This window comes from Chelativorans alearensis, assembly GCF_010993735.1.
GTDB classification, from domain to species: domain Bacteria; phylum Pseudomonadota; class Alphaproteobacteria; order Rhizobiales; family Rhizobiaceae; genus Chelativorans; species Chelativorans alearense.
In genome coordinates, this window is sequence record NZ_WQNI01000017.1 from 1 (window position 1) to 100,315 (window position 100,315).

Sequence of the window (100,315 nt, forward strand, 5' to 3'; positions counted from 1 at the left end):
ACGGCAAGCTCGGCTGGCTCGGCTCGGCGATCCTCGCTGTGGTGCTTGCGGGCGGTGCGGTGCTCATCTTTCAGGTTGGGCTCGACCTACAGCTTCCCACCTTGAACTGGCCGTGGTGATGTGATGTTAGGTGAACTTGCGGCAAATGCCCTCCTCGGCCTTTCGGCGGCCACGACTCTGAATAGCCTATTCTATTGCTTCATCGGCGTAACGCTTGGTACTTTCATCGGTGTTATTCCCGGCATCGGCGCGTTGACAGCCATTTCGCTACTGATCCCTGTCACGTTTCATATCCAGCCCCTGGAAGCGCTGGTGATGCTGGCCGGCATCTATTACGGCACCGCCTATGGCGGCTCGATCGCCTCGATCCTGCTCAGGCTGCCAGGAACCAGCTCCAGCGCCGTGACCTGTATCGACGGCTATCCGATGGCACAGCAGGGACGGGCGGGTGTTGCGCTCTTCATGACCGCCATCGCTTCGTTCATCGGCGCCAGCATCGGCATCATCATCATGATGGCCTTTTCACCGATGCTCGTGCGCGTAGGCCTCACCTTTCGCTCGCCGGAGTATTTCTCGCTTATCGTTATGGCGCTGATCGCCGCTTCTTCGATCTCGACCGGATCACAGGTCAAGGGCATCGCCATGGTCGTGCTCGGGGTGTTCTTCGGGACCGTCGGCGTCGACATCTACTCCGGCTCCAGCCGGTTCACCTTCGGCATTCCGGAACTGTTCAACGGCTTCACGATGGCGGCCCTGGCCATGGGGGCGTTCGGTGTCGCGGAAGTTATCGACAGCTTGCGGAGAACGAAGGCGAACGCAATCGGCGGGGGTCGTATCAGCCTGCGCTCAATGGTCCCGACGCGGGACGATGTACGGCGGTCGTGGCTGCCCATGCTTCGTGGGTCTGCAATAGGATCGTTCTTTGGCGCTCTTCCGGGTACCGGCGCCAACATCGCGTCGTTCCTGTCCTACGCGGTCGAAAGGAAGGTCTCGAACGAGCCCTCCCGCTTCGGCACCGGTGCAGTCGAGGGGATTGCCGCCCCAGAGGCGGCTAACAACGCGGCCGACCAGACCGCCTTCATTCCGACGCTGACCCTTGGCATTCCGGGCAGCAGTACCATGGCGTTGATGCTGGTCGTGCTGCTGATCCACGGCATTACCCCCGGTCCGACAATGATGACAAATCACCCCGACCTGTTCTGGGGCGTGGTGATGAGCTTCTGGATCGGCAACATCATGCTAATAGTTCTCAACGTACCCCTGATCGGGATTTGGGTAAGGGTACTGTCGATCCCATACCACATGCTCTACCCAGCGATCCTCATGTTCGCCTGCATCGGTGTCTACAGCATCAACCACTCTGTCTTCGACGTGGTCACGGTGATCGGCTTCGGCATCCTCGGTTACAGCATGCGGGTGTTGAAGTTCCCGGTGGCGCCATTGCTGATCGGCTTCGTACTCGGGCCGATGACGGAAGAATACTTCCGCCGGGCCATGGTGACGTCACGCGGCGACTTCGCGATCTTCTTCGAACGCCCAATCAGCTTGGTCTTCCTGCTGATCGCTTGCGCACTCCTTGCCTGGAGTATCTGGAGCTCGCTCCGCATTGCACGCGGCGGAGCGGAAAAGAGGCGGGCGGCCGCCTAGGGCTATCCTCATCATCGACGCCCAGACAGCGCCCGAGAGGGGGATTTTAAATCTGCGGGGATACGCCGCCTGTGGTGGGGGCCCACCGGTAAGCGGCGCCGTGCGGAGCAAAGACCCTTAGACTGGGGCGGCCACCGTGTGACGGGGCGCCGGCCTGAGGGGCCGCCCCTAAGTCAGACCCCGAAGCTTCTTGTAGAGATAGGAGGGGGAAACGCCCAGGTGTTCGGCCGCCCGCTTCTCGTTGCCCTTGAAGCGAACGAGCGTGTCGTTGATGAGCTTCATCTCCAACTCGTCGAGCGTGTTCTTCAGGAGGCTCGAGGGCGCATCTGCACGTGATGGCTCGCTCGCACGGCTCTTTTGGGCGGCAGGCGCGGCGTGGTCGCGGAAGTTTTCGACGGTGAGCCGGTTGTTCTCGGCGAAGACGAAGGCCCGCTCGACCGTATGGCGTAACTGGCGCACGTTGCCCGGCCATGACCGTTCTTTCAGGTGGTTGATCACGTCGATATCGATTTCTGGAACGCTGCGGTTGTACTGGACAGCCAGTTCGCCCACGAAATAGTTGAGCAGCAGCGGAATATCTTCCAGCCGTTCGTCGAGGGTCGGCATCATGATCACCACCGGGCTGATCCGGTAGAACAGGTCGAGCCGGAAGCCGCCCTGCTCGACGAAGTCCTCCAAATCACGATTGGTTGCGCTGCAGAGCCGGAAGTCGACGCGCTTCGGCTTCTCGCCACCGACCCGCTCAACCATGCGGTCCTGCAGGACCCTGAGCAGCTTAGACTGCACCTCCAGCGGCATGTCGCCGATCTCATCGAGAAAGATGGTACCCTTGTCTGCCATTTCGAACTTGCCGGCACGGCCCTTGCTGTCGGCGCCCGTGAAGCTGCCGGGCTCGTAACCGAACAGCTCGCTTTCGACCAGTTTCTCGGGCAGCGCGGCGGCATTGACGGTCACAAGCCGTCCGTCCCGTCTGGGGCTGAGGCGGTGGAGGGCCTGCGCGACAAGCTCCTTGCCCGTACCGCTTTCGCCCTGGATCAGGACCGGGATGTCGAGTGGCGCGATCTTGCGTATCTGTTCACGGACCGACTGGATGGCAGGGCTTTGTCCCACGATGGCGTCGAGGATCTTTTCCTCTTGCGCCTCGTTCCGCGTCTTCGCGCGATAGGAGGCGATTTCCTGTTCCAGCTGGTTGATCCGCCGCGACAACGCCTCGACTTGCTGGGGGCCCTTGAACATGATCCGGCCGATGGCCCCGACGATCTTTCCATCATGGCGGATCGGATGGCGCGAAACGATCCTGTCGCGCCCCTTCATGCGATGAACCTGTCCGACTTCTGCGACGCCGGTCCGGACGACGTGATGCAGGCGCGAGTTCTCGATCACGTCGCGCACCTTCTTGCCGATCCCTTCGCCCGGCTGCAGCCCCAAGAACTTCTCGTGCACCGGCGAAATGAACGCCACCCGTGCCTTGTCGTCGACGATCGCCATGGCATCGTAGGGATCGGTCAGAACGTGGTCGATGATGTCATAGGCGAAATCCACGTGGAGCAAGAACTGCAACACGGTGTCAGTCGGCGGTTCCGAAAGCAGGATGAGGTATCCGCCGTCCACTTTCGAGAGCAGGAAGGTATACTGCCTGTCGACCAGAAGGATGGTTCCGAGGCGGCGGGAACTGGCCTCCTCCAGCCATTCCTTGTTCGACACGATTGCCTTCAGGCGCTTGTCGTCCCCTGTGCCCAGGGTCGCCAGGCACTTCCCGTTCGCATCAGCGACGATAAGACCGGTTACGCCAGACGTATTGCCATCGGTGTCGGCCAGTGTCAGATCCTCCCATGCGTATCGATGCAGCTTTGGTGCGGTTGTCCGGCTACCTCGGCTGTCGAAACCTTCTCGCGTCTTGCAGCGTAACGTCCTCTTGCATCGCTGCAAAAGCCTGTTTGCCGCCAACAGTGTCGGAGAATCGTGAGCGGTTCGCAACAAGGTTGTCCGGAGACGGCCATACAAAAACTGTCGTAGTTGGCACGACACTTGCGGCACGACGTTTGCGTGACGGCCGTCACGCGACGACGCAACCTCTACCGCTTCCAGGAGCCGACATGACGCTTCGCAATCGTGCTGCAATTGTCGGAATCGGTGAAAGCGACATAGGGCGCCTGCCTCACATGTCCGGCCTCGGCCTCAACGCCCAGGCGGCCCGACGCGCCATCGCCGATGCGGGCATCAGCCATCGGGACATTGACGGCCTGCTCACAGCCTATTCCTTCACCGAACCGTACTTCATGCTGGGAGCGGTCCTGGCGGAGTACCTCGGCCTGCGTCCGTCATACTGCGGTTCGTTGGTGGTCGGCGGTGCCTCTCCCACGGCCATGCTGCACCATGCGGCGCAAGCGGTCAGCACCGGCGCGGCCCAGGTTGTTCTGGTCTGTGCTGGGGAGAACCGGGCCACCGGCATGTCGAGCGACGACACGCTCCAAGCGTTGTCGGCGGTCGGGCATCCCTATTTCGAGGCGCCCTACGGAGTCGGCATTCCCTCGCTCTACGCCCTTGTCGCGAACGCCTACATGCGCCGCTACGGCACCACACGGGAAGAGATGGCGGCGGTTGCCGTGACCTTCAGGAACCATGCCCTGAAGCACCCCAATGCCCATATGAAGAAGCCGCTGACGATCGAGGATGTCATCGGATCGAAGCCCATTTCCGATCCTCTGTGCATGTACGATTGCTGCCTCATCTCCGACGCCGGTGGTGCCTTTGTCGTCACGACGCCGGAACGTGCCAAGGATCTTGCTGGCACACCGGTCTATCTTGCCGGGATCGGCGAATGTCATACGCACGAACACCTGACCTCGGCGCCCAGCCTGACCGAGTTCGGTGCGACCGAGTCGGGGCGGCGCGCCTATGTGATGGCAGGCCTGGGCCCCTCGGACATGGACCTGGCCATGCTTTACGATTGCTTCACTATAGTCCCGATCATCGAAATGGAGGAGCTCGGTCTCGCGCCACGCGGGGAAGGCGGTGCCTTCTTCGCAAAGGGGCATGCCGCAATCGGCGGCGATCTTCCGGTCAATACGCATGGCGGGATGCTCAGCCACGCCCATGCCGGTGCGGTTGGCGGCCTGATGGCGATCGTGGAGGCCGTACGTCAACTGCGCGGCGAGGCAGGGAAGCGTCAGGTCGCAGGCGCCAGTACCGCGCTCATCCACGGCGAGGGCGGTATCCTCTCGTCGCACTGTACGGCCATTCTGACCGCGTCACCGCGATGAACGGGAAAGGAGCCTGACCGATGTCAAGCAGGGCAATGTATTTCGAAGATTTTACCGAAGGCCAAGTGATTAAGACGCCGCGGCGCACGATTACCTCGACCGATATCGTAAATTTCGCCTGTCTCTCGGGCGATTTCAACGGTGTGCACTCCGACTATGAATACTGCAAGACGACGCCCTTCGGCGAGCCGATCGCCCATGCGCCTCTGATCTATGCCGTCATGGGCGGGCTGCAGTACGCCAGCGGCGTGAACGATGGCACGTTGATCGCCTTGCTCGGGATCGACGAGTGGCGGATGTCGAAACCGGTCAAGCATGGGGATACGGTGCACATGCGCTCCACAGTGATTGCGAAGCGTGAGACCTCGAAGCCGGACCGCGGAATCGTGACCTTCCGGCGCGAGTTCGTCAACCAGCGCGACGAGGCCGTCCAGAGCATGAGGGCGACGTTTATGTATCGCCGGCGTCCGGCGGATTGACGGCCAACCGATCAGCCGTCTGTCAGGAACACGGCCGGCGGGGGAAAGGAAAACAAACTTGGAGCCATGCCCATGAAGGTCCTTGTCCCGGTCAAGCGGGTTATCGACTACAACGTCAAGGTCCGCGTGAAATCGGACGGCAGCGGGGTCGACCTTTCGAACGTGAAGATGTCGATGAACCCGTTCGACGAGATCGCGGTGGAAGAGGCGATCCGGCTGAAGGAAGCGGGTACGGCAGAAGAGGTCGTAGCCGTCAGTATCGGCGTGAAGCAGGCCCAGGAAACCTTGCGCACGGCGCTGGCGATGGGCGCGGACCGGGCGATCCTGGTGGTTGCGACCGAAGACGTTCACCAGGATATCGAGCCGCTGGCGGTGGCAAAGATCCTGAAGGCCGTGATCGCGGAGGAATTGCCCAGCCTGGTGATCGCCGGCAAGCAGGCGATCGACAATGACATGAACGCCACGGGCCAGATGCTGGCCGCACTGCTGGGCTGGAGCCAGGCGACCTTCGCTAGCGAAGTGAAGATCGACGGCGACAGCGCGCTGGTCAGGCGCGAGGTTGATGGCGGGCTGCAGACCATCCGGGTCAAGCTGCCGGCCATCGCCACCGCCGACCTGCGCCTGAATGAGCCGCGCTATGCCAGCCTGCCCAACATCATGAAGGCGAAGAAGAAGCCGCTGGAGGAGAAGACAGCCGCCGATTACGGCATCGACGTTGCGCCGCGGCTCGAAATCGTCAAGACCATCGAGCCGGAGGCGCGCCAAGCGGGTGAGATCGTGCCCGACGTGGACGCGCTGGTGGCTAAGCTGAAAAAGCGGGGGGTCGTCTGATGACCGTTCTTCTGTTTGCCGAAGTGAATTCCGGGAAACTGGCCGCCGACGTCACGGCCAAGGCCTTCACCGTAGCCGGGGCGCTGGGCGAGGTGGCGATCCTCTGCGCAGGAGCCTCGGCGAAAGCGGCGGCCGAGGCGGCGGCGAAACTCGGCCCGGCCAAGGTGCTCTGCGCCGAGCATCCCGACCTCGACCACCGCCTGGCAGAAACCACCGCAGATCTGATCGTGTCGCTGGCGGGCGATTTCAGCCACATCGTGGCCCCGGCCACGACCGACGCCAAGAACATTATGCCGCGGGTGGCGGCGCTCCTGGACGTCATGGTGATTTCGGATATCTCGGGCGTGGTCGATGCCGACACGTTCGAGCGCCCCGTCTATGCCGGCAACGCCATCCAGACGGTGAAATCCTCGGACACGACCAAGGTCATCACCGTGCGCAGCTCGAGCTTCGACGCCGCGCCGATGGACGGCGCGGCCCCGGTCGAAGATGTGGCCGTGCCGGCCGCCTCGGGCCTGAGCGAATGGGCGGAGGACAAGGTGGCCGAAAGCAATCGGCCGGAACTGACCAGCGCGGGCATCGTCGTCTCGGGCGGCCGTGGCGTCGGCTCGGAGGAGGATTTCCAGCTGATCGAGAAGCTCGCCGACAAGCTCGGCGCCGCAGTTGGCGCCAGCCGCGCCGCGGTCGATTCCGGCTTCGCCCCGAATGACTGGCAGGTGGGTCAGACCGGCAAGGTCGTGGCGCCCGATCTCTACATCGCTGTCGGTATCTCGGGCGCGATCCAGCACCTGGCGGGGATGAAGGATTCGAAGATCATCGTCGCCATCAACAAGGACAAAGAGGCGCCCATCTTTCAGGTCGCCGATTACGGCCTCGTCGCCGACCTCTTCGACGCCGTGCCCGAACTCATCGAAAAGTTCTGACAGGTGACACTTCATGCGGCACGGATGGCGCGTTCCCGCTGGCCGTGCCAGCATGACTGACCTTATTCAGCGGAGACAATGGTCTGCCTTATCTGAAGGAACCCGTCCCCGAATACGGCGTGACCCAGAGCATCCAGCCGCGGATTCGCAGGATCGTCGCCCCGAACCCGGGCATCATGACCTATCATGGCACCAACACCTACCTAGTCGGCGCGGGCGATGCGTTCATCGTCCTCGATCCGGGCCCGGCCATCGAAGCGCACGTAGAGGCGATCCTTCTTGCCACGCGTGGCCGTATCCGGGCGATCCTGCTGACCCATTACCACCGAGACCACTGCGGCGCAGTTGATCTGCTTCGTAACGAGGTCCCGGCACCGCTTCTCGCCTTCGCACCTGCCGGCACGCCCGCGGTCGAACCTGATGTAACGCTTGCGGACGGACAGACCGTCTTCGGTCTACAGGTGATCCACACCCCGGGGCACGCTGCCGACCACGTCTGTTTCACCCTTCCCGATGGGATCGTGTTTTCCGGCGATCACGTCATGTCCTGGTCGAGCAGCGTCGTCTCGCCGCCGCTCGGCAACATGGCGGACTACTGCAGTAGCCTGCGGCGGCTGATCAATCGCAACGACAGCCTGTTCCTGCCTGGACACGGACCGCCCTTGCAGGAGCCCGCCGCCTATACGGCAGATCTGCTGCATCACCGGATCGAACGCGAGGAGGCCATACTGAATCTGCTCCGGTCGGGTCCTTGCCTGCCGGCCCGGATTGTCGAGACGCTCTATGCCAAACGCGACCGGCGGCTGCTCGGAGCCGCCGAGCGCAACGTCATGGCGCATCTCCAGAAGTTGGCGGCGGAAGCCCGCGTCGCCGAAGGACCGAGGGGCTGGACCGCCCTGTAGCGCGGCTGAAGGCGAACGGCGGAGGCGGGTCCCCCGGCTACCGGCTCTGGGCCGCCTCACCGTCCCGTGCGCCGGCCGCCTCGTTCCCTGGCAACGGCGCCTCGACGACCTTCCGCTGAAATGACTGGCGAACCGACTGCCACGCGCTCCATAGAAGGAGTGCCGCCGTGATCAGCAGGAACATGAGGCTGACGGGGCGCTCGAAGAAGATCGAGACGTCGCCGGCCGAGATAATCAAGGCGCGTCGGAAATACTCTTCCACCATCGGCCCGAGAACGAAGCCGAGCAGCAGCGGCGCCACCGGGAACCGGATCAGGCGCATGAAATAGCCGAGCAGGCCGAAGGCGATCACCGTGATGACGTCGAACGTCGTCTGGTGAATTGAATAGACGCCAATGCAAGCGAACATCAGGATCGCCGGATAGAGGACGTGGTACGGGATCATCAGGACCCGCACCCAGATCCCGATCAGCGGGACATTGAGGATGAGCAGCATGATGTTCCCGATCCAGAAGCTCATCACCACGCCCCAGAACAGGTCGGGGTGATTAGCCATCATGCTCGGCCCCGGCGTGATGCCGTGGATCATCAGAACCCCGAGCATCAGCGCCATCGTCACGCTTCCCGGAATGCCTAGAGTGAGTGTCGGGATGAAGGCGGTCTGATCGGCGGCGTTGTTGGCTGCCTCGGGGGCGACGATTCCCTCGATCGCACCCTTGCCGAAGCGCGACGGATCGCGCGCGACCTTCCGCTCGATCGCGTAGGACATGAACGAGGCGATGGTCGCACCCGCGCCGGGAAGGGCGCCGACAAAGGAGCCGGTGCTGGAGCCGCGCAATATCGGGAGCCACGACCGTCGCACGTCGTCCCGCGTCGGGACCATCGAGCGCAGGCCGATGCTCTTGCTCGTCAGGGTACCCCCTTTGAATTTCCGCAGGCTGCTGATCACTTCCGCAACGCCGAAAGACCCCATGGCGATCGCCGACATAGTGAACCCTTCAGTCAGTTCGGTGATGCCGAAGGTATAGCGGGACGTGCCCGTGTTGATATCCGTTCCCACGATGCCGAGGAAGATGCCCAGCACAACCATGGCGATGCCCTTGATCTGCGAGTCCGACGTGATCGACGAGGCGGCGACCAGGCCCATCACCATGAGTGAGAAATACTCCGGCGAGTGGAAGGACAGGCCGATCTCAACGAAGAGCGGCGAGAAGACCATCATGATGATAATGCCGATGCTGGCGCCAACGAACGAGGCGATGGCGGTCATGAAGAGCGCGATTCCGGCCCGTCCCTGCTGCGCCATCGGATAGCCGTCGATGCAGGTCACGGCGCTCGATCCGGTCCCCGGCAGCCTGAGCAGGATCGAGGCGATCGAGCCGCCATAGGCGGTGCCGTAATAGATGCCGGCCAGCATCACCAGCGCTTCGAGCGGTTCCAGGTGAAAGGTAATCGGGATCAGCATCGAGATGGTCGCCAGAGCGCCGATGCCGGGGATGACGCCGACGAATGTGCCGAGCGTTACGCCGATGAAGCAATAGAACAGGCTGTTCGGAGCGGTCGCTGCCGAAAGACCCAGGATGGTATAGTCGACCAGGGCTTCGAACATCACATCACCACGGCCAGTTCAAGGTGGGAAGCTGCAGGTCGAGCCCAACCTGAAAGATGAGCACCGCACCGCCCGCAAGCACCACAGCGAGGATCGCCGAGCCGAGCCAGCCGAGCTTGCCGTCGGCGCAGGTGGCGATCAGGGTCAGAACGACGATCGCCGGCACGAGGCCGAAGGGCTCGACCAGCAGAACGAAGGCGAGCATCGCCGTGGTGACCGAGATCAGCGACCTCGGCTCGACCTTGAGCGCCTCGCCCTCCCGGAACAGGGCCGGGATCAGGATGACCGCACCGAGAACCGCGAGGATCACGCCGAGCGCCGCCGGGAACATGCCCGGCCCCATCCGGGACACGGTGCCAAGACTGAGCGTGGTCACCGCGTAATAGGCGATGAAGGCGCCGATCGCGACCAACGCCCCGCCACCGAACATGTCTCCGTAATCCCTGTTCGACACGTTTGCTTCCTCCCTGCTAGGACCAGTGCGAACCGCGCCGTGCGCACCCGTCCGGAGGGAACGCAAACCGCGTGCCATGCGCGGCCGGCCGTGCCTGCACTGGCGTGGTGTGAAGGCCATGCTGTGGCACGCGGTTTGCGTATGAATGCGCCGTGGACAAGGGACCTGGTCGTAGGTTGCTGGCCATGCCTTGCGGGACGGATGCTGGTGAGTCCGGGAGGGGACGCCGGTCGTCTTGCGGCTCAAGGCAGGGACATTCGCAATGCGGTGCAGAGACGATTGAGGCCGAGGCTCCGCCACAGTGACAACATGGGAGTGAGACAGATGAAATCAAGAACAAGGCTCGGCGTATCGCTGGCACTGGCGCTGTCGGCATTGGTGCCGGCCGTCGCCTCCGGCCAAGACTATCCGTCCAAGACGATCACGATTTACACGGCCGCCGCTGAAGGCAACGCCGACGTCACCGCACGGCTGATCGCAACCCATGCGGATCTCGGCCAGCCGGTCGTCGTCGTCAATCAGCCGTCGGTGCTTTCGGCGCAGCAGGTCGCGCAGGCTGATCCAGATGGCTATTCGCTATTGGTGCTGGGCAAGAGCTTCTACCTTGCGCCGATCTTCCAGGCAGATACCCCCTATGACCCGATCGCGCAGTTCGCGCCGATTTCGAAGATCACCAGCACGCCGAACATCATGGTGGTCCACCCCGACCTGCCCGACACGGTGGAAGGCGTCATCGCCAAGGCCAAGGCCGAACCAGGTGCGTTCAACTACGCAACCGGAGCGTCGGGCGGGACGGCCCATCTCGCCGCGGCCCTGCTGCTCGACCTCACCGGTATCGAGATGGAGCGCGTCATCTATCGCGGCGGCGGCCCATCGATGGTCGGTGTCATGAGCAACGAAAGCCAGCTTTCCTTCGGAACGCCGGCGCAGGTCGGTCCGCTTGTCGAGGCCGGCAACCTGAAGGCCATCGCGGTGACGAGCCGCAATCCCTCTTCGGTGGCGCCGGACCTGCCGACCGTCGCAGAAACTGTTCCGGGCTTCCAGATGACCTCGATCCAGGGTTTCTGGACGACGGCGGGCACGCCTCAGCCAATCATCGACAAGCTCAACAAGGAGGTCGAACGGATCCTCAACCTGCCCGAGGTCAAGGACATCCTCCAGAAGATCGGCGCCGATGCGGATCACTCGATGCCGCAGGATTTCGCCGCCGAGATGAAGGAAGACATCGAGACGACCAAACGTCTGATGGCGGGGAACTAAGGTGGCGAACCGGCGGGGGAGCCGCTGTCAGAGGCAGCGCTGAACCGGTCCATGACAAGACTGTCGCCGCCCGACGCGGCGGCGGTTTCGCATTCGGGGCCCCGGCTTTTCCGGTCACCCAAAACGACGGACCAGCCGAATTCAGGAAGCGCGAAATCCCTTGAACGAGAGACTCAGGCACCCGGTTTACGCCCTTACGGCCGTGTTCTTCCTGCTGAACCTGGCGCAGAAGGGCAGCAAGGTCCTTGTCGCCCTGACTGCGCTCGAACTGGGTGCGAATGCCTTCACCGTCGGGTGCCTTGCTGCGACCTATGCGCTCTTTCCTCTGCTGTTGTCGGTCTATAGCGGTCGCATTTCCGATCGCATTGGTGCGGCGAAACCCATCCTTTGGGGGGCGATGGGAATTGCCGCCGCCCTGACGCTTCCTGCCTTGCATCTAAACCTGCTGACACTGATCCTATGTCCGGCCCTGCTTGGGCTGGGCCATATCTTCGCGCATGTCTCGATTCACAACGCCATCGGCTTCGTGAGCTCGTCCGAGCGGCGCTCACGGAGCTATGCCACCCTGTCGCTCGGGTCCTCGGCGGCGGCCTTCTGCGGGCCGCTCATTGTCGGATTGACAATCGACACGGCGGGCAATCGGGCCGGGTTCTTGTTCACGGCCATTTGCGCGGTCTTGATCGCGGTTCCACTCCTTCTGGCATGGCGCCATCTCGACGTGCCGGCAAAGAGCAAGACGGAAGGCACGGGCGGCCGCACGCTTGACCTTCTCGCCCTGCCCGACCTGCGCCGGACGATGCTGATGAGCGGGGTCGCCGTGACCGGGATCGAGCTCTTTTCCTTCTACCTGCCCATCTACGGCAAATCGATCGACCTGTCGGCGACGGTGATCGGGACGATCCTGTCGGCCTATGCCATTGCGGCCGTCCTCGTCCGCTTGGGGATGAGCCTGCTTCTGCGGCGGACAGGCGCAGTCACCGTACTGACCACGTCGCTTTTTGTTGCGTCTCTGTCCTACGCGCTGATTCCGCTGGTCACGAATGCCTGGGTACTTTTCGCGATCGCATTTCTTCTCGGTCTGGGTCTCGGGCTTGCAGGGCCGCTCACCATTTACATGACCTATAACGGTGCGCCGCCCGGACGCTCGGGAGAGGCTTTGGGACTTCGTATTTCGGCCAACAAGGTCATCCAGATCTGCATTCCGCTGATCTTTGGTGGAATCGGCACCGCCTTCGGAGCTTCCCCGGTATTCCTGGCGAATTCAGCGCTCCTGCTGGTTGGCGGGGTGCTGTCGACACTCGGCATCCGCGGTCGCCGGGCCGGGGGTGGACCGTCGCAGATGGAATGAACCGGCCGCACCGGCCGGTAATGACGAGGATCAACCGCCCTCCGCGGCCTGGCGGAGGCCGAGCGAGACCCGATAGCGGGGATCGCCCGTCATCCGGTGGATGCGGTCCAGAACGGAGACGATGATCTCCAGCCCGACATCGCGCGCCCACTCGGCAGGCCCGCGCGGATAGTTGACGCCATGGCGCATCGCCGCATCGATTGCGTCTTCGCTCGCCACACCGGTGAGGATGGCTTCGAAGGCCTCGTTCGCCAACATCGCGAGCGTCCGCATGAGCACTAGGCCGGGCCAGTCGGGCAGCCGTGTTGCAGCAATCCCTTCTGCAGCAAGAGAGGCGGCGAACCGACCGGCCATTTCGGCTGGAACCTCCGATGAGCAGGCGAAACCGAGGCGGCGGGTGACACCAGGAACCATGAGGTCGTGAACGATGACCGGCTTGCCGAGGCGGCGGGCGGTCTCTGCGGTCGTCGTGCCGTCGGTTTCCACGATCACGAGGTCATCGCCAGCATATCCGTCTTCGAGCGAGAACCCAGGCAGGGGAGCTGACTGTGAAGCGTGTTCGGTCGTCGGGAAGGGCGCTACTGCGACCTCGGCATAATTATAGAAGCCTCGCCCCGTCTTTCTCCCCAGCCAGCCGGCATTGACCAGTTCCTGCTGGAGCAGGGAAGGGCGAAAGCGCGGGTCCTGGAAATAGGCATCGAACACGGAGCGCGTCACGGAGAAGTTCACATCATGGCCGATCAGGTCCATGAGCGCGAAGGGGCCCATGCGAAAGCCGCCACCTTCGGTCAAGAGGGCGTCGATCGTGACCGGGTCGGCAACCCCTTCTTCGCAGAGCCTCAGCGCTTCGGCGTAGAAGGGACGCGCGACGCGGTTGACGATAAAGCCCGGTGTGGATCGGGCATAAACTGGGATCTTTCCCCATGCCTCGGCCGTGGCGAAGACCGTTTCGGCGACCTTTGGTGAAGTGGCGAGCCCCGAGACCACCTCGACAAGTTTCATGATCGGCGCCGGGTTGAAAAAGTGCATGCCGACGATCCGGTCCGGCCGCAGGCTGCTGTTGGCAATGGCGGTGACGGAGATCGAGGAGGTGTTGGTCGCCAGGATGCAGCTTTCTGGAACGACTGCTTCGAGGCGGCCGAACAAGCCACGCTTGGTTTCGAGGTCCTCGACGATCGCCTCGATAACGAGGGCCGCCTGCGCGAGCGCGGGCAGATCCCCCGGCGTCTGAATGCGGGCCACGATGTCGGAGACTGTCTGCGCGGTCATCTTTCCGCGCGCAACCAGCATGTCGAGGTCGGCGCCGATCCGGTCGCGCGCCTGTTCGGCGGCCCCATCCACTGCGTCGAACAGAAGGACCTGATGGCCGGCAGCGGCGGCGAGTTGCGCGATGCCCGCACCCATGGTGCCAGCGCCGACGATGCCGATCGTTTCCGAGGGGGGGATTGCAGGCATGGGGCTATTTCTCCGGGCGACCGATTTCGAGAATGACCTTGCCACGTGTTTTTCCCGACCCGATGGCGCGCAGGGCCTCGGCGATTTCGGCCAGCGGCAGAGTGCGGTCGATGTGCGGCGACAGCATCCCCTTCGACCAGAGGTCGAAGATCTCGTGTTGCGCGGCGAACGCAACACCCGGCTCACGGCTGCGATAGTCGGTCCATTGAAGGCCGCTGACGCTGATGTTCTTTACCAGCAGGTATCCCGCGTTGAACGATGGGATCTCGCCCGATGCGAAGCCGACAACGACGTAGCTGCCGTTCCACGCGACTGCGCGGATTGCCGCAGCTGCAAGCGTCCCGCCGACGGGATCAACCACGATGTCTGCGCCGCGCCCGTTTGTGGCCCCTTTCACAGCGGCCGGAAGGCCGTTGCGCAAGTCGGCCATTTTCGCGTCAATGACGACATCCGAGCCGAGGGAACGCGCGAAGGCAACGCCGTCCTCACCCCGAGACGTGGCGATGATCTTTCCGGCGCCAAATGCACGGGCGAGCTGGATCGCCGCCATTCCGACGCCGCCGGACGCGCCGAGGACAAGAACCGTATCGCCAGGCTTCACCTTGGCGCGAATTCTGAGGGAGAAATATGCGGTTTGGTATACCAGTCCGAGGGCCGTGGCGATCTCCGAAGGCACCTCGTCCGGTACCGGCATGCAAAGCGATGCGGGCACCACAACCCGTTCAGCATGTGTTCCGTAGTCAGGAAGGACGAGAACTCTGTCACCACGCGTGACCATGCCGTCCGCCATCGGGCCAAGGGCGATGACGCGGCCGACGCATCCGAAGCCAAGCGTGAACGGTAGTTGCGGCTTCCGCTGGTACCTGCCTTCTATGAGCAGGATATCGGGGAAATTGACCTCGCTGGCCTCGACGGCGACCACGGCTTCACCCTCGCTCGGGACGGGTTCGGGAATGTCCTCGACCGTGATCTGGTCGAAAGGCATGAAGTCCCGGACGATGGCGGCCTTCATCGGTTGGCGCCCTCCCGAGACTTTTCGACGACTGCGGCACGGGCCGGCCAGTAGCCGGCAAGACCGGTCATCTCGTGGAGGGCGTGGCAGATGTCGTGGTGGCGGACAAGCCCACCCCTGACGACGCGCTCGATCGGGCCGTCCGAGTAGCCGAGGCCCATGCAGCAAATCTTGTCCATGTCCGCTGCAGACGCGAGGCCCTCATCGAGAAAGCGCAGGGCGTCGTTGTACTTCGGCCTGACCAGTCGGTCGACGATGCGCCCGGGTTGGTCGCTGCAGACGACGACGTCGAAGCCGGCGACCTCGAAGATCGCGCGGGCGCCGGCGATCGCCTCGTCGGTTGTCGATGCCTGACGGGCCAGTTCGACTAGGTTCGACGGCGGATCGCCCCCGTTGCGATAGCGCGCGAAGCCGACGGCGTTCGACGGTGCGCCGTCATTGACTTCGCCCGTGTGGTGTCCAAGGCACTCCGTGTCGAGTTCCACCAGGACGCAGATCTTCGTCGGATCGGGCGTGTAGTGGCCACCAAGGCAGATCGTGACATCGCCGTCGGCGACCGCCTTTGCAAGAAACAGGTCACCATCCGGGAAGGAGCGGCTGTCGCCAGACCGGGTTAGGCCGAAGGATGGCGCAGCCGACGCCCTCTCGGGCCGAATGCCAGTGAGCAGACCGCAGCCCGACTTGCGCCCGAGCCGGCCGGCGGCGACCATGCGGCGCAGGAGCGGCGGCACGGCGGCGCGCTTGTCCAGCGTGATTGGATGGAACGCTTCGCCCAGGCGGGCCTGAGTATCGAGGCCGATTAGGTCGAGCAGCGTGCAGGGCCCCATCTTGTATCCGAGCGCCGAGGTGATCGCCAGGTCGATATCCTCGGGGAGGCAGAGGCCGGTTTCGATCGCGCGGATGACGTCGTTGTTGAACGGCACGAGCAGCGCATTGAGTACGAAGCCGGGCTTGTCTTGTGTTTCCACCGGAACCTGACTGGCCGCTTCGGTCCACGCCCACGCGGCCTCAAACGTCTCGCTGGAGGTATTCAGACCGCGCGACATCTCAATCAGCTTCATCAGCTGCGCCGGCAGGCAGAAGTGCATGCCGACGACGCGGTCGTCTCGACCGCTGCCGCCGGCGATCTCTGTGATCGAGAGCGTCGAGGTGTTCGATGCGAAGATCGTGCGGTCGTGACAGATGCCGTTGAGTTTGCCGAAAAGCTCCTTCTTGGCTTCGAGGTTCTCGAAGATCGCCTCGATCACCAGATCGCAGTCCGCAAGCGCGTCGAGATCCGAGGTGTCGCGCATCCGGGCGAGCGCGGCGCCGCGTTCCTCTTCGCTCATCCTGCCCCGCTCTACGGATTTGGCGAAGAACTTTCCTGCCTCGACCCGGGACCGGGCGAGACCGTCTTCCGACAGGTCGTAGCAGACGGTTTCGAACCCGCCGCGCGCCGATACCAGCGCGATACCGGCTCCCATCGTCCCTCCGGCCCCGCAGACGCCAACTTTTCTGATCCTGGTCATTTCTCGACAAAGCTCCGTCCAATGAGTTGGCGGTGGATCTGGTTCGTGCCCTCCCAGATCTGGGTGATCTTGGCGTCGCGCATGAGCCGCTCGGCGCGGTAGTCGCGGCAATAGCCGTATCCGCCGTGGAACTGGACGCATTCGGTCGCCATCTTCATCGCCAGATCGCTGGCGCGGAGCTTGGCCAGTGAGGCCTCCATCCCGAAGTCGGCCCTGCCATCGTCGACCAGACCCGCAACGTAGTCGAGCCAGGTTTCGAGCAGCATGAGCTCGCCGGCAAGGTCTGCCAGCGTGAACTGGTTTCCCTGGAACTCCAGGATCTTGCGGCGGCTCTGCACCCGCTCGTTCCCATAGGCGATCATGTCTCGGAAGGCGGCCCGGGCGATACCGCGGGCGTGGGCTGCGACAGAGGGCCGGGACTTGTTGAGCGATGCCAGCAAGATGCGCAGCCCGTCGCCAGGCGCACCGATCAGGTTGTCCATGGGGACGCGCAGGTTGTCGAAGGCGAGCGCGCAGGTGGACGAGCCATTGTGGCCCATCTTCTTTTCCTTGCCTACAATGCTGAACCCAGGCCTGCCTTTTTCGAGGATCAGGACCGAGATCGCCGCTTTCGGATCGTCGATCTCGGCCCATTTCCCGAACACCAGATACAAGTCGGCGACATCGCCATTGGTGATGAATATCTTGCTGCCGTTCACGACGATCTCATCGCCATCCGGGCGGAAGCTTGTCTTCATGCCCGTGGCATCCGATCCAGCGGTCGGTTCAGTTATCGCCAGTGCGCCCAGTCCGCCCTCGGCGATCCGGGGCAAAAGGCGGGCACGCTGCTCGTCCGAGCCGAAATCGATCAGCGGCTTCATCCCGTGGAAATTGGTCGCATAAATGATGCCGGTTGACGCGCAGGCCTCGGACAAGATCGAGACGATTTCGAGATACAGGCGGTAGGATGTCGGCATTCCGCCGAATTCCTCGGGAATGAAGATCGTGTTCAAGCCGAGTTCGTTGATCGCCTTCACGTTCGACCAGGGGAATTCTCCGGTCGCATCGACATGCTCCGCGTTCGGGGCGATGACCCCGCCGGCCATGCGCTGGACCTGGTCGAGGACGGCGCGCTCCTCCTGGCTCCAACTGCGGGTGGCGTGGAATCTGTCCAGCATGTTCATCAGTGGTTAATTCCCTGCGCTCCGTCGATGTAGAGGGTTTCGCCGGTCAGGAACCCGATCTGTTCCGAGAAGATCGAAGCCACTAGCCGGGCGACGTCTTCGGGTCGGCCGGGCGCGCCCACCGGTATGCGGGTCTGCATCCAGGCCTTGACCTTCTCGCGTTCGAGATAGGCCCGGTTGAGGTCGGTCTCGATATATCCGGGGGCGACATTCAGAACACGGATGCCATCCCGCGCCCATTCCACCGCCATGCAACGTGTCATCGCCGCGACCGCAGCCTTCGAGGCGCAATAGGCCAGGTTGTCGGGTACGCCGATCTTGTCAAAGAACGAGCCGATGTTGACGATGGTGCCGCCCTGGCCACGCAGATGCGGGTAGGCCTCGCGGGCGGCGATCATCACCGCCGTCATGTTCAGCGCCATCGTCTTTTCGAATTCGGCGGTCTTCAGCTTGAATATGGGGCCGCCGATATGGACGCCGGCGTTGTTGACCAAACCGGCGATCCGGCCGCGTTTGGCGATTTCGGCAACCGCGCGTTTGATGGCCTGTTCGTCCGTCATGTCGCAGGCGATGCCGTAACCTGCCTTGGCCTCGCCGCTTCGGGACAGGCTGGCCACCACCCAGCCACGTCGGGCCAGTTCGGTGGCGATGGCGGCGCCGATGCCCTTCGAGGCGCCAGTCACGATAACCTGTCCGTCAGCCATCGCGGAACTCCGGTTTGCGCTTCTCCTCGAACGCGCGCATGCCCTCTTCGGCATCCTCCGTACGGTAAGCAAGGGTGGAAAGCTCGGCTTCGGTTTCGAGGCCCGCAGCAAGCGGCAGGTCGGCGGCGCGCTGCACGGCCCGCCGAGCGAACTCCATCACCGGCAGGCTGTAGCGCGTGAAACTCCGCGCGAACTTGGCGCCCGCCTCGCGCAGATCGCCCTCGACCACCTTGTTGACGAGCCCGATGCGCTCGGCCTCATCGGCGGTCACGGCCCGTCCGGTCATGATGATCTCCAGCGCCCGCCCCTCGCCGATCAGGCGGGGAAGGCGCTGGGTGCCACCGTAGCCGGGGATCAGGCCGAGCTTGATTTCCGGTAAGCCGAAGATTGCGGCCGGCGAGGCGAGCCGGAAGGTGCAGGCCAAGGCCAGTTCTGCGCCTCCGCCGAAGGCGTAACCGTTGACCAGCGCAACAGAGGCCATCGGCAGCCGGTCCAGCTTGGCGAAGACCGACTGACCAAGCTCGGCGCCGCGTTTCTGGTCGATGAGCCGCCGTTCGCGCAGTTCCTTGATGTCCGCGCCGGCGCAGAATGCCTTGTCTCCTGCACCTGTAACAAGCAGCGCGCGCACGCCGGGCATGCCGGCAACGGCGTCCAGCGCCTCGCCGATTTCGCGCAGGATGGCAAAGGACAAGGCGTTCAGCGCCTCGGGCCGGTTCAGCGAGAGGACGGCCAGATCGTTCTCGTGGGTTAGCTCGACACTCATCGGTCAAGCCTCCTCGATTACGAAGCGGACCGGTTTCGGGCTGATCTCGCCCGTCTGGACCATCTCGGTCAGCCTGCGCTTGAGGATCTTTCCGCTTGCGGTCAACGGGAACGCGTCGAGGACGATGAACCACTCCGGCATGTCGTACTTGGACAGGCCGTTGCAGTGCAGGTGATCGAGCATCTCGTCGGCATCGACCTTGCCGATGACACCCAGGCAGACCTTCTCGCCAAGTCGCTGGTCAGGCACGCCGAAGGCTGCTGCTTTGGTCACGGCGGGATGGGTCAGCGCGATGGATTCAATCCTTGAGGGATAAATGTTGTGACCGCCGCGGATGATGAGATCCTTGATGCGACCGACGATCCGCAGATTTCCGTTTTCGTCGAGCGAGCCCAGATCGCCGGACAGAAGGTAGCCATGGCTGTTCATCGTGGCCTCCGTCGCGGCCTGGTTAGCGAAATATCCCAACATCATGGCTGCGCCTCGTCCGCCGATGTTTCCGGTGCTGCCGATCGGTAGCTCGTTATCCGGGTTGTCGGGATCCCAGATCTTTACCTCGTAGGCGAGGCCTCCCCGGCCGCAGGTGGAAATCCAGACGTCCTTCGAGTCGCCCGGATGTGTGTACTGGTGTGATGAACACTCCGTCATCCCGTAGATGTTTTGCGGCGCGATACCCTGCTCGATGAAGTCCCGGGCGACGATGTCGGGGATGGGCGCACCCGCCATGTAGAAGGTCTGAACCTGTCCGATCCGGGAGATGCTGCGCGCCTTCTGCTCGTCGAGGATGTCCATCGCGTGGGTCGGAACACCCAGCACATAGGTGGCGCCGGTCTCGACGATCCAGTCAAGCCGGCTGTGACCCGGCGGCGGATCGTCGGTCACGAACTGCCCACCACAGACGAGCCACTGCGCGGCCGCGACCCAGGCGATGTGATGTGATAGGGGGCTGAGCGAGAGGATCACCGACTGTTCCGACAGCCCCCAATCCCGGGCGAGGTCGCGGGCGTTGGCGAGCAGCGTGTTGCACGAGTGCATGACGCATTTCGGCTTTCCGGTCGTGCCGGAGGTGAAGGCTAGGTAGACGATGCTGTCCGGATTGCTGTGCACCACCCGGTCGACGCCGGTGATATGCATCGGGAAGTTGTTCGGAGTGTAGACCTTCTTCAGGAACGGGAGCCTCGCCAGCGTCGCGTCGAAGTCCTGCCGTGCGCGATCGGCCCCCCAGCCGTCTTCCGTGAGCAGGGCCCGGGCGGAAAGCTCGGTCAGAAGCTCGATGATCTCCGCGCAGGTGAAGGTCTTGTGCAGCGAAGGGTTGCAGGCGATGCCCTCGCGCGAGCAGGCAAGGAAGGTGATGACGGCCTCGACCCGGTTTCCCATCCAGATCGCAATTCGGTCGCCGGCGACGATATCCTGTGCGCGCAGATGATCGGCCATCGCGTCAACCCGGGCCTTCAGGGTATGCCAATCCAGATTGGCCCTGCTGTCCCGCAGGGCGGGGGCGTCCGGCCGTTGGTTGGCATGCCGCTCCATCAGGGAATAGAACGTGTCGTCTTTCCAGAGGCCTGCCTCGTAATAGGCTCGACCGGTTGCTGGGTCATGCAGTGTGAGGAACGGTTTCATGGCAATTCTCACCTGTCGAGAAATGACGGTTCATCGGCGCGCTCTCAACTCCGCCAGGACCTGCTCGGTATGTTCGCCGAGGTCCGGCGGGGCAGAGGACGGAATGCTGGTCGCACCGTCGATGTGAAGACCAAGCCCGACCTGCGGTGTCAGGTGGCCCGACCCGTCATCGAGCACGAAGAAGAGACCGCGATCCTGCAGGTTTCGGTCGGAGACGACTTCGTCGATACGGTTGATCGGGCCGGCCGGAACCCGGGCCTTGGCGAAGATGGCCAGCCAGTCGTCGCGGGTCTTGGTCCTAAGGACCCGCTGGATCCGCTCGGCAATCTCCGAACGCGCGTTGCGCCGCTCGGCGTTCGTCACCAGTTGTGGGTGGGTTCCGTAGTCTGGGTCGCCCACGGCCATCCAGAACCGCTTCCAGATCTCGTCGGACCCGAGGCCCAGGTTCATTGGTAGATCCGCGGTCTCGAACGCCTGATAGATCGCGATCACGCTGTCGCGACCGCCGGAACGGGTAGGCACCTCGCCGGAGCCGAGGTAGGACGCGATCCGGCAAGAGAGAAACCTGGTCATGCTTTCGACCAGTGCGACATCTATGAGATGGCCCTTGCCGGTGCGCTGCCTTTCGAACAGTGCGGCGATGACCGCCATGGCCGCATCCTGACCGGCCAGCATGTCCGCCGCCGGAGCGCCGATCTTCTGTGGATCGCCATTGGCTTCTCCGGTGATGTCCATGATGCCGGAATAGCCCTCGGCAATCAGGTCATAGCAGGTCAGGTCCGACCGCGCCCCGGTAAGTCCGAACCCGGTGATCGACGCGAAGACGATGTCTTCCCGCTCTTGCCGCAAGGTCTCGTAGTCGAGCCGCAGTTTCCTCTGGACGGCCGGCGGATGGCTGGTGACGACGACATCGGCCAACCCGACCAGTTGCATCAGTGCGGCGCGGCTGTCGTCGTCATGCACATCGATGGCAACGCTTTTCTTGTTCCGGTTAACGGCGGCGAACCAGAGCGATTGCCCTCTCAGGAAGGGAGGACCCCATTTCCGGGCCTCGTCGCCGGTTGGTCGTTCGATCTTGATGACTTCGGCCCCGAAATCCGACAGGAGCATTGTCGCATAGGGGCCCGCCACCGACGTCGTCAGGTCGACGACGCGAATACCCTTCAGCATACCGAACGCAGTCCCGGCCGAAACGATGGGCAGGCTGCGAAACGGCAAGTGCTGGTCAACTGTCGCATGTTCGGCCTTGGTGCTTGCCATTATCCACCCCGAAAATGTTGTGCCCGTTCAAGAGCAAGATCGGTGCCAAGGCGTCCGGCTCCTCTACGGCCGCGACGGGTGCCATCTGGGTCGAGCATCCCTATCGGACCGGGCCGTCTGCGCAGTCGCCCGCGTTGGCGGAAACGGCCGGTCGGAAGATCGGGAAGGCCGTCGCGTCGAGCAACTTGGCACGCCAATTGCGTCTATCCTCTGGTCCGGCAAGCTCTCGGTAGGCCAAGGGCTGGTTCTGCCAACAAGTGGGGTCGGACAGGACGGGATTTGAGGAATTCCGCCGCCTGAAGGAGGGCAATATGCAGCTTGCGCACGGAGTGTTCGTCCAGCAGAAACAGACGATCTCGATCACGGCCAAGGTCATACAGTCCATTAATCTCTTGCAGTACGGTTGCGACGAGCTTCAGGAATTCATCCGGCATCAGGCCGAAGTGAATCCGCTGATCAAGGTCGAGACGGATGGCGATGAGATCGCCGCGGTGCCCTGCGACGAACTGGCCGACAGGGCCGATGCCGGCGCTGTCGCGGCCGGGCCGGCGAACGAGACGCCGCGGGACGAAGAAAATCCTGGGTGGCGGGAGCGCGGCCTCGGGGCGGGGCGATCGAGCGGCGCCCCGATGGGGAAAGCGAAGTCCGCCGGCAACCTCAATCCCAGCCTGGAGGACTACACTCCTTCGAAGGTTTCGCTGCGCGAGCATCTTCTGATGCAGAACGCGTTAGCGTTCTGCGATCCGGTTGATCTTCTCGTCGGGGCCGAGATCGTCGAGTCCATCGACCAGGACGGGTATATGCGCAGGGACCTCGGGGACGTGGCCGACATGCTGGGCGTCTCGGGGGAGCGTGTTCTTGGGGTGCTGCGCACTATTCAGACCTTCGAGCCGACGGGCGTCGGGGCTCGAGATCTGGCGGAATGCCTGCGGCTGCAACTTGACGAGCAGGGACGGCTGACGCGCGCGATGAGCGCGCTCCTGGACAACCTCGAGCTCTTGGCAAACTGCGAAATCGAGAAGCTCGGCCGCATCTGCAAGGTGGGCAGTGGCGAGATCTTCGAAATGCAGGCCGCAATCCGCAAACTCGATCCGAGACCGGGAAGACAGTACGATTGCGAACTGACTCAGCTGGCGTTGCCGGATGTAGTTGTCGACAGGCGTGCGGATGGAACCTATGTCGTCGAGCTGAACACGTCGCTCATGTCACGGGTCCTCATCGACCGACAGTACTACGCCGAGGTGACGGCGATGCCCCTCGGTCAGCAGGAGACGCGGTACGTCTCTGACTGCCTGAAAAGCGCGCACTGGCTCGAGCGCAACCTCGATAAGCGGGCGCAGACGATCCTCCGCGTGTCCTCGGCGATCGTGGCGCGTCAGCGCGACTTCTTCGAAAAGGGCGTCGAGTTCCTCGTTCCGCTTTCGCTGAAGGACATCGCGACCGAACTCGATATCCACGAGTCGACGGTCTGCCGGGCGACGTCGAACAAGTACATGATGACCCATCGTGGCATGTTCGAATTGAAGTCGTTCTTCATCAACGCGATCTCCGCGAACGGAGGCGGAGACGAGGTGTCGACCGAACGGGTCCGTCACAGGATCAGGCAGTTGATCATAGCCGAGCCGGCGGATGCCATCCTCTCCGATCAGGACATTATGAGGGAACTTCAGGACGAAGGGATCGACATCGCCCGGCGCACTGTCGCGAAGTACCGCGAGATGATGAACATTCCGACCTCGGTCAAACGCAAGCGCCTGAGAAGGGTGGAGGTGCTGCGTTTGGAAGAAGCCAGCGGGGTCGAGGTGGCATAATGGTAGGGGGAGGACCAGTGACAGTTGACAAGAGCTTGGTGAACGGCGATTCCGAGCCATATTGGGCGGCTGCGGCGCTGGGGCGCCTTGTATTCCAGAAGTGCGGGCAATGCTCGACTGTTCAGTTCCCGCCGCGCCATCACTGCGCGACCTGTTGGGGCAGCGACCTCGACTGGATCGAAAGCTCGGGACGGGGGACCGTGGAAAGCTGCACGGTCGTGCGACGTGCGCCCAGCTACGCCTTTGCCGATAAGGTTCCCTATGCGGTGGCTTCGGTGATCGTGGACGAGGGGCCGAGGATGATCGCGTCCGTCGTGGGGGAAGGGGCGCTCGACGTCCGGATCGGGGATGCAGTCTCAGTTGTCTTTGACGCGGACACGGGCCTTCCGCAATTCCGTTGCAATCAGTCTGGGCCGTCGGGCGGTTAGTGGCAGGGACAGGGCATTCGCGCCCAGTCCGGCTGGCACGCGGCTTGCTGTCTTACTGTCGATATCCGGGGCGAAATCGACCGGGTGGAAGCGGGTAATCGCGTGGCCGGATCGCCGGTCAGGCGGTGTGGGTCGCAACAATGACAGGGAGAGAGCAAAATCCTCATGGACACGCCGATCGCCGACACGATCCGGGACAGCGCGCAAGGGCGTCTGACCGACTATGCGATGAACCTGTGCTACGAGAATCTTCCGGCGGACGCCGTCCATGCGGCGAAAGTGCGCCTGATCGACACGCTTGGCGTCTTGATCGGCGGATATTCGGGCGAACCCTGCAAGGTCGCGCGCCGGATCGCCAAGCGGACGCCCCAGGACGAGGGCGGCGCGACCGTCATCGGTTCGCAGCTCCGGACCGCTCCGGACCTCGCGGCGTTCGCCAACGGAACGGCGGCGCGGTATCTCGACATGAACGATACCTACAACTGGCCGAACAGCGCCCATGGGCATCCGAGCGATGTGATCGCGCCGGTTCTGGCGGCTGGGGAGGCCGTCGGCGCTGGCGGGGTTCGGCTCATCGAAGCCATTGTGCTTGCCTACGAGATATTCCTGCGGACCTCGCATATGTTTCAGAGCCACCGCATCTTCGATACTGCGAACCTGACGTGTATCGCCGGCGCGGTGGGCGCGGGTAAGCTTCTGGGGCTCTCGCGGGACGAGATGGCGCAGTGCATCGCCATGGCCGTCGTACCCAATGCGATCCTGAAGCAGGTAAGGCTTGGGAAGCGGTCGATGTACAAGGCTGCCGCTTCGGGACATGGCGCGCGCGCCGGGGTCTTCGCAGCATTGCTCGCCAGGGCGGGGATGGGCGGACCGGATCTTCCGTTCGAGGGCGATGCGGGATGGTGCGAGCACGTAGCCCGAGGGTCCTTCGAGAGGATTCTCTATGGGGGCGAGCAGGGCACACCCTTCAAGATCTGCGATAGCTTGATCAAGCTGCGGCCGGCGAACGCGGGCTCGATTGCCGCCATTCTGGCGGCGGAGACGATAGCGCCCCTGGCCGACGCCAGTGCCGTGCGCCGGATCGTGGTCGAGGTCAGTTTCTACACCAAGCGTGCCGTCGGCAGCGGCGAGGGACCCTGGCATCCCGACACGCGTGAGATCGCCGACCACAGCATCCCTTACCTCGTCGCGCATACGCTGGTGCACGGAACGGTCGGGATCAATTCCTTCGAGAACCATTTCCTGCATGACCCGCGGACCCGGGTTCTCGTGAAGATGACGGAGGTAGACGAGAATCCCGAGTACACCAGGGCCTATGACAACATTCCGGTTCGGGAACTGGCCCGCGTGACGGTGACGACGGCAAACGGCGACACCCTGGTCGGCGAGTCCGGCGGTGCCGGCGACGGGCTGTCGGCTCCGAAGTCCGACGATCAGATCGCCAACAAGTTCCTGGGGCTGACGGCGCCCTATATCGGCGAAGAGAATGGTCGGGCAGCGTTGAACATGCTGTGGAACGCGGAGACCATGTCGGGACTCGCGCCGCTTGTGTCGCGGTTGGTCATTCGCAAGTGATGGCGGTAAGTCGCATTCGGGTTGACCGGTACGCGGCTGTGCCCCGGAATGGAGGTGCTGCGGGTAGGGAGCGTGAAGCCGGATAGCTGCGCGGCTGGCACGCAACTTGCGTTCATCAGGAAGCAAATTCGGATGGCCGAGATGCCGAGGATGAGAACAATGAACAACAAGACAGATGTCGTACCGGATTTCATCGAGAAGGCAGTCCTTTGGGAGAAAGGAAGCGCCTTCGAGGATTTTTCCATTGGGCAGATCTTCGAACACCATTGGGGGCGGACGATCACCGAAGGCGATAACGCGCTCTTCACGACGCTGACGCTTCACTACAACCCCCTCTACTTCAACGCGGAATATGCCAGGGCGCATGGCCATCCTGGCGTGGTGGTTGCACCGATGCTGGTCTTCAACCTCGTGCTCGGACTGACGGTCGAGGAGCTCAGCGAAGGCGGAGGCGCCTTCCTCGGGGCAGACAATCTTACCTTCCACACTTCCGTCTATCCCGGCGACACGCTGACGGCGCGCAGCACGGTCGTCGACATGAGGGAATCCAAGTCTCGGCCCGACCGGGGGATCGTCACCTGGCACACCGAGGGCATCAACCAGCGCGGGGAACTCGTGGTCGACTACCGCCGCGCGAACTTCAAGATCAAGCGGAAAGCCTGACATGGGATACATGACCGAAGAACGGCGAATGATACAGGAACATGCACGCGAATTCGCGATGCGGGAGGTCCTGCCGATCGCCAACAAGCTCGACCCCGAAAAGGGCGACATCCCGATGGAGCTGCGTGAGAAGATGGCCGAACTCGGCTACTTCGGCATCACCATTCCCGAGGAATACGGTGGTCTTGGTCTCGGTTATTTCGAATACTGCCTGGTGGTCGAGGAACTGGCGCGGGCTTGGATGAGCGTCGGCAGCCTCCTGGCGCGCGGCAACAGCCTACCCGGTTGCGAGGTCTGGCCCGAGGATAGGCGGAGGGATTACCTCAGCCGTATGGCGCGTGGTGAGTTCCTGCGCTGCACCGCGATTTCGGAACCTAACGCCGGATCGGATGCGGCGAATATCTCTTGCCGCGCCGTGCGTGACGGGGATTCCTGGTTGATCACCGGTCAGAAATACTGGTGTACCTTCGCCGACGGTGCCGACTGCATCGTCCTCCATGCCCGCACCGACCCGAACGTGGATCCGGAACGACGGCACCGCGGGATAAGTACCTTCATGATCGAGAAGCCGCGCGGCGGATTCCCCGAGGGGTGCGTCGGCAACCCGATCCCGAAGATCGGATACTTCGGATGGCGCACCTATGAGCTGTCCTTCGACAACTGCCGGGTGCCACATGAGAACATGCTCGGCGAGGAGGGGCGGGCGTTCTACAACTTCACGGGTGCGCTCGAGCGCGCGCGGGCCAACACCGCAGCACGGGCCATTGGTCTGGCGCGCGGGGGGCTTGAGGATTCGATCGAGTATTCGCAGCAGCGGGTGCAGTTTGGCCGCCCGATCTCGGACTTCCAGGCGATCCGCTTCAAGATCGCCCAGATGGCCGCCGAGATCGAATCCGCGCGGCAGCTGCTGTACTATGTCTGTGAGGAGATCGACACCGGCCGGCGCTGCGACATGGAAGCGTCGATGGCCAAGTGGTTCGCCACGGAAATGGCCGAGCGTGTCACCAGCGAGGCGATACAGATCCACGGCGGCGCCGGCTACACCACGCATTGCGCTGTGGAGCGCTACTGGCGCGATGCGCGGGTGACAAAGATTTTCGAGGGAACGTCGGAGATCCAGCTGCGAATCATCTCTGACCGACTGCTCGGTGCGGGAGGGAAACGATGAAGTCTTCGCTTACTGGGAACGACAACTATCTTGAGAATTTCCATCCGGGCGCGATCCACAGGCACGCCCGAGGCAAGACGGTCACCGAGCTCGAGAACGTGCAAATCACCAACATGGTGATGAACACGGCACAGTCGCACTTCAATGAAGACATAATGACGCGCGATCCGCGCAAGCATCGTCTCGTCTATGGGGGAGTCACCGCCTCGATCGCCATCGGTCTGGCCGCGGAGGACACGGCGGAGAACGCGTTGGCGGAACTGTCGATGGATAAGATCCGCTTTCCTGCCTCGGTGTTCCACGGCGATACGATCTACGCCTTTACCGAGGTCCTCGCGGTCGAAGACAGCCCCGATCGGCCCGACGCGGGCATCGTGACCTTCCGGCATTGGGGGGTGAACCAGAACCAGATCGTCGTCTTCGAGGGCGAACGCAGAGTGCTGATAAAGCGAGGCAGCCATTGGCAGGACAAGTGACCATGGAGACCGGGGCTGGCGCGCTTGACGGGGTGATAGTCGTCGATCTGACGCAGCACCTGTCCGGGCCCTATTGCACGCAACTGCTCGCGGACCAGGGCGCGACCGTCGTCAAGGTCGAGCCGCCCTCGGGCGACAGCATCCGCCATGCCGGGCCGTTTCATGCCGACGACCCGCTCCAGGCCTATGGTGGGTATTTCCAGAGCGTCAATCGCAACAAGCTCGGGATCGCTGTCGATCTCAAGAATCTGGAGGGCGTCTCCGTCTTCAAGGAGCTCGTCCGCCAGGCCGATGTCGTTGTCGAGAATTACCGGGCGGGCGTGATGGAGCGGCTGGGTCTTTCCTATGACGTGCTGAGGGAGATCAACCCGCGGTTAGTCTATGCAACGGTGCGCGGCTTCGGCGATCCGCGATCGGGACGCAGCCCCTATTCGGACTGGCCGTCCTACGACGTGGTCGCGCAGGCTTTCGGCGGAATCATCGGGATAACCGGCGACGATCCGGAGCATCCGGCAAAGGTCGGCCCCGGTGTCGGCGACATTTTCCCCGGCACTCTGACGACCGTCGGCATCCTCTCGGCGCTTTACCGCGCGCAGAAGACCGGGCAGGGGCAGTTCGTCGATGTCGGCATGGCCGACGCGATCCTCGCGCTTTGCGAACGGATCGTCTATCAGCATTCCTACCAGGGGCGCGTGCCCGCCCAGGAAGGTCGGATTCACCCCGTGTTTTCGCCCTTCGGGATGTTTCCCACCAAGGATGGCTTCGTCACCATCGCCGGCCACCTCGACGCCTCCTGGGCGATCCTGACACGCGAAATGGGGCAGCCGGAACTGGCGTGCGATGCCCGTTTCTGCGACCGTCATGCGCGGGTCAGGAACAACCATCTCGTCTACGAGGTGGTAAGCGCTTGGACCAGCCGGCACACCAAGAAGGAGCTGCTTGGCATTCTGGGCGGAAAGGTTCCCTTCGGCCCAGTCTACAACATCGCGGAAATCTTCGATGACCCGCATTTCAAGGCGCGCAGGATGCTGGTTCCGGTCGAACAGCCGGGCATCGAAGCGAAAGTGGTGATTGCCAACACGCCGATCCACATGAGCGGGACCCCCGGTGGCGTGCGCCACCGCGCGCCGCTGCTAGGAGAACACACCGACGACGTCCTCGGGCGGTTCGGCTTCTCTCCGGCGGAGATCGATACGCTGCGCGAATGCGGAGCGGTGAAATGAGTGCATCATTCACAAACAATGGAAGTTGATATGACCCACCAGCGTCCCATGCGGCTGCGTCGCGTCGAGCTTGCGGTGCCGGCCTCGAACGAAAAGGTAATGGCCAAGGCTGCGGCCAGCGAAGCCGATCTCGTGTTCCTCGACAACGAGGACTCCGTCGCGCCGAGTGCCAAGGTCGAGTCGCGCGAGAAGATCGTCCAGGCCCTGAAGAATCTCGACTGGAGCGGCAAGACCACCTGTGTCCGGATCAACGAGCTTGGCAGCGAATGGGCCCATGAAGACATCATCCACGTGGTCGATAATGCCCATGAGCAGCTGGACCTGATCATGGTTCCCAAGGTCAGGACGCCCAGCGACGTTCTGTTCGTCGACACGCTGCTGACCGGGATCGAGAAGAAGCTGAAGCTGACGAAGACGATCGGCCTTGAGGTCCTCATCGAGGAGGTCGAGGCGATGATCAACGTCGAGGCGATCGCCCGCTGCACGCCGCGGCTCGAGGCACTGATCTTCGGAATGGGCGACTATTCCGCCTCGCAGGGTGTCGACCGCAAGGCCATCGCCGCTGGTGAATATCCCGGCGACCATTGGCATTACCAGCGTAGCAAGATGGTGATCGCCTGCCGCGCGGCGGGGATCGAGGCTGTCGACGGACCGCAGGGCAATTTCCGCGACACCGAGACCTATGCGCGCGAGGCGGCTCGGGCGCGCATCCTGGGCTGCGTCGGCAAATGGGCCATTCACCCGGTACAGATCCCGATCGCGCTCGAGGCGTTCACCCCGCTGCAGGAGGACGTCGACCTGGCCAGGCGCATTGTCGGGACCTTCAAGAAGGCCGAAGCGGAAGGGCAGGGCACGATCGTCATCGACGGCGTCATGTTCGACGCCGCGTCAGTGCGCAGCCGGCAGAACATCGTCGATCGGGCTGACCTGATCGGAATGTAAGCGTGGGGAGAAAGCCATGAAACAGCCTGAATACGAGGTGGTCTGGCCGCTCGGACCGACCGTTGGCATCGAGAAATCGACCGCCGATGGACTGCCGAATCTCAATGGCAAGACCGTCGTCGAAGTGTGGGACGGGGTGTTTCGAGGCGACGAGGTTTTCCCGATCCTGCGGGAGGAGCTTCGCAAGGCCTTCCCGGAGGTGAAGATCGTTCCCTTCGAGACGATGGGAATCCCTTATGGCGACATAAAGCAGTACGTCGCCAAGCTGCCGGATCGCTTGCGGGAACAGGGTGCCGATGCGGTCATCGTCGGGGTCGGCGCCTGTGGCGGCTGCACACCCAAGGTAATGTGGATGAGCATGGCCGCCGAACAGGCCGGCATACCGGCCGTGTCGATCATCGCAACCGGGTTTCTTGCGCAGGCACGCACGTTTGCCCGTGGACTTGGCGGGGAGGACACTCCGCTTGCCGAATATCCCGGCGTGCCCATGGTCGATTCTGCCGAAGCGCTACGGCAGAAGGTCATCTCCACGATCGCCCCGAAGGCGATCGAAGGGCTTTGCAGTCGGGGTGAGACAGGTGATGCGGGTGACGGCGAGCCGAACCGGAGCGACATCGTCTATCGCGGATCGCTTGATGGCGTGCACGAGTTCTTCGAGGAGAAGGAGTGGTCGGACGGTCTGCCGATCATTCCGCCGACCCGGGACAGGGTGGAGGAATTCCTGCGCTTTACCGACCGCGCGCCGGACGAGGTGCTCGGCGTCTGCTATCCAGAGTCGCGTGAGGCCACGGTCTGGAACATCGCGGTCAACGGCGTCATGGCAGGTTGTCGCCCCGAATATATGCCGGTGCTTCTGGCCGTCGTCGAGGCGATGATCGATCCGACCTTCAAGATGGAGCTCGGCGGTACCACGCCCGGGTGGGAGCCGCTCGTCATCATCAATGGCCCGATCGTCAAGGAACTCGATTTCAATTACGGCTCCGGCGTGATGCGGGTCGGGCGGCGTGCGAATACCAGTATCGGGCGTTTCGTGCGCCTCTACATGCGCAACCTGTCCGGACTCCGGATTCATGCGCATGGCGGCGAAGGGGGTGGCACCGATAAGGGAACGATCGGGATGTCGTTCAACATGGTGCTCGCCGAGAACGAGGATGCCGTACGGGATATTGGCTGGCAGCCCTTCAGCGCCGATTGTGGCTTCGAGGCGGGCGAGAACGTTGTGACCGTCCAAAGCTGCATGTCGATGACCCAGCCCGTCTATACCGGCGGCAAGAAGGCGATCGAGCACATGGAGATTATCTTCGACGTGATCGGCGAGGCGATGAAGTACCGTTCCTGGGGTTACATCCGCGACCGGACCGCCTATCCGATGATCGTGATGAGCCCCAGTGTCGCCCGCGCCTTCGCGGAAGACGGCTGGAGCAAGCTCGATATCAAGACCTACCTCTACGAAAAGACGCTGATACCGGCCGGGTTGGCCGAGAGATACGCCCACGCCAACGGCGTCAACCATTACTCGATCAAGGATTATGTCGAGCGGGGTCTCACGCCTAGGGAATACTACGAATCCGATGACCCGAACCGGCTCGTGCGCTGTCTCGTCGAGCCCGAGCAGATCGGCATCGTGATTTCGGGAGATCCCGGGCGAAACCAGACCCGCGGGTATCCGCAGAATTCGAAAATCGGAATCCCGGTCAGCAAGCGAATTGAACTGCCACGGAACTGGGCGTTGCGGGCGGCGTGAAGGGAGGAAGGCAAGGATATGGATCTCGAGCTTGAAGGCAAGACGGCGCTGGTGACCGGAGGAAGCGCCGGGCTGGGCAGGGCGATCGCCGCCGGATTAGCGGGCGAGGGCGTGCGGCTCTGCATCGCCGCCCGCCGCCCGGAGATGCTCGAAGATGCAGCCGGGGAACTCGCTGCCATATCCGGAAAGCGTCCAGTCCTGGTTCAGGCCGACATGATGGAGAAGGGGGCGGCTGTGCGCCTGGCCGAAGAGGCGATCCGCGGCCTCGGCCACGTCGATATCCTGGTGAACTCCGCGGGCGTCGGGCGGCCTGTCAAGCTCGATACGCCGGAAGAGACCTGGGACGAGGTCATCATGATGAACTTCACAAGCCGCCGGCAGCTTATCCAGGCGCTCCTGCCAAGAATGATGGAGCGGGGCTGGGGCCGGATCATCAACATCACGGGGGGATCCGAGCCGACGAAGATCAATGCCGGCTTCTCCGGCAAGGCTGCGCTTCAGGCATGGTGCAAGGGGGTGTCGCGCGAGGTCGGGAAACACGGGATCACGATCAACGCGGTCGCGCCGGGGCGTCTTCTGAGCGAGCAGGCCTATCGCCGGTATACCGAGGAGGAGCGCGCCGCCTTCGCCGCGAAGGAGGTGCCTGTCGGTCGGCTCGGCTATCCCGGGGAACTTGCCAACGTCGCGGTGTTTCTCGCCTCGCCCAAGGCGAGTTATGTCACCGGCGCGGTGGTGCCGGTTGACGGCGGTATGCGTCGCTATGCGTTCTGATAATTCCCCGAAGATCGGCTGTGCGCCGGCAGGCAAGGTGGCGGGCGGCCCATGACCATCCTCATCACGGAAGAAGAGAGCCGCGATCTGATCGCGCTCGATGCCGCGATCCCGGTCATCGAGTCCATGTTTCGCTCGGCGGGCCAGGGTGAGACCGGGAATTCGGAGCGGTTCGAACTGCCGGCCGGGGACGGGTATCTCCTGTTCCGGGCCGGTTCGCTGCAGGCCGAAGGCCGCGTGGGATTCAAGCTGCTGTCGAGCTTCGGCTCCGGTCCCCGGCTCATGTGGAATTTCCTTTATGACACTCGCACGGGCGAGCTTCTGGCCATCGTCCAGTCACGCGCGATCAGCAAGCTCCGAACCGCGGCGGCGAGCGCCGTGGCTGCGAAATACCTGTCCCCGGCGACGGCCAGCGTCGTCGGCATGTACGGGACCGGTCGCCAGGCCGAGGCGCAGCTTGCCGCCATCTGCCGTGTGCGCCCGATCAAAGCGGCCATAGTCTATGGCCGCGATCCGAAACGGAGGACCGAGTTTTGCGGCGCTATGTCGGCACAGCTTGGCATCGATGTCAGCCCGGTCGCCGCGCCGCAGGAGGTGCCTCGGAACGCCGACATCATCGTGACGATCACCAATTCGGAAAAGCCGGTTCTCTCGGCCAACTGGCTTGAACGGCCCTGCCTGATCGTCGCCGTCGGCGCGAACGAATGGTACGAGCGGGAGATCGACGAAACCGTCGTCGCCCGCGCTGCGCTCGTGGTGGTGGACGACAGGGAGGATGCACGCCGGCACTGCGGCGATCTTCTCTATGCCGCGGCCAAAGACGCCTTCCGTTGGAAAGATGTGGTCACGCTTGGCGAGATCGTCGCGGAATCGGTCGAAACGCCGGCCTTCGGCGAGGGGATCATTCTCTTTGAATCGCAGGGGATCGCGCTCGAGGACGTGGCCGTGACCTCGGCCGTCTACGACGCGGCCGTCAATGCCGGGCTTGGCCGGGAGGTGAAGCTTTGAGGCCGCGGGTCACCGTTTTTCCGACAACCGGGAGGAGTGGAAGCTGATGACGACCAGATGGGAAACCACCACGGTCAACGGGTCACCCATGCGTGTCTACCTGGGCATTCCGGATCGCCCGCGGCGCCATCCCGGGATCATCGTCGCCCAGCACGGCTCGGGAGTCGACGCGTTTCTTCAGGACGTTGTGCACCGGCTCCACCGTGAAGGTTACGCCGTCGCGGCGCCCGAGCTGTTCCACCGTCAGCCGGAGGGGCTGGGTCTGACGGAGCGCCTCGTGCTCATGCGGGACGATGACCTCGTCGCCGACATCTCCGCCGCGATCGCGGTGCTGCGCGGGCTCGATCCGCATCTGGGGACTCTTGGCGTTGTCGGGTTCTGCATGGGCGGGCGGGTCTCCTATCTGGCGGCGTGCGCGATCCCCGGGTTCAAGGCTGCGGCGGTCTTCTACGGCGGCAATATCCTCAAGGCGTGGGGAGACGGACCGACAGCGCTGGAGCGCAGCGAAGGACTTGACTGCCCGCTGATTGGATTCTTCGGAGCCGAGGACAAGAACCCCTCGCCGGAAGACGTGAACCTGATCCACCAGGAGCTTGCCCGGCTCGGGAAGTGGCACGAGTTCCACAGCTATCAGGATACCGGACATGCATTCCTCAGCTTCGGAAATCCGGACCGCTACCGGCCGCGCGCTGCCCGCGGAGCCTGGGGCGAATTGCTGGCCTTCTTCGACGACCGTCTTTGGGACGCAGCCTAGGGACCGGGCCCGATGGACAGGATCCAAGAGCATCTTGTCGACCTGGCGCTAGCCGTGAAATTCGATGCGCTTTCCTGCGACGAGATCGCGCTGGCCAAGGCAGGTCTGGTCGCCTGTCTCGGGAACATTGTTACCGCCCTGTCGCACGACGTTTGCCGAACGGCCCACCGGCTGGCGGGTAGGTCGCCGCAGAGATGTGGCGCCGCGCTGATTGGAACGCGGACCGGAACCTCGGTCGAATTGGCTGCCTTCGCCAATGCAACGGCAGCGCTCTGCCTGGAGCCGGGTGACGACGCGGCAAGGCGTCAGGGCGTCATCGTGCCTGCTGTCCTCGCTTCGGCCGAAAGTGCCCAAGCCTCGGGCCGCATGCTGATCGAGGCGCTGGTGGCGGGCGAAAGAACGGCCTGCTGGCTTCAGAAGCGCTACCCGCTCTCGGACGGGTTCTCTCCAGCAAGTTTCGCCAGCATCGGCAGCGCACTCGGTTGCGGCAGGGTTTTCGGTCTGTCGCGGGATCAGCTTGGGCAGGCGGCGTCGCTGGCCGCGATGACATCCGTCTTCCTGCTGGAGACCGAACCAGGGTGCCCGCTGTCCTCACACCAGCCGGCCGGTGCCTACGCAGCCCGCGCCGGAGCCTTCGCGGCGTTGGCCGCCCGCGAGGGGATGACCGGGCCGGCGCGGCCCTTCGAAGGCAAGACCGGATGGGTGGCCGAACTGGCCGGAGAGGCTATCGCCGAGGATCCGGCCGTGGCCGGCATGGAGATCCCGACGGTCGCAAAAGCCCCCGTTGCGGAGAACCTCAAGATCCGGTTCGAGCGGCAGGTCGCCCCCGTTCTGGGCGGACGGAAGGCTGCCGATCTCTGGGACCGGATCTGGTCGGTCGAGGCTCTCCCCGAGGTCTGGATGGTTTTCGACTGCCTTCGCCGTCGGTGTATCGCCGCTGGCCTGAACCGGTCCAGCCCGACCGTGCCGAGCCTTGGAAAAGGACATAGCAGGAGGAGCGTATTGCCCGTGTCAGGATATCCAGACAGACCCATCCGAATAATCGTCCCCGGCTCGAAAGGCGGGCCCGGCAATATCATCGCAGATACGATTGCAGAGAAGCTATCGGCGGCCTTGTCGCAGCCCATCGAGATCGCGCCGGCGAAGAGCCAGACGGCCGGACTGAAGGAGACTGCCGAGGCGCCGCCTGACGGCTATACCCTCGGGATGGGGGGTGGCTCCTTCTTTCTAAGCGCTGCACTTTACAAGTCGCTGCCTTTCGATCCCCGCGCCGACTTCGCCCCGGTCAATCTCGTGGCCGGCATCGCCAATGTCCTCGTCGTGCACCCCTCTGTTCCGGTGCTCACGGTCGCCGAATTCATCGACTACGCCAAGGCGAACCCCGGCGTTCTCAAGTACGGCTCCAGCGGCTACGGAAGCCCTCCGCACATCGCCGGTGCGACCTTCGCCCGGATGGCCGGCATCGATATCGTCCACGTTTCCCACAAAGGTCATGTGGTCGCCGGGAACACCCTGGCAGAGGGAAAGGAACTGCAACTCATGTTCGATGCCGTCCCGACCGCCATGTCCCACATCCGGGCTGGAGAACTGCGTGGCCTTGGCGTCACCACGAGCCGGCGTCTGCCGGCCCTCCCGGACATCCCGACCATCGCGGAAGAGGGCCTGCCGGGTTACGAACTCAACCCGTTCATGGGAATGCTGGCCCCGGCAGGAACGCCGGAGGAGGTGCTGGAGAAGATCGCGGTCGAGGTCGGAAAGATTACGCGGATGCCCGACGTGCGGCAAAAACTGGAGGCCATCGGGATCGAGGCCGTCAGTTCGACCCGCAAGGAGTTCACGTCCTATATGACCGGCCAGTTCGCGACTTGGGCGAAGGCCCTCGAAGCGGCGGGCATCGAGCCTCTGGAGGCGCCCAAGATCGCCTAGCGCTATTCCCGCGCGCCGGTACTTGCCGCCGGCGCGCGTCCCGGCTCAGCCCTGCAGGAGCAGTCCGGACAGAAGCGCGGCGATATCGTCGACGCATTCCAGGTTCCACCACCGCTCGACGGCGTCCCGTGCCTGCCCGTCGGGCAGGATAGGCCCCGCCAACATAAGGAATTTCTTGTTTATCTGCGCGTCGGGTTTCGGCGCCGATAGATCATCGGCATCGCCGCCTGTCTCGGCCACTTCGCACGTGCCGTCGGTCCTGAATACCGTCAGGCGCGCTCTGTGCTCGTGGCGATCCGCGTAGGCCGCGGTGAAATCGGCGCATTCCTCCACCTCAACCTTCTGCATAAGGGACCGCACCCGCTCGTCATGGATCCGGTCTTCGTCGAAGGCGTGCAGGTCGAGCGCCCCGTTCGCAAGGATCGTTGACACGATGAAGGGAGCACTGTGGTCAGCGGTGTCGCGCGAATCCGGCGACCAGCGTTGTGCACCCGTACCGAAGCTCTTCTTCAGCTTGCCGTAGACCTCCAGCACGATGCGATCCACCTGATCCGCTTCGGCGATGGGCGCGAGCTTCTCTGTCGCCATGACGATGGGGTAGGCGGCACCGGGAATGGCGCGCAGCTTGATCCATGTATCGAGCATCCGGAACGGCCGTCCTGCGCCGCCCAGCGTGCCGGTGTCGTAATCACCGTCGGCGACGAGCCGAAGCCATCCAGCCGGTCCGTCGAACGCCCGATCAGACCCCCTGCCGCCCTCGGCGGCAAGCAGGGCGGCAAAGACGGCGGCGCGCGCCTGGTACCCGGCAGCGGTTTCCCGCGTCATCGCGGCAGGCCGGGAGCGGACCTCCTTCAGCACGTTCTCGTTCACGGCGGCCAGCGACAGGCAGGCCGCGATCCGTTTCTCGTCCAGGCCGAGAAGCTTCGCGGCCCCGGCTGCTGCCCCGATCCTGGCGCAATTGGTATTGTCGAAACCGGGATGCTCGAAATAGTCCCGCAGCCAGCAGAAGATCTCATAGGCGATCACGGTCGCCTCGATGAGCGCCTTCCCGCTTGCCTGCGCGTAATCGGCGGTGGTCAGCAGCGGGGGGATGCAGTCGGCCGGGTGCCCGACCTTCCCGTGTCGGTGATAGGCGTCGAGCGTGTCGACCCCGCGCGCCGCGATCGCGTTGGCGAATGCCGCGCGGTCGGGCGCCGCGAGCCTTGCGCATCCGATGACAGACGCGGCAAACGGGCGCCGGGCCTCTCCGGCGAGCCCACGCGCGAGCCGGGCCGCCGCGGAGCCGTGCCCAGCCAGAATGGCTCCCAGCGTGTCGAGGAGGAGAGCCTTGGCCTTGTGGGCGACCTCCGGTGGCAGATCCTCGTAGCGTAGGGCGCGCACATAGCCCGCCAAGCGGTGCAGGGTCCGGTCGCGGCGGTCAGTCATTGTGTCCATGTCGCTTGGCCTCGTCTTGGCTTGGAGTGGGCCATTCAGCCTACTGATCGTCTCTGGTTCTCATGGTTCTGGCGACGCGGCCGCCTCGCCATCCTTCAGATCGAGGAGCAGGTCCGCAATCGGCCGGTCGTCCAGGTCGAGGACCTGGCGGGCGAAGTCACGCCCGGATATCGGATGGCCGGCGAACGAGAAGCAATCCTCCACCTTGGCGATCAGTTCCTCCTCGGAAAGCGAGTCCTTGGCCCCACCGCGAAGCTGGTCGCACATGCGCTCCAACGTACGACCGTCGCGCAGTTTCAACTGCACACGTGCAAAGCGCGGCTTCGGCGGACCGGACTCCTCGCGCACCGCGATCCGCGGCAGGAAGTCCATCAATCTCGGTTCCAGCACCCGTGCCCCGTCAAAGGTGGACAGCCGGACGGCGCCGTCCTCCAACGCGGCCGCCAGCGTGTACTCCATGCTGAACTTTGCCTCGAGACCGGTCGTCGGCGGTCTGACGATGAGGGCGTCGAGTGCGTTGGCGCTGGCCACGACCTCGACGCTCTCGACTGCGGCCAGGTCGAGGCCGTGCTCTTCTCGCAGCGACAGCATGGCGTCGAGCGCGAGATGGATCGCATAGCAACATGGGTATTTCTTAACCTCGATGCCGGTGCGCTCGATCTCCCAGGTGTCGGTGCCCATGTGTTTAAACGCACGGGAAAGATCCTCGCCCGCGCCGTAGAGAGCGGCGTAGCCGGACGGGCCGTCGATGGCATCGGCCGACGCCTCAAAGCCGTCCTGCGCCAGCTTCACAGCCCGGATGGCTGCACGGGCGCATTCTCCGACATGGAAGGACTTCGCCATGGTTCCGAAATTCTGTCGGGTTCCCGCGGCCTGCGCGACCGCAAGTCCCAGGGCGTGTTCTGTCTGCCTTTCAGAAAGCGACAAGAGCGCGCTGCAGCCCGCGACCGCACCGAGTAATCCAAGCGTGGTCGTCGTGTGCCAGCCCTTGGCGTACTGGGATGCGGCCATGACCTTTGACATCCGTGCTGCTACCTCGAAGCCGACCGCATAGGCTTCTGCGAAATCCTTGCCAGTCGCCTCGACCTCGGGTGCCAACGCAAGCAGGGCAGGGACGACGGCAACGCTGATATGGCCCCGCATGGGAGCCATAACGTCGTCGTAGTCGAGCACGTGAGAGGCAATGCCGTTGAGCCAGCCGGCCTGCTCGGGCGGCAGTATGGTTCCGTCGATCCATGAACGTGACCGGCCGCGGTTGGCATCGGCCTGCACGTAGCGCCGCGCGATCCTGACCGCCGGCTCATTGCGCCCCGCGACGGCGACTGCGACCGTGTCCAGCAGCGCCCGGAAGGCCAAGGTGCGGGCGCAGGGCGGAAGCCGGTGTGACGGGCGGGCGGCGAAGGCCGCTATGCGGGACGACGCGTTGACCATGTTCATCCGGCGTCAGGCATGCGATACGGCGGCCGGCCGGCTCTCCGAAAGGCGCCGGTCCCAGTCCCGTGGCAAGCGGACAGGCTTGCTGACCGGCGCGCCCTGGTTGTGGTTGCACATGTAGGCCCGCGATTGATTGCGGTCGGGATCGCCCGCGATGATGAATTCGACGGCATCCGGGGTAAGGAAGAAATCCACGATCCGGTCGGGGTCGTCGGAGTCGAGGTATTTCGCCGGCAGCACACCCTGCTTGACCAGGGTCTTCAGATTGAACTGCCTGTTCCCGGTCGCCTGGCCGAAATGCTCGGCCGTCCCGGCGGTGATCCCGGCGTTATTCCAGAGGTACTGCCGGATATCATCCTTGCTCCATTCCCGTGCGACCACGCTGGCCACCAGCGGGGATAGGACCAGCAGGTAGTGCCCGACGCCATGCTTAAAATCCAGCGGCACCCAGGACGAGAAGGTCCGCACCATGACCTGCATCCAGTCCCGGACATGATCCTCCGGCCGGTCGCCGGAACTGTAGATGGCCGGAGAGATGGCCACGACGCTGCGGACCGTCACGACATTTTCGCCGGCGTCGTAGCCACGATCCTCGGCATGGGTGGGCCACCCGATATCTCGGGCGCTCTCTTCGTCTTCGGCGAGGGCGACGAGGAAACTTTGGCCGATGCTCGCCTTGTCGCCGGCGCCGGGCGGAATGCGGTAGCCGCAGATATTTCGCAGGTAAAGTCGCACGAAACGCCCGATGCTGGAATTGGCGCGGCGGCCGACACGCATCACGCCCTGTCCGGAATGCAGGCCGAGCTGATCGGCGATCGGGCCGCTGACGGTGACCAGCGGCTCCCACCCCGGCGTCGTGCCGCAGGAGTTGATCCGGAAGGTCGGATCGCACATGGCCTCGACGATGGCGACAAGGACCGGCATGTATTCCGGCCGGCATCCGGCCATGACGCCGGTGACGGCGATGCTGTGAATGGTCGCCTCACGGCCCTCAACGGGAACGGTGCCGAACGAGTCGGTCGGCGCCCGGTCGGCGAACGACAAAAACCCGTTCACCCGTTCTGGCGTAGGCGGGACAATAGGCAGCCCGTCGCTCCACAGATTCGCGTCGAAGTGATCCTGCACCTCGTCAAAGCTGCCGGTGAAGACGACGGAACCCGGTTCCGGCTCTGCCGGCTCCACCTGCCGGGAAGCGTCGAGCCGCGCGGTGAAGGCTTCGACCAGCTCCGGGGCGGTCGTCTCGTTTACCTTTTCGGTCACGAGCTCAACACTGTCGACGCTGGGATGGCCGGGATATTCGACGATCTTGAGCGGAAGGCCGAGGCCCCGCGCAACGATCTCCGCCTGCGCTAGGAAACCGGTTGCGACCACCGAAACGGTCGCGATGCCCAGCTTCTCGATCATGGCGGCCACCCGCATGACGGCGGGCGTGCAGCCGCCGCAGGCGCCGATGCCGACGATGGCCGCGTCGCAACCCAATTCCTTCAGCTTCCCCGGCAACGCGTCGATAACGGCCTGTCCCCGTGGGCCGTGGAAGTTTCCGAAGACCGAGTAATCGACGATCTTCACCCCGTGAAAGCGATTCTTCAGATGCTCCCGGAACAGAGGATACATGACTTCGCCACGAAAATTCATATCCCAGAGCTCGCAGATCGTCTTGCCGCTGAGGTCGATGGGCCGGGCTGCGGCGTTGTCGCCAGAGACCGTACGCGGGCTGAGAGGCCAGACAACTTCGTAGCGCGGCTCGCTCGGTCTGCCAGTGCTGTATCCCATATCGATCTCCCTGAGGCCGGCCGCCGGGCGCCGGTCGCTAGGTCTTCATGGACGGCGGCAAGCCGTCATTATGCCCGTTGGCCCGCACTGCGCCAACGTGATCCGGAAGACGCTTTTCGATGAGCGCTGCAAGGCCCTCGCGGAATTCCGGGCTGGACATCGCCAGCACCTGCCCGAAGTCCTCGTATTGCATCATTTCCGTCAGACTGCTTTCGAAGGATCTCAAGATGAGCTGCTTGGCAAGCCCCATCACCTCTGCGGGGCCGTTGGCCAGCTTCTCGGCAAGCGCAATGCCCTCGGCATCGACCTCATCGTCGGGAACGGCCTTCAGCGCCAGCCCAAGCTCGACGACGTCACAGGCGCTCCACTCGGCGTTGGAGAAAAGGAAATTCCGGGTGCGCGACAGTCCGATCATGCGGGGCAGGGTGAACATCGTCAAGCAATCGGGCACGACGCCGAGGCGGAAGAAGCCGGCACTGAACTTCGCGCTTTTCCCAACGATCAGGAGATCCGACATGAGGGCAAGGCCCAGCCCGCCGCCGATGGCCATTCCTCGCACGCCGCAGACAACCGGACGGTTAAGCGCAGTCAGCGGCGGGAAAAGACCCGCCGCATGCTGGAACCGGCGGTGTACCGGCCAAGGGTCAGCCGCCTTGGTCAGCATGCGCAGGTCGCCCCCGGAGCAGAAATTCGCTCCCTTTCCGGTCAGGTAGATTGCCCGGACCGTATGGTCGTCTTCGATGGTCCGGGTGACGTCCCTTAGCGAAAAGCGCATTTCCCTGGTCAGGGAGTTGCTCGCCTGGACATTGTCCAGCCGGACGACCAGGATGCCGCCCCGGCGCTCGGTCTCGAGATGAGGGTAACTGGTGATCATGCCGTTTCCTTCCACAGGCCTTCTGGAACGTATCCCGTGCTGGCACGGCTGCGGTTGCGACCGCCGTCAACAACGAGATCGGCGCCGGTAACATACTGGCCGGCATCCGAGCACAGGAAGACCGCGGCGTTGGCGATGTCGCTGGTCTGACCGAACTTGCCGAGCGGGATCGATCCCAGTTCCAGCGCCTTGCGCCCCTGGTCTTCATAGATGCGCCGGACGCCCTCGGTGTCGCCGATTGCGCCGGGGGCGATGGTGTTGCAGCGGATGCCGTCCCGTCCCCATTCCGCGCTGAGTGTCCGTATCAGTGACATGATCCCGGCCTTCGCCGCACCGGCATGGGCGCATCCCGGCCAGCCCTCGAGCGCCCGGGTGGTTGAGATCGCAAGGAAACGACCGCCGAATCTCGACGCCTTCAGAGCTTCATAGGAGGCGCGGGCGCAGAAGAACGTTCCGTTGAGGTCGATGTCGATGACCACCTTCCACGCGTTCGGCGACATTTCCGCCGCAGGCACGACGAAGTTTCCCGCGGCGTTCGCGACCACGATGTCGAGCGATCCGTAGATCTCGCCGGCGGTCTTCACGGCAGCCTCGACCTCTTCGTATTTGCGCACGTCGCACTTCACGCGGGCGGCCTCGGCGCCAAGACATCTCAACTCCTCCAGGGCGGAGTCCAGCCGTTCGACATTCCGGCTCGCCAGGAGAAGCTTTGCGCCCGCCGCGGCGAGTGCCTTCGCGATCCCAAGGCCAATGCCGCTGCCGCCACCGGTAATGAGCGCCACCCGGCCCGCCAACGCATCTTTGGTATAGGTCATCTTCTTGCTCCCGGTTACTGGATCGCGGCCGACCGACGCCCGCGAAAGGTCGTCGTCAGCCACCGCCATTCAAGCAATAGCTGTGCCAAAGAGGGGGCGTCGTTTCGTGTTCGATGCCATCCTCTTTGGCGTAGGCGCCAGGAGGTCTGCCTAGCGGGCGAAAGGAAGCCGGGCCCAGCTTCGGAAGCTCAGTGGCCGGGCCCAGTCTCGGCAGGTGCAAGGGCGCGTCACGTCGCGTGCCCCCGCCCCGGCAGGGGTCATTTCGCCGCCGTGTTGAACTCTTCGGCGATCTTCTTGCCCCGCTCGATCTCGCTTTTCAGGATAGCGACGACTTCGTCCGGCGTGCTCGCCTCGGCGTCAAGCCCGCGGCCGCGGAAGGTTTTCTGCGCTTCCGGCGAATTCAGGAAATTGACGGCCGCCTGGTTCAGCCTGTTGACGATGTCCTGGGGAACGCCGGCCGGTGCCCAGAGAACCTGCGCGCTAGCGGCTTCGGCATCGGTCACCCCAGCTTCGGTGATGCTCCGCAGATCCGGGACGAGCGGAGAGCGTTCGTTAGCCATGACAGCGAGCATCTCGAGCCGGCCCGAATCCACATGCGGCTGGAGTAGGCCGATGGTTCCGAAGGTGACCATGACCTCGCCGGACACCGCCGCCGTGATCGCCTGGCCGGAACCCTTGTAGGGGATATACCGGATGTCCAGATCGCCGGCGCGCGTCTTGAACAGCTCACCCGCGCGATGGTGTGCCGAGCCCACCTGGCCCGCCGAATAGGTGAGCTTTCCAGGACTCTCCTTTGCATAGGCGATCAGGTCCTCGACCGTTTCGATCCCGAGATCGGTGTTGACGGCAAGAATGCTGGGCGATCCCGCGATCGTCGTGATCGGCTGCAGGTCCCTAAGGGTGTCATAGGTGGCGACATCAGGCTGTAGGAGCGGGAACATCCAAAGGCCGCTGCCGTAGAACAGGAGCGTATAACCGTCGGGTTCCGCCTTGGTCACGGCCTCGATGCCGACGAGGTTGGAGCGGTTCTCGACCACGAACGGCTGCCCCAGTTCCTTCTCCAGCCCCTCTGCGAGCACGCGCGCCGCCCAGTCGCCGCTGCCGCCCGCGGACGGCGCGAAGAGCTGCACAGCCTTAGTCGGGTAATCTTGGGCGTGGCCGGCACCGCCCGCGACGGCCAAGGCGATTGCCGCGAATGTCGCGATAAGTCCGCGACGACCCCAGGTGTTGATGTTGCGGTTCATTTTCATTCCTCCCTGTTCATCGATGTTCACGCCACACCTCTTTGCTACGAATTCACGAGCCGGATTTCGGTGGCCCGGGTGCTGGCGAATGCGCATCAGAATGGGTCGGACAGCATCGTTCGGACTGCACGTGATCTTCCATCTCGACACATCTGCGCGTGCGATCGTTGCCGCAATTCCTGTGCCATGTCGCAAGCCGATGGCGTTTCCGAGAGGGCGTGCAGGGGACAGGCGGCCCTGCCATCAGGCCGATGCGTGGGCAGGTACGACGACCACAGGCATGGCACGGCTATTGCTACGTCCGACCAGGCGGGCTTTGCGCCGCATGAGGGGCGGTCGTTCCGGTCGGTATCGGGACGAAGCGTCGTGTCGGCAACATGCGTGAGGCAGGCACAGCAATGGCGGAGGTTTCATGGGATTCGAGGAGATCACCTATAGCGAGGACGGCCCGATCGGCACGCTCACGCTCAACCGTCCCGGTGACGGAAACATGTTCACGGCCCGCATGTGCCACGAGGTGCGGGATTGTCTAAACGCGGTGCGCCGCGAAACACGGACGAGGGTTATCGTGTTGACCGGAGCCGGCGAGAAGTTCTTCTGCCTTGGCGGCCGCAAGGACGGCATGGAGGATACGCTTCTGTATGCAGGCGTGCTGCCGACGCTCGAGATGTACGAGGCCATCGACCGTCTCCAGAAGCCGGTCATCGCGTCAGTCAATGGCTATGCCGTCGGCGGCGGCAATGTTCTGCAGATGGTCTGCGACATCACGATCGCCAAGGAGAGCGCGATCTTCAGGCAGGTCGGGCCGATGATGGGCAGCTTCGATGCCGGTTATGGAACTTGGTATCTCGAAGACCTGGTCGGCAAGAAGCGCGCCAAGGAGATGTGGTACCGCAACCCGAAACTCTCTGCCGCCGAAGCGCTGGAATGGGGATTGATCAATCACGTGGTGCCGGATGACGAGCTCGAGAGCGCGACCCGCAAGCTGGCGCTCGAAATCGCCGATCGGGGCGCCTTGGCTCTGGCCTCTGTGAAGGCGGCCTTCAATGCGCGTCACGGCGGGGTCTCCGGCCTGTCGCGGATGGCGCACGACCTGCTGCTGCGGACCTATCTCGAGACCGAAGAGCACCACGAGCTGTCAGCCGCCTTCGCCGAGCGGCGCGCACCCGACACGGACAAGTTCGGTCACTGATCCGGGGCCGGGTTGGCACGCATTTTGCGGATTTCAGGACGATCGCCGGCAGGGGTTGACGGACCGGCGGCAAACCACCGAGACGGAGCGCAACAAGGACATGTCTTCTTCTGCCCGACACTTCCGCCTTTTAATCCTGGGCTCCGGGCCGGCAGGTTACACGGCCGCCATCTATGCGGCGCGCGCCGGGCTGGCGCCGGCGCTGATCAGCGGCTGGATGCCAGGCGGGCAGTTGATGATCACGACCGATGTCGAAAACTGGCCGGCCGACGCCAATGCCGTCAACGGACCTGAGCTTATGGCCCGTTTCGCGCAGCATGCCGAGCAACTCGGGACGGAATTGCTCACCGACCAGATCGTGTCGGTTGAGCTGGGCGCCCGACCGTTCCGCCTGATAGGCGAGTTGCAGGAATACACCTGTCACGCGCTGATTGTCGCAACCGGTGCCACCGCGCGCTACCTCGGCCTCGACAAGGAGCAGGAGCTTTTGGGTCGCGGCGTCTCTCCTTGCGCGGTTTGCGACGGCTACCCATTCAAGGGCAAGCGGGTCGCCATGGTCGGTGGAGGCAACACCGCCGTCGAGGAAGCGCTCTACATGAGCAACATCGCCGAGCATGTGACGGTCGTTCACCGCCGCGACCAGTTCCGCGCGGACAAGATCCTCGTCGACCGGCTCTTGGAGAAGGTAGACGAGGGTTCCGTGTCGATCATCTGGGATCACGTGGTCGAGGAAATCCTCAGTGACGACGGCGGCGTGATCGGGATCGCCCTTAAGTCCACCAAGACCGGCATCCGGCAAGAGCGCGAGGTCTCGGCGATGTTCGTCGCCATCGGGCACACGCCCAACACCGGGATCTTTAAGGGCCAGCTTGAGATGGAAAACGGCTATATCGTCACCAAGGGCGGGCGCGCCGGGGGGGCGACCCGCACCAGCATCGACGGCGTCTTCGCCGCGGGCGACGTGCAGGACATGATCTATCGTCAGGCGGTGACGAGCGCGGCCAGCGGCTGCATGGCGGCTCTCGACGCGGAGCGGTATCTGAGCCGGTTCTAGGACCCGAGCAGGGGGCTCTCACGAGCAATGTGTCCGGTTGCGTCTCGCAAAGGCGTCGCCGTACGACAATCACGTGTTTTACGGGGATGAAGCCTTTGGTCCTCCGGTTGGCGCGCGCTGCCTTCGGCGCATTGGGTATGAGCGGCCGGATGCTGCTGTCGTCGGGGAACAGGTTGATGATGACCGCGTTCGGCCATACCGGCAGCAAGCATCTGCTCGGGGCGGTTCGCCATTGGAGGCCGGTACGCAATTTGCCGGGTCGCGGTAGTCGGGCGCGTGCCCCTCTTGTGCAACAGAGCCGTCGACATGGCACAAGATTTGCGCCGCCCTTGCCAGGCTTCACTAGGATAAGGCGATCCTACCGCCATTCGCCGTATGCCCTACGAGAACCGAATGAATCGGGAGCAGGCGCGCAAATTTGCGATCTCCACCCTTCGGTGCACTGGCGAACAAGTAGCAGCCGGCCAATTCGGCGAAGCGTGAAATGAGGCGGGCGTCAACTAGCGCCGCCTATGAAACTGCACTTGAGCTCCGCCCTATGGAGCACCGTGGGAGAATGTGATGCCGCGGTGCAATAGAATGCGGAAAACGGGAGGAACTTCCATGTCAACCAAATCACTAGCTCGCGGTTCATTGTCGTTGTTGCTGTCGTCGCTGGTTCCGGCGGCCGCGCTTATGCTGCCTGTCTCGCCGGCCAAAGGACAAAGCTTCGTCAATCCCGGCAATCCCCCGCCCGACTGCACTAGCATATTTCCCGAACTGGAAAGCGAGCGGGTCTGGCCAGGATACTTGGCACAGTGGGACTCTGGCGAGATCTGTATTCCATTCACGCCTACAGATCATCTGCGACCGGCTGACTACTCTGGCGGCGACTACTACGTCGAGGAATTTACCGACAGCCGGATAGCGGAGAGATGGCAGGAGTGCAAACAAGACCCTGCATGCGCAGAGCGCTACTTGGAAGCTGCGAGGCGATCCACCCGGTTTGTGGAGCGTAAAACCGGTACCGTTGACAGTTTCGGCGCCATTGATCCGGAAGGAGATGTCGATCTGGCCGACATTCGGCGCCCGATCTATTTCGGCGCGGAGCAATTCGCCGAACCCATTGCCGCTGCCGACGCCAGCACTTACATCGTCGAATTCACCGCGCCGCGCGACGGATACGAGCGCGAGCATCTGGGGATGACCGATACGATCAAGCTGCGCGGCTGGTACATCCAAGGCGAAGGCGTCGACGACGGCAATGGGAAGAAGGTCCGCGCGCTCATCGTCGTCAACAATGGCGGCGGTTCCGAAATCACCGCACTCGCGCATCGCTGGTACGAACTCGACGCGGCGACCGGCGGATATATGCCGAGACAGGGCGATCTCGCCAATGAATCCTCGGGCATGGCGCCCTGGCGCTATCACGTCCATGATCTCTACGCCGCCGGGTTCGACGTGCTGTACACGGACCGGCGCGGCAACGGAATCTCCGGCGGTGTTGCGGGCTACAACAACCTGGTCGAGCAGGCGAACGACATCTTTCGCATGATGGAGCAGCTGAACAGCGGCGATGGTCTCCGCATCCTGACGCCGGTGGGCGAAGCGCTGGAAGGCGCGGCGGCCGCCCGCGTGCCGACCGGAGGCGTGAGCCCGTATGAGCTGCCGACGGTGGTGATGGGCTATTCGCGCGGAAACTATGCAGCGCAGTGGTTCATGCACAAGAACTTCGTGGAGAACTGCGATTACGGCCCGGCCGGAAAGACCTGCAAGGAGGCGGTCGGGTTGGCGAATATTCGCGGAGCCATCGTCTATGGCCCGAACGTTGGTAGTCTCGGATATCGTTATGCCGCCGACGGCGAGGACGTTCGTGAGGCCGCACTCCGCCACGAGTTCTATATTGCGCAGCTCCACGACAGCGATGTGCTCGCAAATATCCACAAGTGGCCCGGGCTGCAGATCATCAGGGGCACATTTGACGACGTCGAAGGGTTGGAGGGCTCGCTCTATGGTTATCGGCGGATCACGGGACTGAAAGACATATCGGTCTTCGCTGGCCAGCACGGATTAACGCGCCACCCGCCCGAAATCATGGATCATGTTGGAGAGCGCATGGTGGCGTTCGCTACCGCTGCGGTACTTGGACATGACGAGGTTGATGGCAGCAAGGACCCCGCGGACCTGAAGGAGCTCGTGTTATCGGCGCCGCAGCTCTGGGACATGGGCATAGGAAAAACAAACTGGAAGCCCCTTTGACACTTTGAACGGTCGGCTGCCACTCAATTAAGGACCGCACCTTCGTCCGTCCGGGTGCGCAGAGCATCTGACTGACGAAAGTCGGATGAAAGGCTGGCGCGCGCAAATCCGCGATGGCCAGTAATGAATGCGGGCACCAATTTTAAATCGCACGGAGACAGGAGCTCTGGGTTCCTAGCAAAGCGGAGGGGGGCAGTGCCAAAGTGAAATAGAATGCAAAAAGGGATTAACGCCCGTGTCAATGAATTGTACGCCTTCGAGGAAGGCCGCTTGGTTGTCGCATGCGCGCGTGACAGCGTGCCGCTATGATGGCTAGCGGCTCAGGCGGCCTCGGCGGCCACTGGTTTTTCGCTCTGCTGCTTCCAGGTCTAGGGCAGCAGATCGTGGATGCGATTCTGTGGGTGGACCGGCATGCGGGCGAAGGCGTCAGCGAGCCACGTCTGCGGGTCGACGTCGTTGAGACGCGCCGTCTGGATCCGCGTGATCATGACGGCGGCCCGTTCGGAGCCGGCGAACAGCATGCCCGTCTGCCCAGGGCCGGTCCCAGCAAGGCGCGTTCGGCCGCGTTGTTGCTGAGACAGATCCGACCGTCCTCGGCGAAGCGCGTGAAGTCGCTCCAGCGCTTGAGCAGGTAGTCGATCGGTCCGGCGACGGAGGATGGGGAAACAAAGTCTCCCGCATGCAGAACGCTGATGCAGCGGGCGGCGAGGCCGAGATCTTATGCAGAGGCCGCCTCCCTTCGGGCTGGGTCTTGAGCTGTTGTTCGTCGCAACCGGTGCCACCGCGCGCTACCTCGGGCTCGCCGCGGTTCGGACCGGGTGTGAATCGGCACCGAACGACGACCCTACGCCAAAGGCCCGATAAGGGCCTTGGTTTTGCGAGGGAAGTGAGAACCCCGAGGGGCGCCGTCGGCGCCGGTGCTGGCCCTGGGTAGTGTGCTGCATATTTCCAAGTAATATCATGTATTTGCTGCCAATCCACATGGGGCAACCTTCAGTGCTGATTCACAGGTAGTGAGCAGATAGCATTCTATTCCGCCGCTGAAACGGCTTGAAGTCCAAGCCGCGGCGGCCTCGTCCGGGTCGATGTGATCACGAGATAACTGCTAGCGGCGAACCCAGAAGCGACTTGTCGACCTCGATGCCAAGACCGGCTCCCTTTGGAGCCGAGCCCAAGCCAGCTTCTGACCGTGGCTGGTAGCCTGCGACGTGCTCGTTTGTCCAATCGTTGAAGAACGAGGCGTGCATCAGTGACACCGGCAGGGAGCTGGCGGCCACATGGGCAACGGCGGCGGAAATCACGTCGCCGCCCCACATGTCCTCGATGCAGAAGGTCATGCCGAGGTCCTGCGCCTGGTTGCGCATGGCGACCGCGGCACTGATCCCGCCCACCCGGCCGAGCTTGATGTTGATCGATCCGGCTTTCGCCTCGTATTTGGCCCGATAGAGGTCGGCGGAGGTGACAACGCTCTCGTCCATGATCAGGGGCAGGGGCGTCATCGTTCTAACGATCGCGCAATCGGCCATTTCCCGGCACGGCTGTTCCACATAGAGATCCAGCCCTTCCAAAAGACGCACTGCTATGATCGCATCCTGCAAGTTCCAGCCGCCGTTGGAGTCGGCGATGACGACCATATCGTCGGACGCCGAATCCATGACGGAGCGGCAGCGCGCCGCGTCTTCGTAGGGATCGTTGCCGACCTTGAGCTGGAACCGACGAATGCCCGCGTTTCCGCGGGTCGTCACATACCGTGCCATTTCCTCTGGCGAGGCCAGCGGAACGGCCTCGTAAAGCGGAAAGGTGTCTTGCTGCACACCGCCGAGCAACGCGGCTATGGGGAGGTTGACCGACTTGCCGAACAGGTCCCAGCAAGCGATGTCGATGGCGCTCTTCGCGTTGTTATGCCCCATCAAAACGCCGTTCATCGCACGGCCGATCATGGTGGTGTTGGTGGGATCCTGTCCGATCAGATGCGGTGCCAGCTCCTGGAGCGCAGCGCGGGTGCTGCCGTGGAACGTGGGGAGATACGTTCCCGACAGGGTCGCCGTTTCGCCCCAGCCTTCAAGGCCGGTGTCCGTGAGCACCCTGACCAGGGTCGAGTCCTGATGAGTGGCGGCACGGCCTCCGGACATGACATATTCGCCGTGGGCGTAGGAGAGCTTGTATCCGTAGGCTTCAATGGACTTGATCTTCATGATTTTCGTTCCGGAGATGTTTCGATGTTAGATAGCGGTGAGGGGAAGCGGTCAGCTCAAGCGCCCTTTAGGTTCCGGTATGCGAGCGCTCCGGCTGCCAGATCGGACAGGCCGGTGCCCACGGCCTTGAAGACGGTAATCTCGTCTTCCGACTTGCGGCCGGGAAGGCGCCCGGAGCACAGATCGGACAATGTGCCGACGATGTCGGATTCCTTGATGCGCCCGGCCTTGATCGGACCAATGAGATCACCCGTTTCCCGGAACGCGTCGGTCGAGTCGATATAGACCGAGCCCCTTGCGATACATTCGTCATCGGCCTCGCGCATGTGAGGGGTGAAGCTTCCGATGAGATCAAGATGGGTGCCTGGGGCCAGCCACTCGAACCTGATGAGCGGCTCGGTGGAAAGTGTGGCGCAGGAGATGATGTCCGCCGCGCGGACCGCCTCTTCCAGGTCGTAGGTCACCTGTGCGGCGATGCCTTGGGCGTTGAGCGTGGCCACGAGCTTCTCGCTGGACGTGCGTTCGCGATCCCAAACCGTTATGTCTTCAATATCACGTACGCATTTGAACGCGTAGGGACTGAGCGAGCCGATCCGGCCCGCCCCGACGATCAACAGGCGACGCGCGTCTGCGCGCGCCAGGTAAGAGGCGGCGAGCGCCGCCACGCCGACAGTTCGCCGCCCCGTGATCTGATTGCCGTCGATGAGGGCCAGGTGCTCGCCGGTCGTCCCGTCACACAGCATGTATGTCGAATGCAGACCAGGCAGCCTGCGGGCGGTGTTGCCGGGAAAGATCGTCACGATCTTGACGCCGATCACCCCGCCATTGGTCTGCCAGGAGGGCATGAGCAATAGCGTTGCTTCGGTTCCGTCGGCTTGCGAGATGGAATGGTGGTGTCGCAAAGGCACCTTGGCATCTTGCGCGAAGGCGTCGCGGATAGCGGGGATCAGTTGATCGTACGGCAATGCCGCGGCCGCCTGCTCAGGACCGAATACCGGAATCGTGGCGGAAGCACCCGCTGTTTCGTTGGTCATGAAGTTCAATCTCCTTGTACTACGCGGGTCATCAAACCACGCGCCAGAGAACCGGGGCCGCGGATGAAGACGGTGCCGTAGCCGGTCATCTGGGCGCCGCGTGTGATGACCGGGGGTTGCCTGTCTGTCGACGATTTTCGCCTCCGTCAGGCGCCCCACACCTCTTCGAGCACGCGCAGCCAGTTCAGGCCAAGCACCTTGCGGATATCCTCGGCGCCGTAGCCGCGTCGGTCCAGTTCCTCCGTCAGGGCGGGCAGCTTTTCGGGCGTCTCCATTCCCTGCGGGTAGAAATGGGGCGGACGCGGGTAGCAATCCCCGCCCCAGCTGCCCGTTTCTGCCCATTGATCATAGTCGGCAATGGACTTTTCGTCCGGGCAAATGCCGTTTTGGCCGATGTAATAGTCTATGGCGAGCGCCGCGTGGTCGATGCCGCAGACTTCGACGATTTTGTCAATGTGGTTGGCGAAATCGCCGATGGTCGGCCGTTCGCCCTCTTTGACCAGAAAACCTGGATACCCGGTCACCCCGATCACCCCGCGAGTGTCGGCCACGGCCTTGAGCGTGGCATCGTCAGCGTTGCGGCTGCAGGCATAGACGCTGGAAGCGTTGGTATGGGAGAAGATGATCGGGCCCTCATTGAGTTCAATCGCCTCCATGACCGATCTCTGTCCGGTATGGGACACATCGACGATGATTCGCAGGTCGTTGCAGCGCCGGATCAGGCGGCGGCCGAAAGCACTCAGTCCGGCGTCGCTTTCTTCCAGGGCGCCGTCGGCCACGCGATTGCGGGTGTTGTAGGTCAGTTGCACAATGCCGACCCCGAGCGCCTTGTAGATGTTGAGGAGATTGAGGTCGTCGTCCACCGGATCGGCTCCCTGGAAATGCAGGATCACCGCAGTCTTGCCCTCCGCCTTCGCCGTCCTGATGTCGGCGGCGGTGCGCGCGAGGATCAGGTCGTCCGAGCGGCGGATGTGCTCGAGCCAGGACCCGATCTCCTTCATTGCCGTACCCGAGGGCGACCAGCCGCCGACGGTAGGGGTCACTGCCGTCGCTCCGCCGGCCCGGTAGAGCGGCATCCATTTCTTTTCCATCAGGAGAGGACAGACCAGGTCGACGATGATCGCGTCCTCATGGAGGGCTTTGAGGTCAGGCATAGGGGCTCCGAAATGTTTCTTCTTCGCGGCCGGCCGCGTTTGTTGCCGCATCCTATGCATCCAGATTCATCAATAATAATAAAATATTTTTCCGAGATTCCATAAAACATGTATATAGATTTGTGGGCTACGCACAGGACGATTCCATGACCTTGACCCAGATCAAGACTTTTTACCTGGTCGCCACCATGGGCACCTTCCAGAAGGCGGCAGAAAAGCTCAACACTTCCCAGCCCACCGTTTCGGCGAGGATCGTGGCCCTGGAAAGCTGGTTCGGAACGAGCCTGTTCGATCGGTCGACCCATCGCGCCCAGCTGACCGCACAAGGGCGCGCCTTCCTCGACATCGCGCGCCGGATGCTTGATTTGGAAGCGGCGGCCAGATCGGCCGTGGGCAATGGCGGAGAGCTGCAGGGCGTGGTGCGGATCGGGCTGGCCGATACGCTCGCGCTCTCCTGGGTGCCGCGCTTCATGATGTCGTTGCAGGAGCTTTACTCCGACGTGACGTTTGAATTTCAGGTCGGAGCTTCCCCGGTTCTGCGCGATGAACTCGTGCGTCAGTCGCTGGACATCAGCTTCATGGTCGGGCCGGTGGCGGAGCCTAACGTGGTGTGCGAACGCTTATGCGAGACGCCGGTTTCGCTGACCGCGGCGCCCCGGATGGGCCTTCACGGGCGCAAGCTTGGGATCAAGGAAATCTCGCAGCACCAGATACTCACCTTCCAGCGCCGCAGCCAGACCTATCAAAGCCTGATGCGCGCCTTCGATGCGGCACAGCTCAATGTCCGGATCAGCGGGGTGTCGTCCTTGAGTTTTGCGGTCGCGCTCGCGCTCGAAGGATACGGGATCCTCGCGGTGCCCACTGTGTCTATCGAGCGCGAACTCGAGCAGGGTAAGCTGGAGCTTCTGGACAGCGACCTCACCCCTGAAGCGCCCCAATTTGCGGCCTGCTGGGTTTCGGGCCCTTCGGCCGCGGCATCCCAGACGATTGCCGCTCATGCCAGGGACTTTCTCACCGCCTATGCCTCCGAAAATATGATCAATATATTTGATGGAGTGGAATAATTATTTTTATATTTTTTTATATAGTCGGGTCTGTAGGATGAGGGGCATAAAATTCAGAATAAGGGAACATCACATGAAACCGTATTTCTGTTGCGTCCTCGCGATCGGAACCGCACTGGGCCAGACGCCTTCCCTCGCGCAGGTCTCGCTGGAGATGAGCTCCGAGAACGCCCCCACGATCCTGCATGGCCAAGGTGAGCAGGCATTCGTCCAGCGCGTTGAGGAACTGAGCGGCAATGAAATCGAGATCACGCTGCACCAGAGCGGCTCGCTGGGGCTGAAGGCCGCAGACAACCTCGATGCCGTGGCGGACGGCGTTGTCGATATCGCCAGCACCATCAGCGGTGTCCTTGCCGGTACCGAGCCGATTTTTATGCTCGCCAGCCTTCCTTTCGTCGCTCCCTCCACCGAAGACGCGCGCATGCTCTACCAGGCCACGCGCCCCGAATTCGAAGCCTTCTTTGAGGAAAACGGGCAGATCTTGCTCTATGCCGTGCCGTGGCCGGCCTCGGGGATCTTTGCGGATCACCCCATCGATTCCATTGAAGCGCTCAAGGGGCTCAAGATCCGGACCTATGACGCCAACGCGACCCGCACTCTGATCGAAGCCAAAGCCGCGCCGATCCAGCTCGCCTGGACCGATACGATCCCGATGCTGGCCACCGGTGGCGTCGACGCGGTGCTCACTTCGGCCGAAGGTGGGGTTTCCGCCGAATTCTGGGAGCAGCTCAGCGACTTCACCTCGGTGAACTACGCCATGCCCCTTGAAATCACGCATATGAACAAAGACTCCTTCGAAAGGCTTTCGCCCGAACAGCAGGATGCCCTGCTCGAGGCGGCCCGGATCACCGAAGAAGCGGGATGGGAAGCGGTCGTGAACCGCATGGAAGAGAACTTCGCCAAGCTCGAAGAGTACGGCATGACCGTGACGCGGAGCGCACCGGCAAAGGTTCTGTCCTACCTCGCCGCGGCAGGCTCGTCGGTATTGAACGATTGGAAGGAATCCGCTGACGAGGACGCGCAGGCGGCCCTCGCGGAATATGCGTCCAGAGTCGGGCGCGAATACTAATCGGTCGATTCATGCTTCAAACGCTCGACAAGATAGCGGTAACCCTGGCCAAATTGGCCGGGGTTTTCGCCGCATTATCGCTGGTCGCCATGTTCCTTCACATCGTCTACGAGATGATACTGCGGAACCTGTTCGACACCTCGACCTTCGTGCTGGACGAATTCGTTGGCTACGAGGTCTCGGCGATGATGTTCCTAGGCCTCGGCTGGACCTATCTGCGCGGCGAGCTGCTCAAACTCGACCTGTTTTACGAACGTTTGGGCCCGGGAGGGCAACGCCTTCTGAGAGGGTTCGGTGACATTACCGCCCTCGTCCTAACCCTCTTTCTGCTGGTTCATATCGGGGACACGGTCATCACCACCTATAGTCGCGGAACAGTGAGCGCCAGCATCGCCCGCGTCCCACAATTCTTGCCACAATCGATGGTCTTTATCGGGCTGGTGGTCTTTGCGCTGTGCCTGACCACCCGCCTGATGCTCCGGATTGCCGGGCAGGAGGTGCACTCGTGATGCCGGGTGCCGTCGGGCTGATCTTGCTCCTGACGCTCATCGTTTTGCTGCTTCTCCGGTCCTACATCTTCGTTGCGATTCTACTGGTCTCGATCTTTGGGTTGGCGGTATTCCACGGGTTCACCCTGGACCGGATTGGAGCGACCTTGTCGCGGATCCTGTTCCGCGCCTCCAATTCCTGGGAATTGTCGGCGGTGCCGATGTTCGTCTGGATGGGCGAGATTGCCTTGCGGACGTCGGTCATTCCGCGTCTGTTTCGAGGCTTGTCTCCGCTTGTTCGCGGTCTGCCCGGCGGGCTGATCCACACCAACGTGATCGCCAGCACGCTGTTTGCCGCAGTTTCGGGCTCGTCGGCGGCAACCACCGCGACCGTAGGACGGGTTACGTTGCACGAGCTAGAAGAGCGCGGTTTCGACCGCAAACTGTCCATCGGCTCGCTCGCCGGAGCAGGAACCCTTGGCCTCCTCATTCCACCCTCGGTGATGATGATCATCTATGGGCTTCTGGCCGAGGTCTCTATCCTCAGGCTGTTCGCCGCGGGCCTCATCCCGGGGCTCATGATCGCTGCACTCTATTCGGGCTATCTGATCCTTCGCAGCCCCAAAAACCCCGAGGATGGCTTTATCCCGAGCCAGGGCTACATCCTGCACGCCCTAGGCGATCTTGTTCCCATTGCAGTGCTCATTGTGGCGGTCATCGGCGCGATTTATTCGGGCTGGGCAACGCCGTCCGAGGCTGCCGCGGTCGGCGTGCTGGTCAGCTTCGGGCTGGCGGCCGTCATGGGCGAACTGAATTTTGCCCTGATCCGCGACTCGCTGGCTGCCGCCGTGCCGACAGCGACGATGATCTGCATCATTGTGGTGGCGGCCTCGTTCCTGTCGACGGCAATCGGCTTTCTGCACCTGCCGCAGGATGTGGCGGTCTTCATCGTGGGCCTCGGCCTGTCGCCGCTAGCGCTGCTGCTTGCGTTGGGGATATTCTATCTGCTCTTGGGACTGCTGCTGGATGGAATATCGATTGCAGTCATGACCCTTCCCATCGTGCTGCCGATCGTTCAGCTTGCCGGGATCGACCTGATCTGGTTTGGGGTGTTCCTCATTATTCTGGTCGAACTGGGGCAGATGACGCCTCCGATCGGGTTCAACCTGTTCATCCTTCAGTCCATCACCGGCGTGCCGATGCTTGACGTCGCCAGGGCCGCGATCCCCTTCTTCCTGCTTATGCTGTTTGGTGCGGTGCTAATCATCCTATTCCCGAACCTTGCAATATGGTTGCCAACGCTAATTTTCGGCTAACCACCGCCTCCCTCTCGGCACTTCATAGGCCCGCGCTTTTGCGCGGGCCGATGTGTTTCAAGGTGTTACACCGGATCCATAGGGCAGCTTTATGACTCATAATAACAAGTTTTTTTGTAGAATTCGGTTTACTTAATCAAGAATTATTTTCATCTTGACGTGAATGGAACCCCGTCTCGGGCTGGACCAGAGACGTGACAGGCAATCGCACGAGCCAGACGGCCGCCAACCAGTTCCTGTCGCGGCAGGCGGTCGAACCAGAACAACTTGCCAACAGGGAGGCCTCCATATGAAAGCCCAGCTCTTACTCATCGCCTACGCCTCGGTCGCGGCCTTCGTTGCCACCCCGGCGGCGGCAGAGAACCTTCGTGTCCTTTCGGCGTGGGATCAGAATTTCGTGTTCAACACGACCATGCTCGAACCCCTGCTCGAAAAGATCGAGACCGCCAGCGAAGGCGAAATCACCTTCTCGACCAACGGGCCGGAAGTCGTGCCCACCTTTGAACAATTCGAACCAGTCCAGGCGGGCGCCTTCGACATGCTGTTTGCGCATCCGGGTTATTTCTCGGGTAATGCCGGCGTGGGCGTTACCATCGACGCCATCGACCCCGACCCAACCAAACGCCGCGAAACCGGCGTCTGGGACTATCTCGACGAATACTATCAGAAGCACGGGCTCAAGCTGATCGCCATGCCCCCGCAAGGCACCAATTCGCTTCTTTTTGTTACCAAGGATCCGCTGCCCGAGACCGACACGCCGTTCAAAGGCCTCAAGCTGCGCGCGAACGTAACCTATCACGCCTTGGTCGAGACCTTGGGCGGTGCGCCGGTCCTGATGTCGGGCGGCGAAATCTATCCGGGCCTTCAGGCCGGACTGATTGACGGGGCAGCCTGGAGCGTGGTCGGGGTGACTGACTACAAGCTCAGTGAAGTCGCCGGTTATTGGACCGAGCCGTCCTATGGCCAGACCGGGACCGTGGTCCTCATGAACCTTGATACCTGGGAGGGTCTTTCGGACGAGTCCAAGTCCATCATCGAGCAGGCCGCCATCGAGGTCGAGAATGAGACCACGGAGCTTTACACCGACCTCAACGACCGCGAGCGCGAGCTGATGGAAGAGGCCGGCATGAAGCCGACCTACTACACCGACGCGGTCGCCAGTCAGCTCAACGACCTCTGGGCTGAAGGTGTCTGGGCACTTGGCGACGAGAAGGCCGGCGCGGAATCCGCGGCGTTTCGGTCCTTTGCCGCCTCGAAAGGGATGACCCCGGCGGCAGAATAAGCCAGCGCCTCACGCATAGCGCCGTGCGGGACCCTATCAGGGTCCCGCCGTCCAGAAAGGTCCGCCGATGCCGTTGATCCAGTTCCTCATCCGCGCTCACAGGAACGTGACGGTTGTCGCTTTCGCCGTCGCCGGGGCGGCGCTCGTGCTGTTCACTGCCGTATTCAACATCGAGGTCGCGCGGCGTTATTTCCTTAATGCTCCCTCCACCTGGTCACAGGACGTGATCGCGGTCTGCGCGCTGGCGGTGATCTTCCTGGCCATGCCCTACGTGACGATGAAGCAAGGCCACGTGCGCATCGACATCCTGCTGCGAAAGATGGGACCGGCGGGCGAAAAGGCCGTCACCTCGGTCTCGCTCGTGCTTGCCGTCATCATCCTCGGAGCTGTCGCCTGGATCACCGGGATCGAGGCGCACAAGCAGTTTCTGCGGGGCACACAGACGGCCTCGTCTATCGCCATTCCGAAATGGCCGCTTCTTGCCCTCATGGCCTGGGGGTTCCTGAGCTCGGCGCTTCACGTTCTGAGCCTCCCCTTCGTCCGGGATGACGCGCAATGACCATTGAATGGTATTTTCTTCTGCCTATCGCCCTGGCGATATTAATGACCCTGCTTTTGCTTGGCGTGCCGATCTTCATCGCCTTTCTCTCGCTCAACGTCGTGGGCACCTTGCTCATGATCGGGCCGGCCGGTTACGGGATGCTGGTCAACAGCATTTATTCCAGCGCAAGTTCGCTCAGTCTTGCAGCGATCCCGCTCTTTGTTCTCATGGGAGAAGTCCTGTTCCGGTCTGGCTCGGTCGACGTGCTTTTCGACGCCTTGAGCAAGGTGATGGGGCGGGTGAAGGGACGCCTTTACTATTTCATCATCTCGCTATCGGCCGTCTTTGGCGCGCTCTCGGGCTCGGCCATCGCAGTGACGGCAATGCTTGGCAACACCGCGCTCAAGACCATGCTCCAGCGTGGCTATGACAAGAAGCTATCGGTCTCGATGATTCTCGCAGGCGCGTCTCTGGCCCCGATCATCCCACCCAGCACGATGGCCGTGGTTATCGGCTCGGTCGCCGACGTTTCGATCGCAAAACTTCTGATGGCCGGACTGCTTCCGGGCCTGTTGATGGCGATAATCTTCGCGATTTTCATCGCGTTTTCGGTCCGCGCCAATCCCGATCTAGCTCCCGCTGACGAGGAGGTCGAGCATGTCACGGCCCGGGAAAAGTTGGCGGGCCTGGCGCAGTGCCTGCCTTTCGGGCTGGTCATCTTTTCGGTGATGGGCTTTATCCTGCTCGGCGTTGCCACCGCGACCGAGGCCGCCGCCACCGGCGTGCTCGCCTCGCTGGCCGTTGCCGCCTTTTACGGCAAGCTGCGTCTTAGAATGGTCATTGCGGCAGTGAAGTCGGCCGTCACCGTCACGGCGGTTATGATGGTGGTGATCGTCTCCTCGACGCTCTACACCCAGCTCCTTGCCTTTTCGGGCGCTACCTCCGGCCTGGTTCAGAGCATTACCGATCTGCCGATCAACGGGCTGGTGTTCACGCTGGGTGTGCTCGCGGTGTCCTTCGCGATGTGCATGTTCATCGACCAGATCGCGTACCTTCTGCTCGCCGTGCCGATCTTCCAGCCGATCATGCAATCGTATGGGATCGACCCGGTCTGGTTCTGGATGCTCTTTGCCGTCTTCCTCTCGATTGGATCGAACACACCTCCCTTCGGCTACAACCTGTTCACCCTCAATGCAGTCGCCGACGACGTGAATATCCAAACGATCTTCTCGGCTGCCTGGAAAAGCGTGGGTCTGGTCCTGATCGGGGTTGTCATCATGATGCTTTTCCCCGCGCTCGTGACCTTCATCCCCTCGCTCATCTGAGCCATCGGGCTTTGACCGCACCGTTCGAGCACCGCTCGGGTCTTCTCTGCCCGACGATGCGCCTGTACCACCAAAAGGAGACCTTTCATGTCCCATCCCGTCTATGACGACTCGATCGTGATCGACCTCGTCTCGCCATTGCTCGATCCCGAACAGGACGATATTTCTGATTATTTCCGCATGTACCGCCAGGGCGGCGTGACCGTCGTCGGCCCGACCGTGGCGATCGACCATGATTTCGACGAGACCCTGCGCCTGTTCACGCGCATGTATGAATTCATCCACCGCGACCGCGAAAACCTGATGGTGATCCGCACGGTTGAGGACTTCCGCATCGCCAAGCAGGCCGGCAAGCTCGGTCTCCTGATGCACTTCCAGAATTCGATTCCCATCGGGCTCAAGACTGAGCGCCTGGGCATCCTGCACGCGCTGGGTCTGCGGGTCGTGCAATTGACCTATAACCGGCGCAATCCGGTGGGCGACGGCTGCACTGTGCCCGAGGACGGCGGCTTGACCGATTTCGGGCGCAGGATGATCGCTGCGCTCAACGACCATGGCATTGTCGTCGATCTGTCGCACACATCCCACCGCACGACGCTTGAGGCCATCGAGGCGACCAGAAAGCCGCCGATCTTCTCGCATTCCAATGTGTACGATGTGCTCCCCAATGCGCGGGCCATCAAGCGCGACCAGATCCGCGCGGTGGCCGCAAAGGGCGGGACGGTCGGCCTGGTCGGCTGCGAGTATTTCGTCTCCCGCGAACGCGGCGCAACCGTAGACGATCTCGTACGTCATGCCGATTTCATCGCCGAGGAGGTGGGGACCGATCACATTTCGCTGGGTATCGATCACTACTGGGGCCATGCGCCCCATGCCACGATGGAAGCCCAGCAGGCGATGTACCATCACCAAGTCAGCAGCGGCACATGGGACCCGAAAACCTGGCCGACGCCGCCCTTGAAGCATATCGCGGGGCTCGAGACACCTGAAACCACCCATACGATTGCCGAGGCGCTGGCGCGGGCGAAATACAAGGACGAGGATATCCGCAAGATACTCGGCGAGAACCTGATCCGCGTCTTCGCCGCGAACTGGATCTAAGTAGGGACAAGCCGGGACCCCGGCTTGAACTCTATAGGTCCCTGGCGGCACCATAAGATACCAAGCGGACTTGCGACCCTCCAACTACCAATGTTCGACACGGATAATGTCCAGACGATGAGCGTGTCGAACTCAGCGTTCGCTTGCAGCGCCCGGGTTCCTCAACTGTATCGGTCTGTTTTGGCCGATACAGTTGAGGAACTCAGTCGAATGCGGCGAGGTCGATTGGCTTGTGATTCGCGGGAACGGAGGCCGCGGCCGTCACGCCGGTCTCGGCGTGAGCATCGGGATGAGTTTCAGGATCGGCTGGTCTCGGCTGAGTCCGTCGCATCGGCGGTGCGGGCCTGTACGCAGGAGATGAACCGCCTCAACTGCGAGCAGCGCGCTCAAGTTTTGTTTTCGGAAAACAACCCGCACAAAACACCAATGTAATAAAATCAACAAGTTAGATCCGCAGGTGCAAGTCAGGGGTGTTGACCCTGCAACCATTCGCGATGCCGAGGTCGGGCGCAGAAATGGCTGCATCGGAATACTTCAGCGCAGAGCGGCGGGCACCATGCGCAAAAATGACAGTGGATAATACCATGGTCAGCGCCGCTGAGGTTCAGGGAATGGACCGTATCGGGGCAGCAGCTCACACATGGGAACTGATCGAGATCATGAGGCTTTCCGGGCGCGAGCAAAAAATCCGACCATTCGGTCTCGCGTGTTAATCCCTATTGACAGTATCCAAAATGGATACAAGACTTGCGGTCAATCTTTGACTTGAGGAAGAGGGTTATGGACGCCAACGGTTTGCAGGGGGAATGGCTGGTCGGGGTCGATGTCGGTGGAACCTTCACCGATTTTTCCGCGCGCAATCTCGTGACTGGCCAGGTGCGCATTCATAAGAGGCCGTCCACCCCGGACGATCCGGGCCGTGCTGTGATCGACGGTCTCGCCGAACTGGTCGAGAAGCACGCCATCGACCCTGCGTCGATCACCCGTTTCGCTCATGGCACCACCGTTGCCACCAACGCGCTGCTCCAGCGACGCGGTGCACGGGTCGCCGTCGTGACCACCAGGGGTTTCCGCGATCTGCTCGAGATCGGGCGGCAGATCCGTCCGCACCTCTACGATTTGCAACTCGACAACCCGGCACCGCTGGCCCCGCGTGAGCTGCGGTTCGAGATCGACGAGCGCATCGGATCGCGAGGCGAAGTCGTCAGGCCACTGACCGACGAATCCATTGCCGCGCTCATCGCAGAGTTGCGGGAGCATCCCGAGATCGAGGGTATCGCAGTCTGCCTGCTCTTCTCCTATCTCAACGGCGCTCACGAGGGGAAGCTGGCCGAGGCGCTACGCGCGGCCTTCCCCGATCTGCTGGTTTCGGTCTCGCGCGAGGTGCAGCCGGAGTTTCGCGAATACGAGCGGTTCTCGACCACGCTGATCAACGCCTTCCTCCAGCCTGAGGTCAGCCGTTACATCGATCGTCTGCGCAACAATGTGGGCGATGCCGCGCCAAAAGCAGCCTTCGGCATCTTCCAGTCGAGCGGTGGGCTTATGTCGGCAGCAAAGGCCGCGGATTACCCGGTGCGCACGGCGCTGTCGGGGCCTGCGGCGGGTGCGGTTGGAGCGGCGCGCTCGGCCGCGTTGTCGAAATTCGACGACATCATCACGCTGGACATCGGTGGCACATCGAGCGATGTCTGCCTGATCCGCAACGGGCGCACCTCCATCGCGCGCTCCCGCGACATCTCGGGATTCAGCATCCGTCTGCCCATGGTCGACATCCACACCATCGGTGCGGGGGGTGGCTCCATCGCGACCTTGGCCAATGACGGGCTGATGAAGGTCGGTCCTGAAAGCGCTGGCGCCGTGCCGGGGCCTGCCTGTTACAATCTCGGCGGCACGCTGCCCACGGTCTCGGACGCGAATGCCGTTCTCAACCGACTCCCTCAGGAGTTGGTCGGCGGCGGTTTTTCCCTGCGGCGTGATCTGGCAGTTGATGCGCTAAGACCCATAGCCAACATGCTCGGCATCGGGCTTGAAACCGCCGCAATGGGCATCATCGAAATCGTCAACTCGAACATCGTGCGAGCAATTCGCACCATCTCGGTTGAAAAGGGCTACGATCCACGCAAGTTCGTACTCATGTCCTTTGGCGGGGCAGGGGGACTTCACGCCGCCGAGGTCGCACGTGCACTCGGCATGAAGCAGGTGCTGGTGCCCGAGGCGCCGGGGATCCTCTGTGCCGATGGGCTCATCGCGGCGGACCTACAGGAGGATTTCGTCACAAGTTGTCACCTCAAGCTCGCGGCTGGCGTCGCGGAGCTTGAAGCGGTCGTGCAGGAACTGTTCGTACAAGGACAGGCGTGGCTGAAGACCGAGGCGGTGGACGCGCAGGGCGAACGACTGATGCTGTTCCTGGACATGCGCTATGTCGGCCAGAATTACGAGCTGCCGGTCGAGATCGAGGCAACGGTCGACGCGCAGGGGCGTGTGGCGTTGCCCGATGTCGACGCGCTGGCTCAAGCCTTCTTCGAGACCTATGAGCGCAATTTCGGCCACTACGACCCCGCGGCGCCAGTCGAGATCGTCAACGCTCGCTTGCGCGTGCTGGCGCATCTCAGCCGCAACGATCGTGCACAAGACAAACCCGTGGCCGAGACCGGCAAGGCGAAGACCGTCCAGGTCTGGTTCGGCGAGGGCTACCGCAACACGAAGCTAATCGAACGTGTGGGACTGAAGCCAGGCGACAGCTTCTCCGGTCCCGCCATTGTAACCCAGCTCGACACCACGACCATCGTTCCGCCCGATGCCACGATGCGGATCGACGAGGCCGGCAACATGATCATGGACCTGAATTAATGACTGACCGCACACTGGACCCGATCGCGCTCGAGATTGCCTGGAACGGGCTGAAATCCGTCGCCGACGAATGCTTCATCAGCATCATGCGTACGGCCTTCTCGACCAATGTAAAGGAGCGTCACGACCATTCCACCGCCATTGCCGACGCCACCGGCCGGCTGGTGGTGCAGGCCGAGATGGCGCTGCCCATCCATCTCGCCTCCATGTCGGGCCTGCTGGAAGGGATCGTGCAAAAATATGGTGACACGATTCGACCAGGCGATCTGTTCCTCGCAAACGATCCGCACGTGGCTGGCGGGACGCACCTGCCGGACATCAATATGGCAATGCCGGTTTTCGACGGCGACCGCCTGCTGGGCTTCGTTGCCAACATCATCCACCACGCCGATGTTGGCGGCGCCGCCGTGGGCTCCATGTCGGGGGGGCTCGACGAGATATACAAGGAAGGTCTGCGCATCCCGATCATGCGGCTATATTCCGCTGGGACGCTCAACACGGAACTGATGGAACTGCTGCTTCTGAACATGCGGCTGCCCGACGAGCGCCGGGGCGACCTGAATGCACAGATCTCCGCCTGCCGTCTCGGCGTTTTCCGCTTGGGCGAGATGATTGCGAATCTCGGCAGCGACGTGCTGGCGCAGATATTCGATGAGATCGTCTCGCGCACCGAGATGCGCATGCGCGCCGCCATTGCCAAGCTGCCGGATGGCGAATACCGGTTCGAGGACCTGATGGATGATGACGGCTGCGGCACGCTCGACATAAAGATCGCGCTCAAGATCACCAAGTCGGGCGAAAGCATCTGCTTCGACTTTGACGGTACCGATCCTCAAGTCCCCGGCAATTTCAACATGACCTGGAGCGCCACTCAGGCTGCCGTCTGCTTCGGGCTGAAGGCGCTGCTCGACCCGGAAGTCGCCAACAATCAGGGCATCTTCGATGCCATCGAAATCAAAGCCCCGGCCGGCAGCTTCGTAAACTGCGTCTTTCCTGCGGCGGTGGCGATGCGCGCCAACTCGTGCCAGCGGGTGGTGGATTGCGTCTTTGGGGCGCTGGCCGAGGCGGTGCCGGACAAGGTCGTCGCCGCCACCAACGGCGCTAACACCAGCGCGGTCTTCGCGGGCATCGATCCGCGCACCGGGCAGGCTTACGTCTATCTCGAGACCCTGGGCGGTGGAATGGGCGCGCGGGCCACCCATGACGGCAAGGATGCAGTACAGGTGAACATCACCAACACCTCAAACCTGCCGGTCGAAGCGATTGAACTGGAATACCCCCTGCGAGTCGAGGAATACGCCCTGGTCATCGACAGCAGCGGTGCGGGCAAATATCGCGGCGGGCTGGGGATGCGCCGGGTGATCCGCCCCGTGGGCCACGTCTGCGAGTTCAACGGAGTCGGAGAACGCTTCCGCCACCGGCCCTGGGGACTTTTTGGCGGGTGCGATGGCGCAGCGGGTCGCTTCTACGTTCGCGGTGACGACGGAACCGAAACACAGCTTGCACCCAAGGCCAGCCAGGTGCGCCTTGCCCCCGATGCAGCCGCGGTCATGGAGACACCGGGAGCCGGAGGCTACGGCGATCCTGTAGAGCGCAGCCGTGAAGCTTTCGAAGCCGATCGCGCTTCGGGCAAATTCTCGGAACGCTGGTTGAAGGAAAACTATCCGCAATTTGCGGCGCCCGCACGGGTAGCGGGCTGAGCAGAACGCCGGCACGAAATAAGCCGGAACAAACAATAAGACCAACCGAAGCAATGAAATGGGAGATTGAATTATGACCATTCAGGCAAAGGCAATCGCATTTGCGGCGGGATTCGTCGCGATCGCAACCTCGGCCGTGGCCCAGGAAATCCGCTGGGACATGGCTACCGAGTATGGCGAGAAAACCATGCTCGGCCAGACGCAAAAGGTTTTCTCGGAGAAGGTCGAGGAATTGAGCGGTGGCGAGATCAGCATCACCAACCATTTCGGCGGTTCCATCGGCTACGGTTCGCTGGAACAGTTCGACGCGGTGGGCGACGGTCTTCTGCCTATCGCCAGCACCTCGATCGGACAGGTGGCTGGGATCGAGCCCATCTTCCTGCTGCCATCGCTGCCCTTCCTCGCGGCCGACACCGATGCCTCTCATACCCTCTGGGAGGTGGCGCGTCCGGCCTACGCGGCAGCTTTTGAGCGCAACAACCAGGTGCTGCTATTTGGTGTGCCCTTCACGCCCGCGGGGATCTGGGCCAAGATGCCGGTCACCTCGCTTGAAGATCTTGACAACCTCACCGTGCGCGCCTGGGACGCTTCGGGCACCCGAACGCTCAAGGAGGCCGGCGCCAATGCAGTACAGCTTGGCTGGAGCGATGTAGTACCTCAGTTGGCCTCCGGCGGTATCGAGGCGGTGCTGACCTCGGCCGATGGTGGTGCCAGTGCCAATTTCTGGGAGTTTCTCGACGATTTCACAGCCATCAACTACTCGCAGTCGGTCAACATGATCCATGTGAACCGCGACGAGTGGGAGGCCCTGACCGATGAGCAGCGCGACTGGATCCTGGCGGCCGCCGAATATGCCGAAACCACCGGCTGGGAACAGCTTCGCACTCGTATAGACGAACTCTATACCGAGATGGAAGGTCACGGCATGACCATTACAAAGGAGATCTCGCCGGAATTCGCCGCCGAGCTTCGCGAGGCTGGCGAGGTCGTCTACGCCGACTGGCTTAAAACGGTCGGTGCTGAAGGACAAGAGGTGCTCGACGCATACGCCAAAGCCGCTGCGGAGTGAACCGCCGCCCCCGGGCGACATTCACAGTGTGCTGCTCGGGGACCTTTGGTTCCCTTCCCGATAGCAGGAGGCGTCGATGTTCCAATGGATTGAAATCATGACCGAGCGGCTTGCGGCGTTCGGGAGACTGATTGCGCAGGTGTTGATCGTCTACATGATGCTGCACATCATGCTCGAGATCATGCTGCGCGTCTTCTTCAGGACGTCGACCTACTCAATGAACGAGTTCGTCGGCTACGCACTGGCGGGGATGGTGTTCTTCGGGCTCGCTGAAACCTTCTACCAACGACGCCACGTCCGCGTGAACCTGCTGATCGTCGCACTGCCGCCCCTGGGCCAGAGGATCCTGGACCTGTCTTGCCTCGTGGCGACGGGTCTTGTCATGTCGGGTCTCACATATGTCGTCTGGCTCACCTTTCAACGTAACCTCGAGCGTGGCTCCGTCAGCCCCTCGATCATGGCGGTGCCGACCTGGATAATCGACCTGGTGATCCTCACCGGGCTCGTCCTGTTTCTGTTGCAACTCGTCGTGACCATCATCCGAACCGCGATCTCGGGAATGAAACCCGACGCTACGCCGCTCGAAGGGTAAAGCGTATGGATCCGATCCTCGTTGCCGTCATCACCCTGGGGCTGATCGTCCTGTTTCTGGGCGCAGGCGTCTGGGTCTTTGCCGGGCTTCTGCTGGTCAGTTGCAGCTCGCTTTACTTCCTGCTCGATATGGATCCGATGCGTATCGGGCGGATCATGGCCACGCTTGTCATACGCAGTGCCACATCGGCCGAGGTCGCAGCCATCCCTCTGTTCGTCTGGATGGGCGAACTCCTGCTGCGTACCGATGTCTCGCGCCGCATGTTCGAGGGGCTTTCGCCGATCGTGCATCACTTGCCGGGGCGGCTCTTTCACACCAATGTCCTCGGCTCGGCGCTCTTCGCCGCGATCTGCGGGTCGAGCGCCGCCACCACGGCGACCGTAGGCAAGATTACCGCACATGAGCTGGACCGCCGCGGATACAACCGCTCGCTCAACTACGGATCGTTAGCCGGAGCCGGTAGCTTCGGCCTTCTGATCCCGCCATCGGTCGTTCTGATCGTCTATGGCGTGCTGGCCGAGGTCTCTATCTCACGCTTATTCCTAGCAGGTGTGGTCCCGGGAGTGCTCATCGCCGGTATGTTCTCAGCTTATATTGGGCTGCGCTGCGTCCTCGATAAAAGCCTTGCGCCTTCCGATGGCGTGCCCTCAGCGATAAGCGACATCCTGCGCGGGCTCTGGCTGCTGCTACCGGTTCTGGCGCTCGTGCTGATGGTGCTTGGCTCAATCTACAGCGGGCTTGCCACGCCATCCGAAGCGGGCGCTGTCGGTGTTGGAGCAACTCTGTTGCTGACTCTTGTGACGCGACAGCTCAGCTGGAAGGTAATCCGCGACAGCCTGAGCGCCGCCGTCCACACAAGCTGCATGATAGTGGCAATCCTGATCACCGCGTCGTTCCTGTCGACCGCGATGGCATATTTGCATGTGCCCCAGCAGGTGGCCAGTTACATCGCGCATCTGGAGCTGTCGCCCTACGAGCTGATAGCGGTGCTGGCGGTGTTCTTCATCGTGCTGGGCATGTTCCTCGAGGGCATCTCCATCACAGTGATGTCGCTGCCGATTACCCTGCCGCTGATCACCGCCGCGGGCTTCGATCCGATCTGGTTCGGCATCTTCCTCGTGGTCATGACCGAGCTTGCCCAGATCACCCCGCCAGTGGGCTTCAACCTGTTCATCCTGCAGAATCTCACCACCGTCTCGATCCTGCGGGTGGCGGTCTATGCGGCACCGTTTTTCATGCTCATGTGTCTTGCCGCCGCAATCCTGACCATCTGGCCCGACATCGTGTTGTGGCTACCCTCCTTCCTGTGAACCCTCGCGAGAGCAGCCAATGATCGACCTTTCGGATATCGAAGCCGCAAGCGGACGGCTGCGCGGCCACGCAGTCCCAACACCGCTTTTGGAACTGCGTGTCCTCAACGAGATGGCCGGCGGACGGGTACTGCTCAAGGCCGAGCCGTTGCAGCGCACCGGGTCGTTCAAGTTCCGAGGTGCCTTCAACCGCATCGCCATGATGAGCGATGAGGAGCGTGCGCGCGGGGTCGTCGCTTACTCGGCGGGGAACCATGCGCAAGGCGTAGCCGCCGCAGCCGCGGCGTTCGGCATGACCGCGACGATCGTGATGCCCTCGGATGCGCCCGCCATCAAGATGCGCAACACGCAACGGCTGGGTGCGCGGGTCGTCACCTATGATCGTGTCAACGACGATCGGGAGAAAATCGCCGCTGACATCCAGGCAAAGACCGGCGCGATGCTGGTTCCGCCCTATGACGACGAAGGCGTCATAGCCGGGCAGGGGACGGTGGGGCTCGAGATCGTCGAGCAATGTGCCGCCCTGGATGTGGTGCCTGATGTGCTGACGTGTCCGGCGGGCGGCGGTGGCCTGCTGGCCGGAATAGCGACGGCGATGGCCTCATTGTCGCCTTCCACCTCACTGTACGCAGCCGAGCCCGAGGGCTTTGACGACCTGCGCCGATCGCTCCATGCGGGCGAGCGGGTGAAGAACGTCAAGGGCGCGGTGTCTATCTGCGACGCTATTCTCACGGCAACTCCCGGCAAGCTGACTTTTCCGATCCTGAAGGCGCATCTTGCGGGCGGACTGGTGGTGAGCGACGCGCAGGTGATCTCCGCCGTGAACTTGCTCTTCGATGAGGCGAAGCTCGTGGTCGAACCGGGTGCGGCGGTGGGTCTCGCGGCACTGTTATCGGGAGGGCTGCGACTGCTGGGGCGCTGCGCTGTGGTTGTGCTGAGCGGTGGTAACATGGACCGGACCGTCTTTGCCGAGCGCTTCGCTCGCGCGGATGCGCATCCCGAACCGGTCTGATGCGCGCCTTTCGGGCAGGATTACTTCGACGCGAGGGCGCGTTTCCGTCCGCAGCCGGCCTCTTGAGTTCTCCCCACAGGCTCTTTAGCGTGACGGGAGCACGGCAGTGAAAGAGCGCAGATTCGGCATGGTCGACAAGCGGGTACGTGACGGAAGCAAGGTCTATGAGAGGATTCGAGAGGCCATCCTCCGGCTCGAATTGCGCCCCGGCTCGATCATCGACGAGGCGACGCTCTGCAAGGCGATGGAGGTGTCGCGGACGCCCGTGCGCGAGGCGATCATCCAGCTCATTGCCGACGACCTGGTGATCCGCGATGGACGCAGCGTGCGGGTGGCTCCGCTTGATTTCGACGAGATTCCACGGCTGGGCGAGGCACTGCTGGTCTCGAGCCGGATGATCCACCGGCTCGCGGCATCCAACTGCACCGCCGCCGAATTCATGAAAATCGAAAAGGCGATGAAGGCTTTCGAAAACGGTATCGAACTGGGAGACGGCATGGCACGCTCCGAACTCAACCTGGCGTTCCATCTCGCGATCTCCGAGGCCGCGCACAACCGATATTTCCAGCGCTTCTACGAACACGCGCTGATCGGCAATTTCCGCCTTGCCCGGGCGGCCTTTTCGCAGCACGAGGGGCGCATCCCCGGCAAGCCGCTGGACAAGGACACCGAGGCACATCTTCAGGAAACCTGTCGCCAGCACCGAGAAATGGTAGAGGTGATCCGCAACGGCGATCAGGACCGTTCCGAGGCGCTGGCAATCGAGCATGAAGCGCTGTCGCGCGGGCGACTTCAAAGGCTGCTCTTCTCTGCACCGACCAAACGGGCGTCGGAGGTGCCGAAGCTGACTGCGGGGACCGACGCTGGCTGAGATCAGCCAGCGGCAAAACTCTGTGTAAGCCAGGCGTGGAACTTGCGCGCCGATGGCGTTACCGGGCGTTGCGTATTGAAGGCGGCTACATGGACCAGGGAGGTCCCGGCCCCTTGTCCCGCCGGAGCCGACAGGCGGCCCGCAGCTATCATCGGGTCGGCATGGGTCGAGAACGCCACGGTCAACCCGCCGGAGCCGGCGATGACTTCGAGTGCTGTTGTGGTGTTGTCGACCTTGACCGGCGCGCGCTGTGGCGCCAGTTGCACCGCCATCGCCTTGGCCCAGCGTTCCCAGAGTTGGTGCTTGCCCTGGATATAGACCAGCCGTCGCCTGTTTACCCAGTCTGACAGGCTTTCGCCGGGAGCGGGCAAGGATTCACGCGGAGGGGCGACTAGCACCATACGCTCGCGGCCCAGAGGCGTCATGTCGGGCGTCAGCTGCACCCGATCCACCATGGCGATGCTCAGATCCGCGAGGTCGACGTTCGGATCGGTCCAGATCGTGCTGTTCAGCCGCACCTCGATCTCGGGGTGGCGGGCCTGGAAATCGCTCAGATTGCGCGCCAGCCAGATCGATGCGAAGGAAACCGGCGCGGACACGGTGACCGTGCGCTGCGCCCGAGCCCCTACCAGCCCTTGCGTCGCCGCTTCGAGTACGTCCAGTGCTTCGGCTACGCCGGGGCGGTAGGCCTGACCTACTTCACTCAGTTCGAGTCCGTTGCGGCGCCGGTGAAACAGCGGCCGTCCGAGATGCTGCTCGAGCGCACGAACCCGCTGACTAATCGCCGATTGGGTGCAGTTCAGCTCTTCGGCGGCGCGGCTGAAGCTGAGATGCCGGGCGGCGGCCTCGAAGGCCTGAAGATAAGTGAGGTGAGGCAAAGTTCGCATAATATTCCTCGATCTCTTTTTGAGGTCATTACGAAAACGAGGTCTGGGGGTAAAGTTCCATTTCTTGCAGGCAGGCGCCAGTCCCGGTGAGTTTGCGGTACGCAAACGAGGTCTGCGAATGCCACTTGAACTACTGAAATACGGGCTGCGGCGGGAACATCGATCCTTCCGGGACATCCCGCCCACGCCGGATCTGCGCCGGTCCTACGATGTCGTGATCATCGGCGGCGGGGGGCATGGGCTTGCGGCGGCCTATTACCTGTCGAACTATCACGGCATTCACAACGTCGCGGTGCTGGACAAAGGCTATCTCGCGGGAGGCAACACCGCACGGAACACCACTACGGTGCGCTCGAACTACCTGACCCCGCCGTCCATCGCCTTCTACAAGGAAGGCGTGCAGCTTTTCGAAGACCTGTCCCAGGAACTGGGCTTCAACATCATGTTTTCGCAGCGCGGGCAGCTCACCCTTGCGCATTCCGACGGTGCGATGCGCAGCTTCCGGCTGCGCGCCGAGATGGGCAAGCACATGGGCACCCGAATCGAGGTCGTCGATGCGAAGACAGTGCGCGAGATATGTCCGCATGTGAACCTGGACGAGGGTGGTGCACATGAGGTGCTTGGCGGGCTCTGGCACGAGGACGGCGGCACGGCGCGCCATGACGCGGTGGCCTGGGGCTATGCCAAGCGCGCGGCCGAGAAAGGCGTCGAGATCCATCAGCGCACCGAGGTGACAGGTATGGCGGTCCGCGGCGCCCGCGTGACCGAGGTGCATACGAACCGCGGCACCATCATCGCGGGGCAGGTGCTCCAAGCAGCAGGCGGTCTCAACGGACGCATCGGTGAGATGGCAGGCATTCCGCTGCCCATCCGCTGTTTCCCGTTGCAGGCTATGGTGACCCAGCCGCTGAAGCCGTTTCTCGACATCCTGCTGTCGTCGTCGAACCTGCATACCTACCTCGTGCAGTCCTCGCGCGGGGAGGTGGTGATCGGCGGCGGCACCGACCCCTATCAGCTTGCCTCGACCCGATCGAGCCTGCCGCAGAAGGAGGCGCTGGCCACTGGGGCGCTGCAACTCATCCCTTGCCTGCACAACGTCAAGATCATGCGCCAATGGGCAGGGATCACCGATATCACGCCGGATTTCAGCCCGATCATGGGCGCGACGCCGCTTGACAACTACTGGCTTGACGCGGGCTGGGGCACCTGGGGCTTCAAGGCGACGGCGGTCGCCGGCAAGCGCATGGCCGAAACCATCGCCACGGGCTGCGTTCCCGAGATCCTGCGGCCCTTCACGCTGGAGCGCTTCGAGCGCTTCGAGTTGTTGAACGAAATGGGCGCAACGGCGGCCGGACACTGAGGAGCGAAGTCATGAAAGTGATGACCTGCCCGGTGAACGGGCCCCGAAACATCGCGGAATTCCAATGGCTCGGTCCGGTCCGCGACGATGAGGCGCCCGAAGGGCGCGCGCTGGTGGAGCATCTGTTCTTTGCGCCGAACCCGATGGGCGTGCTGCGCGAATGGTGGCAGCATACGCCGTCCAATACGGTTTTCATCGCCGAACGCCATCTGAATACGGACGAGATCCTCCGCACCTACCTCAAGGGCGCAGGGACCACAAAGGCATCGTGTGCTGAATGACTGAGAGACTTGGCGGCGGCTGGGGAAGCCGCATCGACCGGAGCCAGCGCATCAGCTTCACATTCGAGGGGCGCCGGATTGAAGCGCACCCCGGCGACACAATCGCCAGCGCGCTTGCAGCAAAAGGCGAATGGATTCTGTCGCGCTCCTTCAAGTATCACCGCCCGCGGGGCATTCTGACCATGGCCGGGCAGGATGCGAACACGCTGGTCCAGATCGGCGACGAACCGAACGTGCGCGCGGATATCCGTGCCGTGTCGGACGGTATGGCGGTCATGCCGGTCAATCTGCGTGGCACGCTCCTGCGCGACCGGGGCCGCGTCATCGACCATCTGGGCCGCTTTCTGCCCGTGGGCTTTTACTACCGAACGTTTTTTTCGCCAGGCAAAGGCGCGTGGCTGAAATTCTGGGAACCGATCATCCGGAACTCGGCGGGGCTTGGCACGGTCAGCCTCGCGCCCGCACCGCAGCGATATGTGAAGGAGACGCGCCATTGTGATGTGATGGTCGTGGGTGCTGGACCGGCGGGCCTTTCGGCGGCGCTGGCGGCGGCACGCGCGGGCGCGCAAGTGATGTTAGTCGAGCGCGAGCCAGAGCTGGGCGGCGCGCTGACCTATGCGCGCTTTGCCGAGGATCATGCCGAGGCTGAAGGCATCCTTGCGGACCTGCGTGCACAGATTGACGCCGAGCCGGGTATCGAGGTTCTTTGCGACGCGGTCTGCAACGGCCGGTTCGATGACAATTGGATACCGATCGTCCGGGGCGACCGGTTCATCCGTGTCCGTGCCGCCGAGCTTGTGCTCGCCACTGGCGCGCATGAGCAGCCCTTGGTGTTCCGCAACAATGACCTGCCCGGCGTCATGGTATCCTCCGCCGTGCAGCGGCTTATGCGACACTACGGTGTGCGTCCCGGAGAGCGGGCGGTGGTCTATGCCGGACACCGTGACGGTTATCTCGCCGCCTTCGACCTGCAGGACGCAGGCGTCGAGGTTGCCGCCATCATCGATCCCGAAACGGAGGACCGCGACGGTTTCGATTTGGATCTGGCGCGGCGTGGCCTGACCGTACTTCGCGGGGCCTCCATCATGGAGGCCAGGGGTACAAGGCGCGGACTGCACCTGAAGGCGGTCGATATCCGCCTGAGTTCCGACCGCTTGCGGACCGAGGCGTGCGACCTGCTGGTTGTTGCGGGGGGCTATACTCCCGGCTATCAGCTTGCGCTGCAGGCCGGGGCGCGCCTGTCGTCTGATGCCAGTGGCACCACATTCGCCATCACCGGGCTGCCCGCACATGTTCATATTGCTGGGGCCGCCGATGGGCTTTCGAACCTGATCCGCGTGCTGCGCAGCGGCGAAATCGCCGGGCAGCGGGCCGCCGCCGGGCTGGGGCTGACCCGGCTGCCCGCCGAGACCATCGCCCCCGAAAAAGGCTGGCGCCGCGCTCCGCAGGTGAACTACCACCCCAAGGGTCGCGATTTCGTGGATTTCGACGAGGACCTGCAGGCCAAAGACATCAAGAACGCGGTGGCCGACGGCTACAGCGAACTGGAACTGGTCAAGCGCTATTCCACGGTGGGCATGGGTCCTTCGCAAGGGCGGCACTCGGCGCTGGCCACGGCGCGGATCGTCGCCGGGCAGACCGGCCGGACCCTGGCCGATGTAGGCATAACCACCTCGCGCCCGCCCTTTGGGCCGGAAAAGCTGGGTCTGCTGGCCGACACCACACCCCAACGGTACCGCCACACCGCCCTACAGGGTGAACACCTTGCCGCGGGCGCGCAGATGCAGCCCGTGGGCACATGGTGGCGGCCCTTTCTCTATCGCGGCGGCGAGAGCTTCCGCGACGGCGTCACCCGCGAGATCCGCATAGTGCGCGAGGCGGCTGGGATCCTCGACGTCTCGACCCTGGGCAAGCTGGAATTGCGCGGGCCGTCGGCTGCGGCGTTCCTCGACCGCTTCTACACCATGGCCCACGCGAAACAGCCCGTGGGACGGGTGCGCTATTGCCTGTCGCTGACCGAGTTGGGCTCGGTCATGGATGATGGCGTGGCCTTCCGCATGGCCGAGGACCACTTCTATGTGACCTCGACCACCGGCGCAGTGGACCGGGTCTTTGCCGAGATGATGCTGCAAAAGACCATCTGGGGAATGGATCTGGACATCCAGAACGTTACTCCGGCCTTTGCGGCTATCAATCTCACCGGGCCGAATGCCCGGAAGGTGCTGGAACGGTTGAGCAGCGATATCGATTTTTCGCGCGAGGGCTTCGCTTTCCTCCATGGGCGTGTAGGCACGCTTGCGGGCCTGCCCGTGCGGGTAATGCGGATCGGCTTCACCGGCGAGCTCAGTTACGAGGTGCACTTGCCGCAGTCGCGCGCCGTTGCGCTCTGGCGGGCGTTGCTGGAGGCGGGCGAAGAGCTGGGTCTGCGCCCCTATGGGCTCGAGGCCTCGCGAATCCTGCGGCTCGAAAAGGGGCATATCATCATCGGGCAGGACACCGACGCCCTGACCACGCCGGACGAGCTCGGCATGGGTTGGGCGCTGTCCAAGAAGAAGCCTTTCTACATCGGCAAGCCCGCCGTCGAGATGCGGCGCAGCCTCGGTGACAAGAGGCGGCTCTGCGGCTTCACATTACCGGACGATCTGGTGACGGATGTCGGCGAATCCGCTCTTGTTCTGCGTGACGGCCATCCGGTGGGGCAAGTCACCTCGTTCGGACATTCGCCTTCGCTCGATCGTTGGATCGGTCTGGCCTATGCGGCACCGGAAGATGCGGTGCCGGGCGCTACGCTGCGCATCCGATCCTTCACCGGTCGCGAAGTCGAAGCGCCGGTGGTCCCGCTTCCCTTCTACGACCCGGACAACACACGCCAGGAGCTTTGAATGACCGCTCAGCTTGCCAGTCACCGCCACTGGCCGCTCAACCGGCTGCCCGCACTGACAGGCGCCCTAGAGCCGGGCGCCGACATGGTGTTCGACCTCTCGCCCCTGCCGCGTTTCGGACTACGCGGCTCGGGTACAGCCGCATGGCTGAAGGCGCAGGGTGTCACGCTGCCCGACATCGTGAACAAAGTTGCTGAGAGCGATCGCCTGCGCATCGCGCGACTGGGCCAAGATGAGGCGCTGGTGCTGCCTGCAAGTCCGAGCGACGGCGCAGCTTTGAAGTCCCTGCGCGACGCGTGGGAGGCGGCTGAAGGAGTGAAGGGGTACGATGCCTATCGCGACGAGGGCTGGTGCTGGCTGCGTCTGACCGGCCGGGGCACGCGAGACGCGCTGCCATTGCTCACTGCAGCGGATACGCGCGAACGTGCCTTTCCGGTGGGGAGCGTGCTACAGACGCGTGCTATGCATCTCGATGCCGTGCTCCTGTGCGGGAGCGATGCTACGCAGGTGGACATGTTCTTCGACGTGGCTTCGTCGGATTATGCGGCGGCGTTCCTCGCCGACGTGCTGCCCCGCCACCGCCTTGTCCGCGCCGCGGAATAACGATGAGGGGATGACATTGATGACAGGCATCACAAGGGTCGGCGTGATCGGTACCGGCGCCATCGGGCAGGCGATCCTCGAAGAGTTGCGCTCCAGACCGGATGTCGAGATCGCCTTCGTGCTGGTGCGCGACGCCGGCAAGCGCGGCGATCAAGGATTGGCCGCCGGAATCCTGATCAGCGACGAGAAAGAGGCCTTACGGCGTCCGGTCGACCTGGTGATCGAAGCTGCCATGCCCGAGATCGTGGCGCGGCTGGCCCCGGTGGCGCTGGCTGGCGCGGATTTCTGCGCCTTCAGCAGCACCGCACTTGCGGATCGTGCGAACGAAGACGCCGTTCTGGCGGCTGCGCATGCGAGCGGGAGACGGTTCTACGTGCCGCATGGGGCCGTGCTCGGGCTCGACGGGATCGGGGACGGGCGCGGGCTCATCGAAAGCGTGACGATCACTACGACCAAGAGCGGCAAGAGCCTGGGGGTCGATCCGGATGCCGAAGGGGTTGTCTACGAGGGGTCCGCGCGCGGGGCCTGCCATCGTTTCCCCCGCAACGTGAACGTGCATGCGGCGGTGTCGCTGGCGGGTCTCGGCTTCGATGAAACCGTGAGCCGGATCGTAGCGGTGCCGGGGCAGGCTGAGATGATTCACCAAATCGAAGTGACCGGCCCGGGGCTGAACTGGGATCTGCAAATTTCGTCGCGATCGCTGGGCGGGGTGACGGGAGCCTACACGCCGCACTCGGCCGTAGGGTCGGTCCGGCGCATCCTCGGAGGCGAGGGGATCAGCGTGATCTGAAATCCGCCGCCTTACGGAACATTAGGCCCCGGCACTGCCAGACGGGTTACTCCTCGCGCAGGACCACCCCCGAGGCCATGAAACCGCCATCCACGTTCAGGATGTGCCCGTTGATGTAGGCGGCCTCGTCGCTGGCAAGGAACTGGATGGCCGAGGCGACTTCCTCCGGTTTCGCATAGCGCTTCGCAGGGATCTGGTCCTCCCAGATGGCGCGGTCCTTGGGGCCGTGCACCTGAAGGACCATGGGCGTATCCACCGGCACCGGCGCCACCGCGTTGGCGGTAATGCCCTTGTCCCCCAACTCGTTGGCGAGCAGGCGGGTCAGCATATCGACGCCGCCCTTGGTGCAGGAATAGGCTCCGCGCCCGGTGTTGGCGATCTGGCCGTTGACCGAGCTCACGGTGATGATGCGGCCTTTGCCCTTGGCCTTCATCTGGCGCCCGGCGATCTGGCAGCAGTGGAAGGTGCCGGTGAGGTTCACGTCGAGAATCTTCGTCCAGGTCTCGGGGTCGAAATCGAGGATCCGGCCGGTCTTTACGATGGCGGCGGAAGTCACGAGGATATCCGTCCCGCCGGCCTCGGCGATCTTCGCGAAGGCGGCGTCAAGTGCCGCACGATCGGTCACGTCCACCTGTATGGGGGTCACGTCCCCCAGCGACGACAAGCGCCCGATAGCCGCATCGAGCGACTCCTGCGACCAGTCCATAATGTAAACCTTGGCGCCGGTGCGGGCAAAGCCTGCCGCGGCCGCCTCGCCGATACCGCCGGCACCGCCGGTGATGACCGCGATCTTGCCCGTAAAGTCGTACATGTTTTCTCTCTTCGTTTCAGGTCGAGGCCGCGCCGAGGCACGGTCCATACATTCAGCCAAGCAGCACGCCCGGCGACATGATGCCTGTCGGGTCGATCGCCTGCTTGATCGCGCGCATCAGCGCGATTTCGGCCGGGGGCTGGCGCAGCACCAATTCCTCGACGAGCTTGCGCCCGATGCCATGCTCGGCACTGAAAGACCCGCCCAGATCGGCGACGATGTCGTGGATGCGTTCGAACATGCGGTTCGTGAGTTCCTCCAGGTCATCGATCTTCGGCAGATCCTCCTTGAGGATCATGACGATGAGATGAGAATTGCCGTCACCCAGGTGGCAGACCGTCAGCGGTATCGCGAGGGGGACCATCTCGAGTGCGGCCGGGATGGCGCGTTCAATAAACTCGGGCACCGACTTCACCCGCAGCGCGGGGTCGAAGACGATGCCGTGGCCTGCCTTTTTGTTGGCTTCCGAGAAGGAGTGCCGCCATTTCCACAGATCCTCGCTTTCGCGCAGATTCTGGCAGACAACGGCATCGGTGATCGTCCCGTTCTCGAAAAGCTCGGCCAGACATTCCTGCAGGCCTTCGCGCAATGCTTCCTCTCCGCCGGTGTCGCCCAGTTCGATCAGCACCATCCAGTCGGGCACGTCAGTCGTCGGAAAGCGTAGGCCCGGCACGTGTTTCAATGTCAGCGAAACTTCAGTTCCGGAGACGAGTTCGCAGGCCGTCAGCCGCGTATCAAAGCGGTCGCGGACGGCGCGGAAGACCTCGGTCGCCTGCGCAGGCGAGGAGATGGCAACCAGCGCGTCGGCCCTTGCGGTCATCTTCGTGTGCAGCTTAAGGGCCGCGGCCGTTACGATGCCGAGTGTTCCCTCGCCGCCGATGAAGAGATGCTTCCAGTCGAAGCCACGGTTGTCCTTTCGCAGCCCGTTGAGCCGCGAGATTACCGAGCCATCCGGAAGCACGACCTCGAGCCCGGCCACGAGGTCGCGCATCGGCCCGTAGCGCACGGCGGACACGCCGCCTGAGTTGGTCGACAGCAGCCCGCCGATCTGGGCTGTGCCTTCCGATCCCAGGTGCATCGGGAAAATACGGTCGTGTTTTTCGGCGATCTCGTGCAGATTGGCCAGCACAAGACCGGCCTCGACGACCGCCAGGTTGCTGACCGGATCGATCTCGCGCACGGCATTGAGGCGCCGGGTTGACAGGAGGATGTCTCCTCCGACCTTGCCGGGCACCGAGCCGCCACACAAGCTGGTGTTTCCCCCTTGGACATAGAGAGGAAGGGCGTGCCGGGAACAGTAGGACACGACCTTCGACACCTCCTCGGTACTGGCAGGCATCACGACGCACTCCGCCGTGCCCGTGGACCGGGCGCGCCAGTCCGTCAGGTAACCCGCCATGTCATCGCCGGTCAGGATGCCCTTGGGCCCGACAATCTCCCGCAGAGCGCTGACCGTCCTGTCCGGCGCCAGTGTCTTAGGCATACTCTTTGACGCCCCATTCGACGTTGAATTTCTCGACCAGCGCCGTCACTGCGTCGACCGTGGCCTTGCTCGGCGGTTGCAGCGGCAGACGACCCTCGCCGCAGTCGATGCCGATGAGCTTCATGCCGACTTTCAGTGGCACCGGGTTCGGTTCCATGAAGGCGGTGTCGATCATCGGCCGGGCCAGCTCCATATGCTTGACCAGCTCCGCGATTTGTCCGGTTTTGCCCAACTGGAGCGCATGGTTCCAAAAGCGCGGGAAGAGATTTGCCGCCGCAAGCACCGCGCCGCGAGCGCCCAGCGACGCTTGATAGGTCATGAGCCCTTCCTGACCGCCCAGCAGGCAGAAATTCTCGTTCGTGAGTTCCGCAAGATGCGCGCAGCGGGTCAGATCGGTGTCCGAGAACTTCATGCCGATGATCACGCCCTCCTCGGCGAGCTTGGCCATATGATCGACGCCGATCCTGACGCCGGTGCGACCGGGGATCTCGTAGAAGACGATGGGCATGTCGATCTCGTCGCGGAAGCGGCGAACGTAGTCGGCCATGCCTTGGTCGTGGCCGGTGGCGTAGAAGGGCAGAATCAGCATGACCGCATCGGCACCGGCGGCCTTTGCGTCTTTCGCCACGAGCATGTTGTCCGCATAACCCGGTGACAACAGCCCGGCAATGACCGGGCCGCGACCCTTGGCTGCTTCGACCGAGATCTCGACCACGCGTCGTCGCTCTTCGTTCGACAGCATGGTGTATTCGCCGGTGCCGCCGATGGGCAGGATTCCCTTGGCGCCACCCGCGAAGACGTGGTCGACGATGCGGGGGATCATGCCGTAGTTGACGTCGCCCGATGCCGTGAAGGGTGTGATGGTAGCAGGCAGCATACCCGCAATGTCTTGTGCGGTGGTCATCGGATGCGTTTCCTCAGTTGATGAAGCCGAAAAGGCGGGGAAGGGTGAGAGAGATCGCTGGCACATAGGTGACCAGCATCAGCACGATGAGTGATGCGGCGAGCATCGGCAGACTTGCCTTTATGATGCGCCCCAGTGGTACGCCGCTGACGGCGGATCCCAGATAAAGGGCCATGCCATAGGGCGGTGTCAGCAGGCCGATCATGATGTTCATCGTCATGATTACGCCGAAGTGGACCGGCTCGACGCCGAGAGCGGCGAGAATGGGGGTGAAAAGCGGCGCAAAGAGCAGCATCTGCACTGAGTCTGAGATCCACAGCCCGTTGATCAACAAGAAAAGATTGATCGCCAGTAGAATGATCCAGGGGGCGAGGTCCTGTCCGACGATGAAGCTTTCAAGGATGTCGGGAAGGCGTTCGTTGGCCATAATCCAGCTGATGATCGTGGCGAAGCCGACGATGAGGTAGATCGAGGCTGTCACCCGCGCCGAGCGATCGAGGATCGCCCAGAGTTCTTTGAGCGACAGGTTGCGGTAGGCGAAGACGCCCACCAGCAGCGCGTAGGCCACGGCCACCGCTGCGGCCTCGGTTGCGGTGAAGACGCCGGAGACGATGCCGCCGATGATGATTACCGGCATGAAAAGCGACCAGAATGCATCCACTATGATGCGGAACGCCCTCGCAGCAGTCAGATCGCGGATGGGATTGGCCGGGAAGTTTCTGACACGCGCCATGATGAAGACCACGACCATCAGCCCCAGACCCAGCAGGACGCCGGGCACCGCTCCTGCGAGGAATAGGGCCGCTACGGAGGTATTGGTGAGGCTGGAGAACATGATGAGCGGGATCGAGGGCGGGATTATCGGCCCCTGGATCGCTGAACTGACGGTCAGCGCGGTCGAGAAGTCGCGGTCGTAGCCGTCCTTCTTCATCATCTCGATCTCGACGGGCCCCAGTGCCGCGATGTCGGCCATGGCCGATCCCGAGACGCCGCCGAAGAGCATCGATCCGACCACGTTCACATAGGCAAGTCCGCCGCGCAGCCGCCCGACCAGCAGGCGCGAGAAGCCCAGCAGCCGTTCAGTCATGTTGGTGGCCGACATGATCTCGCCGGCGATGACGAAGAGCGGGATCGACAGCCAGATGAAGACGTCCATGCCGGTGAAGAACTTGTGCACGACGACCGAAAGCATCGAGCTCATGTTCGGTTCGACGAAGAAATAAGAAATGGCGGCGACACCGATGGCGAAGATAACAGGGCTCCCGAGCAGCAGGAGCAGGAGCAGGATACCCACGATGAGGAGGAGAGAGAGGCTCATTCGGCAGTCTCCTGGAGTTCGACGATGTGGGGGGTGATCTCGGCTCCAGTAAGGAATTCCCGAATGGTCACGGCGACGAGCTGAAACACGACCAGGGCGCAGCCAACGGGGATCGAGAGATAGGGCCAGAACCAGGAAATCTGCAGCGCGGCGGTGGTGCGGCGCCATGCGAAATCGGCCTGCAGCCATCCATGATAGGTCATCAGCGAAAACATCGCGATCATGACGACGCGAAACAACGCGTTGCGCCAGACCAGCAGCTTCGCGGGCCAGAGCTTGTCGAGGAAGTCGACGCGAACGAGCTCGTTGTACCGGACAAGTTGCGACGCGGTCAGCATCACGATCCAGATCATCAGGTAGCGAGAGGCTTCTTCGGGCCAGGGCAGCGAGTAATTAAAGCCGAAGCGCAGGGTCACCTGAGTTACCAAAAACAGCACAACGGCGATCAGCAGGATTCGCGCGGTCGTTGACGCTAACCACCCGACGAAGTCTGCGAATTTCAAGATCAGCGTCATGTGCGATCCTCCGCTGGGGCCCGTCCTGCCCCGATGGACGAGGCAGGACAGCGATTGCTACAACAGTGGGGATCAGTTGGACGCGTTCTTGGTACGGACTTCTGCGATGGCCGCGTCGAGCTTGTCGAACCATTTCTGGTCGACCGTTTCCGCCAGAAGCTCACGCACCGGGTCGCGCGTCGCGTCGACAAACTGCTGGAATTCCTCCGGCGTTGGCTGGTATATCTCGACGCCGGCATCGGCGATCTTCTTGAGATCCTGCGATTCCTTCGCCTTCACGATGCCGAGGAAGGCGAGCTTCGCTTCACGTACGGCAGAGTTCAGGACGGCTTTGTCGGCGTCGGAGAGGCTTTGGTAGAAGTCCTCGTTCACCGCGATCAGCGCCACGTTCAGCAGGTGCTTGTCGAGTGTGTAATACTTCTGGACCTCCTGCAGGTTGGCAAGCAGCAGCACATAGGGCGCGTTTTCCTGACCGTCGGCAACGCCGGTCTGAAGCGCGTTGTAAAGCTCCGCCCAGGCGATGGGGGTAGCCGAGGCGCCAAGGGATTCCACGATCTTCAGGTGGATCGGTATCGGCTGCACGCGGATCTTCTGGCCGACCATGTCGGCAGGCGAATGGATCGGCGCCTTGGAACTGGAAAAGTTGCGGAATGCGGAGGGCAGGTAGGCCAGGATGCGGACACCCGATTCCTTGGCAGCGGCATCGGCCAGCTCCTGTCCGAAGGGGCCGTCGAGCACGGCGCGCGCCTCGTCGGTGCTGTTGAAGGTATAGGGCATGTCGAGAATCTGGATCGACGGGAAGAAGCTCGCGAGCTGACCGCTGGCAATGCTGGTAGCCATCTGGATCACTCCGCGCGCGGTTTGCTCGGTGATCGATTCGGTGTCACCCATCTGCTTGTTGGGGAAGACCTGAAGCGTATAGCGTCCGTTCGTGCCGGTCTCGAGTTCGGAACCCAGGACCTGCGTCAGCGCCCAATAGGGATTTTCCAGCAGGTTGCCCTCGGCCTCGGCATGGGCCAGCTTTATGGTCTCCTGCGCCTGGGCGGCGGACGGGCCAAGCGCCAAGGCAGCCGTCATGGCGACAGCGCAGAGACCGTGGCGCGTCTTGCTCAAGATGTTCATGTGCACTCTCCTCTGGTTCGACGTTTGCACAGGGTCAGCCCGGCAAACCTGGGTCGGCGTTTCGCCTTGTCATTCTTGCTCCGGCCGGGCCTGCCCGCCCGGAGATCGTGGTCTTCCAGATGTGTATCCAATTAGGATACTTAACGTTGGTCAAGGATTTTTTTGCGATTACCCGGTCGCCTGCTCGTGTTTGCCGGAGATGGCGCGATTTGCAGCGTCACCGCCCTTCGGCATCGCTGCCGCCTTTAACCCATGCGCTCGGACGCATAGCTTCCTGGGCTCGCGGGGAAGACCACAGTCTTGGTGCCGTTCAGAAAAGCGCGTCTGTGGATATGCGCATGAACCGTGCGGGCAAGCACCTGACACTCCACATCCCGACCGAGGCTGATGTAGTCGTCAGCGCTCTGGGCATGGGTCACGCGCACGGTGTCCTGTTCGATGATCGGCCCTTCATCCAGGTCGGCGGTGACGTAATGCGAAGTTGCCCCGATCAGCTTCACCCCCCGTTCGAATGCTTGCTTGTAGGGGTTCGCGCCCTTGAAAGAGGGCAAGAAGGAATGGTGGATGTTGATGATCCGCCCTGACATCTTCCGGCACATCTCGTCCGACAGGACCTGCATGTAGCGCGCCAGCACGATGAGCTCCGCGCCGGTTTCCTCGACCAACAGCATGATCTGCGCTTCTGCCTGCGGCTTGTTCTCCTTCGAGACCCGAATGCAGTGGAAGGGGATGTCGTGGTTCACCACGACTTTCTGATAATCCATGTGGTTAGAGATGACGGCGACGATCTCGATGGGGAGCGCGCCGATGCGCCAGCGGTAGAGAAGGTCGTTCAGGCAGTGCCCGAAACGGCTGACCATGACGATCACCTTCATCTTTTCGGACGAGTCGTGGAACGCGTAGTCCATCCCGAACGGGTTCGCGACCTCGGCAAAGCCCTTGCGAAGATCGTCGATCCTCGCCCCGGTCTCGCTGCAGAAACCGATACGCATGAAGAAGTTGCCGGTCTCCAAGTCGTCAAATTGGGCGCTGTCGGTGATGTTGCAGCCCTGTTCGGAAAGATATCCGGCGATGGCGGCGACGATGCCCCGGGTCGAGCGGCAGCGGACGGTGAGATATTGATCGGACATGGTCACCGCTCAGGCACGGTATCGTTCGACAAGCGCCGCGAGGCGCTCGACCGCGGAAACCGAGGCTGCGTGATCCTGCGAAAAATTCAGCCGGACACTGCGGGCGGTGTGCGGGCTGAACTCGGTTCCCGGCGTCACAGTCACGCCGGCCTGTTCGCGCAACGCCTTGACCAAATTAGCGGGCGGGATAGTCAACTCAGGCAGCCGGGGGAAGAGGTAGCTGCCCGCGCCGGGCTGGCGGACGGTGCAACCCCCGATGCTACGGAACAGTGCGACAAGTTCGTCGCGGATCGCCTGATGTGCGGCGATGCGGGCGTCTAGCCACCCCTCGGGCTCGTTGAACCACGTCTTCAGAGCCGCCTGCGAATAGCCCGCCGCGCGTAGCGATACGATAGCCTGGAGCTTTTCCATCCGCTCGATCACGGCGGGTGCGCCGAAGGCAACACCAAGGCGGTAGCCACTGAGCGATTCCGTCTTGGACGGCCCCATGATCGTCACGACGTTGTCTGCCGGAATGGCCGGTTGGGCCCGCAGGTGGGTGTAGGTGCTGCCCTCGTAGCGCAGCCGCGAATAGAGCTGGTCGACGATGATCGTCGCGCCAAAACGCGTCGCGAGGTCGGCGATGTCGGCGATTTCACGCGGGGAATAGACCACGCCGCAGGGGTTGTTGGGGTTCGAGAACAGGAACACCCGGGCGCCCGCGCGGAAGGCCTTCTCCAGCTGGTTGAGGTCCAAGCCCGCGCCTGTCTCGGTCTCTGCATAATTCATCTGGACGGGCAGCATCTCGCCCTCGAGGAACTCTACCAGCTTGCGATTGGCGAAGTAGTCGGGCTGCACGATCGCCACCTTGTCGCCCGCGGCCACGGTTGCCGCTACGGCAAGGAACAGCGCGCCCTGCGTGCCGGGCGTGACGATCAGATCCTCGGCGGCGTCGACCGGCGCGCCGGTGAATTCGGCCAGCCGCTCGGCCAGCGGTTCGCGGATGGCCGCGGCGCCGCGATACTCGGTATAGGCCTGAACGCCGCCGGCTTGGACACCCGCGGCAAAAGCCTCGAAGGCGCCCGGCGTCGGTTCATGCGCGTCGACGTCGCCATGTGAGAAATCCACGGGCCGCCCGGGAAGCGGGTCGCCGATCATCCAGTCGCTCCTCGATGCGCGCAGCCGCACCTCCTGTCCGGGGGCGTTGTCGGTCGCCAGTCTCTCAAATTTCCTCTGCACATTCATGATCATATCTTCCAGCCTGTGATGCGGATTGGCAGGGACGCTAGGGGTGCGATGACAGATAAGTAAAACTGGTGTTTGTAATTTCAGATGATAGATATTCTATCTTTATGGACACACGCTTTCTGGAAACCTTTATTACCGTTGCCGAATGCGGCTCGATCGCCGAGGCCGCGCGGCGGTTGAACGTCACACCGGCGGCGCTGGCGCAGCGATTGCGGGTGCTCGAGGACGATCTTGGCCACGCGCTGGTCGAGCGGGCAGGGCGTACGGTTCAGCCCACCGAGGAGGGGCGCGCAATTCTCGCCAGCGCTCGTGTCCTGGTGCAGAATGCACGGGACCTTCGGGCCATCGCCGCGCGGGGCGTGCCCGCTGGGCAGCTTCGGCTGGGAGCAACGGCGACGGCGATGACCGGCATCCTGCCTGGAGCCATCGCCGGATTGAGCGCGCGCTACCCGGAGGTCGAATATCATGTGCGTCCCGGTTCCTCGATCGACCTTTACCAGGCGCTGGTCGATGGCGAGCTTGATGCGGCCTTGCTGGTCAAACCGAAATTCGCGCTGCCCAAGACACTGGACTGGCGGAAGATCCGCGACGAGCCACTGGTCCTGCTGGTGCCCGAGGGCACCGACGTGACGGAACTGCCCCGGATCTTCGCTGAGCACCGTTTCATCCGCTACGACCGAAACCAGTGGGGTGGGCAGATCGTCGACGCCTATCTGCGCGAGAACGGTTTTACGGTGCGCGAGTGGCTGGAGCTCGACGCGCTCGACGTGATCGCTGCAATGGTGGAACGGGGGCTGGGCATCTCGGTCGTGCCGGACTGGGGGCTGCCCTGGCCCGACGTGCCACGGCTCCGGAAGCACCTGCTGAAAAATGGGGAGATCCGCCAGACAGGGGTGCTCTGGCGGCGCACGGGCGCGCGGCTGCCCGCGGTCCGGGCCTTTGTCGAGGCCTGCGCTGCGGCGGTCGGTGGCGACTGACGTGCGGGGTCAGTCCGCCGAAGGTAGCCGCCATGCGGACAGCGTGCCAATCGCCGCTACCAGCTTACGCGCACCGGTGTTCTGACGATGAAATCCAACACTCGGCCCTTACAGCACGTCTTTTGAAGGTTGTGTGCGTCAAGTTCTGCAAAAGGAGCGGCCATGATGCTGGTTAGGCGGCGGCTTTGAGCATGAGCTTTTTGAGCTCCTTGAGATCGTCCATGTTGATGTAGCGATTTGGCTCGAGCTTACGGTGATGATCTTCGGATTCGCGTTCTGAGTGCTGCTGCAACGGCCGCTTCGACACGTTCTGTGGTGATACGGTTTGGCGTCGGCGTTTCGACGGCCATTGTCTGGATCAGATGGGCGCGTGATAACGGGGAACGCTCGGCTCGGCGTCAGGGCAAGCCTTCGTTGTTGCCATGACTGGTGCAATGCCGCCGGTGTGGTCGGTCTCACGCCGGCGGAAGTCGACCGCATGGCGTGGGCTTTTGACCACGAGGACCTGAACGCGGCACTCGTGCTTATCGGCTCTCGCTCTCCGAATAACGCGCCAGGCGCACCATGACGATCATGATCTGATCCGTCATTACCAGCATGATGCGGCGATTTGATTCGCGCATGCATCGATCACAGGGGGCAGGTTGAGCGCCAGGCGGATACTATCGGGGACGAGGCGAGAGCGCGGATCGAAACTAGTTGGCTGCGCACAGCAATGTAGTGCTGTCAGTCCTCGCGCAATATCGGCGCGATGACGCGGTGGCAGCATGGCATGAGCCGCGCGAATACCTCAGCGTCCAGCTCGATGATCCAAGTTTGCCGGAACCAACCTAGGCGGCGCTGTTTGAGGAGGAGGATGCGGCATTCCTGGTGTGGAATAGAAGGAGGGGTGAGAGCTAGGCTCAGGACCTATTAATTCCCTTAGAGATGTGATTCACGGTCTCCGTTGAAGGAGACCGTGATGGGTGATTTGTTTCTGCTGAGCGAGCGCCAGATGGCGCGGATATCGCCGCATTTTCCGCTGTCGCATGGCGTTCCGCGGGTCGATGACCGACGGGTGGTGAGCGGGATCGTCTACGTGATCAGGAACGGTCTGCAATGGAAGGATGCGCCAGCGGGCTATGGCCCGCACAAGACGCTCTACAACCGCTTCATCCGTTGGAGCAGGATGGGTGTGTTCGACCGCATCTTCGCCGGACTTGCCGGCGAAGGGCCGAAGCCCGAGCGCATCATGATCGACGCCACCCATCTGAAGGCCCACCGCACCGCGGCGAGCCTGCTCAAAAAGGGGATGTTCCCCGTCGTATCGGGCGAACAAAAGGCGGGCTGAACTCGAAGCTCCACACCGTTTGCGACGGTGAAGGACGGCCGATCATCCTGCTCCTGTCTGAAGGCCAGATGAGCGACCACAAGGGCGCCCGTCTCGTCCTCGACGCCTTGCCGCCAGCCACTCATCTGATCGCCGATCGCGGCTACGACAGTGCCTGGTTCCGCGAGCAACTCGCAGCCAGGGGCATCGAGCCGTGCATCCCGTCAAGCCGAAGCCGAAAAGTCCCATATGCCTACGACACAACGCTCTACCGCCACCGCCACAAGGTCGAAAACCTGTTCGCCAAGCTCAAGGACTGGAGGCGTATCGCAACCCGCTATGACCGATGCGCCCACACCTTCTTCTCGGCCATCTGCATCGCAGCCGCCGTCATCTTCTGGCTCTGATCAATGAGTCCTGACCCTAGCTGCTAGGCCGAACCTTGATCGTTAAAAACCGTCGGAAGTTGCGAGTAACTTCAGACGGTTTGTTATATTTCGCGGAACTCTGAACCAGTTCTGCTCTGTCCGGATGGCGATAGGAGAAGATCGCCAACGAGGGATGCGCGCTCTAATCGGGAACTGTGGGGGGTAGATGCCAACCCCTGACTTCCGCAAAATACTCTAATATTAGATCGACACAAAACACCCGGATAACCTAAGAGTCGCCCGGCACTAAAACCTACGAGCCGTGCGACGCGATAACCGAACGGCGGCACCGGTCTGATGGCGCCTGGTGCGCGCATCAATCCAGCCATCGTGGCAGCGCCGGCAGGGAAAAACAAGTGCTGCGGGCCATCCTTGTCCAGGACAGCCAACTCAATATCCGCGAAAAAGGCGCGGTGGTGATAGCGTTCCACATGATGGTAAATCCTGGTCGAACGACGCCCTGTACACCTTGATCGGCATCAAGGTCGTATCAGCGATGCAGTGGACCGCGAATTGGTCCGCCGATGAGGACCGCTGATAATCCGCGAGCTCGCTACGGCACTTGTAAAGAGCGCGCTTCGCTCGCTGCTCCCTTCAGTGCTTCTGAGAATGTCTCGAGCACGGGAGGCAGGCTGCCCTCCACGGAGGAGGACACCGAATAGTGCTGGGCGACGTCGGCACCGGCCGTTTGGATAGGCGCGCCAGGAAGCCTCGCGCCACAATATCCGGCGTATGTCTGGAAAGCTACCGTGCCGACGAGAACGCCGCGAAGACAAAAGATTCCTGCGTCGCTCATGGCTTCGACGATGCCGCCGGTGCATCGGCCGGGCACCGTCAGATGGTATCGTACCTGCAGAATCTGACGATATTTGCGATCATCGTGATTCTACGAGCTTGCCCTCTTTCCATTACGCAGCGGCACCCGTAAATTGGAGCGGGCGGTAATGGAGGCTTGAGAAAAGGGCATCTTAGGCGGCGATGTGAATTCCTAGGGGGCTCTGCGCAACCCCGGGGTTCGGTCGTTCGGCAATACGGCTGAGGCAAGGCGGGTATGCAAGACGGGGGCGAGGTCCTGGAACGCGGCGGTTCCGGGGCGGATTGGCGACGGGCCAATCGGCACATCTTCAATGGAATTCCGAAAAGCGCGGGACCGCGCGTGATCACCCTCCGGGGCGGCGCGTTTCACTCCGTTTGTCCGCCGGGATCGTACACATTCAAGGCGCGGGAGCATTTCGTGGGGGTGATGCTGGCGCCTTCGCCCGGAATAAGGGTGTCGCTCGGCGGCGACAAGGTCCACGAATACGACGCCGATGCTGGGATGATTGCGATTAGCCCCGCGAATGTGGAAAGCCACGTGACCTGGTCGTCCACTAAGGAGGGTGTAATCGTGGCGCTCACGCCCGAAAGCCTGCTCGAGCTGGCCGCCCAGGAACTCGATGCGGATAGTGCCGAGCTTCAGCCGCCGCCCTTCGGGACCGTCGATCCCCAGGCGCTGCAATACGCGCAGTTGCTGAAGGCGGAACTGACGCAGCGGGAAATCCCGAACGAGCTCTACGTTGACGCTTTGGTCACGATGTTCGGCGTGCATATCCTTCGCAATTACGCGGGGGTGCAAAAGTTGCCGCCGGCTCCGAAGGGCGGCCTGTCGAACCGCAGCGCCCGGAAGCTAAGGGAGTTCTTAAGCGTAAATTTTGCCAACAAAGTCTCGGTGGCCGAGCTTGCTGCCATCGCCGGCCTTTCGCCCCGCCACTTCATCCAGGTGTTCACGAAGAGCTTCGGCGAGCCACCGCACAAGTATCTCCTCCGACTGCGTCTCGATTTCGCCGAAAACCTCCTCGTCGAAAGTGATCTATCGATCGCGGAAATCGCACATCTGAGCGGGTTCTCAGACCAGAGCCACCTGACGAACATCATGTCGAAATACCGGAACAGGACCCCAAAACAGGTGAGGCTGCAACGGTGATAGGGTGGACTTTTTGGCGGCCTGAGCGTGTGTGGTAAATCGGCCACATGGCCGTCTTGCGGTCCGAGACCGGATTTTCCTCCAAAGATTCAGCAGTTTCCCCAAATACCTGCCGCCGCAAATATGCACACGCTTAACATTGGATAACATTCGAGTGCGCTGTGGGTATGTCCGGCAATCATTTGATGCGACATGTCAAATCTTCCACCGACGATCTACTCGCGGAAATTGAAATCTTTGCTCCAAAGGCCGAGGCGGCTTGGGCTGCCTTACAGCGCCAATACACCAGCCGGATCACCGAAGCGGAGATCGATCATCTCTTTGCCTGTTTCGTGCTTGGGTTGACCTCTCCGGCTTACGCCGAGCGGGAACCGGCCCTTCATTTCGATGTCTGCCGCGCGCTGGCGGCGGTCAAGCTTCCTCCGGAGCGGGTCCACGCTGCCCTCTACACAGTTCCGGAACCCACGCAGCCATGGCTTGCGAGCGCCTATGCGCTGATCGAGAGCCAGGGCGCGAAGATGGGGCGCGCTCTTCAGGAAACCACCTCCAATTTCGAAGATTTAACCGCCGGGGCGGATGCGGCAACAGAGCGCCCGGGCAACCACGAGGGAAACGCAAAATGACCACAGGCATCGAGAGGGAATCCCGTCGCGGATTTGTCGGCAATTGGGTTTCGGCTGGCGGCGACAGCCGCTCGCAGCGCCGCAGGCTGATGGCGGTGCTGCGCATGGCCCACCGTGCGCTCGGCCTCGGCCGCAAAGGTCTGGGGCTCGGCACGCTCGGTACCGGCGGCGCACCCAACCGTGTCATCAGCCTTCTCACTGGGTCCGCGCTCGCCTTGATCGGATCGATTCTGTTCGCCGACCCAGCCTACGCCGAGTACGTCGCCGGGGGCGGAACAACGGCCAATCCCGCCGGGGGCGGGATTGCGATCAGTGGTTCTGCAGGTTGCCCCGCTCAGGCGACAGTCAGCGGCGCTACCAACACTGGTGGCATTGCCATTGGATGCAGCACGGTTTCGAACGGAATTAACTCCACCGCAATCGGTGTTGGCGCCGATGCAATCGGAAACTCCGCTACAGCCATCGGTGTCAATGCGAATGCGAATGGAGTAAGCGCGTCTGCATTCGGCAATAACGCACGCGCTATGGTCACCAGCGCAACCGCGCTCGGCCAAAGTACTGCCGCGAGGGGACTAGGCTCCACCGCGGTCGGCTTCCTCTCTGACGCAGGCGCCCAAAATGCCCTCGCTGTCGGCTCCCAGGCGAACGCGTCCGCGTTGAACTCCATCTATCTTGGCGCGCGCACTTTTGGAGCAGGCGCCAGTGCACAGAGCGCCATCGCCATCGGCACGGATGTGCAGGCATCCGCGACCGACGCCATTGCGATCGGACGCCAAAGCAATGCCTCCGCCAATACGTCGGTTGCGCTCGGTGTCCTGTCCGTTGCGTCAGGGGCCAGCGGCTCCACCGCCGTCGGCGCCAATGCCAACGCCGGTGCGACCAATTCCACGGCCGTGGGTGTGTTCTCCGTCGCTTCCGGCCTGACCTCCTCTGCCTTCGGTCCGGGCGCGGTGGCCTCGGGCGAAAGGGCCACGGCAATCGGACCTAACGCCAATGCGAGTGTGCTGCGCAGCGTCGCAGTTGGAAGTTCTGCGGCGGCGTCCGCATTGGATGCGATTGCCCAAGGCACCAGCGCCAGCGCAAGCGATCAGAATGCCGTAGCTATCGGCTTCCAGACGATCGCATCCGGGTACAACTCCATCTATCTTGGCTCGCGCACTGTTGGAACAGGCGCCAGTGGACAGAGCTCCATCGGCATCGGCACAGATGTGATAGCATCCCAGGCCGACGCCACAGCCATCGGCCGCAGCGCCACTGCAACAGCGATAAATTCGATGGCCCTTGGCCTGAACGCGAACGTATCCGGCGAAGCTTCACTCGCCATCGGCTATAACTCGTCGGTCACCGCCATTAACTCGGTCGCGATCGGTAACAGCGCGACCAGCTCCGGCCAGAGCAACGTCGCCTTGGGCATTAACGCCACCGCCTCGGGATCGGAAGCCGCAACGGCGATCGGGCGCAGTTCCGTGGCGAGCGCGAACAATGCGACGGCTGTCGGCCGCAATGCCGCCGCTTCGGGCGTCAACGCCATAGCCATGGGCACCGGCGCGCAGGCGAGTGGCGAGAACAGCATCAGCATCGGTACCGGCAACGTCGTCAGCGGCGCGAATTCCGCCGCCATCGGCGACCCTTCGATCATCACCGGTTCGGGCTCCTATTCGCTCGGCAATAACAACACGATCAACGCCAACAACGCCTTCATCGTCGGCAGCGGCGTGACGATCCCCGTCGGCCTCGATGGCGCGGTCGTACTCGGCAATGCCTCGACGGTTTCGGCCGCCACGCCCACGCCCAGCGCAGCGATCGCCGGCACCACCTACAATTTCGCGGGCGGCGCGCCTGCCGCAGGCGACGTGGTGAGCGTGGGCTCTGCGACCGCGCCGCGCCAGATCCAGAACGTCGCGGCCGGCCGGATCGACGGCAGCTCGACCGACGCGATCAACGGCTCGCAGCTCTATGCGACCAACCAGGCGGTCGACAGCGTCGCCACTTCCATCAACAACATCAACAACGGCGCGGGCATCAAGTACTTCCACGCCAACTCGGTCCTGCCGGATTCGCAGGCGCTGGGGACGGATTCCGTCGCCATCGGCCCAGGCGCGGTGGCCAACGGCACCGGCGACGTCGCAATCGGCTCCGGCGCGGAGTCGGGCACGACGACGGCAGTGGCGGGCGCGACGGTCGGCGGCACCGCCTATACCTTCGCGGGTGCGACGCCGGCCGGCGCCTTCTCGGTTGGCGCGCTCGGCGCCGAGCGCCAGATCCAGAACGTCGCGGCCGGGCGGCTCTCGAACAGCTCGACCGACGCGGTGAACGGCTCGCAGCTCTTCGCGACCAACCAGCAGGTCACGCAGAACACGACCGACATCACCAATCTCGGCAACACGGTCAACAACATCGCCGGCGACACATCGACGGCCTTTACCGACGCGAATGGCGACGGCATCCGCTATGTGCGCACCAACGACAGGACGCTTCCCGTCAGCGATTCCTCCGCGCAAGGCATCGGTTCCACCGCGGTCGGGTATGACGCGACGGCCATAGCCGACAGTTCGCTGGCGCTTGGCCGTGACAGCCAGGCCAGCATCGTAGGGGGCGTCGCGCTTGGTTCCGGATCGATCGCCGATCGGGCGCTGGCCCCGGCCACCGGCCAGATTCCGGCCGGGGCAACCAACTTCATTGAATACAATACGACCGACAAGACGCTGCTTGGCGCCGTGTCGGTCGGCACGGATACCTCGTACCGGCAGATCACCAATGTCGCGGACGGCACGAATGCCCAGGACGCGGTGACGATCCGCCAGCTCCAGGGCGCCATCGCCTCGGTCGCGGCGACCCCGTCCATGTATTTCCATGCCAATTCGGCGGCTGGCGATTCCCTTGCCGTCGGCGCGGAGTCGATCGCGGTCGGCCCGACGACGGTGGTCAACGGCGACAACGGCATCGGCATCGGCAATGGCGCGATCGTCGACCAGATCGCGCCGGGCGGAACGGCCATCGGCCAGAACGCTCACGTCATGCTGGCCGACGGCATCGCTTTCGGCACGAATTCTCGCTCGGGGGGTATTCAATCCGTCGCCATCGGCGCGGGCGCTCAAAGCGACCACGCCAACAGCGTCGCGCTTGGCGCGGGATCGGCGACGCAGGCCACGGTGGCTACCGCCGGCACGACCATCAACGGTGAGACCTACGATTTCGCCGGCGCCGCTCCGGTTGGCACCGTGAGCGTCGGCGACGCCGGCGCCGAACGGACTATCACCAACGTCGCAGCCGGGCGCATTTCGGCAGACAGCACCGACGCCATCAACGGCTCACAGCTATACGCCACGAACCAAGCGCTCAATGACCTGTCCGTCGAGATCGGCGATGTGGGAAAGATTGCCAACAATGCGGTCACCTATGAGACCGTCACCAACCCCGACGGATCGGTGACGAGGACCAACAATGTGACCCTGCAGGGCGGCGATCCCAGTGCGCCGGTCGTCATCTCGAATGTCGGGGCAGGCGTCGCCAACACCGACGCCGTCAATGTTGCGCAGCTGAACGAGGCCAGGTCCTTGGCCGTCGAGACGGCGAACGACTATACGGACCAGGTCGCTGCAACGACGTTGGATCAGGCCAACGACTATACCGACCAAAAGTTCGATCAATTGAACCAGGAGTACGGCGCAATCCGCGACGAGGCGAGACAGGCCGCTGCCATAGGGCTTGCCGCGGCATCGCTCCGCTACGACGATCGTCCCGGCAAGCTCAGCGTGGCCATGGGGGCAGGCTACTGGCGGAGCGAAGCTGCACTTGCCTTCGGGGCGGGCTATACCAGTGAAAACGGACGTGTCCGCGCGAATCTGTCGGGAACGACGACTGACGGGCACTGGGGCGTCGGCGCGGGTCTCAGCTTCACTCTGAACTGAGGCCGTCATGTTCAGGCACGCGGCCTCTGCCGTCCCGATTGTTATGGCTTGCCTCTTCCTGTCCGGTCCGTATGCGGCCGGGCAGGAGGTGATTTCTGCCGGCTTTCGTATCAAGCCCTCCGAGGTGGCAATACCTCAGGATGTGAAGCTGGGGGATTATCAACGAACCATCAGGCCGTTCGAGAACTGGACGCTGATCTGCGATGAGAACCTGGAAAAACGCCAGCGTATCTGCAACGTAACCCAGGTGATCGAGAATCAGGCTGGACAGTTGGCTTTCAGTTGGTCGCTTGCCGCCACGCAAGAGGGAAAGCCTTACATGATCTTGCGGACAGCACCTGTGGCAAAGACAGACGGTCTGGTCTCGTTCAAATTCGAGGGGCGCGAGGAACCGGTCAAAGTTCAACTGGACGGCTGCAATCAAGTGGTGTGCGTCGGCATGCTGCCGGTCGGCCCCATCATGCGTGAACAGATTTCGAAAAACGCGGCGCCGGCCGTCTCCTATCCCACGACGGATGGGAGGACGGTCAGCGTGACCGCGACCCTCAAGGGCCTTTCTGATGCCGTTGAGGCCATAAATTGATGGAGACACCCTCGATGAATCAACGGTCGATCCACGATCGGATAATGTCCCGGAACCAGGATAAAGATGCCGTTCAGGACGGTGTCGCCGATCGGAGCAGGCCGAGCCGAAGCTGGTTGAGAACGGCGGTCTTCTCGCTGCTCGCAGTTGCCGCCGTCGGCGCTGCCGGCTTCACCGCCATGCGATACGATGTGATTGGGAATTTCGTATCGCAGCCGGCGGTGGCAAAGACCAACGAAGCCAGCCAAACGCTGGCCGATACGCCATTTCTGCAGCACGCCAAGCAGGCCGGTTTGCAATCCTGCTCCACCGTCTTTCCGGTTCTCGGGGAACTGCTGACGAACGGCACGACCTACAGCGTTCAGTCGATCTGGAACAATGAGGCCGCCGACGAGCACGCCGTGCAAGCTCTGGTGGGCATGAACTATGCCGCGGAGGGCTACAGCGGTCCGGCGGCAGGCGTCGTATTCGCCGCGCCTACCGCATCCGCCTGCGAAGGCTCAATGGTCCGCGTGGCACCGTTCGGTGCTGCCTGCGCAGACATTCCGGCCATGCTTCCGGAAGGAAGCAAGCTCGTCAACAATCTCGGGCAGATCGGCATCTATGAACTTGCCAATGGCGGGGGTAACGCGATGCTTCTGCCTGCCGGCAACAGCTGCGTCGTCATTTCCGTGGCCTCGGCGGCCGGAAAATAAGGGAGCGCAAAATGAAACCATGGTCTGCCATTGCAGCGATCGGCATGCTGTTGGTGTGCACAGGGCAGCTCGGCGCGGCCGATCTCCCCACAACGGCTGGGGAAGTACCGGTTCCGCCGCCTCAAGAGGAGCGCGGCATCTGGGCGGCAATTGCCTACTCCGAGGTGGACGAAAAGCACGGCTTCTTTTGGGGCGCCGACAAGCGGCAGGAGGCAATGGACATTGCACTCAAGCACTGCGAGCGGAACGAGGGCAGCGCGTGCGTCGTTGTAAGCGTGTTCCGCAATCATCGTCATTGGGATGACGACGATGAAACCGGGTTTCCCTATCACCACTGCGGCGCGCTCGCCGTGGGCGGGGAGACGACCGGCCGACCTGCCAGTTGGGGTGCAGAGGCGGCACAAACCCGCCGGGAAGCCGAAGATCTCGCGCTACAGACCTGCGAGCAGGCCGGTGAGGAATGCAAAATTCGCGAGTGGGTATGTACATGAGGCTTCGTTCGAGGGCCGCTTCCGCGTGCGGGGCAATCATATTCTCATTGATGTCGCCCGCATCGGCCCAGCAACAGGTGGCGGCACTTCCGAACGGAGCGTCCTCCCTCCGCGAGGTATATCAGGACTGGAGCGTGGCGTGCTCCGTTCAGGAGAACGCGAGGGTCTGTTCGCTCTCGCAGGACCAGGTGCAGCAGAACGGCCACAGGATTCTTGCGGTAGAGATGCAGGGACGCGCGGACGGTTCGGCAACCGCCACCATGCTTCTGCCCTTCGGCATCTTGCTCGATTCCGGCGTGACGCCGCAGATCGACGACCAGCCGCCGTTGCCCCTGCTGCGGTTCAGAACCTGCCTGCCCACAGGGTGTCTTGCCGTGTTTTCGATCGATCCGCCAACGCTCGAGAGGATGAGAGGAGGCACGGTGCTGAAGCTCAATGTCACGACCGCTGCCGAGACCCAGCTGACCTTCCCGGTGTCCCTCAGCGGCCTGACCGCAGCGCTCGATCGCATGGCTGCGTTAAGCGCGCGTTGAAGGGGCATCGGGGCCTTTACGCAGCGGAGCCGCGCGCCCGGTCGGTTCGGGGCGGTCCTGGAAATCCTGCGCCGACGTCCTTAGCTAATGCAGGTCACCGGCCGATGCATCAGCAAGGACTCTTCTCCATGGACATAAACAAGCTTCTCGAAGGCTTTCTGGGCTCCCAAGGGAGTGCGCATCCCTCCAAACCACGGGGGCACTCACCGGTCGATCAGATCCGATCGGGCCTTCCAGGGGGGCTCGCAGGCGGGGCCGCGGCAGGTGGACTGCTCGCGCTCTTGCTTGGCACCAAGGCAGGACGCAAGCTTGGCGGAAAGGCGCTGAAGTATGGTGGTATGGCCGTCGTTGCCGGCCTCGCCTACAAGGCCTATCAGGACTGGAAGCAGAACAAGCCGTCGGGCAACGAGGCCGAGCCGCTCAATCTGCCGAAGCCGCCCGATGGCAGTGGCTTTGACGTCGACCATGATCGGGATCACGCGGGACAGGATTTTCGGCTCGCGCTGATGCGCGCGATGATCTCGGCGGCAAAATCCGACGACCATATCGACCAGGCGGAGCACGGCCACATTCGCGATCAGATCAAGGAAATGGGGTTCGGCGCAGAGGAGAAGGCAGCCATGCTCGACTATTTCTCGGCTCCCGCCGATCCCATCGAAGTGGCGCGGCTTGCTCGAACCGACGCCCAGCGCGCCGAACTCTATCTCGCCTCGGTACTGGCCGTCGATCCGGACACCGCCGAGGAGCGGCGCTATCTCGACGAGCTGGCGCGTCAGCTGGGAATGCCGGACGGGCTGCGCGATCATCTCGATCTCGAGGCGGCTGCGGCCCGGCGACAACTCAGCGCTGCCGAGAGTTCGAGCGAAACGGGGTCAAGTTGACGCGCGTCTTTCAACCACTGTGATGCCCACGGTCGCAACGGGTCAATCTAGCTGCGATCGGAACACGGCCTCTTACTGTGGGCGAAATTCTCACCTGGAACAGGATTCATTCAGTGCTTGAACTGCCCACTGCGGCCGATGTAGCCGATGCAGCCCGTATGATCTCTGGCGTGGCGTTTCGGACGCCGCTTCTAGCCTCACCCGAGCTCGATAGCATTACCGGGGCCAGGGTTTTTCTGAAGCCGGAGACGCTTCAGCGAACCGGCTCCTTCAAGTTCCGTGGCGCCTACAACCGGCTTTCGCGCATTCCCGACGACCGTAAATCGGCCGGCGTCGTCGCGATGTCCTCTGGAAACCACGCGTTGGGCGTTGCCACAGCTGCCAAGCTGCTCGGCATCCGAGCCATCAACCTGATGCCGAAGGACAGCCCCGCGACGAAACGAGAGCGCGCCGCCGCTGCCGGTGCGGAGGTCATTCTGTTCGACCGCGAAAAGGACGACCGTGTTGCCATGGCCCGCGCCATCGCCGAGGAGCGTGGTGCCGTCGTCGTCCCGCCATACGACGACTTCTTCATCATCGCCGGGCAGGGTACGGTCGGTCGCGAGATTGTCGAGGACCTGAACAAGCTGAACCTCACGCCGGACGCGGTTCTCTTTCCGTGTGGAGGCGGTGGGCTGCTCGCGGGGAATTCACTGGCTATCCACGAACAAGCACCGTCAACGAAGCTCTACTCCGTCGAGCCGGAAGGGTTTGACGATCACGCGCGATCGTTCATCGCAGGCGAGCGGCTTGCCAATCGAAAGGCCTCCGGCTCACTTTGCGATGGACTGTTGGCCCCGACGCCAGGCGAACTCACGTTCTCGATCAACAAGCAGCATGTCACGGGGGGATTGGTCGTTTCGGAGGAGGAGGTAAAGCGGGCCGTTGCTTTCGCATTCCGTGAGCTGAAGCTGGTCGTGGAACCATCCGGAGCGGCTGCACTTGCCGCTTTGCTGAACAGGCGCATCGATGTGACGGGCCAAACGGTTGTCGCCGTTCTATCCGGTGGGAATGTCGATCCAGGTCTCTTTGCTAGGCTCCGGACTCATAACCAGTAGCTCACGGTGGCGGCAAGGCATACAGCGGACAGGTAGACATCTGCCCTTCGGTCATAACGGGTTCCGATACGGCGGAAATCCTTTAGCCGCCCAAACATGCGCTCCACGGCATTCCGATCTCGGTAAAGCGCTGGCGAGAAGCCGGGCTTATAGCGGCGGTTCGACTTCGGCGGGATGTTTGGAGCCGCCCCTGCCGCTTCGATCTGTAAACGGATTGCATTGCTGTCGTAGCCCTTGTCACCCTGTACCACGTCAACTTGCGAAGGCAGCATTCCGAGGAGTGATTCTGCCGCCACACAGTCGGGAACATGGCCACCCGTCAGGATAAATCTGATCGGGCGGCAGAGGCGGTCCGTGATTGCGTGGATTTTTGTTGTCAGGCCTCCACGCGAACGCCCGACATCTTGCAACTGCTCCCCCCTTTTCCGCCAGCAGCCGAGCGATGCGCACGAACTGCAGAACTGTCGATGAGCGCTTGGCTTGGCGGCCCTCCTGCGTCAGCCAAGGCGAGGAAGATGTCGCGCCATACTCCTTTTGCGGCCCAGCGTACGAAGCGGTTGTAGAGCGTTTTGCGAGGTCCGTATTCCTGCGGCGCATCTACCCATCGGCATCCGGATTTGAGAACATGCACAATGCCTGAGATCACTCGACGATCATCCACTCTCGGTACGCCGCGCACCTTGTTTGGTAAAAGTGGCTTAAGATCGTGCCCCCAGGCGTGGTGTAGGTGACGGCATTGGTCGCCATGCTCTCCGGCATGGGCCGGACTGATCAGCGTGCCACTGCCGGC

General features: G+C 62.8%; 86 protein-coding genes and 1 pseudogene. 55 read left to right on the forward strand and 32 right to left on the reverse strand.

Annotated features, from left to right (window positions below):
• The first annotated feature begins 123 nt into the window (after positions 1 to 123).
• Complete coding sequence (locus GPJ75_RS22955; RefSeq protein ID WP_163271744.1) at positions 124 to 1,647, forward strand: tripartite tricarboxylate transporter permease; 1,524 nt, start codon at positions 124 to 126, stop codon at positions 1,645 to 1,647.
• 168 nt (positions 1,648 to 1,815) lie between these two features.
• On the opposite strand, the gene GPJ75_RS22960 is transcribed toward GPJ75_RS22955, so the two are convergent.
• Positions 1,816 to 3,684 (reverse strand): sigma-54 interaction domain-containing protein, encoded by a 1,869-nt coding sequence (locus tag GPJ75_RS22960; RefSeq protein ID WP_246249223.1) that lies wholly within the window; start codon positions 3,682 to 3,684, stop codon positions 1,816 to 1,818.
• Between the two features lie 59 nt (positions 3,685 to 3,743).
• Between GPJ75_RS22960 and GPJ75_RS22965 the strand changes: the two genes are divergently transcribed.
• The 5 genes from GPJ75_RS22965 to GPJ75_RS22985 all read left to right on the forward strand — a co-directional run bounded on the left by GPJ75_RS22965 (position 3,744) and on the right by GPJ75_RS22985 (position 8,045).
• The gene (locus GPJ75_RS22965; RefSeq protein ID WP_163271746.1) at positions 3,744 to 4,910 is read left to right on the forward strand and encodes a thiolase C-terminal domain-containing protein; all 1,167 of its coding nucleotides are present in this window, start codon (positions 3,744 to 3,746) and stop codon (positions 4,908 to 4,910) included.
• A gap of 20 nt (positions 4,911 to 4,930) precedes the next feature.
• Entirely contained in the window at positions 4,931 to 5,389 is a 459-nt protein-coding gene (locus GPJ75_RS22970; RefSeq protein ID WP_163271748.1) for a MaoC/PaaZ C-terminal domain-containing protein, read from the forward strand.
• Positions 5,390 to 5,461: 72 nt separating this feature from the next.
• Positions 5,462 to 6,220: an electron transfer flavoprotein subunit beta/FixA family protein gene (locus GPJ75_RS22975; RefSeq protein WP_163271749.1), complete on the forward strand. Its 759-nt coding sequence runs from the start codon at positions 5,462 to 5,464 to the stop codon at positions 6,218 to 6,220.
• Complete coding sequence (locus GPJ75_RS22980; RefSeq protein ID WP_163271751.1) at positions 6,220 to 7,143, forward strand: electron transfer flavoprotein subunit alpha/FixB family protein; 924 nt, start codon at positions 6,220 to 6,222, stop codon at positions 7,141 to 7,143. The genes GPJ75_RS22975 and GPJ75_RS22980 overlap by 1 nt, the downstream gene beginning before the upstream one ends.
• 119 nt (positions 7,144 to 7,262) lie before the next feature.
• Positions 7,263 to 8,045 carry an MBL fold metallo-hydrolase gene (locus GPJ75_RS22985; RefSeq protein WP_205602618.1) on the forward strand — a complete coding sequence of 261 codons (783 nt, stop codon included), beginning with the start codon at positions 7,263 to 7,265 and terminating at the stop codon, positions 8,043 to 8,045.
• Between the two features lie 37 nt (positions 8,046 to 8,082).
• On the opposite strand, the gene GPJ75_RS22990 is transcribed toward GPJ75_RS22985, so the two are convergent.
• Together GPJ75_RS22990 and GPJ75_RS22995 are read right to left on the reverse strand one after the other, a co-directional pair.
• Positions 8,083 to 9,654 carry a tripartite tricarboxylate transporter permease gene (locus GPJ75_RS22990; RefSeq protein ID WP_163271753.1) on the reverse strand — a complete coding sequence of 524 codons (1,572 nt, stop codon included), beginning with the start codon at positions 9,652 to 9,654 and terminating at the stop codon, positions 8,083 to 8,085.
• 4 nt (positions 9,655 to 9,658) lie between these two features.
• The gene (locus GPJ75_RS22995) at positions 9,659 to 10,108 is read right to left on the reverse strand and encodes a tripartite tricarboxylate transporter TctB family protein (RefSeq protein ID WP_163271755.1); all 450 of its coding nucleotides are present in this window, start codon (positions 10,106 to 10,108) and stop codon (positions 9,659 to 9,661) included.
• Positions 10,109 to 10,432: 324 nt separating this feature from the next.
• Here GPJ75_RS22995 and GPJ75_RS23000 point away from each other — a divergent pair, with 324 nt between their 5' ends.
• Complete coding sequence (locus GPJ75_RS23000) at positions 10,433 to 11,368, forward strand: Bug family tripartite tricarboxylate transporter substrate binding protein (protein ID WP_163271757.1); 936 nt, start codon at positions 10,433 to 10,435, stop codon at positions 11,366 to 11,368.
• A gap of 160 nt (positions 11,369 to 11,528) precedes the next feature.
• A complete protein-coding gene (locus tag GPJ75_RS23005) occupies positions 11,529 to 12,716 on the forward strand; it encodes an MFS transporter (protein WP_163271759.1) in 1,188 nt (395 codons plus the stop codon).
• A gap of 30 nt (positions 12,717 to 12,746) precedes the next feature.
• On the opposite strand, the gene GPJ75_RS23010 is transcribed toward GPJ75_RS23005, so the two are convergent.
• From GPJ75_RS23010 to GPJ75_RS23045, 8 genes are read right to left on the reverse strand one after another with little or no spacing between them, the layout of a single operon-like run.
• The gene (locus tag GPJ75_RS23010) at positions 12,747 to 14,171 is read right to left on the reverse strand and encodes a 3-hydroxyacyl-CoA dehydrogenase NAD-binding domain-containing protein (RefSeq protein WP_163271761.1); all 1,425 of its coding nucleotides are present in this window, start codon (positions 14,169 to 14,171) and stop codon (positions 12,747 to 12,749) included.
• A gap of 4 nt (positions 14,172 to 14,175) precedes the next feature.
• Complete coding sequence (locus GPJ75_RS23015; protein WP_163271763.1) at positions 14,176 to 15,183, reverse strand: NADPH:quinone oxidoreductase family protein; 1,008 nt, start codon at positions 15,181 to 15,183, stop codon at positions 14,176 to 14,178.
• Positions 15,180 to 16,691 (reverse strand): 3-hydroxyacyl-CoA dehydrogenase family protein, encoded by a 1,512-nt coding sequence (locus GPJ75_RS27480; RefSeq protein WP_163271765.1) that lies wholly within the window; start codon positions 16,689 to 16,691, stop codon positions 15,180 to 15,182. The genes GPJ75_RS23015 and GPJ75_RS27480 overlap by 4 nt, the downstream gene beginning before the upstream one ends.
• On the reverse strand, positions 16,688 to 17,854 hold the full coding sequence (locus GPJ75_RS23025) for an acyl-CoA dehydrogenase family protein (RefSeq protein WP_163271767.1): 1,167 nt from the start codon (positions 17,852 to 17,854) through the stop codon (positions 16,688 to 16,690). Before GPJ75_RS23025 ends, GPJ75_RS27480 begins: the two co-directional genes overlap by 4 nt.
• Positions 17,854 to 18,558: an SDR family NAD(P)-dependent oxidoreductase gene (locus tag GPJ75_RS23030; RefSeq protein ID WP_163271769.1), complete on the reverse strand. Its 705-nt coding sequence runs from the start codon at positions 18,556 to 18,558 to the stop codon at positions 17,854 to 17,856. Before GPJ75_RS23030 ends, GPJ75_RS23025 begins: the two co-directional genes overlap by 1 nt.
• Positions 18,551 to 19,321: an enoyl-CoA hydratase/isomerase family protein gene (locus GPJ75_RS23035; protein ID WP_163271771.1), complete on the reverse strand. Its 771-nt coding sequence runs from the start codon at positions 19,319 to 19,321 to the stop codon at positions 18,551 to 18,553. Before GPJ75_RS23035 ends, GPJ75_RS23030 begins: the two co-directional genes overlap by 8 nt.
• Positions 19,322 to 19,324: 3 nt before the next feature.
• Positions 19,325 to 20,941 carry a class I adenylate-forming enzyme family protein gene (locus GPJ75_RS23040; RefSeq protein ID WP_163271773.1) on the reverse strand — a complete coding sequence of 539 codons (1,617 nt, stop codon included), beginning with the start codon at positions 20,939 to 20,941 and terminating at the stop codon, positions 19,325 to 19,327.
• A 30-nt stretch (positions 20,942 to 20,971) separates the two neighbouring features.
• Complete coding sequence (locus tag GPJ75_RS23045; protein WP_163271775.1) at positions 20,972 to 22,201, reverse strand: CaiB/BaiF CoA transferase family protein; 1,230 nt, start codon at positions 22,199 to 22,201, stop codon at positions 20,972 to 20,974.
• A gap of 311 nt (positions 22,202 to 22,512) precedes the next feature.
• Here GPJ75_RS23045 and rpoN point away from each other — a divergent pair, with 311 nt between their 5' ends.
• The 13 genes from rpoN to GPJ75_RS23110 all read left to right on the forward strand — a co-directional run bounded on the left by rpoN (position 22,513) and on the right by GPJ75_RS23110 (position 36,690).
• Positions 22,513 to 24,012 carry an RNA polymerase factor sigma-54 gene (gene rpoN / locus GPJ75_RS23050; protein ID WP_163271777.1) on the forward strand — a complete coding sequence of 500 codons (1,500 nt, stop codon included), beginning with the start codon at positions 22,513 to 22,515 and terminating at the stop codon, positions 24,010 to 24,012.
• A gap of 17 nt (positions 24,013 to 24,029) precedes the next feature.
• Positions 24,030 to 24,440 carry a Zn-ribbon domain-containing OB-fold protein gene (locus tag GPJ75_RS23055; RefSeq protein WP_246249225.1) on the forward strand — a complete coding sequence of 137 codons (411 nt, stop codon included), beginning with the start codon at positions 24,030 to 24,032 and terminating at the stop codon, positions 24,438 to 24,440.
• Between the two features lie 165 nt (positions 24,441 to 24,605).
• Positions 24,606 to 26,015: an MmgE/PrpD family protein gene (locus tag GPJ75_RS23060; protein ID WP_163271781.1), complete on the forward strand. Its 1,410-nt coding sequence runs from the start codon at positions 24,606 to 24,608 to the stop codon at positions 26,013 to 26,015.
• Positions 26,016 to 26,174: 159 nt separating this feature from the next.
• The gene (locus GPJ75_RS23065) at positions 26,175 to 26,678 is read left to right on the forward strand and encodes a MaoC family dehydratase (RefSeq protein ID WP_163271783.1); all 504 of its coding nucleotides are present in this window, start codon (positions 26,175 to 26,177) and stop codon (positions 26,676 to 26,678) included.
• Position 26,679: 1 nt separating this feature from the next.
• Positions 26,680 to 27,846, forward strand: coding sequence for an acyl-CoA dehydrogenase family protein (locus tag GPJ75_RS23070; protein ID WP_163271785.1), 1,167 nt, complete (start codon positions 26,680 to 26,682; stop codon positions 27,844 to 27,846).
• On the forward strand, positions 27,843 to 28,322 hold the full coding sequence (locus tag GPJ75_RS23075; RefSeq protein ID WP_163271787.1) for a MaoC family dehydratase: 480 nt from the start codon (positions 27,843 to 27,845) through the stop codon (positions 28,320 to 28,322). Before GPJ75_RS23070 ends, GPJ75_RS23075 begins: the two co-directional genes overlap by 4 nt.
• A 2-nt stretch (positions 28,323 to 28,324) precedes the next feature.
• The gene (locus tag GPJ75_RS23080; protein WP_163271789.1) at positions 28,325 to 29,545 is read left to right on the forward strand and encodes a CaiB/BaiF CoA transferase family protein; all 1,221 of its coding nucleotides are present in this window, start codon (positions 28,325 to 28,327) and stop codon (positions 29,543 to 29,545) included.
• Between the two features lie 30 nt (positions 29,546 to 29,575).
• Positions 29,576 to 30,487 carry an HpcH/HpaI aldolase/citrate lyase family protein gene (locus GPJ75_RS23085; protein ID WP_163271791.1) on the forward strand — a complete coding sequence of 304 codons (912 nt, stop codon included), beginning with the start codon at positions 29,576 to 29,578 and terminating at the stop codon, positions 30,485 to 30,487.
• Positions 30,488 to 30,503: 16 nt separating this feature from the next.
• Positions 30,504 to 32,231: a UGSC family (seleno)protein gene (locus GPJ75_RS23090; protein ID WP_163271793.1), complete on the forward strand. Its 1,728-nt coding sequence runs from the start codon at positions 30,504 to 30,506 to the stop codon at positions 32,229 to 32,231.
• Between the two features lie 18 nt (positions 32,232 to 32,249).
• A complete protein-coding gene (locus GPJ75_RS23095) occupies positions 32,250 to 33,002 on the forward strand; it encodes an SDR family NAD(P)-dependent oxidoreductase (RefSeq protein WP_163271796.1) in 753 nt (250 codons plus the stop codon).
• 51 nt (positions 33,003 to 33,053) lie between these two features.
• Positions 33,054 to 34,010, forward strand: coding sequence for an ornithine cyclodeaminase family protein (locus GPJ75_RS23100; protein WP_163271797.1), 957 nt, complete (start codon positions 33,054 to 33,056; stop codon positions 34,008 to 34,010).
• Between the two features lie 46 nt (positions 34,011 to 34,056).
• Positions 34,057 to 34,764, forward strand: coding sequence for a dienelactone hydrolase family protein (locus GPJ75_RS23105; RefSeq protein ID WP_163271799.1), 708 nt, complete (start codon positions 34,057 to 34,059; stop codon positions 34,762 to 34,764).
• 12 nt (positions 34,765 to 34,776) lie between these two features.
• Positions 34,777 to 36,690: a tripartite tricarboxylate transporter substrate-binding protein gene (locus GPJ75_RS23110; protein WP_163271801.1), complete on the forward strand. Its 1,914-nt coding sequence runs from the start codon at positions 34,777 to 34,779 to the stop codon at positions 36,688 to 36,690.
• A gap of 45 nt (positions 36,691 to 36,735) precedes the next feature.
• On the opposite strand, the gene GPJ75_RS23115 is transcribed toward GPJ75_RS23110, so the two are convergent.
• The 6 genes from GPJ75_RS23115 to GPJ75_RS23140 form a co-directional block, all read right to left on the reverse strand.
• Positions 36,736 to 38,115, reverse strand: coding sequence for an MmgE/PrpD family protein (locus GPJ75_RS23115; RefSeq protein ID WP_205602619.1), 1,380 nt, complete (start codon positions 38,113 to 38,115; stop codon positions 36,736 to 36,738).
• Positions 38,116 to 38,184: 69 nt separating this feature from the next.
• Positions 38,185 to 39,561 carry an MmgE/PrpD family protein gene (locus GPJ75_RS23120; RefSeq protein WP_163271805.1) on the reverse strand — a complete coding sequence of 459 codons (1,377 nt, stop codon included), beginning with the start codon at positions 39,559 to 39,561 and terminating at the stop codon, positions 38,185 to 38,187.
• A gap of 6 nt (positions 39,562 to 39,567) precedes the next feature.
• Entirely contained in the window at positions 39,568 to 41,331 is a 1,764-nt protein-coding gene (locus GPJ75_RS23125) for a UGSC family (seleno)protein (protein WP_163271808.1), read from the reverse strand.
• 37 nt (positions 41,332 to 41,368) lie between these two features.
• Complete coding sequence (locus GPJ75_RS23130; protein WP_163271810.1) at positions 41,369 to 42,205, reverse strand: enoyl-CoA hydratase/isomerase family protein; 837 nt, start codon at positions 42,203 to 42,205, stop codon at positions 41,369 to 41,371.
• Complete coding sequence (locus GPJ75_RS23135; protein WP_163271812.1) at positions 42,202 to 43,020, reverse strand: SDR family oxidoreductase; 819 nt, start codon at positions 43,018 to 43,020, stop codon at positions 42,202 to 42,204. The genes GPJ75_RS23130 and GPJ75_RS23135 overlap by 4 nt, the downstream gene beginning before the upstream one ends.
• Positions 43,021 to 43,277: 257 nt before the next feature.
• Positions 43,278 to 44,264: a Bug family tripartite tricarboxylate transporter substrate binding protein gene (locus GPJ75_RS23140; protein WP_163271814.1), complete on the reverse strand. Its 987-nt coding sequence runs from the start codon at positions 44,262 to 44,264 to the stop codon at positions 43,278 to 43,280.
• A 412-nt stretch (positions 44,265 to 44,676) separates the two neighbouring features.
• Here GPJ75_RS23140 and GPJ75_RS23145 point away from each other — a divergent pair, with 412 nt between their 5' ends.
• The 3 genes from GPJ75_RS23145 to GPJ75_RS23155 all read left to right on the forward strand — a co-directional run bounded on the left by GPJ75_RS23145 (position 44,677) and on the right by GPJ75_RS23155 (position 48,748).
• A complete protein-coding gene (locus GPJ75_RS23145) occupies positions 44,677 to 45,456 on the forward strand; it encodes an enoyl-CoA hydratase-related protein (RefSeq protein ID WP_163271816.1) in 780 nt (259 codons plus the stop codon).
• Positions 45,457 to 45,556: 100 nt separating this feature from the next.
• Positions 45,557 to 46,510, forward strand: a complete 954-nt coding sequence (gene trxB / locus GPJ75_RS23150) for a thioredoxin-disulfide reductase (protein WP_163271818.1) — start codon at positions 45,557 to 45,559, stop codon at positions 46,508 to 46,510.
• A gap of 603 nt (positions 46,511 to 47,113) precedes the next feature.
• Positions 47,114 to 48,748: a hypothetical protein gene (locus GPJ75_RS23155; RefSeq protein ID WP_163271820.1), complete on the forward strand. Its 1,635-nt coding sequence runs from the start codon at positions 47,114 to 47,116 to the stop codon at positions 48,746 to 48,748.
• A gap of 368 nt (positions 48,749 to 49,116) precedes the next feature.
• On the opposite strand, the pseudogene GPJ75_RS23160 reads toward GPJ75_RS23155, so the two are convergent.
• The 4 genes and pseudogenes from GPJ75_RS23160 to GPJ75_RS23175 all read right to left on the reverse strand — a co-directional run.
• Positions 49,117 to 49,406, reverse strand: a pseudogene (locus GPJ75_RS23160) (transposase domain-containing protein); the annotation flags it as partial.
• A 433-nt stretch (positions 49,407 to 49,839) separates the two neighbouring features.
• The gene (locus tag GPJ75_RS23165) at positions 49,840 to 50,943 is read right to left on the reverse strand and encodes a mandelate racemase/muconate lactonizing enzyme family protein (protein WP_163271822.1); all 1,104 of its coding nucleotides are present in this window, start codon (positions 50,941 to 50,943) and stop codon (positions 49,840 to 49,842) included.
• Between the two features lie 56 nt (positions 50,944 to 50,999).
• Complete coding sequence (lhpI, locus tag GPJ75_RS23170) at positions 51,000 to 51,977, reverse strand: bifunctional Delta(1)-pyrroline-2-carboxylate/Delta(1)-piperideine-2-carboxylate reductase (RefSeq protein WP_163271904.1); 978 nt, start codon at positions 51,975 to 51,977, stop codon at positions 51,000 to 51,002.
• 146 nt (positions 51,978 to 52,123) lie between these two features.
• Positions 52,124 to 53,182, reverse strand: coding sequence for a dipeptidase (locus tag GPJ75_RS23175; protein ID WP_163271824.1), 1,059 nt, complete (start codon positions 53,180 to 53,182; stop codon positions 52,124 to 52,126).
• 95 nt (positions 53,183 to 53,277) lie between these two features.
• On the opposite strand from GPJ75_RS23175, the gene GPJ75_RS23180 reads away from it, so the two are divergent.
• From GPJ75_RS23180 to GPJ75_RS23250, 15 genes are all read left to right on the forward strand, one after another.
• Positions 53,278 to 54,195: a LysR family transcriptional regulator gene (locus GPJ75_RS23180; RefSeq protein WP_163271826.1), complete on the forward strand. Its 918-nt coding sequence runs from the start codon at positions 53,278 to 53,280 to the stop codon at positions 54,193 to 54,195.
• Between the two features lie 73 nt (positions 54,196 to 54,268).
• A complete protein-coding gene (locus GPJ75_RS23185; RefSeq protein WP_163271828.1) occupies positions 54,269 to 55,264 on the forward strand; it encodes a TRAP transporter substrate-binding protein in 996 nt (331 codons plus the stop codon).
• A gap of 11 nt (positions 55,265 to 55,275) precedes the next feature.
• Positions 55,276 to 55,773: a TRAP transporter small permease subunit gene (locus tag GPJ75_RS23190; RefSeq protein ID WP_163271830.1), complete on the forward strand. Its 498-nt coding sequence runs from the start codon at positions 55,276 to 55,278 to the stop codon at positions 55,771 to 55,773.
• Positions 55,773 to 57,068, forward strand: coding sequence for a TRAP transporter large permease (locus GPJ75_RS23195; RefSeq protein ID WP_163271832.1), 1,296 nt, complete (start codon positions 55,773 to 55,775; stop codon positions 57,066 to 57,068). Before GPJ75_RS23190 ends, GPJ75_RS23195 begins: the two co-directional genes overlap by 1 nt.
• Before the next feature lie 289 nt (positions 57,069 to 57,357).
• Positions 57,358 to 58,350, forward strand: coding sequence for a TRAP transporter substrate-binding protein DctP (gene dctP, locus GPJ75_RS23200; protein ID WP_163271834.1), 993 nt, complete (start codon positions 57,358 to 57,360; stop codon positions 58,348 to 58,350).
• A gap of 67 nt (positions 58,351 to 58,417) precedes the next feature.
• The gene (locus GPJ75_RS23205) at positions 58,418 to 58,909 is read left to right on the forward strand and encodes a TRAP transporter small permease (RefSeq protein WP_163271836.1); all 492 of its coding nucleotides are present in this window, start codon (positions 58,418 to 58,420) and stop codon (positions 58,907 to 58,909) included.
• On the forward strand, positions 58,906 to 60,216 hold the full coding sequence (locus GPJ75_RS23210) for a TRAP transporter large permease subunit (RefSeq protein WP_205602620.1): 1,311 nt from the start codon (positions 58,906 to 58,908) through the stop codon (positions 60,214 to 60,216). Before GPJ75_RS23205 ends, GPJ75_RS23210 begins: the two co-directional genes overlap by 4 nt.
• Before the next feature lie 87 nt (positions 60,217 to 60,303).
• Positions 60,304 to 61,317 carry a dipeptidase gene (locus tag GPJ75_RS23215; protein ID WP_163271838.1) on the forward strand — a complete coding sequence of 338 codons (1,014 nt, stop codon included), beginning with the start codon at positions 60,304 to 60,306 and terminating at the stop codon, positions 61,315 to 61,317.
• 780 nt (positions 61,318 to 62,097) lie between these two features.
• Positions 62,098 to 64,167, forward strand: coding sequence for a hydantoinase/oxoprolinase family protein (locus GPJ75_RS23220; protein ID WP_163271840.1), 2,070 nt, complete (start codon positions 62,098 to 62,100; stop codon positions 64,165 to 64,167).
• Positions 64,167 to 65,867, forward strand: coding sequence for a hydantoinase B/oxoprolinase family protein (locus GPJ75_RS23225; protein WP_163271842.1), 1,701 nt, complete (start codon positions 64,167 to 64,169; stop codon positions 65,865 to 65,867). The genes GPJ75_RS23220 and GPJ75_RS23225 overlap by 1 nt, the downstream gene beginning before the upstream one ends.
• A gap of 73 nt (positions 65,868 to 65,940) precedes the next feature.
• Entirely contained in the window at positions 65,941 to 66,936 is a 996-nt protein-coding gene (locus GPJ75_RS23230) for a TRAP transporter substrate-binding protein (protein WP_163271844.1), read from the forward strand.
• 76 nt (positions 66,937 to 67,012) lie between these two features.
• On the forward strand, positions 67,013 to 67,528 hold the full coding sequence (locus GPJ75_RS23235; protein ID WP_163271846.1) for a TRAP transporter small permease subunit: 516 nt from the start codon (positions 67,013 to 67,015) through the stop codon (positions 67,526 to 67,528).
• 5 nt (positions 67,529 to 67,533) lie between these two features.
• Positions 67,534 to 68,838 (forward strand): TRAP transporter large permease, encoded by a 1,305-nt coding sequence (locus GPJ75_RS23240; RefSeq protein WP_163271848.1) that lies wholly within the window; start codon positions 67,534 to 67,536, stop codon positions 68,836 to 68,838.
• A gap of 19 nt (positions 68,839 to 68,857) precedes the next feature.
• On the forward strand, positions 68,858 to 69,850 hold the full coding sequence (locus tag GPJ75_RS23245; RefSeq protein ID WP_163271850.1) for a threonine ammonia-lyase: 993 nt from the start codon (positions 68,858 to 68,860) through the stop codon (positions 69,848 to 69,850).
• Between the two features lie 127 nt (positions 69,851 to 69,977).
• A complete protein-coding gene (locus tag GPJ75_RS23250) occupies positions 69,978 to 70,721 on the forward strand; it encodes a GntR family transcriptional regulator (protein ID WP_163271852.1) in 744 nt (247 codons plus the stop codon).
• A 2-nt stretch (positions 70,722 to 70,723) separates the two neighbouring features.
• Here the strand turns inward: GPJ75_RS23250 and GPJ75_RS23255 are convergent, their stop codons facing one another.
• The gene (locus GPJ75_RS23255; protein ID WP_163271854.1) at positions 70,724 to 71,608 is read right to left on the reverse strand and encodes a LysR family transcriptional regulator; all 885 of its coding nucleotides are present in this window, start codon (positions 71,606 to 71,608) and stop codon (positions 70,724 to 70,726) included.
• Between the two features lie 118 nt (positions 71,609 to 71,726).
• On the opposite strand from GPJ75_RS23255, the gene GPJ75_RS23260 reads away from it, so the two are divergent.
• From GPJ75_RS23260 to GPJ75_RS23280, 5 genes are read left to right on the forward strand one after another with little or no spacing between them, the layout of a single operon-like run.
• Positions 71,727 to 72,968: an FAD-dependent oxidoreductase gene (locus tag GPJ75_RS23260; RefSeq protein WP_163271856.1), complete on the forward strand. Its 1,242-nt coding sequence runs from the start codon at positions 71,727 to 71,729 to the stop codon at positions 72,966 to 72,968.
• Positions 72,969 to 72,979: 11 nt separating this feature from the next.
• Entirely contained in the window at positions 72,980 to 73,249 is a 270-nt protein-coding gene (locus GPJ75_RS23265; protein WP_163271858.1) for a sarcosine oxidase subunit delta, read from the forward strand.
• Positions 73,246 to 76,131, forward strand: a complete 2,886-nt coding sequence (locus GPJ75_RS23270; protein ID WP_163271860.1) for a 2Fe-2S iron-sulfur cluster-binding protein — start codon at positions 73,246 to 73,248, stop codon at positions 76,129 to 76,131. The genes GPJ75_RS23265 and GPJ75_RS23270 overlap by 4 nt, the downstream gene beginning before the upstream one ends.
• A complete protein-coding gene (locus GPJ75_RS23275) occupies positions 76,132 to 76,734 on the forward strand; it encodes an aminomethyltransferase family protein (protein WP_163271862.1) in 603 nt (200 codons plus the stop codon). It abuts the gene before it with no gap.
• Between the two features lie 19 nt (positions 76,735 to 76,753).
• Positions 76,754 to 77,524: an aspartate dehydrogenase domain-containing protein gene (locus GPJ75_RS23280; RefSeq protein WP_163271864.1), complete on the forward strand. Its 771-nt coding sequence runs from the start codon at positions 76,754 to 76,756 to the stop codon at positions 77,522 to 77,524.
• A gap of 46 nt (positions 77,525 to 77,570) precedes the next feature.
• On the opposite strand, the gene GPJ75_RS23285 is transcribed toward GPJ75_RS23280, so the two are convergent.
• The 8 genes from GPJ75_RS23285 to GPJ75_RS23320 form a co-directional block, all read right to left on the reverse strand.
• Positions 77,571 to 78,335 (reverse strand): SDR family NAD(P)-dependent oxidoreductase, encoded by a 765-nt coding sequence (locus tag GPJ75_RS23285; protein ID WP_163271866.1) that lies wholly within the window; start codon positions 78,333 to 78,335, stop codon positions 77,571 to 77,573.
• Positions 78,336 to 78,387: 52 nt separating this feature from the next.
• Entirely contained in the window at positions 78,388 to 79,818 is a 1,431-nt protein-coding gene (locus GPJ75_RS23290) for an FAD-binding oxidoreductase (RefSeq protein WP_163271868.1), read from the reverse strand.
• Positions 79,811 to 80,722, reverse strand: a complete 912-nt coding sequence (locus tag GPJ75_RS23295; protein WP_163271870.1) for a dihydrodipicolinate synthase family protein — start codon at positions 80,720 to 80,722, stop codon at positions 79,811 to 79,813. The genes GPJ75_RS23290 and GPJ75_RS23295 overlap by 8 nt, the downstream gene beginning before the upstream one ends.
• Positions 80,723 to 80,735: 13 nt before the next feature.
• On the reverse strand, positions 80,736 to 82,040 hold the full coding sequence (locus GPJ75_RS23300) for a TRAP transporter large permease (RefSeq protein WP_163271872.1): 1,305 nt from the start codon (positions 82,038 to 82,040) through the stop codon (positions 80,736 to 80,738).
• Positions 82,037 to 82,555 (reverse strand): TRAP transporter small permease, encoded by a 519-nt coding sequence (locus tag GPJ75_RS23305; protein ID WP_163271874.1) that lies wholly within the window; start codon positions 82,553 to 82,555, stop codon positions 82,037 to 82,039. The genes GPJ75_RS23300 and GPJ75_RS23305 overlap by 4 nt, the downstream gene beginning before the upstream one ends.
• 72 nt (positions 82,556 to 82,627) lie before the next feature.
• The gene (locus GPJ75_RS23310) at positions 82,628 to 83,677 is read right to left on the reverse strand and encodes a TRAP transporter substrate-binding protein (RefSeq protein ID WP_163271876.1); all 1,050 of its coding nucleotides are present in this window, start codon (positions 83,675 to 83,677) and stop codon (positions 82,628 to 82,630) included.
• 245 nt (positions 83,678 to 83,922) lie between these two features.
• The gene (gene purU, locus GPJ75_RS23315; RefSeq protein ID WP_163271878.1) at positions 83,923 to 84,807 is read right to left on the reverse strand and encodes a formyltetrahydrofolate deformylase; all 885 of its coding nucleotides are present in this window, start codon (positions 84,805 to 84,807) and stop codon (positions 83,923 to 83,925) included.
• A gap of 9 nt (positions 84,808 to 84,816) precedes the next feature.
• A complete protein-coding gene (locus GPJ75_RS23320; protein WP_246249228.1) occupies positions 84,817 to 86,037 on the reverse strand; it encodes a pyridoxal phosphate-dependent aminotransferase in 1,221 nt (406 codons plus the stop codon).
• Between the two features lie 101 nt (positions 86,038 to 86,138).
• On the opposite strand from GPJ75_RS23320, the gene GPJ75_RS23325 reads away from it, so the two are divergent.
• Both GPJ75_RS23325 and GPJ75_RS23330 read left to right on the forward strand, forming a co-directional pair.
• Positions 86,139 to 87,011, forward strand: coding sequence for a LysR family transcriptional regulator (locus tag GPJ75_RS23325; protein WP_163271880.1), 873 nt, complete (start codon positions 86,139 to 86,141; stop codon positions 87,009 to 87,011).
• Between the two features lie 961 nt (positions 87,012 to 87,972).
• Positions 87,973 to 88,727, forward strand: a protein-coding gene (locus GPJ75_RS23330) for an IS5 family transposase (protein ID WP_163271882.1) whose coding sequence is annotated in 2 segments (ribosomal slippage) — positions 87,973 to 88,306 and positions 88,306 to 88,727 — 756 coding nt in all. Because the reading frame shifts where the segments join, the coding sequence is not laid out codon by codon here.
• Between the two features lie 574 nt (positions 88,728 to 89,301).
• Here GPJ75_RS23330 and GPJ75_RS23335 read toward each other — a convergent pair.
• On the reverse strand, positions 89,302 to 89,544 hold the full coding sequence (locus GPJ75_RS23335; protein WP_163271884.1) for a GSU2403 family nucleotidyltransferase fold protein: 243 nt from the start codon (positions 89,542 to 89,544) through the stop codon (positions 89,302 to 89,304).
• Positions 89,545 to 89,799: 255 nt separating this feature from the next.
• On the opposite strand from GPJ75_RS23335, the gene GPJ75_RS23340 reads away from it, so the two are divergent.
• From GPJ75_RS23340 to GPJ75_RS23380, 9 genes are all read left to right on the forward strand, one after another.
• The gene (locus tag GPJ75_RS23340) at positions 89,800 to 90,711 is read left to right on the forward strand and encodes a helix-turn-helix domain-containing protein (protein ID WP_163271886.1); all 912 of its coding nucleotides are present in this window, start codon (positions 89,800 to 89,802) and stop codon (positions 90,709 to 90,711) included.
• Positions 90,712 to 90,896: 185 nt separating this feature from the next.
• On the forward strand, positions 90,897 to 91,334 hold the full coding sequence (locus GPJ75_RS23345; RefSeq protein WP_163271888.1) for a hypothetical protein: 438 nt from the start codon (positions 90,897 to 90,899) through the stop codon (positions 91,332 to 91,334).
• Complete coding sequence (locus GPJ75_RS23350) at positions 91,331 to 95,245, forward strand: YadA-like family protein (RefSeq protein ID WP_163271890.1); 3,915 nt, start codon at positions 91,331 to 91,333, stop codon at positions 95,243 to 95,245. The genes GPJ75_RS23345 and GPJ75_RS23350 overlap by 4 nt, the downstream gene beginning before the upstream one ends.
• A gap of 7 nt (positions 95,246 to 95,252) precedes the next feature.
• Positions 95,253 to 95,828, forward strand: a complete 576-nt coding sequence (locus GPJ75_RS23355) for an invasion associated locus B family protein (RefSeq protein ID WP_163271892.1) — start codon at positions 95,253 to 95,255, stop codon at positions 95,826 to 95,828.
• A 14-nt stretch (positions 95,829 to 95,842) separates the two neighbouring features.
• Positions 95,843 to 96,523, forward strand: a complete 681-nt coding sequence (locus tag GPJ75_RS23360) for a hypothetical protein (RefSeq protein WP_163271910.1) — start codon at positions 95,843 to 95,845, stop codon at positions 96,521 to 96,523.
• An 11-nt stretch (positions 96,524 to 96,534) separates the two neighbouring features.
• Positions 96,535 to 97,014 carry a DUF4189 domain-containing protein gene (locus GPJ75_RS23365; protein WP_163271894.1) on the forward strand — a complete coding sequence of 160 codons (480 nt, stop codon included), beginning with the start codon at positions 96,535 to 96,537 and terminating at the stop codon, positions 97,012 to 97,014.
• Positions 97,011 to 97,547, forward strand: a complete 537-nt coding sequence (locus tag GPJ75_RS23370; RefSeq protein ID WP_205602621.1) for an invasion associated locus B family protein — start codon at positions 97,011 to 97,013, stop codon at positions 97,545 to 97,547. The genes GPJ75_RS23365 and GPJ75_RS23370 overlap by 4 nt, the downstream gene beginning before the upstream one ends.
• Before the next feature lie 128 nt (positions 97,548 to 97,675).
• Complete coding sequence (locus GPJ75_RS23375; RefSeq protein ID WP_163271898.1) at positions 97,676 to 98,428, forward strand: tellurite resistance TerB family protein; 753 nt, start codon at positions 97,676 to 97,678, stop codon at positions 98,426 to 98,428.
• 158 nt (positions 98,429 to 98,586) lie between these two features.
• On the forward strand, positions 98,587 to 99,525 hold the full coding sequence (locus GPJ75_RS23380) for a threonine ammonia-lyase (RefSeq protein ID WP_163271912.1): 939 nt from the start codon (positions 98,587 to 98,589) through the stop codon (positions 99,523 to 99,525).
• Here the strand turns inward: GPJ75_RS23380 and GPJ75_RS23385 are convergent.
• Positions 99,513 to 100,297 (reverse strand): IS5 family transposase gene (locus GPJ75_RS23385; protein ID WP_425483185.1). Its coding sequence is split into 2 segments (ribosomal slippage): positions 99,513 to 99,920 and positions 99,923 to 100,297, totalling 783 coding nucleotides; the frame shifts between segments, so codons are not numbered across the junction. The two genes, GPJ75_RS23380 and GPJ75_RS23385, sit on opposite strands and share 13 nt — an antisense overlap.
• Positions 100,298 to 100,315: the final 18 nt, after the last annotated feature.

Coding starts and splice junctions, on each gene's coding strand:
- GPJ75_RS22955 (WP_163271744.1), top strand. CDS start 124: ATGTTAGGTGAACTTGCGGCAAATGCCCTCCTCGGCCTTTCGGCGGCC.
- GPJ75_RS22965 (WP_163271746.1), top strand. CDS start 3,744: ATGACGCTTCGCAATCGTGCTGCAATTGTCGGAATCGGTGAAAGCGAC.
- GPJ75_RS22970 (WP_163271748.1), top strand. CDS start 4,931: ATGTCAAGCAGGGCAATGTATTTCGAAGATTTTACCGAAGGCCAAGTG.
- GPJ75_RS22975 (WP_163271749.1), top strand. CDS start 5,462: ATGAAGGTCCTTGTCCCGGTCAAGCGGGTTATCGACTACAACGTCAAG.
- GPJ75_RS22980 (WP_163271751.1), top strand. CDS start 6,220: ATGACCGTTCTTCTGTTTGCCGAAGTGAATTCCGGGAAACTGGCCGCC.
- GPJ75_RS22990 (WP_163271753.1), bottom strand. CDS start 9,654: ATGTTCGAAGCCCTGGTCGACTATACCATCCTGGGTCTTTCGGCAGCG.
- GPJ75_RS23000 (WP_163271757.1), top strand. CDS start 10,433: ATGAAATCAAGAACAAGGCTCGGCGTATCGCTGGCACTGGCGCTGTCG.
- GPJ75_RS23010 (WP_163271761.1), bottom strand. CDS start 14,171: ATGCCTGCAATCCCCCCCTCGGAAACGATCGGCATCGTCGGCGCTGGC.
- GPJ75_RS23015 (WP_163271763.1), bottom strand. CDS start 15,183: ATGAAGGCCGCCATCGTCCGGGACTTCATGCCTTTCGACCAGATCACG.
- GPJ75_RS27480 (WP_163271765.1), bottom strand. CDS start 16,691: ATGACCAGGATCAGAAAAGTTGGCGTCTGCGGGGCCGGAGGGACGATG.
- GPJ75_RS23025 (WP_163271767.1), bottom strand. CDS start 17,854: ATGAACATGCTGGACAGATTCCACGCCACCCGCAGTTGGAGCCAGGAG.
- GPJ75_RS23030 (WP_163271769.1), bottom strand. CDS start 18,558: ATGGCTGACGGACAGGTTATCGTGACTGGCGCCTCGAAGGGCATCGGC.
- GPJ75_RS23035 (WP_163271771.1), bottom strand. CDS start 19,321: ATGAGTGTCGAGCTAACCCACGAGAACGATCTGGCCGTCCTCTCGCTG.
- GPJ75_RS23040 (WP_163271773.1), bottom strand. CDS start 20,941: ATGAAACCGTTCCTCACACTGCATGACCCAGCAACCGGTCGAGCCTAT.
- GPJ75_RS23045 (WP_163271775.1), bottom strand. CDS start 22,201: ATGGCAAGCACCAAGGCCGAACATGCGACAGTTGACCAGCACTTGCCG.
- rpoN (WP_163271777.1), top strand. CDS start 22,513: ATGCAGCTTGCGCACGGAGTGTTCGTCCAGCAGAAACAGACGATCTCG.
- GPJ75_RS23060 (WP_163271781.1), top strand. CDS start 24,606: ATGGACACGCCGATCGCCGACACGATCCGGGACAGCGCGCAAGGGCGT.
- GPJ75_RS23065 (WP_163271783.1), top strand. CDS start 26,175: ATGAACAACAAGACAGATGTCGTACCGGATTTCATCGAGAAGGCAGTC.
- GPJ75_RS23070 (WP_163271785.1), top strand. CDS start 26,680: ATGGGATACATGACCGAAGAACGGCGAATGATACAGGAACATGCACGC.
- GPJ75_RS23075 (WP_163271787.1), top strand. CDS start 27,843: ATGAAGTCTTCGCTTACTGGGAACGACAACTATCTTGAGAATTTCCAT.
- GPJ75_RS23080 (WP_163271789.1), top strand. CDS start 28,325: ATGGAGACCGGGGCTGGCGCGCTTGACGGGGTGATAGTCGTCGATCTG.
- GPJ75_RS23085 (WP_163271791.1), top strand. CDS start 29,576: ATGACCCACCAGCGTCCCATGCGGCTGCGTCGCGTCGAGCTTGCGGTG.
- GPJ75_RS23090 (WP_163271793.1), top strand. CDS start 30,504: ATGAAACAGCCTGAATACGAGGTGGTCTGGCCGCTCGGACCGACCGTT.
- GPJ75_RS23095 (WP_163271796.1), top strand. CDS start 32,250: ATGGATCTCGAGCTTGAAGGCAAGACGGCGCTGGTGACCGGAGGAAGC.
- GPJ75_RS23100 (WP_163271797.1), top strand. CDS start 33,054: ATGACCATCCTCATCACGGAAGAAGAGAGCCGCGATCTGATCGCGCTC.
- GPJ75_RS23105 (WP_163271799.1), top strand. CDS start 34,057: ATGACGACCAGATGGGAAACCACCACGGTCAACGGGTCACCCATGCGT.
- GPJ75_RS23110 (WP_163271801.1), top strand. CDS start 34,777: ATGGACAGGATCCAAGAGCATCTTGTCGACCTGGCGCTAGCCGTGAAA.
- GPJ75_RS23115 (WP_205602619.1), bottom strand. CDS start 38,115: ATGACTGACCGCCGCGACCGGACCCTGCACCGCTTGGCGGGCTATGTG.
- GPJ75_RS23120 (WP_163271805.1), bottom strand. CDS start 39,561: ATGAACATGGTCAACGCGTCGTCCCGCATAGCGGCCTTCGCCGCCCGC.
- GPJ75_RS23125 (WP_163271808.1), bottom strand. CDS start 41,331: ATGGGATACAGCACTGGCAGACCGAGCGAGCCGCGCTACGAAGTTGTC.
- GPJ75_RS23130 (WP_163271810.1), bottom strand. CDS start 42,205: ATGATCACCAGTTACCCTCATCTCGAGACCGAGCGCCGGGGCGGCATC.
- GPJ75_RS23135 (WP_163271812.1), bottom strand. CDS start 43,020: ATGACCTATACCAAAGATGCGTTGGCGGGCCGGGTGGCGCTCATTACC.
- GPJ75_RS23140 (WP_163271814.1), bottom strand. CDS start 44,264: ATGAACCGCAACATCAACACCTGGGGTCGTCGCGGACTTATCGCGACA.
- GPJ75_RS23145 (WP_163271816.1), top strand. CDS start 44,677: ATGGGATTCGAGGAGATCACCTATAGCGAGGACGGCCCGATCGGCACG.
- trxB (WP_163271818.1), top strand. CDS start 45,557: ATGTCTTCTTCTGCCCGACACTTCCGCCTTTTAATCCTGGGCTCCGGG.
- GPJ75_RS23155 (WP_163271820.1), top strand. CDS start 47,114: ATGTCAACCAAATCACTAGCTCGCGGTTCATTGTCGTTGTTGCTGTCG.
- GPJ75_RS23165 (WP_163271822.1), bottom strand. CDS start 50,943: ATGAAGATCAAGTCCATTGAAGCCTACGGATACAAGCTCTCCTACGCC.
- lhpI (WP_163271904.1), bottom strand. CDS start 51,977: ATGACCAACGAAACAGCGGGTGCTTCCGCCACGATTCCGGTATTCGGT.
- GPJ75_RS23175 (WP_163271824.1), bottom strand. CDS start 53,182: ATGCGGCAACAAACGCGGCCGGCCGCGAAGAAGAAACATTTCGGAGCC.
- GPJ75_RS23180 (WP_163271826.1), top strand. CDS start 53,278: ATGACCTTGACCCAGATCAAGACTTTTTACCTGGTCGCCACCATGGGC.
- GPJ75_RS23185 (WP_163271828.1), top strand. CDS start 54,269: ATGAAACCGTATTTCTGTTGCGTCCTCGCGATCGGAACCGCACTGGGC.
- GPJ75_RS23190 (WP_163271830.1), top strand. CDS start 55,276: ATGCTTCAAACGCTCGACAAGATAGCGGTAACCCTGGCCAAATTGGCC.
- GPJ75_RS23195 (WP_163271832.1), top strand. CDS start 55,773: ATGCCGGGTGCCGTCGGGCTGATCTTGCTCCTGACGCTCATCGTTTTG.
- dctP (WP_163271834.1), top strand. CDS start 57,358: ATGAAAGCCCAGCTCTTACTCATCGCCTACGCCTCGGTCGCGGCCTTC.
- GPJ75_RS23205 (WP_163271836.1), top strand. CDS start 58,418: ATGCCGTTGATCCAGTTCCTCATCCGCGCTCACAGGAACGTGACGGTT.
- GPJ75_RS23210 (WP_205602620.1), top strand. CDS start 58,906: ATGACCATTGAATGGTATTTTCTTCTGCCTATCGCCCTGGCGATATTA.
- GPJ75_RS23215 (WP_163271838.1), top strand. CDS start 60,304: ATGTCCCATCCCGTCTATGACGACTCGATCGTGATCGACCTCGTCTCG.
- GPJ75_RS23220 (WP_163271840.1), top strand. CDS start 62,098: ATGGACGCCAACGGTTTGCAGGGGGAATGGCTGGTCGGGGTCGATGTC.
- GPJ75_RS23225 (WP_163271842.1), top strand. CDS start 64,167: ATGACTGACCGCACACTGGACCCGATCGCGCTCGAGATTGCCTGGAAC.
- GPJ75_RS23230 (WP_163271844.1), top strand. CDS start 65,941: ATGACCATTCAGGCAAAGGCAATCGCATTTGCGGCGGGATTCGTCGCG.
- GPJ75_RS23235 (WP_163271846.1), top strand. CDS start 67,013: ATGTTCCAATGGATTGAAATCATGACCGAGCGGCTTGCGGCGTTCGGG.
- GPJ75_RS23240 (WP_163271848.1), top strand. CDS start 67,534: ATGGATCCGATCCTCGTTGCCGTCATCACCCTGGGGCTGATCGTCCTG.
- GPJ75_RS23245 (WP_163271850.1), top strand. CDS start 68,858: ATGATCGACCTTTCGGATATCGAAGCCGCAAGCGGACGGCTGCGCGGC.
- GPJ75_RS23250 (WP_163271852.1), top strand. CDS start 69,978: ATGGTCGACAAGCGGGTACGTGACGGAAGCAAGGTCTATGAGAGGATT.
- GPJ75_RS23255 (WP_163271854.1), bottom strand. CDS start 71,608: ATGCGAACTTTGCCTCACCTCACTTATCTTCAGGCCTTCGAGGCCGCC.
- GPJ75_RS23260 (WP_163271856.1), top strand. CDS start 71,727: ATGCCACTTGAACTACTGAAATACGGGCTGCGGCGGGAACATCGATCC.
- GPJ75_RS23265 (WP_163271858.1), top strand. CDS start 72,980: ATGAAAGTGATGACCTGCCCGGTGAACGGGCCCCGAAACATCGCGGAA.
- GPJ75_RS23270 (WP_163271860.1), top strand. CDS start 73,246: ATGACTGAGAGACTTGGCGGCGGCTGGGGAAGCCGCATCGACCGGAGC.
- GPJ75_RS23275 (WP_163271862.1), top strand. CDS start 76,132: ATGACCGCTCAGCTTGCCAGTCACCGCCACTGGCCGCTCAACCGGCTG.
- GPJ75_RS23280 (WP_163271864.1), top strand. CDS start 76,754: ATGACAGGCATCACAAGGGTCGGCGTGATCGGTACCGGCGCCATCGGG.
- GPJ75_RS23285 (WP_163271866.1), bottom strand. CDS start 78,335: ATGTACGACTTTACGGGCAAGATCGCGGTCATCACCGGCGGTGCCGGC.
- GPJ75_RS23290 (WP_163271868.1), bottom strand. CDS start 79,818: ATGCCTAAGACACTGGCGCCGGACAGGACGGTCAGCGCTCTGCGGGAG.
- GPJ75_RS23295 (WP_163271870.1), bottom strand. CDS start 80,722: ATGACCACCGCACAAGACATTGCGGGTATGCTGCCTGCTACCATCACA.
- GPJ75_RS23300 (WP_163271872.1), bottom strand. CDS start 82,040: ATGAGCCTCTCTCTCCTCCTCATCGTGGGTATCCTGCTCCTGCTCCTG.
- GPJ75_RS23305 (WP_163271874.1), bottom strand. CDS start 82,555: ATGACGCTGATCTTGAAATTCGCAGACTTCGTCGGGTGGTTAGCGTCA.
- GPJ75_RS23310 (WP_163271876.1), bottom strand. CDS start 83,677: ATGAACATCTTGAGCAAGACGCGCCACGGTCTCTGCGCTGTCGCCATG.
- purU (WP_163271878.1), bottom strand. CDS start 84,807: ATGTCCGATCAATATCTCACCGTCCGCTGCCGCTCGACCCGGGGCATC.
- GPJ75_RS23320 (WP_246249228.1), bottom strand. CDS start 86,037: ATGATCATGAATGTGCAGAGGAAATTTGAGAGACTGGCGACCGACAAC.
- GPJ75_RS23325 (WP_163271880.1), top strand. CDS start 86,139: ATGGACACACGCTTTCTGGAAACCTTTATTACCGTTGCCGAATGCGGC.
- GPJ75_RS23335 (WP_163271884.1), bottom strand. CDS start 89,544: ATGAGCGACGCAGGAATCTTTTGTCTTCGCGGCGTTCTCGTCGGCACG.
- GPJ75_RS23340 (WP_163271886.1), top strand. CDS start 89,800: ATGCAAGACGGGGGCGAGGTCCTGGAACGCGGCGGTTCCGGGGCGGAT.
- GPJ75_RS23345 (WP_163271888.1), top strand. CDS start 90,897: ATGCGACATGTCAAATCTTCCACCGACGATCTACTCGCGGAAATTGAA.
- GPJ75_RS23350 (WP_163271890.1), top strand. CDS start 91,331: ATGACCACAGGCATCGAGAGGGAATCCCGTCGCGGATTTGTCGGCAAT.
- GPJ75_RS23355 (WP_163271892.1), top strand. CDS start 95,253: ATGTTCAGGCACGCGGCCTCTGCCGTCCCGATTGTTATGGCTTGCCTC.
- GPJ75_RS23360 (WP_163271910.1), top strand. CDS start 95,843: ATGAATCAACGGTCGATCCACGATCGGATAATGTCCCGGAACCAGGAT.
- GPJ75_RS23365 (WP_163271894.1), top strand. CDS start 96,535: ATGAAACCATGGTCTGCCATTGCAGCGATCGGCATGCTGTTGGTGTGC.
- GPJ75_RS23370 (WP_205602621.1), top strand. CDS start 97,011: ATGAGGCTTCGTTCGAGGGCCGCTTCCGCGTGCGGGGCAATCATATTC.
- GPJ75_RS23375 (WP_163271898.1), top strand. CDS start 97,676: ATGGACATAAACAAGCTTCTCGAAGGCTTTCTGGGCTCCCAAGGGAGT.
- GPJ75_RS23380 (WP_163271912.1), top strand. CDS start 98,587: ATGATCTCTGGCGTGGCGTTTCGGACGCCGCTTCTAGCCTCACCCGAG.